This window comes from Microbacterium sp. Au-Mic1 (genome assembly GCF_021341785.1).
Classification (GTDB): Bacteria; Actinomycetota; Actinomycetes; order Actinomycetales; family Microbacteriaceae; genus Microbacterium.
The window spans coordinates 1-113652 of sequence record NZ_JAJTTF010000014.1; the positions used below are offsets into that span (position 1 = coordinate 1).

The 113652-nt window shown below is 71.0% G+C and carries 99 protein-coding genes (1 of these 99 only partly in view); 45 read left to right on the plus strand and 54 right to left on the minus strand.

Annotated elements, in window-relative coordinates:
* The first annotated feature begins 25 nt into the window (after positions 1–25).
* Complete coding sequence (locus LXM50_RS16300; RefSeq protein WP_233312529.1) at positions 26–2143, plus strand: RecQ family ATP-dependent DNA helicase; 2118 nt, start codon at positions 26–28, stop codon at positions 2141–2143.
* Between the two features lie 152 nt (positions 2144–2295).
* Here LXM50_RS16300 and LXM50_RS16305 read toward each other — a convergent pair whose 3' ends face one another.
* Genes LXM50_RS16305 through LXM50_RS16315 form a run of 3 tightly spaced genes read right to left on the minus strand, consistent with a single transcriptional unit; the run spans position 2296 to position 5950 of the window.
* A complete protein-coding gene (locus LXM50_RS16305) occupies positions 2296–3756 on the minus strand; it encodes a dihydrolipoamide acetyltransferase family protein (RefSeq protein ID WP_233312530.1) in 1461 nt (486 codons plus the stop codon).
* Positions 3753–4811, minus strand: coding sequence for an alpha-ketoacid dehydrogenase subunit beta (locus LXM50_RS16310; RefSeq protein ID WP_374107843.1), 1059 nt, complete (start codon positions 4809–4811; stop codon positions 3753–3755). The genes LXM50_RS16305 and LXM50_RS16310 overlap by 4 nt, the downstream gene beginning before the upstream one ends.
* A complete protein-coding gene (locus LXM50_RS16315; RefSeq protein WP_233312531.1) occupies positions 4808–5950 on the minus strand; it encodes a thiamine pyrophosphate-dependent enzyme in 1143 nt (380 codons plus the stop codon). The genes LXM50_RS16310 and LXM50_RS16315 overlap by 4 nt, the downstream gene beginning before the upstream one ends.
* Before the next feature lie 151 nt (positions 5951–6101).
* Between LXM50_RS16315 and LXM50_RS16320 the strand changes: the two genes are divergently transcribed.
* Both LXM50_RS16320 and LXM50_RS16325 read left to right on the plus strand, forming a co-directional pair.
* Positions 6102–6539, plus strand: coding sequence for an Lrp/AsnC family transcriptional regulator (locus LXM50_RS16320; RefSeq protein ID WP_233312532.1), 438 nt, complete (start codon positions 6102–6104; stop codon positions 6537–6539).
* Positions 6540–6586: 47 nt separating this feature from the next.
* Positions 6587–7096, plus strand: coding sequence for a phosphoribosyltransferase (locus LXM50_RS16325; protein WP_233312533.1), 510 nt, complete (start codon positions 6587–6589; stop codon positions 7094–7096).
* A 156-nt stretch (positions 7097–7252) separates the two neighbouring features.
* On the opposite strand, the gene LXM50_RS16330 is transcribed toward LXM50_RS16325, so the two are convergent.
* Entirely contained in the window at positions 7253–8020 is a 768-nt protein-coding gene (locus LXM50_RS16330; protein WP_233312534.1) for an IclR family transcriptional regulator, read from the minus strand.
* Positions 8021–8276: 256 nt separating this feature from the next.
* On the opposite strand from LXM50_RS16330, the gene dhaK reads away from it, so the two are divergent.
* From dhaK to ptsP, 3 genes are read left to right on the plus strand one after another with little or no spacing between them, the layout of a single operon-like run.
* Positions 8277–9272 (plus strand): dihydroxyacetone kinase subunit DhaK, encoded by a 996-nt coding sequence (dhaK, locus tag LXM50_RS16335; protein WP_233312535.1) that lies wholly within the window; start codon positions 8277–8279, stop codon positions 9270–9272.
* A 23-nt stretch (positions 9273–9295) separates the two neighbouring features.
* Positions 9296–9934, plus strand: a complete 639-nt coding sequence (dhaL, locus tag LXM50_RS16340) for a dihydroxyacetone kinase subunit DhaL (RefSeq protein WP_233312536.1) — start codon at positions 9296–9298, stop codon at positions 9932–9934.
* 50 nt (positions 9935–9984) lie between these two features.
* Positions 9985–12549 carry a phosphoenolpyruvate--protein phosphotransferase gene (ptsP, locus tag LXM50_RS18790; RefSeq protein WP_308192538.1) on the plus strand — a complete coding sequence of 855 codons (2565 nt, stop codon included), beginning with the start codon at positions 9985–9987 and terminating at the stop codon, positions 12547–12549.
* A gap of 141 nt (positions 12550–12690) precedes the next feature.
* Here ptsP and LXM50_RS16355 read toward each other — a convergent pair whose 3' ends face one another.
* A complete protein-coding gene (locus LXM50_RS16355) occupies positions 12691–14037 on the minus strand; it encodes an MFS transporter (RefSeq protein ID WP_233312537.1) in 1347 nt (448 codons plus the stop codon).
* A 21-nt stretch (positions 14038–14058) separates the two neighbouring features.
* Positions 14059–15138: a C45 family peptidase gene (locus LXM50_RS16360; RefSeq protein ID WP_233312538.1), complete on the minus strand. Its 1080-nt coding sequence runs from the start codon at positions 15136–15138 to the stop codon at positions 14059–14061.
* A gap of 214 nt (positions 15139–15352) precedes the next feature.
* Between LXM50_RS16360 and LXM50_RS16365 the strand changes: the two genes are divergently transcribed.
* A complete protein-coding gene (locus tag LXM50_RS16365; RefSeq protein WP_233312539.1) occupies positions 15353–16381 on the plus strand; it encodes a LacI family DNA-binding transcriptional regulator in 1029 nt (342 codons plus the stop codon).
* On the opposite strand, the gene LXM50_RS16370 is transcribed toward LXM50_RS16365, so the two are convergent.
* Complete coding sequence (locus tag LXM50_RS16370) at positions 16368–17018, minus strand: HAD-IA family hydrolase (protein WP_233312540.1); 651 nt, start codon at positions 17016–17018, stop codon at positions 16368–16370. The genes LXM50_RS16365 and LXM50_RS16370 overlap by 14 nt on opposite strands.
* Before the next feature lie 89 nt (positions 17019–17107).
* On the opposite strand from LXM50_RS16370, the gene LXM50_RS16375 reads away from it, so the two are divergent.
* The gene (locus LXM50_RS16375; RefSeq protein ID WP_233312541.1) at positions 17108–18253 is read left to right on the plus strand and encodes a DUF998 domain-containing protein; all 1146 of its coding nucleotides are present in this window, start codon (positions 17108–17110) and stop codon (positions 18251–18253) included.
* A 14-nt stretch (positions 18254–18267) separates the two neighbouring features.
* Here the strand turns inward: LXM50_RS16375 and LXM50_RS16380 are convergent, their stop codons facing one another.
* Positions 18268–18564: a hypothetical protein gene (locus LXM50_RS16380; RefSeq protein WP_233312542.1), complete on the minus strand. Its 297-nt coding sequence runs from the start codon at positions 18562–18564 to the stop codon at positions 18268–18270.
* Positions 18565–18791: 227 nt separating this feature from the next.
* Here LXM50_RS16380 and LXM50_RS16385 point away from each other — a divergent pair, with 227 nt between their 5' ends.
* Together LXM50_RS16385 and LXM50_RS16390 are read left to right on the plus strand one after the other, a co-directional pair.
* A complete protein-coding gene (locus LXM50_RS16385) occupies positions 18792–20225 on the plus strand; it encodes an aldehyde dehydrogenase family protein (RefSeq protein WP_233312543.1) in 1434 nt (477 codons plus the stop codon).
* 3 nt (positions 20226–20228) lie between these two features.
* A complete protein-coding gene (locus tag LXM50_RS16390; protein ID WP_233312544.1) occupies positions 20229–21713 on the plus strand; it encodes a GMC family oxidoreductase in 1485 nt (494 codons plus the stop codon).
* Between the two features lie 21 nt (positions 21714–21734).
* Here the strand turns inward: LXM50_RS16390 and LXM50_RS16395 are convergent, their stop codons facing one another.
* A complete protein-coding gene (locus LXM50_RS16395; RefSeq protein ID WP_233312545.1) occupies positions 21735–22334 on the minus strand; it encodes a TetR/AcrR family transcriptional regulator in 600 nt (199 codons plus the stop codon).
* A 220-nt stretch (positions 22335–22554) separates the two neighbouring features.
* Between LXM50_RS16395 and LXM50_RS16400 the strand changes: the two genes are divergently transcribed.
* Genes LXM50_RS16400 through LXM50_RS16420 form a run of 5 tightly spaced genes read left to right on the plus strand, consistent with a single transcriptional unit; the run spans position 22555 to position 28269 of the window.
* Complete coding sequence (locus tag LXM50_RS16400) at positions 22555–23559, plus strand: ABC transporter substrate-binding protein (RefSeq protein ID WP_233312546.1); 1005 nt, start codon at positions 22555–22557, stop codon at positions 23557–23559.
* Positions 23560–23564: 5 nt separating this feature from the next.
* Positions 23565–24347 (plus strand): ABC transporter permease, encoded by a 783-nt coding sequence (locus LXM50_RS16405; protein WP_233312637.1) that lies wholly within the window; start codon positions 23565–23567, stop codon positions 24345–24347.
* Positions 24344–25180, plus strand: a complete 837-nt coding sequence (locus LXM50_RS16410) for an ABC transporter permease (protein ID WP_233312547.1) — start codon at positions 24344–24346, stop codon at positions 25178–25180. The genes LXM50_RS16405 and LXM50_RS16410 overlap by 4 nt, the downstream gene beginning before the upstream one ends.
* Positions 25177–25959: an ABC transporter ATP-binding protein gene (locus LXM50_RS16415; protein WP_233312548.1), complete on the plus strand. Its 783-nt coding sequence runs from the start codon at positions 25177–25179 to the stop codon at positions 25957–25959. Before LXM50_RS16410 ends, LXM50_RS16415 begins: the two co-directional genes overlap by 4 nt.
* On the plus strand, positions 25960–28269 hold the full coding sequence (locus LXM50_RS16420; protein WP_233312549.1) for an arylsulfatase: 2310 nt from the start codon (positions 25960–25962) through the stop codon (positions 28267–28269).
* A 142-nt stretch (positions 28270–28411) separates the two neighbouring features.
* Here the strand turns inward: LXM50_RS16420 and LXM50_RS16425 are convergent, their stop codons facing one another.
* The 4 genes from LXM50_RS16425 to LXM50_RS16440 form a co-directional block, all read right to left on the minus strand.
* Complete coding sequence (locus tag LXM50_RS16425) at positions 28412–29584, minus strand: acyl-CoA dehydrogenase family protein (RefSeq protein ID WP_233312550.1); 1173 nt, start codon at positions 29582–29584, stop codon at positions 28412–28414.
* A gap of 235 nt (positions 29585–29819) precedes the next feature.
* The gene (locus LXM50_RS16430; protein ID WP_233312551.1) at positions 29820–31100 is read right to left on the minus strand and encodes a beta-ketoacyl synthase; all 1281 of its coding nucleotides are present in this window, start codon (positions 31098–31100) and stop codon (positions 29820–29822) included.
* Complete coding sequence (locus LXM50_RS16435; RefSeq protein WP_233312552.1) at positions 31097–32698, minus strand: class I adenylate-forming enzyme family protein; 1602 nt, start codon at positions 32696–32698, stop codon at positions 31097–31099. Before LXM50_RS16435 ends, LXM50_RS16430 begins: the two co-directional genes overlap by 4 nt.
* A gap of 87 nt (positions 32699–32785) precedes the next feature.
* A complete protein-coding gene (locus LXM50_RS16440) occupies positions 32786–33367 on the minus strand; it encodes a TetR/AcrR family transcriptional regulator (protein WP_233312553.1) in 582 nt (193 codons plus the stop codon).
* Between the two features lie 107 nt (positions 33368–33474).
* Between LXM50_RS16440 and LXM50_RS16445 the strand changes: the two genes are divergently transcribed.
* Entirely contained in the window at positions 33475–34722 is a 1248-nt protein-coding gene (locus LXM50_RS16445; protein WP_233312554.1) for an FAD-dependent monooxygenase, read from the plus strand.
* A gap of 58 nt (positions 34723–34780) precedes the next feature.
* On the opposite strand, the gene LXM50_RS16450 is transcribed toward LXM50_RS16445, so the two are convergent.
* The 4 genes from LXM50_RS16450 to LXM50_RS16465 form a co-directional block, all read right to left on the minus strand.
* Entirely contained in the window at positions 34781–36052 is a 1272-nt protein-coding gene (locus LXM50_RS16450) for an MFS transporter (RefSeq protein WP_233312555.1), read from the minus strand.
* A gap of 143 nt (positions 36053–36195) precedes the next feature.
* Positions 36196–37845: an amidohydrolase gene (locus LXM50_RS16455; RefSeq protein WP_233312556.1), complete on the minus strand. Its 1650-nt coding sequence runs from the start codon at positions 37843–37845 to the stop codon at positions 36196–36198.
* 1 nt (position 37846) lies between these two features.
* Complete coding sequence (locus tag LXM50_RS16460) at positions 37847–38710, minus strand: MoaF C-terminal domain-containing protein (RefSeq protein WP_233312557.1); 864 nt, start codon at positions 38708–38710, stop codon at positions 37847–37849.
* Positions 38711–38751: 41 nt separating this feature from the next.
* A complete protein-coding gene (locus LXM50_RS16465) occupies positions 38752–40197 on the minus strand; it encodes an APC family permease (RefSeq protein ID WP_233312558.1) in 1446 nt (481 codons plus the stop codon).
* Between the two features lie 265 nt (positions 40198–40462).
* Here LXM50_RS16465 and LXM50_RS16470 point away from each other — a divergent pair, with 265 nt between their 5' ends.
* On the plus strand, positions 40463–41209 hold the full coding sequence (locus LXM50_RS16470; RefSeq protein ID WP_233312559.1) for an SDR family NAD(P)-dependent oxidoreductase: 747 nt from the start codon (positions 40463–40465) through the stop codon (positions 41207–41209).
* 69 nt (positions 41210–41278) lie between these two features.
* The gene (locus tag LXM50_RS16475; protein ID WP_233312560.1) at positions 41279–42085 is read left to right on the plus strand and encodes an SDR family NAD(P)-dependent oxidoreductase; all 807 of its coding nucleotides are present in this window, start codon (positions 41279–41281) and stop codon (positions 42083–42085) included.
* A gap of 48 nt (positions 42086–42133) precedes the next feature.
* Here LXM50_RS16475 and LXM50_RS16480 read toward each other — a convergent pair whose 3' ends face one another.
* A complete protein-coding gene (locus tag LXM50_RS16480) occupies positions 42134–42916 on the minus strand; it encodes a potassium channel family protein (RefSeq protein ID WP_233312561.1) in 783 nt (260 codons plus the stop codon).
* A 134-nt stretch (positions 42917–43050) separates the two neighbouring features.
* Between LXM50_RS16480 and LXM50_RS16485 the strand changes: the two genes are divergently transcribed.
* Entirely contained in the window at positions 43051–43551 is a 501-nt protein-coding gene (locus LXM50_RS16485) for a DUF3465 domain-containing protein (RefSeq protein ID WP_233312562.1), read from the plus strand.
* Positions 43552–43694: 143 nt separating this feature from the next.
* Here LXM50_RS16485 and LXM50_RS16490 read toward each other — a convergent pair whose 3' ends face one another.
* Positions 43695–45134 (minus strand): HNH endonuclease signature motif containing protein, encoded by a 1440-nt coding sequence (locus LXM50_RS16490; protein WP_233312563.1) that lies wholly within the window; start codon positions 45132–45134, stop codon positions 43695–43697.
* Between the two features lie 134 nt (positions 45135–45268).
* Between LXM50_RS16490 and LXM50_RS16495 the strand changes: the two genes are divergently transcribed.
* A complete protein-coding gene (locus LXM50_RS16495; RefSeq protein WP_233312564.1) occupies positions 45269–45439 on the plus strand; it encodes a hypothetical protein in 171 nt (56 codons plus the stop codon).
* 105 nt (positions 45440–45544) lie between these two features.
* On the opposite strand, the gene LXM50_RS16500 is transcribed toward LXM50_RS16495, so the two are convergent.
* From LXM50_RS16500 to LXM50_RS16525, 6 genes are all read right to left on the minus strand, one after another.
* Positions 45545–46237 carry an ABC transporter ATP-binding protein gene (locus LXM50_RS16500; protein ID WP_233312565.1) on the minus strand — a complete coding sequence of 231 codons (693 nt, stop codon included), beginning with the start codon at positions 46235–46237 and terminating at the stop codon, positions 45545–45547.
* Entirely contained in the window at positions 46234–48045 is a 1812-nt protein-coding gene (locus tag LXM50_RS16505) for an ATP-binding cassette domain-containing protein (RefSeq protein WP_233312566.1), read from the minus strand. The genes LXM50_RS16500 and LXM50_RS16505 overlap by 4 nt, the downstream gene beginning before the upstream one ends.
* Positions 48032–48892, minus strand: coding sequence for a branched-chain amino acid ABC transporter permease (locus LXM50_RS16510; protein WP_233312567.1), 861 nt, complete (start codon positions 48890–48892; stop codon positions 48032–48034). Before LXM50_RS16510 ends, LXM50_RS16505 begins: the two co-directional genes overlap by 14 nt.
* A gap of 134 nt (positions 48893–49026) precedes the next feature.
* Positions 49027–50199 (minus strand): ABC transporter substrate-binding protein, encoded by a 1173-nt coding sequence (locus LXM50_RS16515; RefSeq protein WP_233312568.1) that lies wholly within the window; start codon positions 50197–50199, stop codon positions 49027–49029.
* A 119-nt stretch (positions 50200–50318) separates the two neighbouring features.
* Positions 50319–50708, minus strand: a complete 390-nt coding sequence (locus tag LXM50_RS16520) for a nuclear transport factor 2 family protein (RefSeq protein ID WP_233312569.1) — start codon at positions 50706–50708, stop codon at positions 50319–50321.
* Between the two features lie 82 nt (positions 50709–50790).
* On the minus strand, positions 50791–51603 hold the full coding sequence (locus tag LXM50_RS16525) for a MoaF C-terminal domain-containing protein (RefSeq protein WP_233312570.1): 813 nt from the start codon (positions 51601–51603) through the stop codon (positions 50791–50793).
* 187 nt (positions 51604–51790) lie between these two features.
* Between LXM50_RS16525 and LXM50_RS16530 the strand changes: the two genes are divergently transcribed.
* Complete coding sequence (locus LXM50_RS16530; protein ID WP_233312571.1) at positions 51791–52354, plus strand: dihydrofolate reductase family protein; 564 nt, start codon at positions 51791–51793, stop codon at positions 52352–52354.
* A 33-nt stretch (positions 52355–52387) separates the two neighbouring features.
* Here LXM50_RS16530 and LXM50_RS16535 read toward each other — a convergent pair whose 3' ends face one another.
* Together LXM50_RS16535 and LXM50_RS16540 are read right to left on the minus strand one after the other, a co-directional pair.
* Positions 52388–53344, minus strand: a complete 957-nt coding sequence (locus LXM50_RS16535) for a helix-turn-helix domain-containing protein (protein WP_233312572.1) — start codon at positions 53342–53344, stop codon at positions 52388–52390.
* Between the two features lie 148 nt (positions 53345–53492).
* Positions 53493–55259 carry an L-aspartate oxidase gene (locus tag LXM50_RS16540; RefSeq protein ID WP_233312573.1) on the minus strand — a complete coding sequence of 589 codons (1767 nt, stop codon included), beginning with the start codon at positions 55257–55259 and terminating at the stop codon, positions 53493–53495.
* Between the two features lie 77 nt (positions 55260–55336).
* Here LXM50_RS16540 and LXM50_RS16545 point away from each other — a divergent pair, with 77 nt between their 5' ends.
* Positions 55337–56266 (plus strand): LysR family transcriptional regulator, encoded by a 930-nt coding sequence (locus LXM50_RS16545; protein ID WP_233312574.1) that lies wholly within the window; start codon positions 55337–55339, stop codon positions 56264–56266.
* A 50-nt stretch (positions 56267–56316) separates the two neighbouring features.
* On the opposite strand, the gene LXM50_RS16550 is transcribed toward LXM50_RS16545, so the two are convergent.
* Positions 56317–57717, minus strand: coding sequence for a PLP-dependent aminotransferase family protein (locus LXM50_RS16550; RefSeq protein ID WP_233312575.1), 1401 nt, complete (start codon positions 57715–57717; stop codon positions 56317–56319).
* On the opposite strand from LXM50_RS16550, the gene LXM50_RS16555 reads away from it, so the two are divergent.
* Positions 57716–58729, plus strand: a complete 1014-nt coding sequence (locus LXM50_RS16555) for a DMT family transporter (RefSeq protein WP_233312576.1) — start codon at positions 57716–57718, stop codon at positions 58727–58729. The genes LXM50_RS16550 and LXM50_RS16555 overlap by 2 nt on opposite strands.
* Here the strand turns inward: LXM50_RS16555 and LXM50_RS16560 are convergent.
* The 3 genes from LXM50_RS16560 to LXM50_RS16570 all read right to left on the minus strand — a co-directional run bounded on the left by LXM50_RS16560 (position 58707) and on the right by LXM50_RS16570 (position 63053).
* On the minus strand, positions 58707–60098 hold the full coding sequence (locus LXM50_RS16560) for an MFS transporter (protein WP_233312577.1): 1392 nt from the start codon (positions 60096–60098) through the stop codon (positions 58707–58709). The genes LXM50_RS16555 and LXM50_RS16560 overlap by 23 nt on opposite strands.
* A 143-nt stretch (positions 60099–60241) precedes the next feature.
* Complete coding sequence (locus LXM50_RS16565; protein WP_233312578.1) at positions 60242–62242, minus strand: primary-amine oxidase; 2001 nt, start codon at positions 62240–62242, stop codon at positions 60242–60244.
* 226 nt (positions 62243–62468) lie between these two features.
* Positions 62469–63053, minus strand: coding sequence for a TetR/AcrR family transcriptional regulator (locus tag LXM50_RS16570; protein ID WP_233312579.1), 585 nt, complete (start codon positions 63051–63053; stop codon positions 62469–62471).
* 152 nt (positions 63054–63205) lie between these two features.
* Between LXM50_RS16570 and LXM50_RS16575 the strand changes: the two genes are divergently transcribed.
* From LXM50_RS16575 to murQ, 3 genes are all read left to right on the plus strand, one after another.
* The gene (locus LXM50_RS16575) at positions 63206–63892 is read left to right on the plus strand and encodes a hypothetical protein (RefSeq protein WP_233312580.1); all 687 of its coding nucleotides are present in this window, start codon (positions 63206–63208) and stop codon (positions 63890–63892) included.
* Between the two features lie 64 nt (positions 63893–63956).
* Positions 63957–64850 carry an N-acetylglucosamine kinase gene (locus LXM50_RS16580; RefSeq protein WP_233312581.1) on the plus strand — a complete coding sequence of 298 codons (894 nt, stop codon included), beginning with the start codon at positions 63957–63959 and terminating at the stop codon, positions 64848–64850.
* The gene (gene murQ, locus LXM50_RS16585; RefSeq protein WP_233312582.1) at positions 64840–65820 is read left to right on the plus strand and encodes an N-acetylmuramic acid 6-phosphate etherase; all 981 of its coding nucleotides are present in this window, start codon (positions 64840–64842) and stop codon (positions 65818–65820) included. Before LXM50_RS16580 ends, murQ begins: the two co-directional genes overlap by 11 nt.
* An 11-nt stretch (positions 65821–65831) precedes the next feature.
* Here murQ and LXM50_RS16590 read toward each other — a convergent pair whose 3' ends face one another.
* Genes LXM50_RS16590 through LXM50_RS16615 form a run of 6 tightly spaced genes read right to left on the minus strand, consistent with a single transcriptional unit; the run spans position 65832 to position 71975 of the window.
* Entirely contained in the window at positions 65832–67070 is a 1239-nt protein-coding gene (locus tag LXM50_RS16590) for a multidrug effflux MFS transporter (protein WP_233312583.1), read from the minus strand.
* Positions 67067–68074: an alpha/beta hydrolase gene (locus tag LXM50_RS16595; protein WP_233312584.1), complete on the minus strand. Its 1008-nt coding sequence runs from the start codon at positions 68072–68074 to the stop codon at positions 67067–67069. Before LXM50_RS16595 ends, LXM50_RS16590 begins: the two co-directional genes overlap by 4 nt.
* The gene (locus LXM50_RS16600) at positions 68071–69063 is read right to left on the minus strand and encodes an alpha/beta hydrolase (protein ID WP_233312585.1); all 993 of its coding nucleotides are present in this window, start codon (positions 69061–69063) and stop codon (positions 68071–68073) included. Before LXM50_RS16600 ends, LXM50_RS16595 begins: the two co-directional genes overlap by 4 nt.
* A 56-nt stretch (positions 69064–69119) precedes the next feature.
* Complete coding sequence (locus LXM50_RS16605) at positions 69120–70088, minus strand: aldo/keto reductase (RefSeq protein WP_233312586.1); 969 nt, start codon at positions 70086–70088, stop codon at positions 69120–69122.
* A 14-nt stretch (positions 70089–70102) separates the two neighbouring features.
* Positions 70103–71203, minus strand: coding sequence for a zinc-binding dehydrogenase (locus LXM50_RS16610; protein WP_233312587.1), 1101 nt, complete (start codon positions 71201–71203; stop codon positions 70103–70105).
* A 52-nt stretch (positions 71204–71255) separates the two neighbouring features.
* Positions 71256–71975, minus strand: coding sequence for an SDR family NAD(P)-dependent oxidoreductase (locus LXM50_RS16615; protein ID WP_233312588.1), 720 nt, complete (start codon positions 71973–71975; stop codon positions 71256–71258).
* 134 nt (positions 71976–72109) lie between these two features.
* Between LXM50_RS16615 and LXM50_RS16620 the strand changes: the two genes are divergently transcribed.
* The 9 genes from LXM50_RS16620 (at position 72110) to LXM50_RS16660 (ending at position 83452) form a co-directional block, all read left to right on the plus strand.
* Positions 72110–73066 carry an aldo/keto reductase gene (locus LXM50_RS16620; protein ID WP_233312589.1) on the plus strand — a complete coding sequence of 319 codons (957 nt, stop codon included), beginning with the start codon at positions 72110–72112 and terminating at the stop codon, positions 73064–73066.
* 71 nt (positions 73067–73137) lie between these two features.
* Positions 73138–75465, plus strand: coding sequence for an arylsulfatase (locus LXM50_RS16625; protein WP_233312590.1), 2328 nt, complete (start codon positions 73138–73140; stop codon positions 75463–75465).
* Positions 75466–75702: 237 nt separating this feature from the next.
* Entirely contained in the window at positions 75703–77241 is a 1539-nt protein-coding gene (locus LXM50_RS16630) for an ABC transporter substrate-binding protein (RefSeq protein WP_233312591.1), read from the plus strand.
* A 65-nt stretch (positions 77242–77306) separates the two neighbouring features.
* Positions 77307–78248: an ABC transporter permease gene (locus LXM50_RS16635; protein WP_233312592.1), complete on the plus strand. Its 942-nt coding sequence runs from the start codon at positions 77307–77309 to the stop codon at positions 78246–78248.
* Positions 78245–80083 (plus strand): dipeptide/oligopeptide/nickel ABC transporter permease/ATP-binding protein, encoded by a 1839-nt coding sequence (locus LXM50_RS16640; RefSeq protein ID WP_233312593.1) that lies wholly within the window; start codon positions 78245–78247, stop codon positions 80081–80083. The genes LXM50_RS16635 and LXM50_RS16640 overlap by 4 nt, the downstream gene beginning before the upstream one ends.
* Entirely contained in the window at positions 80080–80913 is an 834-nt protein-coding gene (locus tag LXM50_RS16645; protein WP_233312594.1) for an ATP-binding cassette domain-containing protein, read from the plus strand. Before LXM50_RS16640 ends, LXM50_RS16645 begins: the two co-directional genes overlap by 4 nt.
* A gap of 68 nt (positions 80914–80981) precedes the next feature.
* The gene (locus LXM50_RS16650) at positions 80982–81569 is read left to right on the plus strand and encodes a TetR/AcrR family transcriptional regulator (protein ID WP_233312595.1); all 588 of its coding nucleotides are present in this window, start codon (positions 80982–80984) and stop codon (positions 81567–81569) included.
* Positions 81570–81615: 46 nt separating this feature from the next.
* Positions 81616–82335: an alpha/beta fold hydrolase gene (locus tag LXM50_RS16655; protein WP_233312596.1), complete on the plus strand. Its 720-nt coding sequence runs from the start codon at positions 81616–81618 to the stop codon at positions 82333–82335.
* Positions 82336–82468: 133 nt separating this feature from the next.
* Positions 82469–83452, plus strand: coding sequence for a methyltransferase dimerization domain-containing protein (locus LXM50_RS16660; protein WP_233312597.1), 984 nt, complete (start codon positions 82469–82471; stop codon positions 83450–83452).
* A 297-nt stretch (positions 83453–83749) separates the two neighbouring features.
* Here LXM50_RS16660 and LXM50_RS16665 read toward each other — a convergent pair whose 3' ends face one another.
* Positions 83750–85075: an amidohydrolase gene (locus LXM50_RS16665; RefSeq protein WP_233312598.1), complete on the minus strand. Its 1326-nt coding sequence runs from the start codon at positions 85073–85075 to the stop codon at positions 83750–83752.
* Positions 85076–85335: 260 nt separating this feature from the next.
* Between LXM50_RS16665 and LXM50_RS16670 the strand changes: the two genes are divergently transcribed.
* From LXM50_RS16670 to LXM50_RS16680, 3 genes are all read left to right on the plus strand, one after another.
* Entirely contained in the window at positions 85336–86790 is a 1455-nt protein-coding gene (locus LXM50_RS16670; protein ID WP_233312599.1) for a glyceraldehyde-3-phosphate dehydrogenase, read from the plus strand.
* A gap of 176 nt (positions 86791–86966) precedes the next feature.
* Positions 86967–87635, plus strand: a complete 669-nt coding sequence (locus LXM50_RS16675; protein ID WP_233312600.1) for a response regulator transcription factor — start codon at positions 86967–86969, stop codon at positions 87633–87635.
* 31 nt (positions 87636–87666) lie between these two features.
* Positions 87667–88680: a HAMP domain-containing sensor histidine kinase gene (locus LXM50_RS16680; protein ID WP_233312601.1), complete on the plus strand. Its 1014-nt coding sequence runs from the start codon at positions 87667–87669 to the stop codon at positions 88678–88680.
* A 23-nt stretch (positions 88681–88703) separates the two neighbouring features.
* Here the strand turns inward: LXM50_RS16680 and LXM50_RS16685 are convergent, their stop codons facing one another.
* The 3 genes from LXM50_RS16685 to LXM50_RS16695 are packed head-to-tail and all read right to left on the minus strand — an operon-like array spanning position 88704 to position 91570.
* Complete coding sequence (locus LXM50_RS16685) at positions 88704–89579, minus strand: FAD:protein FMN transferase (RefSeq protein WP_233312602.1); 876 nt, start codon at positions 89577–89579, stop codon at positions 88704–88706.
* Positions 89576–90124: an FMN-binding protein gene (locus LXM50_RS16690; protein WP_233312603.1), complete on the minus strand. Its 549-nt coding sequence runs from the start codon at positions 90122–90124 to the stop codon at positions 89576–89578. The genes LXM50_RS16685 and LXM50_RS16690 overlap by 4 nt, the downstream gene beginning before the upstream one ends.
* 33 nt (positions 90125–90157) lie before the next feature.
* A complete protein-coding gene (locus LXM50_RS16695; protein WP_233312604.1) occupies positions 90158–91570 on the minus strand; it encodes a ferric reductase-like transmembrane domain-containing protein in 1413 nt (470 codons plus the stop codon).
* A 178-nt stretch (positions 91571–91748) separates the two neighbouring features.
* Here LXM50_RS16695 and LXM50_RS16700 point away from each other — a divergent pair, with 178 nt between their 5' ends.
* The gene (locus tag LXM50_RS16700; RefSeq protein WP_233312605.1) at positions 91749–92819 is read left to right on the plus strand and encodes a winged helix DNA-binding domain-containing protein; all 1071 of its coding nucleotides are present in this window, start codon (positions 91749–91751) and stop codon (positions 92817–92819) included.
* 315 nt (positions 92820–93134) lie between these two features.
* Here the strand turns inward: LXM50_RS16700 and LXM50_RS16705 are convergent, their stop codons facing one another.
* Both LXM50_RS16705 and LXM50_RS16710 read right to left on the minus strand, forming a co-directional pair.
* A complete protein-coding gene (locus tag LXM50_RS16705) occupies positions 93135–93800 on the minus strand; it encodes an SDR family oxidoreductase (protein WP_233312606.1) in 666 nt (221 codons plus the stop codon).
* A 222-nt stretch (positions 93801–94022) separates the two neighbouring features.
* Positions 94023–95462, minus strand: coding sequence for a helix-turn-helix domain-containing protein (locus tag LXM50_RS16710; RefSeq protein WP_233312607.1), 1440 nt, complete (start codon positions 95460–95462; stop codon positions 94023–94025).
* A 110-nt stretch (positions 95463–95572) separates the two neighbouring features.
* On the opposite strand from LXM50_RS16710, the gene LXM50_RS16715 reads away from it, so the two are divergent.
* Positions 95573–97441 (plus strand): phosphoenolpyruvate carboxykinase (GTP), encoded by a 1869-nt coding sequence (locus tag LXM50_RS16715; RefSeq protein WP_233312608.1) that lies wholly within the window; start codon positions 95573–95575, stop codon positions 97439–97441.
* A 159-nt stretch (positions 97442–97600) separates the two neighbouring features.
* On the opposite strand, the gene LXM50_RS16720 is transcribed toward LXM50_RS16715, so the two are convergent.
* The 9 genes from LXM50_RS16720 to LXM50_RS16760 all read right to left on the minus strand — a co-directional run bounded on the left by LXM50_RS16720 (position 97601) and on the right by LXM50_RS16760 (position 108098).
* Positions 97601–98713 (minus strand): ring-opening amidohydrolase, encoded by a 1113-nt coding sequence (locus tag LXM50_RS16720; RefSeq protein WP_233312609.1) that lies wholly within the window; start codon positions 98711–98713, stop codon positions 97601–97603.
* Positions 98710–100002, minus strand: a complete 1293-nt coding sequence (locus LXM50_RS16725) for a hypothetical protein (protein WP_233312610.1) — start codon at positions 100000–100002, stop codon at positions 98710–98712. Before LXM50_RS16725 ends, LXM50_RS16720 begins: the two co-directional genes overlap by 4 nt.
* Positions 100003–100121: 119 nt before the next feature.
* Entirely contained in the window at positions 100122–101255 is a 1134-nt protein-coding gene (locus LXM50_RS16730) for a sugar phosphate isomerase/epimerase family protein (RefSeq protein WP_233312611.1), read from the minus strand.
* Positions 101255–102079, minus strand: a complete 825-nt coding sequence (locus tag LXM50_RS16735; RefSeq protein ID WP_233312612.1) for an ATP-binding cassette domain-containing protein — start codon at positions 102077–102079, stop codon at positions 101255–101257. The genes LXM50_RS16730 and LXM50_RS16735 overlap by 1 nt, the downstream gene beginning before the upstream one ends.
* Positions 102076–103104: an ABC transporter ATP-binding protein gene (locus tag LXM50_RS16740; RefSeq protein ID WP_233312613.1), complete on the minus strand. Its 1029-nt coding sequence runs from the start codon at positions 103102–103104 to the stop codon at positions 102076–102078. The genes LXM50_RS16735 and LXM50_RS16740 overlap by 4 nt, the downstream gene beginning before the upstream one ends.
* A gap of 8 nt (positions 103105–103112) precedes the next feature.
* Complete coding sequence (locus LXM50_RS16745; protein WP_233312614.1) at positions 103113–103985, minus strand: ABC transporter permease; 873 nt, start codon at positions 103983–103985, stop codon at positions 103113–103115.
* 11 nt (positions 103986–103996) lie between these two features.
* The gene (locus LXM50_RS16750) at positions 103997–105037 is read right to left on the minus strand and encodes an ABC transporter permease (protein WP_233312615.1); all 1041 of its coding nucleotides are present in this window, start codon (positions 105035–105037) and stop codon (positions 103997–103999) included.
* A 5-nt stretch (positions 105038–105042) separates the two neighbouring features.
* Entirely contained in the window at positions 105043–106632 is a 1590-nt protein-coding gene (locus LXM50_RS16755; protein ID WP_233312616.1) for an ABC transporter substrate-binding protein, read from the minus strand.
* 221 nt (positions 106633–106853) lie between these two features.
* Entirely contained in the window at positions 106854–108098 is a 1245-nt protein-coding gene (locus LXM50_RS16760) for a Xaa-Pro peptidase family protein (protein ID WP_233312617.1), read from the minus strand.
* 574 nt (positions 108099–108672) lie between these two features.
* Here LXM50_RS16760 and LXM50_RS16765 point away from each other — a divergent pair.
* The 5 genes from LXM50_RS16765 to LXM50_RS16785 all read left to right on the plus strand — a co-directional run bounded on the left by LXM50_RS16765 (position 108673) and on the right by LXM50_RS16785 (position 113169).
* Entirely contained in the window at positions 108673–110055 is a 1383-nt protein-coding gene (locus LXM50_RS16765) for an MFS transporter (RefSeq protein WP_233312618.1), read from the plus strand.
* Complete coding sequence (gene uraD / locus LXM50_RS16770) at positions 110052–110567, plus strand: 2-oxo-4-hydroxy-4-carboxy-5-ureidoimidazoline decarboxylase (RefSeq protein ID WP_233312619.1); 516 nt, start codon at positions 110052–110054, stop codon at positions 110565–110567. The genes LXM50_RS16765 and uraD overlap by 4 nt, the downstream gene beginning before the upstream one ends.
* A gap of 41 nt (positions 110568–110608) precedes the next feature.
* On the plus strand, positions 110609–111058 hold the full coding sequence (locus LXM50_RS16775) for a nucleoside deaminase (protein WP_233312620.1): 450 nt from the start codon (positions 110609–110611) through the stop codon (positions 111056–111058).
* A 98-nt stretch (positions 111059–111156) separates the two neighbouring features.
* On the plus strand, positions 111157–112107 hold the full coding sequence (locus LXM50_RS16780) for a hypothetical protein (protein ID WP_233312621.1): 951 nt from the start codon (positions 111157–111159) through the stop codon (positions 112105–112107).
* Positions 112108–112134: 27 nt separating this feature from the next.
* Positions 112135–113169, plus strand: a complete 1035-nt coding sequence (locus LXM50_RS16785; protein WP_233312622.1) for a S66 peptidase family protein — start codon at positions 112135–112137, stop codon at positions 113167–113169.
* A gap of 18 nt (positions 113170–113187) precedes the next feature.
* On the opposite strand, the gene LXM50_RS16790 is transcribed toward LXM50_RS16785, so the two are convergent.
* A complete protein-coding gene (locus tag LXM50_RS16790) occupies positions 113188–113391 on the minus strand; it encodes an AsnC family protein (RefSeq protein WP_233312623.1) in 204 nt (67 codons plus the stop codon).
* A 43-nt stretch (positions 113392–113434) separates the two neighbouring features.
* A protein-coding gene (locus tag LXM50_RS16795) for a hypothetical protein (protein ID WP_233312624.1) crosses the window boundary here: on the minus strand, positions 113435–113652 show its final stretch. 244 nt of this gene lie beyond the right edge of the window; 218 of the gene's 462 nt are visible here — the last part of the coding sequence; the start codon falls outside the window, past its right edge; the stop codon is at positions 113435–113437.

Sequence of the window (113652 nt, forward strand, 5' to 3'; positions counted from 1 at the left end):
CGGAGGAGTGCGGCAGGCTGGGGGCATGACGCAGCACGGTGCATCACCCGAGACGCACGCGGCCGCCCTCACCGCCCTGCGGGCCCTGGTCGGTCGGCCCGACGCCGAGTTCCACGACGGGCAGTACGAGGCGATCGAGGCGCTGGTCGCCGAGGGACGGCGGGCGCTGGTCGTGCAGCGGACCGGGTGGGGCAAGTCGGCCGTCTACTTCGTCGCGACCCTGCTGCTCCGGCAGGAGGGCGCCGGTCCCACCGTGCTGGTCTCGCCGCTGCTGGCGCTCATGCGCGACCAGATCGCCGCGGCCGAACGCGCCGGCGTGCGTGCGGTCGCGATCAACTCGACGAACGCGCACGAGTGGGCCGACGTGCTCGCGCAGCTGGACCGCGACGAGGTCGACGTGCTCCTGGTGTCTCCGGAGCGGCTCAACAACCCCTCGTTCCGCGAGCAGCAGCTGCCCGCCCTCGTGCGCCGGATCGGCATGCTCGTCGTCGACGAGGCGCACTGCATCAGCGACTGGGGGCACGACTTCCGCCCGGACTATCGGCGGCTGCGCGAGCTCATCGCGCAGATGCCCGCCGACGTCCCCGTGCTCGCCACGACCGCGACCGCGAACAGCCGGGTGGTGGCTGATGTCGCCGAGCAGCTCGGCGCCGCGGAGGCCGGGGGCGGATCCGAGGTGCTCACGATCCGGGGTCCTCTCGCCCGCTCCTCGCTGCGGCTCGGAGTGCTGCGCCTGCCCGATGCGCCCAGCCGGCTGGCCTGGCTGCTCAGCCATCTGGACGAGCTGCCCGGATCCGGCATCATCTACACGCTGACGGTCGCGGCGGCTGTCGACACGGCGCGTCTGCTGCGTGATCGCGGGCATGAGGTCCGCGCCTACACGGGTCAGACCGACCCGGACGAGCGCGCCGAGTCAGAGGCGATGCTCAAGCGCAACGAGGTGAAGGCGCTGGTCGCGACGAGCGCGCTGGGGATGGGATTCGACAAGCCGGATCTCGGCTTCGTGCTGCATCTGGGCGCGCCGTCCTCGCCGGTCGCGTACTACCAGCAGGTGGGCCGCGCGGGGCGCGCGAGCGAGAGCGCCGATGTGCTGCTGCTGCCGGGTGTCGAGGACCGCGACATCTGGCACTACTTCGCGACGGCCTCGATGCCGGATCGGGAGCGGGCGGAGCGCGTCATCGCGGCCCTGGGGGACGCGCCGGTGTCGACCCCGGCGCTCGAGGCGATGGTCGACATCCGGCGCACACCGCTCGAGCTGCTGCTCAAGGTGCTCGACGTCGACGGCGCGGTGCGCCGCGTGCAGGGCGGATGGGTCGCCACGGGTGAGCCGTGGGTGTACGACGCCGAACGGTACGACCGGATCGCGGCGGAGCGCCGGGCGGAGCAGCAGCACATGGTGGAGTACGAGCAGGGATCCGGCTGCCGCATGGAGTTCCTGCAGCGCACCCTCGACGACGACACCGCCGTGCCGTGCGGCCGGTGCGACAACTGCGCGGGAGTCTGGTACCCGACCGAGATCGGCACGGAGGCGAGCGCCGCGGCTTCGGCGTCGCTCGACCGCGTCGGGGTGCCGATCGAGCCCCGGCGGGCGTGGCCGACGGGCGCCGACCGGCTCGGTGTCGCGGTGAAGGGACGCATCGCTGCGGAGGAGCAGGCGGGGGAGGGGCGTGCTCTCGCACGTCTCACCGACCTCGGCTGGGGCGGTGCGCTGCGCGAGCTCTTCGCGGCAGGCGCCCCCGACGGGCCGGTTCCCGATCGGCTGCGCGACGCGTGTGTGCGGGTGCTCGCCGGCTGGGGCTGGGCCGAGCGCCCGGTCGCGGTCGTCTCGGTGCCGTCGCGCACTCGACCGCTGCTGATCAGATCGCTCGCGCAGAGCCTCGCCGAGATCGGTCGGCTGCCGTACCTGGGCGAACTCGCCTTGGTCGGAGGCGGGCCCGCGAGCGGTCCAGGGGGGAACAGCGCCTTCCGCCTCGCGGGCGTCTGGGACCGCTTCTCGCCTTACGCTCTCGCCGTTCCTGCCGGCCCGGTGCTGCTCGTGGACGATCAGGCCGACAGCCGGTGGACGCTCACGGTCGCCGCACGGTCCCTCCGCCGTGCCGGAGCGACCGACGTGCTCCCGTTCGTGCTCGCGCTGCGGGGGTGAACGCCGTGCCGACCGTGTGTTCTCTGGCTTGTCCTCCGGGTTGGGGCGCACCCGTGCGTTTTGGGGCGCGTCACACCGGGATTCCATGAGGAGACGCGCCCCAAACGGAACAGGCGCGCCCCAAACCGGGCGCGAGCGGCAGCGTGCGCAGGTCAGCGCACCCGGCCGAAGGCGCGGGCCGGGTGCTCCAGCAGCTCCATCACCCGGCGCAGGAACGAGGCCGCGTACCCGCCGTCGCACACTCGGTGGTCGAACACGAGGGAGAGCTGCGCGATGCGCCGCGCCACGATCGCGCCGTCGACGACCCACGGCCGCTCGATCATCCGGCCGATGCCGAGGATCGCGACGTCGGGGTGGTTGATGATCGCGGCGGATCCGTCCACGCCCAGGCCGCCGTAGTTGTTCAGCGTGAACGTCGAGCCGCGCAGCCGCTCGGGCGGCATGGATCCGGCCCGGGCGGTCGCAGCGAGCTCGCGCAGCGCCGCATCCAGTTCGTCGACGTTGAGCTCGTGCGCGCGTGGGATCACCGGCACCATGAGTCCGCGGTCGGTGTCGGCGGCGACACCGAGGTTCACACCGTCGAAGGAGAGGATCTCGCTCGCGTCGTCGCTGAGCCGCGATGCCAGCAGCGGGTGCTCGGCGAGGGCGATCAGCACGAACCGTGCCACGAGGGCCGTGAGCGACGGAGCCCTGCCGCCTTCCGGCGCCATGGCGGCGCGGAGCGTCCAGAGCTCGGTGACGTCGACGTCGACCCACACCGTGGCCTCGGGGATCTCCGACCGGCTGCGGGTGAGCTTGGCGCTCACCGCCTTGCGCAGCGGCGACATGCGCTCGCGGGAGGCGACGGCGAGACCGTCGACGGTCTCGCCGGATCCGCTCGCGTCGACGTCGGCCGCCGCCGCGCGCTCCCGCCCGGCGGGTGCCGCGAGTTCATGCAGAGAGATGCCGTCGACGGCCTGGTCCACGGCCGCGCGCAGCACGTCGGCCCGGGTGACCGCGCCGTCGGATCCCGTGGGACTGAGACGCCGCACGTCGACACCGAGATCGCGCGCGAGGCGGCGGACGAGGGGGGAGCGCACCGCCACGGGGCGGATCCCCGCGGCGGGGGCGTCCTTGGTCTCGCTGCGCTCGCTCAGGAACCGGTCCGATGTGGAGCTCGGACGCCCCGCGGGAGAGCCGTCGCCGCGCACAGGGCCCGCGGTGCGGCGCGCTCTGCGGCGGCCGGATCCCGCGCGCTCGCTGGTGCCGTAGCCGATCAGCACGTTGCCGGATCCGGATCCTGCCCGCTCCTCGGCGCGGTAGGCCTCCTTCTCGACCTCCCCGCCGGCCCCCGGCGCCCCGGTGGCCGGCGCCGCGGGAGCATCCGGATCCACGACCTCGAGCACCGGTGCGCCCACGTCGATCGTCTCGCCGGGCTCGCCGTGCAGCGCGAGCACCACGCCGGCGTACGGCGACGGCAGTTCGACCACGCTCTTGGCGGTCTCGACCTCGGCGATGGGCTGGTCGGTGCGGATGGTGTCGCCGACCTGCACGAGCCACTGCACCAAGCCCGCCTCGGTCAGGCCCTCGCCCAGGTCGGGCAGGCGGAACACCTTCGTCGTCGCAGTGGTCATGCTTCTTCTCCGTGCTCATCGAGCCAGTGCAGAGTGTCGATCGCGTCGAGCACGCGGTCGGCGTCGGGAAGATACCAGTGCTCGAACTTCGGCGGAGCGAAGGGCGTGTCGAAGCCGGTCACCTTGCGCACGGGCGCCTCGAGGAACTCGAAGCAGCGCTCGAACACCCGCGACTGGATCTCGCTGGCGACGCTCGCGAAGCCCGGCGCCTCGGCGACGACAACGGCGCGTCCGGTCGCGCGCACCGCCGCGGTGAGGGAGGCGTCGTCGATCGGCGTCAGCGTGCGCACGTCGATGACCTGCACGCTGCGTCCTTCGGCGGCCGCGATCTCTGCGGCCTCGAGGCAGGTCGCCACCGAGGACCCGTAGGAGATGAGGGTGACGTCCGTGCCCTCGCGAGCGATCCGGGCGGATCCGATCTCGGCGACGATCGAGGTGTCGACCTCGCCCTTGCTCCAGTAGAGCTTCTTCGGCTCGAGGAAGACGACCGGGTCCGGCGACGCGATCGCCGCACGCAGCAGGGAGTACGCGTCCTGCGGGGTCGAGGGGCACACCACGGTCAGCCCGGGGGTGTGCGCGTAGTACGCCTCGGACGAGTCGCAGTGGTGCTCGACGCCGCCGATGCCGCCGCCCGTGGGGATGCGGATGACCATCGGCATGCGCATCGCGCCGCGGGTGCGGTTGCCGAGCTTGGCGACGTGGCTGACGACCTGTTCGAACGCGGGAAGCGCGAAGGCGTCGAACTGCATCTCCACCACGGGGCGCATGCCGTTCATGGCCATGCCTACGGCGGTGCCGATGATGCCGGACTCCGCGAGCGGGGTGTCGAAGCAGCGGTCCTCGCCGTAGCGCTCGGTGAGGCCGTCGGTGATCCGGAAGACACCGCCGAGCGCGCCGACGTCCTCGCCGAAGACGACGACGTCGGGGTCGGCCTCGATCGCGTCGGCGAGGGCGCGGTTGAGCGCCGCCGCCATCGTCATGGTCTGCACCGTCGGAACCGACTGGTCGTGGGGGTCTGCGGCGTCCATGCGGACGTCCTCGTGCGCGATGGTCATCGGGTGCCTCCTTCGGCGATGGATCCGGCCCGCTCCAGCTCGTCGCGCAGCTGGTGCCACTGCTCCTCCAGCTGCGGAGAACGGGTGCTGCGCACGAAGCGGAACAGATCCTCGGGGTCGAGCTCGGCGTCCGCGTTCAGGGCGTCGCGGAGGGCCGCCGCGATGGTCTCGGCGCCCTCGGCGAGCTCCTGCTCGCGGGCCTCGTCGAGCCGGCCGCGTGCGGTGAGGTGCGTGCGCAGGCGGGTCAGCGGGTCCCTCTCGACCCAGGCCTGCACCTCGGCGCGCTCGCGGTAGCGGGTGTCGTCGTCGGCGTTCGTGTGGGCCTGCATCCGGTAGGTGTGCGCCTCGACGAGGGTCGGGCCTCCTCCGGCGCGGGCTCGATCGACGGCCTCGCCGAGCACGGCGAGGAGGGCGGCGACGTCATTGCCGTCCACGCGCTGACCGGGCATGCCGTAGCCGACCGCCTTGTGCGCGAGGGAGGGGGCCGCGGTCTGCCGGCTCAGCGGCACCGAGATCGCGAACTCGTTGTTCTGCACGAAGAAGACGACGGGCACGTGGAACACGGCGGCGAAGTTCAGCGCCTCGTGGAAATCGCCCTCGCTCGTGGATCCGTCTCCGCACATCGCCAGCACCACGGTGTCCTCGCCGCGGTGCTTCGCGGCCTGGGCGAAGCCGACGGCGTGCAGCAACTGCGTCGCCAGCGGCGTGGTCTGCGGGGCCACCCCGTGCTCGTGGGGGTCGTATCCGGAGTGCCAGTCGCCCTTCAGCAGCACCATGGCGTCGGCGGGGGAGACGCCGCGGGCGATCACCGAGACGGAATCGCGGTAGGTCGGGAACAGCCAGTCGTGTGCGCCGAGCACGAGAGACGCCGCGATCTGGCAGGCCTCCTGGCCGTGCGAGGAGGGATACACCGCGAGGCGCCCCTGGCGGACCAGCGCGTTCGCCTGATCGTTGATGCGGCGCCCCTCGACGAGGCCGCGGTACGCCCTGTCGAGCACGTCGTCCGCGGGCATCGGATAGTCCTCGTCGACGTGCGCGGATCCGGTCTCGTCGATGAGCCGCACGGGCTCGTCGCGGGGGAGCAGATCGCGGGGATCCGTGTCGTGCGCGTGGCTCGTGGCAGGCATGGTCTGCTGCATCGGGTCCGCCTTCCTTGCCGAACGTGATGCCTCCAGTGTGCGACGGGAAATGCAGTCGTCCAACAGGATCCACACGAATCTGGACGATTGCATGCTGAGTGCGCCACAATGATGCAGAGTGTCAGTGGATCGCGGACGGAAGGGTGCACGGATGGCGGAGCTGGATGACATCGACCGGGCGATCCTCGATGAGCTGCGCCGCGACGCGCGCGTGTCCATGACGGCGATCGCGGAGGCGGTGCACATCTCGCGTGCGGGTGCGCATGCGCGCATCAAGAGGCTGACCGACGCCGGGGTGATCACCGGATACACAGTGCGCACGGATCCGGTGCTGCTCGGCCACCACGCCTCGGCCTACGTCATGCTGGCGCTCGAGCAGCCGGCGTGGCAGGAGGTGCAGGAGCAGTTGCAGCGGATCCCCGAGGTCGAGCACATGGCGCTCGTGGGCGGGGACTTCGACGTGATCCTGCTCGTGCGCGCGAGTGACGCCCGCGATCTGCGCCGGATCGTGCTCGAGGACATCCAGGCGATCTCCGCGGTCCGCTCCACGCGCACCACGCTGATCTTCGAGGACTTCGGCCGGAACTGACCGCTTTCGCGTTCCCGACCGGCGCTGCCGCACGGCAGAATGGATCCATGACGGATGCGGTGATCGAGCGCGAAGTGCTCACCTGGGACGGTTTCGGAGAGGCGACGCGGGATCTGGCCCGCAGGATCCTCGAGTCGGGGTTCGAGACCGAGGTGGTCGTCGCGATCGCACGCGGCGGGCTGCTGCCGGCCGGGGCCATCGCGTACGGTCTCGGTGCGAAGAACTGCGGCGCGATCAACGTCGAGTTCTACACCGGCATCGGCACCGTGCTGGACGCCCCCGAGGTGCTGCCGCCGGCGCTCGACATGGAGTATCTGAACGGGCGCCGCGTGCTGCTCGTCGACGACGTCGCCGATTCCGGGCGCACGCTCGCCCTGGCCGTCGAGCTGCTCAAGAGCAAGGGCGCGGCGGTGCGATCGGTCACGATCTACACCAAGCCCACCACGATCATCCAGCCCGACTACGCGTGGAAGGACACCGATCGCTGGATCGACTTCCCGTGGTCGGCCAACGGCACGGTCCGCGAGGAGGACCTGGGTCTGCCGCCCACCGCCTGACACGTCGCCGACGCGGTGTGCCGACGTCGCACCGTGGTCCGGTCGAGCGTCGAGCCACCCCCTTGCTCGCGAACCACCCCTTCTCGCACTGCGTCGAGAGGGGTGGTTCGTTGTGAAGGGGGTGGCTCGGCGGGTCAGAGCTCCCGCGCTGCGGGGTCAGTCGTCGGCGGGGGTGACGCGCGGAGGCCAGGTCGAGGAGCCGAGCTCGCGGGAGATGTTGCGGGCGGTGTCGCGCAGCGCGTGCAGAACGGCATCGGGCGCGGGACCGTCGGCCGTGGGGTAGACGACGGCGACCGCCGCGACGATGTCCCCACGGGAGTCGGCGACGGGGGAGGCCAGTGACGACTCGCCCAGGACGGCTTCGTCGACCTCCGTCGCGTAGCCGTGCTCGGCGATCGCCGGGAGTGCTGCCTCCAGGGTCGCCGGATCCGTGACGGTGTCACCGGTCAGCGGCGGCAGCGGGTCGGCGAACACCGCCCGCTGGAAGCCGAGGTCATAAGCGAGCAGCACCTTGCCCATGGCTGAGGCGTGGGCCGGCAGCGCCGCCCCCGTCTCCAGCATCTGAGGGCTGTCGTCGGGCCGCAGCGCATGGTGGATCACCAGTACCTCGGAGAAGTGCGGGGCGCCGAGGCGCACGGCCATGCCGGTGCGGCGCGCGAGCTCCTGGGTCCAGCGCATCGAGCGTGCCCGCACATCGAGCGAGTCGAGGTAGACGCTGCTGAGCTTCAGCAGCGTCGGGCCCAGCATGTAGCGCTGCCCGCCGCGCTCCTTGGCCACGAGGCCGTGCTCGCGCAGGGATGACACGATGCCGTGCACGGTCGACGGCGGCAGCTGCAGTGCGGTCGCGAGATCCGTGATGCCGAGGTGGCGCGAGCCCTGCAGCAGCTCCAGCACCTTCGCGGCGCGATCGATCGCCTGGATCATCGGTGCGGCTCCCTCCTCGACGGTGGCTCGGGATGACTGCGGATCCGGATCCCTTGACAATCCGAGATCCTCCACGCATATTCGACATTAACGAAAAGTATTCCGATTCTGGAGTGCTGTCGCCCGCGATGCAAGAGGTCGCGGCCTCTGCGTCGTGGTACGCCTCGGAAGGCGGATCCACCCGGGATCCGCGCCGTCGTGGAGTGCCGGTCGGACGACGTCGGTGCTGGTGGAACTGCAACGAGGAGGTCGCAGGATGAAGAAGCTCATCAACGCCCCGGAGGACGTGCTCGCGGAGTCGCTGCGCGGGCTCGCGCTCTCGCATCCGGAGCTCGACGTCGACCTGGCGAACCGCGTGATCCTGCGCCGGGATCGCAAGGCGGAGGGCAAGGTCGGGCTGCTGAGCGGCGGCGGATCCGGTCACGAGCCGCTGCACGGCGGATTCGTCGGCACGGGTATGCTCGACGCGGCCTGTGCCGGGGAGGTGTTCACCTCGCCCACGCCGGACCAGATGCAGGTCGCGACGAAGGCGATCGACCGTGGCGCGGGCGTGCTGCACATCGTGAAGAACTACACCGGCGACGTGATGAACTTCGAGATGGGGGCCGAGCTCGCCGCCATGGACGGCATCGAGGTTCGCTCCGTCGTGGTGGACGACGACGTGGCGGTGCAGGACTCGCTCTACACCGCGGGCCGACGCGGCGTCGGTCTCACGGTGCTGCTCGAGAAGATCGTGGGCGCGGCGGCCGAGGAGGGGGCGGACCTCGCCGCCGTGGCCGAACTCGCTGCGCGCGTGAACGGCCAGGGCCGATCCATGGGCATGGCGTTGACCAGCTGCACGGTGCCGGCTGCGGGCAAGCCCACCTTCGACCTGCCCGACGACCAGATGGAGATCGGCATCGGCATCCACGGCGAGCCCGGTCGGCACCGCGTTCCGCTCGCTCCCGCGAAGGACATCGCGGCGCAGCTCGTCGAGCCGATCCTCGCAGACATGGACTTCACCGGATCCCCGGCGATCGTGATGCTCAACGGCATGGGGGCGTCGCCGCTCATCGAGCTCTACCTCATGTACGGCGAGGTCGCGGCGCTGCTGGAGAAGGCCGGCGTGACGGTCGCCCGCAACCTCGTCGGCAACTACATCACCTCGTTGGACATGGCCGGCTGCTCGGTCACCCTGCTCAAGGCGGACGACGAGCTCATCCGTCTGTGGGACGCGCCCGTCGTCACCCCCGGACTGCGCTGGGGCGCCTGACCCGCTCGAAGGAGAACACCTGCATGTCGAACACCATCCCGCTCGCCGTCCTCGTCGACTGGCTGCACCGCTTCCGTGACGCCGTGGTGACGCAGCGCGATTGGCTGACCGAGCTCGACTCCGCGATCGGCGACGCCGACCACGGCGCCAACATGGCCCGCGGAATGACCGCGGTCGTCGAGAAGATCGACCAGGCTGCACCCGCGACGGCGGACGAGCTGTTCAAAGCCGTCGGCATGACGCTGGTGTCGACCGTGGGCGGTGCGAGCGGTCCGCTGTACGGCACGTTCTTCCTGCGCATCGGGGCGACGCTGGGAGCCGTGACGGAGGTGGAGCCGTCGGCGCTGGCCGCGGGCCTGCGCGCGGGGCTTGAAGGCATCGTCGCGAGGGGCAAGGCGGATGCCGGGGACAAGACCCTCTTCGATGCGGTGGCTCCGGCGATCGACGCGATGGACGCGGCCCTCTCCGACGGAGGATCCGCGGCGGAGGCGACCGCTGCCGCCGCCCTGGCCGCGGCAGCCGGCCGCGATGCCACGATCGACCTCGTCGCGCGCAAGGGCAGGGCCAGCTACCTCGGGGAGCGCAGCGCCGGACACATGGATCCCGGATCCGCGTCGGCGACGCTGCTGTTCGAGACGCTCGCCGCGGCCGTCACGGGCTGACGGATCCGTCGCATGAGTGCGGACGCCCGCGGGAAACAGGGGCCTGAACGATGAGCACCACCGGGATCGTCGCGGTCTCGCACAGCCTGCGCCTCGCCGAGGCCGCCCAGGAGCTCGCCGCGCAGATGGTGCCGGGCGGGGCGGCGCGGATCGCGCTCGCCGCGGGCGCCGGGGCCGACGTCGATGGCACCCCGATTCTCGGCACGGACGCGACGCGGGTGGCGGCGGCGATCGACGGACTCGCCGCGTCGTGCGACGGGGTGCTCGTGTTGATGGATCTCGGATCCGCGGTGATGAGCGCCGAGTTCGCTCTGGAGCTGCGCGCGAGCGATGTTCCGGTGCGGCTCGCGTCGGCGCCTTTCGTGGAGGGGCTCCTCGCGGCCACCGTGACCGCGGCGCAGGGGGCGTCGCTGGAGGAGGTCGCCGCGGAGGCGAACGGCGCGCTGATCGCGAAGTCGGCGCAGCTGTCGGACGAGCCGCAGGCTCCGGTCGGGTCGGGGGGCCCCGTGCTCGAGGAGAGCGTGCCGGTGTCTGCGGTCTCGCGGCCGGGGGAGGGGTTGCGCACGGTCGTCGTGCGCAACCCCGCCGGGGTGCATGCGCGGCCCGCCGCGATGATCGCGCAGGCCGCCGCCGGGGCGGAGCTACGGCTGCGGCGCCTGCCGGACGGGGATCCCGTTCCCGCCTCGAGCATGATGCGACTGCTCGCCTTCGGCGCCCGCCCCGGCGATGAGGTGCAGTTGTCGGGTGATCCTGCTGCCGTGGAGCGCGTGGCCGCGCTGTTCGAGGACGGCTTCGGCGAGATGGACGAAGCGCCGGTCGATGCCTCGTCAGCGGGGACGTCGAGCGAGGACGTGCACAGCGCGACCGAGACGCCCTTCGTCCCGTCGCTTCGCTCCCCGCTCAGGGACCGATCCGGCGCGGAGCCGACGCAGGGTGCTCGCCCGACTGCCCCGGTGGGGGCGGTCCCGGAGCCCGGCTCGACCCTGCGCGGCCTCGGGGTGAGCCCGGGGCGCGCGATCGCCCCGGTCGCCCGACTGGGCACGGTGATCGCCGAGCCTGCCGCCGCCGAGGCGGTGCCCGCCGCCGATCGCGACGCCGAGGCCGAGCGGGTCGCACCCGCTGCGGCGGAGGTCGTCACCGCACTCCGCGAGAGCGCGGCCCTTGCCGATGGCGAGGTCGCCCAGATCCTCGAAGCGATCGCCCTGCTGGCCGCCGACCCCGATTTCGCCGCGGGAGCGGCCGCCCGAGTGCGCGCGGACGGGGTGACGGCCGCCCGTGCGGTCTGGGACGAGGCGGCAGCCCAGGAACAGCTGCTGCAGGGCCTGGGCGGGCGGATGGCGGAGCGTGCGGTCGATGTGCGCAGCGTCCGCGACCGCATCGTGGCCCGGCTGACCGGACAGGAGCTTCCGGGGATCCCGGACCGGGCGGACCCGTTCGTGCTCGTCGCGCGGGACCTCGCGCCGGCCGAGACGGCGACGCTCGGCCGCAGCGCGTGCGTCGGGCTCGTCACCGAGGAGGGCGGGCCGACCTCGCACACGGCGATCCTCGCCCGTGCGCTCGGCATCCCCGCGGTCGTCGGGGTCGCGGATGCGACCGACATCGCGGCGGGGACCGTCGTGCTCGTGGACGGCGGAGCGGGGACCGTGCAGCTCGACCCGCCCGCGGATGAGCAGAGCACCGCAGCCGAGGAGATCCCGGCGTTCGACGGCGCCGGTGCGCTCGCCGACGGCACCGCGATTCCGCTGCTCGCCAACGTCGGTGGCGCGGCTGATGTGGGCGCCGCGGCCGACGCCCGCGCGCAGGGCATCGGCCTGTTCCGCACCGAGTTCTGCTTCCTCGACCGGACAGCGGAGCCCACGATCGCCGAGCAGGTCACCGCCTACCGCGGCGTGCTCGCACCGTTCGCGGGGCGCAGGGTCGTCGTGCGCACACTCGACGCCGGATCCGACAAACCGCTCCCGTTCGCGACGGCGACGGACGAGGAGAACCCGGCCCTGGGCGTGCGCGGCCTGCGCGTCGCCGTCGCGCATCCCGCCCTCCTCAGGCACCAGCTCGCGGCGATCGCCGCGGCAGGCGCGGCCGAGAGCGCGCAGCTGGAGGTGATGGCGCCGATGGTCGCGACGGTCGACGAGGCCCGCGACTTCGCCGCGGCTTGCCGGGCCGCGGGGATCGCGCGGGCGGGCATCATGATCGAGACCCCCGCCGCCGCGCTCCTGGCCGCGGAGATGCTCGCCGTGGTCGACTTCGTGAGCCTGGGCACCAACGACCTCACCCAGTACACGATGGCCGCCGACCGCCTGTCGGCACCGCTCGGCGCGCTCAACGACCCGTGGCAGCCCGCCGTGCTGCGCCTCATCGGAACGGTGGGCGCGGCGGGACGCGTCGCGGGCAAGCCCGTGGGCGTCTGCGGCGAGGCCGGCGGCGATCCGGCTCTGGCACCCGTGCTGATCGGGCTGGGCGTCACGAGCCTGTCGATGACGGCGCGATCCCTCGCCCGGGTGTCGGCGAAGCTGCGCACGGTGACGGCGGAGGACTGCGGGCGGGCCGCGGCGGCGGCGCTCGGATCGGCGACCGCCGCCGAGGCGCGTGCCGCCGTCACCGCCGCGCTCGCCTGACGCGGCACGAGCGTCGCGTGGCACGAGCGTCGAACGGAATGATCCGATCCGGCGACGAACCCGGCGGGGACCCGCACGGCGACGAACGCGGCCCCGGATCCCAGGGAGCAGGATCCGGGGCCGCGTGTGCGGGGCCAGCGTTCACGCCGTGGTGAGCACGACCTTCTCGGACGCCGCGGTGGTGCGGGCGACGGGCGCGCCCAGTTCGGCGGTGGGGGTGCGGTAGGTCTCGCGCAGACCCAGTGCGCAGAGCGCGACGATCACGCACGCGGCCGCCGAGTACAGGCCCACTCCGATCGGATTGCCGCCGAATGCGATGAACATGGCGGTGGCGACGGTCGCCGCGGTGCCGCCGCCGATCGCGGCGCCGGTCTGATAGGTCACGGAGATCGCCGAGTAGCGCGACTCCTTCGAGAACTGCTCGCCGAGGAAGGCGGGGATCGTGCTCTGCGGCATCGCCATGAAGACGTTCACGCCGATGTAGCCGAGCACTACGAGGAACATGACGTGCCCCTCCGCCATCGGGAAGAACGCGAAGAAGAACGCGCCGTAGACGAGCGCTCCCCAGCCGACGAGCTTCTTGCGGCCGATCCGGTCGGACAGCAGGCCCAGGAAGGGCACCGCGACCATGAACGCGGCGGATCCGACCAGCTGCAGCACGAGGGACTCGGTCGAGGTGTAGCCGATCTGCTCGGCGTAGGTGATGGTGAAGATGGATCCGATGTAGGCGATCGTGTTGTAGCCGAACGAGACGCCGATCGCGAGCAGGATCGCGCGCGGGTGCTGACGAATCGCGGCGAACAGCGGCACCTTCGGTGCCTTCCCGGCGGCGATCGTCTCCTGCGGCATGCGCAGGCGGGCGATGAGGCCGACGATCACGAGCGCGCCGCCGAGCCAGAACGGGATCCGCCAGCCCCAGGCCAGCAACTGCGCCTCGGGGAAGATCGAGATCGCGAGGAACACCAGCGTGCCCAGCAGCGAGCCGATGCCGATGCCGGTGCTGGTGAAGCTGCCCCACAGGCCGCGACGGTTCTCGGGCGCGTTCTCGATGCCGAAGAGCGACGCCCCGCCCCACTCGCCACCGGCGGCGAACCCCTGGATGAGGCGCAGTGCGACCAGCAGGATCGGGGCGAGTACACCCACGGCGCCGTAGGTCGGCAGGCAGCCGATGAGGAAGGTGCTCGAGCCCATCACGAGCAGCGTCAGCACCAGCATCGACTTGCGCCCGACGCGGTCGCCGAAGTGGCCGATCACGATGCCGCCGAGCGGCCGGGCGACGAAGCCCACGCCGAACGCCGCGAATGCGATCAGGGTGCCGGTGAGGTGGTCGACCGAGGGGAAGAAGAGCGCCGGGAAGACGAGCGCCGCCGCGAAGCCGTAGATGATGAAGTCGTAGAACTCCAGCGCCGTGCCGAAGCCGGAGATGAAGAAGGTGCGCACCGCCGTCGCGGCGTGCTGCGCGAGGGCTCGGGTGTCGAGAGAGGCCATGATCGTCCTTGAGGATGGGGTCTAGAAGCGGGTCATGCCGTGACGAGCGGCGTCGGCGGGGGTGCCGGGGTAGACGTCGAGATGGGTCGATGCGGCGTCGATGCCGATGGTGAGGAGCGTCTCCCACTGCTCATGGGAGGGCTTGTCGAGCTCGGGACGCATGCACACGGCGGCGCCCTCGCCGTCGTCGCCGCACATCGCGGCGGCGCGTCCGAGCGGGTCGAGGCCGGTCATGCCGGCCTTCATCGCGGCCAGGTGCGAGTAGCGCTCGGCCGTGGTCGAGTCGGCCGGCATCGTGTCGCCCGCCGAGAGTCCGTGATCGAGGAAGTGGTTGGTGTGCAGCAGCCAGCCGTCGTCCCCCGGGCGCACGACGGCGACGCCGGCGGGGGAGACCTCGACCGAAGCGGCCTGCGGCGCGCGGTCCGCCGTGCCGCGCTCGGTCACGGTGAAAACGGTGGAGGCGCTCACCGTCGCCGAGGCGGCCAGGGCGATCGCGTCGGCCACGGTGTCGGCCTCGTCGATGATGCGGCGTGCGATCGCGTGCACAGGCACGCCGCCGGTTGCGGCGTCCTCGCGATGGCTGAGGATGTTGAAGTGCAGGCCGAGGCCTGCGCTGTTCACGCCGATCTTGGCCGCGGTGCCGAACTCGGTGAACAGCTTGGCGCGCCGGCCTGCGGCGGGGGCGTAGTCGAGCAGCAGCCCGAAGGGCACAAGTGTCGCGTGCCAGTCCCAGGTCTGGATGGTCTCGGCGCTGCCCGTCGAGGGCACGTGCACCGCGGTGGAGCACTCGCCCTCGCGCTGCGGCTCGGCGGCCGCGAGGATCTCGGTGCGCGCGCCGACGGCGGCGACGAGGAGACGGTCCACGCCGGCCGCATCCGCCATCGCATCCGATTCCTCGGCGAGGGGGGCGTGCCACTGCCGCAGCAGATTGTGGCTGCGGCGAGCGATCTCGTCGGCGAGGTCGAGGTCGATCCCGAGGTCGGCGAAGTGCGCGCGGTACAGCGCGGCACTGCGGCGGACCGCCTCGGGATGGGTGCGCCCGATCGACCGGCCCCGCTCGCGCGGGTCGGTGCTGCTGCTGGTGAGCGTGAGAAGCCGCATCGGTCTCCAATGTCCATGCTGTGCGGTGCGACGGGCCGTCCTTGGCCTCGTGCGGGTGCTGTGGAAAGCACGTTAGGAACATAAAACGTTTTATGCAAGACGGTGATGCGGAATCCTCGCCGCCGCCACTCCGACGGATCAGGCGACGGATATCGTGCAGGCGCGATCCGATGCGGAATCGGCGGGACGGATCCGGTTCGCGTAGCATCCGAGCATGGTCCAGGGGCACGGCATCACGATCCGCGACGTGGCCCGTCGCGCCGGCGTCTCGATCACCGCCGTGTCGCACGCGCTGAACGGCAAGGGCACGCTGTCGGAGGCCACGCGCGAACGGGTCGTGCGCGTGGCCGAGGAGATGGGCTACCAGGCGGACGCCATGGCGCGCGGGCTGCGCAGCTCGTCGATCGGGGCGATCGGACTCGTGTTCCGCTCGCTCGATGCGCTCGCGGACTACCGCCCGAGCGGCGTCGACGTGTTCATGCGCTTCGCCGGGGAGCTGTCGGCGCAGGCGCTCGCACGGGGGCTCAGCGTCGTGCTCGTGCCCGACCTCACGCGTACTCCGATCCCGCCGCTGGCGTTCTCGCTCGACGGGTACATCGTCTCCAATCCGCATCGTGACGACGCCGTGGTGGCGCTGCTCGAGCGCCGCGGCATCCCCTGCGTCGCACAGGGCAGCGTGCCAGGCCGCCCCGACTTCGTCGACTGGATCTCGGAGGATGACGCTGCGGCGATGCGGCGGCTGCTCGACCACCTCGGGAAGGCGGGAGCGCGCTCGATCGTGCTCGCGCACGGGACGGATCCGAACTCGTGGAATCTGGACAGCATCGAGGCCTACACGACGTGGTGCGCGGAGCACGGCGTGACGCCCAGACTGCTCGCGCAGCCCGAGCGCACGGGGCTGGACGGCGGCGCCGAGATCGCGGCGCGCGTGCTGGCCGAAGGCCTGCCCGACGCGCTCGTCTGCATGACGGGCAGGCACGCGGCCGGCGCGGAGCAGGCGCTTCTCGACGCGGGCATCGCGGTGCCGGGGCAGGTCATGATCGCGACCGGATCCGACTCGGCGCACGCGCGCGCGGCGCGTCCGGCGATCACGGCGATCGAGATGACGCCGCGGGAGACCGGCATCGCCCTCCTGGACGCGCTGGAGGAGCTCATGGCGGGGCGCACGCCGGCCACGCCGCGGCGCACCGTGAGCGTGCTTCGCACGCGCGGTTCGACCGCGCGCGGCGTCAGTCGAGCGTGAGCACGAACCCGTCGCCGTCCACCGTCACCGTGACGTGCGTCAGGTCGGCGACGACCGCGTCCGGGGAGTGCGCCGCGGACCCGGTGCCGACGCCGATCACGCGCATCCCCGCCGCCCGGGCGGCCTGTATTCCGGCTCCGGAATCCTCGAAGACGATGCAGTCCGCCGGATCCACGCCGAGCCGGGTCGCGCCGAGCAGGAATCCCTCCGGATCCGGCTTGGAAGCGCTCACGTGCTCGGCGGTCACCGGGCCCGCCGGCACATCGAGCTCGGCGGCGCCCATGCGCACGCGCATGAGCCGGTCGTCGGCCGAGGTGACGATCGCATGCGGGAAGGGCGCGAGGGCCTCCAGGAACGCGGCGGCGCCCGGGATCTCGATGACGCCGTCCACGTCTCCGCTCTCGGCGGCGAGCATCATGCGGTTCTCGGCGAGGTTCTCCTCGTGCGGACGGTCCGGCAGCATGATCGCCATGCTCTGATGCCCCTGACGTCCGTGCACCACGCTGAGCACGAAGTCCGGGTCGAGGTCGTGCGGCTCAGCCCAGGCCAGCCACAGCCGCTCCACGACCGCGGTCGAGTCGACGAGCGTGCCGTCCATGTCGAGCAGGGCGGCGCGGGCGCGGAAAGTCTGGGTCATGCTTCCAGGGTAGTGGCGGCTCCGCCGCACGCTCCGCGAGCAGCGAGAGCGCCGGCCATAGGCTGGACCTGACGAGGGAGGGCAGCGGGATGCGAGCCGAGTGGGAGCGACTGATTCAGCGACTGCGGGTCGCGCGCGCCTCGGCGACGCTGCGCCAGATGCGCGAGACCGACGCGCTGCTCACCGGGGCGGTCGCGCTGGTGGTCGGCTTCCTCGTGGCCTTCGTGATCTTCTGGCATCGCACCCTCTCCATCACCGGCCCGTGGTCCGTCGGGGCGGTCGCCGCCATCGGCGGCGCCGCCGTGGCCGTGCTGGGCTTCTCCGCCGGTCGCATCGGGCTGCGCATGGAAGGGGCCGAGGCGCCCGAGAAGCAGGATCCGAACGCCGCGAACGACGGCTTCACGACCCCCGGGCAAAAGCTGCGCTGGTACGAACTGACCGCGATCGCGCTCGCCCACGGCGCGGTCGCGCTGCTCGCGCTGTTCGGACTCGCGGCTCTGCTCGAGGCGGGCTTCCGCGACGCTCCGGTCTTCCCGTTCCCGGGCGCCGTGCTCGTCGCCGTCGCGCTCGCCCTCACCGCCTACGTCTGCTACCTCAGTGCGATCGCGCTGAGCCCCACCTCGATCTCGCTGATCCTCGCGATCTTCCTCGTGATCGGCGCCCTCACCGCGATGCTCGAGGCGACGGATCCGCACTGGTGGCGCGACAACCTCTCCGCGCTGGGGATGTCGAGCAACGCCTCGTCACCCGCCTTCAACGGCACCCTCATCGTCGCGGGCGTGATGGTCACGACGATCGCCCGCTACGCCACGGCTGCGCTCCCCGTGCCGGAGCCGAGGGACGAGCGGGGGCGCACGATCGTGCGCGTGGCGCTCATCCTGATCGGGATCCTGCTCGCCTGCGTCGGGATCTTCCCGGTCGATCGCTTCTTCCTGCTGCACAACACCGTGGCGACCGGCATGGCGGTGTGCTTCGCCGCGGTCGTGATCGGGCTGCCGTGGTTCCTGCGCCGGATCTCGCGCGTGTTCGTCGCGCTCGGCTGGGTGTACGTGCTGGTGATCGCGCTGCTCGGCGTGTTCTTCGCGACCGGCTATTACAACCTCACCGCGGTCGAGCTCATCGCCGCGGTGCTGATCTTCAGCTGGATCATCGTGTTCCTGCGCACCGCCGGCGCCGACCACGGGCCGTGGGACGCCGAGCGCGTCGTGCGTGCGGAGGCGTCCGCGCGGAACTGAGCGGCGGGCGCCGGTCAGCCGCCGGAGCGCTGCTCGTCCAGCACGGCGGCGAGCCGCTCGATCTCGCTCCTGCCCGCCTCGTCGACCGTCAGCGACATGATCGACGACATGGCCAGCAGCACCTCGAACTCGCGCGGATCGCGCGGCTTGCCGAACAGCGAGGTGCGCTCCTTGATGCGGATCTCGCGGTAGGTGGACGCCGGGTTGCGGGCGGTCTCGAGCTTGCCCTGGTGCTTGAACTTCGTCACGGTCGCGCCGTCGTACACGATCGATTCGCCATCGGCGCCGGAGACCTCGATGCTGCTCGTCATGCGCAGATTCTAGGGGTCAGGATCCTCCGGCCGGAACGACGAGAGCCGGTCCATGTCGATGTCCGTCCCGCGGGCCGGGACCGCAACCGCGGAGGCTGTTCTCGCAAGGCGGATCCGGATCCCTTCGCGCAATGACATGTCCGGCGCGCTCGGCGACAACCCTCCTCGCCGGCACCCGACGACAATGGGAGCATCGACCGTCGTCCGCACACTCGAAGGAGAGACCGATGACCGACACGTCCGCTGTGTCCGCGCTGCTCGACCGCATCCAGGCGCCCGAGGGCTCCGGCCGCGACATCCCCGATGCCGCCACGCGCGAGATCATCGGCCGCGCACCCGTGCAGACCGTCGCCGATCTCGACGACGCGATCGCCCGCGCCAAGGCCGCGCAGCCCGCGTGGGAGGCGCTCGGTCACGCGAAGCGGAGCGAGCTGCTGCTCGCGGCGGCCGATGCGATCGACGCGAACGCGGAGGCGCTCGCCCAGCTGCTCTCCCGTGAGCAGGGCAAGCCGCTGAACGGCCCGAACGCGCGGTTCGAGCTGGGCGCGTGCTCGGCGTGGCTGCGCACGAACGCGACCACCGTGCTCGAGCCCGAGGTGCTCGTGGACGACGAGAGCCTGCATGCCGAGCTCGTCTACAAGCCCGCCGGCGTGGTCGGCGCCATCGGCCCGTGGAACTGGCCGCTCATGATCACCATCTGGCAGATCGGCCCGTCGTTGCGGATGGGGAACACCGTGGTCGCCAAGCCGAGCGAGTACACCCCCCTGAGCGTGCTGGCGATGCTGGCGGTCATGAACGAGGTGCTGCCCGCCGACGTGCTCATCGGGATCTCCGGCGACCGCGAGGTCGGCGCGCGGATCGCGTCGCATCCCGACATCGACAAGATCATGTTCACCGGATCCACGGCCACCGGCCGCAAGATCATCGAGAGCTCGGCAGGCAACCTCGCCCGGCTCACGCTCGAGCTCGGCGGCAACGACGCCGGCATCGTGCTGCCGGGGACGGATCCGTCTGCGATCGCCGAAGACCTGTTCTGGGGCGCGTTCATCAACACCGGGCAGACCTGTGCGGCCATGAAGCGGCTCTACGTGCACGACTCGCTGTACGACGAGGTGGTCGACGCGCTCGCCGGCATCGCCGCGAACGTGCCGATCGGCAACGGCCTGGACGAGAACAACGTGCTGGGCCCGCTGCAGAACAAGCAGCAGTTCGACATCGTGTCGCGCCTCGTCGAGGACGCGAAGGCGCGCGGCGCCCGCATCGTGACGGGCGGCGAGGCGGCTCCCGAGCTCGGCGAGCTGTTCTACCGGCCGACGATCGTGGCGGACATCGACAACGACGCCGCGCTCGTGCAGGAGGAGCAGTTCGGGCCGGCGCTGCCGATCATCCGCTACTCCGACGTCGACGAGGCGTTCGCGCTCGCCAACGCGGTCGATGTGGGCCTCGGCGCCTCGGTGTGGTCGAGCGACCCTGAGGCGGCCCGCGAAGCCGCGACCCGGATGCAGTCCGGCACGGTGTGGATCAACTCGCACGGCGGGCTGCACCCGATGGTGCCGTTCGGCGGGGTGAAGAGCTCGGGCTACGGCCTCGAGTTCGGCGTGGCGGGCCTCAAGTCCGTCGCCGTGCCGCAGGTCGTCTCCGGCCCCGGCCGGAAGGCCTAGACCATGGCCCGCTCCGCGATCGTCGTCGGAGCCGGCACCTCGGGCAGCATCGTCACCCGGCGTCTCGTGGACGCGGGGTACGACGTGACGCTCATCGAGGCCGGCGGGTACGACACCAACCCCGCGATCCACGACCCGTCCCGTGCGGGCGAGCTCTGGCACGCCGCAGAAGACTGGGACTACTTCACCGTGCCGCAGGACCATGCGGCCGGGCGCCGGCTGCACCTGCCGCGCGGGAAGGTGACCGGCGGATCCCATGCGCTGAACGCGATGATCTGGGTGCGCTGCGCGGCGAGCGACTTCGACGGCTGGGAGCGCTCCGGCGCCACCGGCTGGGGCTGGTCCGACGTGCTGCCCGTGTACGAGGCGATCGAGAACGACCTGCTGCCGGTGACGGACGACTACCCGCTCGTGCCGATCCAGCAGTCGATCATCGACGCCGCCGTCGAGGAGGGGCTGGAGCACAACCCCGACTACAACGGCGGCACGCTCGACGGCGTCTCGCAGGAGCAGGTCACGATGCGCGACGGCCAGCGCGTCAACACGTGGATGGCGTATGTTCGTCCCGTCGAGGACGCCCCGAACCTGCGCATCGTCACCGACGCCGAGGTCGCGACTGTGATCGTCGACGACGGCGTTGCCGTGGGCGTGCGGCTGAGCGACGGATCCGAGCTTCGTGCGGATGAGGTGATCCTCGCCGCCGGCGCACTGGGCAGCCCCGCGATCCTGCTGCGCAGTGGCATCGGACCGCGCGCGGACCTCGAAGCCCTCGGCATCGAGGTGCTCCGCGACGTGCCGGCGGTCGGCGCGAACCTGCACGACCACCTGCTGTCCCCGGTGATCTTCACGACCGCGCAGCCCGTGGGCGCGCCGCAGCCGGGTGTCTCGGTGACGCAGACGCACCTGTTCTGGCGGTCGCGCGACGACCTCGCCGAGCCCGACACGCAGCCGATCCACTTCTCGGTGCCGATGTGGGGCGAGCTCGAGCCGCGGCCCGGTGCGCACGGGCCGGGCGACGGCTTCACGCTCATGGCGGGGCTGGTGACGCCGCACAGCCGCGGCGCGCTGCGCCTGTCGGGCCCCGGCGTCGAGGACCCGCTCCTCATCGACCTCGCGGCCCTGGAAGACGACCGCGACGTGGCCGCGCTCGCCGCGTCCGTGCGCCAGGCGCGCCGGATCGGCGCCCGGCCGGCCCTCGCGGGGGAGTGGGGCGCGATCGAGGCCTACCCCGGAGCGGAGGTGCCGGACGCCGACGTCGAGGACTGGGTGCGCCGCACCGCGATCACCTACCACCACCAGGTCGGCACGTGCCGGATGGGATCGGATCCGGATGCTGTCGTGGATCCGCGCCTGCGCGTGAACGGCGTCGCGGGGCTCCGCGTGATCGATGCCTCGGTCATGCCGACGATCACCACGGGCAACACGAACGCCCCGGCCGCCGTGATCGGCGAGCGCGGCGTGCGGTTCCTGCTCGAAGACGCGGACTAGGAGCGTGTGCGGCCGGGCTCGTCAGCGGGCCTGGCCGCGCAGCTCCGCGAGCAGGGCCTGCAGCCCCGCCTCGATGCGCTCGTCTCCGGCGACCTCGGGCAGCAGCACCGACACCATCTGCCAGCCGGCGTTGCGCGAGGCGACCTCGCCGACCGCCGTGTCGATGTCGATGTGCGCGCCGAGCTCGCCGTCCTCGCGCGCCTCGACGAGGAAGCGGCGGAACTGGTCCCGCCAGCGCTGGTTGTTCTCGCGGTGGATCTGGGTGACCCTCGTGTCCTGCGAGGCGTGGTCCCAGAAGGCGATGACGACGCGGGCGTACTTGGGACCGAGGTCTCCGAACGGGAGGATCTCGCGGCACATCTGCTCGAGGGCGTCGAGGCCGCGCTTGCCCGCGACCTCGGTGAGGATCCGGCCGTTGGCCTGCACGTGGAGGCGGACGAAGGACGCCGTGAGCAGACTCTCCTTGGTGGGGAAATAGCGGGCGATCGCGCCGTGGGTGTAGCCGGCCTCGGCAGCGATCTGGCGCATCGTGAGCCGTTCGAAGCCCTCCCTGGCGATCACCTTGGTGGCCGCATCCGCGATGTGGTCCCGCCGTTCGTCGTGGTCAACGATCTTGGGCACGTCAGTCCTCCTCCGATGCTGATGATCCTAGGGGGAGCGGAGACGGAGAGCCGCCCCATCTTTCGCGGCCACTTGGACACGTAAGATTCCGAAACATCTTGACAACACTATCTCCTTGCTGGATATTTAAGTGACCAAGTGGTGATTAAAGACGATGAAGTCGCACCGCAGCGACGCCTCCGCTCCCAGATCCCATCCCTCGTTCTGACAGGAAGCACACATGCACATCACGCGCGCACTCCGTGTCGCCGCCGCGGTCGTCGCCGTCGGCGCGGCCGCCGCCCTCGCCGGCTGCTCGTCCTCTTCCGGAAGCACCGAACCGGGGAAGAAGGGCGATCTCACCACGGTCAAGGTCGCCACGATCGGCCTCACCTCCGATGGCAGCCTGCTGACCGGGATGGCGAAGGGGTTCTTCGCCGACGAGGGCCTCAAGGTCGAGACCTCGATCGTCGCGAACCCGCCCGCCGGTCTCGCCGCTGCGCAGAGCGGACAGGTCGACATCGCCTACTCGCCCAGCATCCCGCTGCTCAATGCACTCAGCCAGGGCGTGAAGATGAAGGTCGTCGCACCCGCCGACGGCTACCCGGACGCGGCGACCAGCGCCTCGGACCCCGCGGCGTTCGACGACACCGGCCTGTTCGCGAGCGCGACCAGCGGCATCACGTCCGTGAAGGAGCTGGCCGGCAAGACGATCGCGATCCCGGCCCGCAAGGCTCAGCTCGAGGTGGTCATCGCCGAGCAGCTCAAGAAGAACGGCATCGACCCCGCGACGGGTGTGAAATGGGTCGTGCTCGACTTCACCTCGGCCGTCGCCGCGCTGAAGAGCGGCAACGTCGACGCGGCGGGACTGGTCAGCCCCTTCACCGCGCAGGCGCTCTCCGCGGGGAACCCCCAGCTCGCCGCGCCGTCGATCGGTTTCTTCGAGACCGGTGCGACGGGCCTGTGGACGACGGGCGATGCGACCGCGACCTCGAAGAAGGACGTCGTCAGCGCGTTCCAGCGCGCGATCGCGAAGTCCAACGAGTACGCCACCGCGCATCCCGAGGAGGCGATCAAGGCCGGCCTCGCCTACACGAAGTCGACGCTCTCGGTCGATCAGGTCAAGGTCCCGGTCTGGCCGGCGACCGTCACGGACGAGGACCTGCAGCGTCCCGACGACAAGATGGTGGGTCTCGGGTTCCTGAAGAAGCCGGTCGACCTCACGGGCGTCATCCTCACGAAGTGACGGCCATGACCCGCTCCCGCATCCTCCCCGCGCTGCTCGGCGCCGCCGGTGCGCTGACCGCACTCGTGGTGTGGCAGCTCGCGGCGACGGTCGGCCCGCTCGCCGGCGCGCCGCTGCCCTCCGCCCTCGAGGCGCTGGGCGCGGCGGGCCGGCTCCTGGGCACGCCGCAGCTCTGGCAGGCGACGGCGGACACCCTGGCCATGGCCCTCAGCGGCCTCATCGCCGCCGCCCTCGTCGGCGTGCTGCTGGGCATCGCGATCGGATCCTCTCCGCTCGCCATGCACGCGACCAGGGTGCCGCTGGAGTTCCTCAAGCCGATCCCGCCCATCGTGATCCTCCCGGTCGTGGTGCTCGTGCTCGGCCCCACCTCGGGTATGGGGACCTTCCTCGTCTTCTTCGGCTCGTTCATCGCGATCGCGGTGCAGTCCTCCGCCGGGGTCTTCGACACCGATCCCGTGGCCCGCGCGACGGGCGCCTCCTACGGGATGAGTCGCGCGGAGATCCTCACCCGGATCGTGATCCCGAGCGCGCTGCCCTACATCGGCACCGCGCTGCGCGTCGCGGCCCCCACCTCGCTCGTCATCGCCGTCGTCGCCGGCCTCCTCGGGGGAGGCCCGGGACTCGGCCAGAGCCTGCTCATGTCGCAGATCTCCGGCAACCAGCCCGAACTGTTCGGCTACGTGCTGATCCTCGGCGTGCTCGGCCTGCTCATCCAGGGGCTCAGCCAGTGGGGCGAGCGGCGTCTGCTGCACTGGCACCCGCAGTACCGGAAGGCGGAACACGCATGACCCTCACCACCTCCGTGCAGACCGGTGCGCGGCTCCGCCGCGGCCGCCGGCTGAGTTCCTCTCCGCGCTGGCTGCTGATCCTCGTCGAGATCGCGGTCCCGGTCGTCCTCATCGCGCTGTGGTGGATCGCCTCGGCCGGATCCACGAACACGTTCTTCCCGCCGCTGTCCGCGATCCTCGCGCGCCTGGGCGAGCTGATCGGAACGCCCGCGTTCCTCGGCGACATCGGCATCTCCGTGCTGAATCTGGCCGTGTCCTTCCTCATCGCCACGGTCATCGGCGTGCTGCTGGGGTGCGCGCTCGGACTCATCGCCCCGCTCAGCTGGTTCGTCGAGCCGACGATCCACTTCTTCCGGGCGATCCCGCCGGTCGCGCTCGTGCCGATCTTCGTGTCGCTCATCGGCTTCGGCAACGGCACGCGCATCCTCTCGATCTCGCTCGCCGCGCTCTTCCCGATCCTCATCTCGACGATCGACGGCGTGCGCGCGGGGGAGCCCACCCTGCTGATGGTGGGACGGGTCTACCGGCTCACCCGCGCGGAGCGGCTGTTCCAGGTGACGCTGCCGGCCGCGAGCCCTCGGATCCTGTCCGGCATGCAGGTGAGCCTCATCACCGCGTTCGTCGTGATGATCGCGAGCGAGATGCTCGGATCCTCGGCGGGCCTCGGGGCCGCGACGTTGCTCGCGCAGCAGTCCTTCGCGATCGCCGACATGTGGGCCGGCATCATCGTCCTCGGCGTGCTCGGCTACCTGTCCACCGCCCTGTTCGTCCTGTTCCGCCGCGCGGTCCTGCGCTGGTACATCGCCTCACAACAACTGGAGAAGAGCGAATGAGCATCACCACCAGCCCCCGGCTCAGCGTCCAGGGCCTCGCCAAGACCTATCGCACCAAGGGCGGCGACGTCCCGGTCATCGCGGATCTCACGTTCGACGTGCAGGCGGGCGAGGTGGCCTGCATCGTCGGGCCGTCCGGCATCGGCAAGACCACGCTGCTGAAGTGCCTCACCGGCCTGCAGCCGATCACGTCCGGATCCGCCCGCATCGACGGCGTCGAGATCGACGGGCCTCCCGAGGAGATGGCGCTCGTCTTCCAGGAGTACACGCGCTCGCTCATGCCGTGGCTCACGGTCGAGAAGAACGTGCGGCTGCCGCTCCGGCACCTCCGGCTGAGCACCGCGGAGCGGGAGGAGCGCATCGCGTCGGCGCTCGCCGCGGTCGGGCTCGCCGGTGCGGGCGCGAAGTATCCGTGGCAGCTCTCCGGCGGCATGCAGCAGCGCGTCGCGATCGCCCGCGCGATCGCCTACCGTCCCGAGGTGCTCGTGATGGACGAGCCGTTCGCCTCCGTCGATGCGCAGACCCGGTTCGAGCTCGAGGATCTGTGCCTGCGGATCCGCGAGCAGTTCGGCATGACGATCCTGGTCGTGACGCACGACATCGACGAGGCCGTGTACCTCTCGGATCGCGTCATCGTGCTCGGCGAGCGGCCCGCGCGCGTGACCGAGACCATCGAGATCGACTTCGGCGGCCCCCGCGACCAGCTGGAGACGCGGGCCACGGCGGAGTTCGCCGAGCTCCGCACCCGCATCTTCGGTCTCATCCGGAAGGCGGGCTGAATGGACCCCGCGGCACGCGGCTACGAGGGCTTCGCCGGGCGCGTCGGAGAGTTCACGTCCGAGTCGGATCCCTCGTGGCGCCCCCGGCCGACCGCCGCGGAAGGGGCGCCCAACATCGTCGTCATGCTCGTCGACGACCTCGGGTTCAGCGACCTCGGCCCGTTCGGCGGCGAGATCCGGACGCCGTTCATCGACGGCCTCGCGGCCGACGGCTGGCTGTTCACGAACTACCGCACGGCGCCGATGTGCTCTCCGGCCCGTGCCGCGCTGCTCACCGGGCTGAACCCGCACCGGGCGGGGTTCGGGTTCGTGGCGCACATCGATCCGGGCTACCCCGGTTTCGCCTGCGAGCTGCCCGCCGCCGCCCCCACGCTCGCGGAATCGCTGCGGGCCGGCGGGTACGCGACGTTCATGGTCGGCAAGTGGCACCTCACCCTCGAGTCGCGGCTGCATGACGGGGCGGATCGGTCGTCGTGGCCGCTGCAGCGCGGTTTCGACCGCTACTTCGGTTCGATGGACGGGTTCACGTCCCTGCACCATCCGCATCGGCTCGTGCAGGACAACTCCGTCGTGGACGTCGCAGAGTTCCCTGACGGGTTCTTCCTCACCGACGAACTGACGGATCGTGCGATCGGCATGGTCGACGAGCTCCGCGCGAACGATCGTCGTAAGCCCTTCTTCCTCTACTACGCGCACACCTCGGTGCATGGGCCGATCCAGGCCAAGGAGGAGGACATCGAGCGCTATCGCGGCCGGTACGAGCGCGGCTGGAACGCCGTGCGCGAGGAGCGGTTCGCGCGCCAGCGCGCCCGCGGCATCGTGCCCACGCACGCCGAGCTGCCGGGGGATCCGCTCGCGGACGGAGACCGGATCCCGCACTGGGACGACCTCGGCCCCGAGGAGCGGGCGCTGTTCGCCCGCCACATGGAGGTCTACGCCGCCGCTGTCGACGAGATCGATCAGAGCGTCGGCCGCCTGCTCGCCCGGCTCGATGAACTCGGCGAGCGCGAGAACACGATCATCGTGATCGCGAGTGACAACGGCGGCACCGCCGAGGGAGGTCCGACCGGAACGCGCAGCTACTTCGCGCAGTTCGGCCTGCATGGTGCGGTGCCCGACGGGTGGGTGAACGACGTTCCCCGCGATCTCTCGGAGATCGGCGGACCGCGGTTGTACGGCCAGTACCCGACCGGCTGGGCGCGGGTGTCGAACACGCCGTTCCGGTCATTCAAGTCGAGCACCTACGAAGGCGGGGTGCATGCGCCGCTCGTGATCTCCTGGCCCGCCGGTGCGGCGTCGCCGGGACTCAGGGACCAGTTCGTCTTCGTGTCCGATCTCGCCCCGACCCTGCTCGAACTGGCCGGCGTCGCGCGTCCGGAGCAGTGGAACGGGACGTCCGCACTCGAGGTCGACGGCGACAGCATCGCCGGGATACTCGCGGATCCGGCGGCTCCGGGACGCGAGCAGCAGTACTTCGAGTGCGTCGGCCGGCGCGCGTTCGTCGACGGCGAGTGGAAGGCGGTCTCGCCGATCCCGCCGACGCCCGCGCAGGGCGCCACCGGGGGCACGTGGGAGCTCTACCACCTGCCGAGCGATCCGACCGAGACGCGGGATCGTGCCGAGCATGAGCCCGAGCGGGTGCAGGAGCTCGCGGAGCGCTGGCGCGAGGAGGCCTGGCGCAACACCGTGTTCCCGCTGGACGACGACGGCACGCTGCACTCGGTGCGACCCGGAACCGAGGCCCCGCTCTCGGAGCCTGTCGAGCTCGTGCCGTTCCGACCGCCGCTCGAGCGGTTCCGCTCGGCGCGCCTCACGGTGCTGCGCTCCTTCGAGGTGCACGCCGAGCTCGAACTGGAGCACGGCGCGGAGGGCGTGGTCCTCGCGCACGGCGATCAGGGCGGGGGGTACCTGCTGGCATTGGACGGCGCCGAGCTGCTGCTCTCCTACAACGCGTACGGCGCGATGCGCCGCGTGCGCGCGAGCGCCCCGGAACCCGGCCACCACCGCATCGACCTGCGGGTGCGGGCCGACCTCGGGTTGCGCTGGAGTCTCGCCGTCGATGTCGATGGCACCGAGCGGCTCCGCCTCGACGACATGCCGATGCTCGTCGGCATGGCGCCCTTCACCGGTATCAGCGTCGGTTACGACTACGGCGGCCCCGTGGACTGGGATCTCCACGAACGGCACCGCTCCTACCCGTTCCGCGGCGGCCGGATCCGGTCCCTGCGGTACGTGCCGGGCGAGGCCTCGCCCGAAGACGCGACCGTGCTGCGCGCGATCGAGCAGGAGATGCGCGACCTCGTCGACTGAAGGGCGCTCCTGAGATGCGCGGATCGGGGTCGTTGAGCGAGGACGCCGGAGGCGTCCGAGACGAAACGCGGCGCTCTTGCGGTTGCGGCGTTTCGTCTCGCTCCGGCTGCGCCGGTGCTCGCTCGACGACCCCGGGGGTGCTTCAGTCGTCGAGCAGAGCCGCGGCGAACATGGGGCGGGCGGCGTCCGCGCTGGGCGGGTGGAACAGTCCCGCCGCCGCGTCGCGGTACAGCCGGCTCAGTTCATGGCCGTTGTCGAAGCCGGATCCGCTCGTGCACATGAGCGCGGCCTCGGCGGCGCGGCGGGCGGCCGTCGACGCGTTCAGGCGGGCGCTCACCAGGAGCAGCGGCCAGCGCGCGCCATGGTCGAGCAGCTCGTCGAAGTCGCGGCAGTAGGCCTCGAGCTGCGCCGGCACCGCCAGATAGTCGAGGTGCGCATCGGCGAGCCGGGTGCGCGACTCGGGGACCTCCGCGTAGGTCGCTCCGGCCTTGGCGGACCGTCGCTTCTTCAGGCCCGCCGCTCCCAGGTCGAGTGCGCGGCGGGCCACGCCGGCGTAGACGGATCCGATGAGCAGCTGGAATTTGCTCGTGATCGCGAAGGTGAGCAGGTCCGGCACCCGTCCCACGGCGATGCGCCGGTTCACCCGCTCGGGTCGCATGCGCACATCGGTCAGGATCGTCGCGCGGCTCTGCGAGGCCCGCATGCCCATCACGTCCCACTGGTCGGACACCGTGATGCCTTCCGCGCCGCGCTCGAGGAAGCCGTAGACGAGCATCGGGTTCTCCGGATCCGTGTCGTCCCGGCCGTGCGTGATGAGCCGGGTCCAGACGGGGGAGAGCGACGTGAAGATCTTGACGCCGCTGAGGATGTAGCCGCCATCGGGCTGTGGAACGGCCGCCGTCTTCGAGTCCTGCATGACCCAGTCGTTGGACGGCTCGCTGATCCCGAACGCGAAGATCTCGCCGGCCATCGCCTCGGTGAACACGCCGTCGAGGGAGTGATCGCCGCGGTCGGCCAGGGCCTTCGCGACACCGGTGCACATGAGGTGCATGTTGACCGCGAGCGCCGTCGCCGGGGCGGCCGTCGCGAGGCGCTGCTGCAGGTGCGAGACCTCGTCCAGGCTCAGCCCAGGGCCTCCGTGCGCCTCGGGGACGAACAGCAGCAGGTATCCGCGCTCGGTCAGCTCGGCGAGATCCTCGTCGAAGAACCGGTTCTCGAGGTCGTACACGGCGGCGCGCTCGCGGAACCGCTCCAGGAGCTCATCCGGCAGGTACTGCTCGGCGAGCTCGGCGTGGCGGGTGAGACGGTCGGTCATCGTGCCTCCTGGGCTTCGTGTACAGGCGGGTGCAAGGGTACGGGTGGCGGCACGGGTGCGGTTCCTGTCCCGGACCCCTGCCGTTTCGGGGCGCGATCGTGCGTTTTGGGGCGCGTGGCACCCTGCCGCGACGGCGTAGCGCGCCCCAAAACGTGAGAATGCGCCCCAAAACGGGCGGGCGCGGCCAGCACACTGGGCGCGGCCAACACCACGGCGGGCACGGTGGGCACAACCATCACGGCCGCTCCAGCACGACGGCGCCGTTGTGGCCGCCGAAGCCGAAAGAGGGGGACAGGACGCGGCGGATCCGTCCGGCGTGGCGCGCCGCGCCGCGCACGATGTCCCAGTCCGCGAACTCGGGGTCGTCGAGGTTGATCGTGGGCGGGATCAGGCCGGTCTGCAGTGTGCGGATCGCGAGGACGGCTTCGACGGCGCCGGACGCGCCGAGCAGGTGCCCCGTGCTCGACTTGGTCGCGGTGATCGGGATCTGTCGGGCACGTGCGCCGAACACGGCCTCGAGCGCCGCGAGCTCTGCCGCGTCGCCGGCCGGAGTGCCCGTGCCGTGGGCGTTGACGTGGTCTATGCCGTGTGCGGCATGCGGATCCAGCACGGCGTCGGCGAGTGCCGCGGCGACGGCCTGCGCGGCGCCGAGACCCTGCGGATGCGGGGCCGTGGGATGGTGCGCGTCGCTCGACTCGCCGAATCCGGCGAGCACGGCGAGCGGCTCGGCCCGGCGGTCGCGGGCGACGTCCTCGGCCTCGAGCAGCAGGGCTGCGGCGCCCTGGGACATCACGAAGCCGCGGCGCCCGCGGTCGAAAGGGCGGCTGGCTGCGGTGGGGTCCGATTCGTACCCGCTGGCGAGCGCACGCAGATTGGCGTTGGCAGCGAGGTTGACCGGATTCAGGCAGTCCTCCATGCCGACCACGAGCACGGCGTCGGCGTACCCGTGCCGGATGCGGCGCAGCCCGTCGCCGAGCGCGATCGCGCTGGACGCGCATGTCGCGGTGATCCCGTGCGCCGCGCCGCGGGCGCCGTATCGCTCGCTGAGCAGCGCCGCTGCGGCATCAGGAGCCCCGTGCACGACCACGCTCAGCGGCACGCCGCGAGGACCGCGGGCGTCGAGGGCGCGGGTGGCGGCCTGCATCGCGTCCACCGGTCCGGATCCGGTCGCCGCGAGGACCGCCGTGCGGGCCGGGTCCCAGGGGAGCGCAGCACCGGCGCGCAACGCGGCGGGGCTGACGCCGGCGTGGTCCAGGGCCTGATCCGCCGCGGCGATCGCCCAGAGCTGGAGCGGGCTCAGGCGCCGGGCGAGCGGCGGGGCCACGATCCCGGTCGCGTCGAATCCGCGGATCCTGCCGCCGATCCGCACGGCCAGATCCCGGAACTCCGGTTCGTCGAGGGCGGTGACGGCGCTGCGCCCCGCGACGACGGCATCCCAGAGGGAGGGGACGTCGAGTCCGCTCGGAGTGATCGCGCCCAGCCCGGTGACGACGACGCGCCGTGCGTCCCCGCTCACAGCCGGATCCCTTCGCCCTGCTCGATGAGCGCGCTCGTCGCCGGGCGTCGGATCTTGCCTCCGGCCGTGCGCGGGATCCGATCGAGCAGGTACCAGCGCCGTGGCACGAACTGCGGGGCCAGCCGCTCGCGCGCCCAGGCCTGGAGGTCGGCCTTGGTCGGGGTGTCGCTCACCGCGTGAGGAGGAGAACTCGCGTTCGGGAGGGCACCGGGCGCGGATCCATCCTCCCGAGCGAGAGAACTCCTCCCGAGCGGGCGCGGAGCCTCGATCACGAGCGCGACGACACTGCCGAGCCGCGGATCGGGCAGCGCCACGGCGCACACGGTACCGAGCCCTGGCATCGCATCGAACGCGCGCTCCACCTCGGGCAGTGAGACCTTGTGCCCGCCGGTCGCGACGATGTCGCCGGCACGCCCCGCGAGCTGGAGCCGGCCGTGCACCCCGCGCCCCATGTCGTGCACGGTCGCCCAGCCGTCGGATCCGCGCAGCACGGCGTCGGTCGTCGCCGCGAGGTAGCCGTCGGAGCAGGCCGCGGCCCGGATCCAGAGGGTGCCGAGCTCGCCGTCGGGCACGACGTGGCCCTCGTCGTCTCGGATCTCGGCGCCGATGCCGTCGTAGACGTCCAGCAGCGTGCCGTCGCCGCCACGGCTGTCGCCGATGAACCCGATCTCCGCGGCGCCGTAGTAGCTGATCAGGCGCACGTGCGGCAGCGCCGCGGCGAGGCCGTCGCGGAGCGCTGCGGGCAGGTTCGCGCCGCCGGTGACCACGAGGTCCAGCCCGGCGAAGGCGTGCGGGTCGCGCCGTGCGCCATCGATGAGCACCTGCACCACGGCCGGCACGGCGACGATCCGGGTGATCCCCTCGGCCGCGACGCGTTGCGCCAGGCCTGCAGCATCGAACCGGTCGGCGAGGTGCGCGCCTCCGCCGGTGGCGAGGCACTCGATGACGGCGTACAGCGTGAGGCTGTACGACAGCGGCCCCGGGGCCAGGGTCTCGACGCCGGGCCGCGGTTCGAGGTGCGCGCTCGAGACGGCGACGTTCTCGCGGTACTGGCGTCGGGTCTTCAGGAAGGCCTTCGGATCGCTCGTGGTGCCGGAGGAGAACAGCAGCAGGAACGCCTCGTCGGCCTCGCGCACCGTGGGCGGATCCGCGGGCGCCGCTGTCGCCTCCCGATCGCGGAACTCCGACAGTGAGAGAACGGTGCCGGTCCATCCGGCGTCGCGGAGTGCGGGTGCGAGTGCGGGGTCGTCGCCGATGACGAGCCCGATCCCGGCCGCGACCACGACGTGCACGCGGTGGGAGAGCGGCCAGTTCGGGTCGATCGTGGCGGACACGGCGCGATAGCCGGCGAGTCCTGCGACGATCCGGGCGGCGTGGAAGGCGCTCGACGTGCTGACGGCGGTGATCGGGATCCCGCGGGTCTCCGGCGCCGGAGGCGGTGGGGCGTCCTGTGCACGATGTGCGGCATCGACGACGGCGAACACGCGACGCGAGTCCTCCACGAGCCCGGCGTAGTCCAGGGCGCCTTCAGGGCCGACGATCGCCGGCTGCGAGGGCTCGTGTGCGGCGGTGAAGAGCACGGTCCTGGTGATCGGCATTCCCCGCCCTTCCCGTGACGCATGCGCGCCGGGGTGCGGCCCGGCTCGGCCGATCCAGTCTATGACCGGCCGCGGTCGGCGGGTCGGTCAGGCCTCGGGCGCCCCGTCGTGCAGCAGGGCGACCGCAGACGCCAGGGTGTCGCCGTCGGGGATCCGGCCTTCGGGGCTCAGCAGCCAGAGGATCCCGAGGCCCTGAGACAGCACGAACTCCAGCTGTGCCAGCGCGAGCGCCTGCTCGGGGGTCAGATCGGGGTATGCGGCGGTGAGACCCTCTGCGACGCCGCGGTAGCCCTCATCGACGGCGGCCTGCATGCGGGTCAGCGCCGCCGGATCGCGCATCATGCGCACGGCGTTCTCCATGCTGGCCAGCAGGGTCTCCCGGTTCGCGGCGAACACCTCGGGCATGCCGTTCCACAGCGCGGCGAATCCGGCGAGGCGGGGGAGGTCCTTGGCCTCCAGGATCACGGCCTCCATGCCGTCGCCGATCCCGGTGCCCAGCGTCTCCAGGAGCGCCTCGGTGACGAGCTGGTCCTTCGAGCCGAAGTGGTAGCCGATCGCCGCGAGGCTGACGCCGGCCTCCGTGGCGATGTCGCGGGCGGTGGCGTTCGCGACGCCGCGCTCGACGATGACACGGCGGGCGCCGGCGAGCAGATCCTCACGATTTCCCATGACGACATCCTAGGCGTGTCTTAGACGCTTGTACTAGACATGCGTCTTAGAAGCATGTAGACATTCGTCTTAGACAAACGTCTAATATTTGAATCGAGGAGAACGCCATGTCCGCACCCCATGTCCTCATCTCCGGCGCCGGCATCGCCGGGATCGCCACGGCGCTGCAGCTCGTCCGCGGCGGGATCCGCACGACGGTCGTCGAGCGGGCGCCGGAAGCCCGCCCGGGTGGGCAGGCCGTCGACCTGCGCGGAGCGAGCCGTGAGGCCGCCGAGCGGATGGGCCTGATGCCCGCGATCCGCGCGCATCAGCTGCACGAGCAGGGGATGCTGTACGTCGACGGCCGAGGATGCCCCTACGGGCGCATGCCGGTCGAGCTGTTCGACGGGCGCGGTGCGGTGGCCGACGTGGAGATCGCACGCGGGGATCTGAACCGGGTCCTCCTGGATGCGCTCGCCGAGGCGGCGCTGCAGGCCCCGGGTCTGCTGTCCCTGCGGTACGGCGACCGCATCGATGCCCTTGCCCAGGATGCGGTGGGCGTCGAGGTCCGCTTCGCCTCGGGCGCCTCGGAGCGCTTCGACGTCGTGCTCGGCGCCGACGGTGTGCACTCGGCGACGCGGCGCCTGGCGTTCGGGCCGGAGGGGCGGTTCGCCACGCGCCTCGGCGGCTACGCGGCGTTCTTCACGATGCCGACTCCGGCAGGGATCGAGGACGGCTGGTTCTCGATGCGGATCGTGCCGGGCGCGATGCTGGGGATCCGTCCGGACCGGGATCCGGCGACGTCGAAGGCGATGCTCACGCTGCGCGTGGATCACGACCCCGCGCTGCGCGGCGACCGGGCGGCGCAGGAGGTGCTCATCCGTCGCGTGCTGACCGGTGCCGGCTGGCAGGCCCCGGCCGTGCTCGCCGCGATGGGCGGGGCGGAGGACTTCTACTTCGACGAGCTGGCGCGCGTGGACGTGCCGGAGGTCGCGAAGGGGCGTGTGGCGCTCGTGGGCGATGCCGGCTACTGCGGATCGCCGCTCAGCGGGATGGGCACGGCGATGGCGCTCGTCGGCGCGTACGTGCTCGCCGGCGAACTGGTTGGCGCCGGTGCGGAGGAGGCTCCGGCCGCGCTCGCGCGCTACGCGCGGCGGATCGAGCCGTTCATCGCCGACGGCAAGAAGATCCCGTTCGGCAGTCTCGAGCGCGCCGTGCCGACCTCGTGGACGGGCGCGGTGCTGGGCGCGCTCACGACCCGTGTGATGCTCTCCCGGCCGCTGCGCCCGCTGATGAGGCGCGCCTTCGCGGAGAACGCCACCGACGCGCTGCCGCTGCCGCTGCCCGCGTCGGACGCAGTGCTGGCCGTCGAGTGACAGTGGCGGTGATGGCGAGACCCCGCGCCGCTGACGACCGCCGCGGATCCTGACTCGCTCAGGCGCCGGCGGTGCCGTGGTAGCGCATCAGTGCGGGCACGCTGAGCGCCATCACGGCCAGGAACACCAGCAGCAGGCTCGCGCTGATCACCGTGGTGGCGGCGATGCCGATCCCCTGCGCGGCGGCGCCGATGGCCAGGGCCGCAACGGGCTGCGCGCCGATCGCCAGCTCCTGCAGCCCCATGGCACGGCCCTGCAGCGCCGGCGGCGTGGAGGCGAGCATGAGCGTGTTCTGCAGTACGCCGAAGACCGACGAGACGAGCCCGGCCAGCGTGAACACCGCGGCGGCCAGGGGCGTGGTGGGCGCGAGCGCGAACAGGATCCAGCACACCGACATCCCGGCGATCCCGCACACGAACACGGCGCCCTTCCACGGGAAGTCGCCGAGCGCGGCGATCACGAGCGAACCGACGATGCCGCCCAGTCCGAACGCCGTCAGGAGCAGGCCGAGTCCCGCCGCATCGAGCTGCATGCTGTGCGCGAACACCGGCATGAAGCCCTGGTGGACCGACCAGATGAGGAAGTTCGTGGCGACGGTGATGAGCAGCACGGCCAGCACCACGCGCAGGCGCGCGATCGCGAGGAACCCCTCGCCCAGCATCCGCCAGATCGAGGAGTGCGGCACCTCGGGCTGCCGGTAGCCGCTGCTGACATCGCGGAGCGCGATCAAGGAGAGCACGAACCACAGGGAGCCGATCCACAGCGCGGCCGCCGTGCCGAATGCACTCACCAGCAACCCGCCGATCGCGGGTCCGAGCATGAGGGTCGTATTCATCGCCAGCGCGTTCAGCGCGTTCGCGTTGCTGAGCTGTTCCGCCGGAACCTTGCCGGCGACCAACGCGGCTCGTGCCGGCTGAGAGGGGGAGTGCGCGAGTCCGAGCAGCAGGCCGCCTGCGGTGAGCACGCCGAACGACCCGAGCCCCGCCGTGGTGAGCGCCGCGAGGCCGACGGCCGCGACGATGGCGACGCCGCAGGCGAGCATGAGCAGCCGCCGGCGATCCATCCGGTCCGAGATCGCGCCGGAGAGGGGGCCGAGCAGCAGGGGAAGCAGGCGCACCGTGGTGAATGCGGCGACGAGGATCTCGGATCCGGTCTGCTCGAACACCATCCAGCCGAGGATGAAGGTGAGCGTCCACATCCCTCCGAAGAAGGTGACGTTCGAGAGCAGGAGCGCCGAGAACTCGCGGTTGCCGTGCAGAGAAGAGAACGGGCGGAGCAACGCGGCGGCGAGCCGGTTCGGGCGGGCGTCGGGGCGCTCCTCGATGGCCATCCGGTCTCCTGATCGTACGCGGGCGGGCGCGATCCGGACAGGGCGCGCAATTGGTATACCATTCTATGCCCTGCCGAGCGGGACCGGGAACGCGTCCGCCCCGCCGGGAACGGTCCCGGCGGGGCGGACGCGACGGCGTCGGCTCAGCCGGCCGCGTACACCTCGCGCCCCGCGAACCACGTCGCGAGCACGCGGGCGTCGATGATGGCGTCGGCGGGCCCGGCGATCGCGTCGCGGTCGAGCACCACGAAGTCGGCGGACTTGCCCACCTCCAGGGATCCGGTCTCTGCGCCGAGGCCCATCGCGACGGCGGCGTTGCGGGTGAAGACCTGCAGCGCCTCCTCCGCGGTGATCGCCTGCTCGGGCCAGAGGGTGCCGGGCGCGCGGCGCAGCGGATCCGCCCGGGTGACGAGACCCTGGATCCCCTCGAGCGGGTTCGGCGACTCGCTTACGGGCCAGTCGGATCCGCCGGCGACCAGCGCGCCGGCGTCGATGAGGGCACGGTTCGGCTGAGAGTGCTCCGCGCGCTCGCCGAGCACCTCGGTGAGCATCTGCGGGATGACGCCGGGGAACCAGATGAACGGCGAGATGTCCGCCACGACGTCGAGCGCCGCGAGGCGGGGGATGTCCGTGTCGGCGAGGAACTGCCCGTGCGCGATCTGGATCGGCGTGGTGAAGCCTTCGGCGCGCAGCCGTTCGGCGACGTCCAGTACGAGCCGGGCGGATCCGTCTCCGGTGCAGTGCACCTTGGCGCCGAGGCCGCGCTCGGCGACCTGCCGCAGCCAGCCGTGGAGCTCGTCGAACGTCATCGTGGTCTCGCCGTGGAAGTGCGCGCCGTGCACGGCGTCGGCGACATACGGCTCCAGGAACGAGGCGGTGCGTGCGGGCGGCACCCCGTCGAGGAAGATCTTCACGAAATCGGGGCGGTGGTGCGCGGTGCGGAACTCCTCGCCGCGTGCGATGAGGGCGGATCCGACGGGGTCGAAGCCGAAGATCTCGTCGTTGACGAGCAGGGACGACACCACCCAGGCGTTCAGTTCCCCGTCGCCGTCGAGGTCGGCGAGGGCGCCGAGGATGTCGGTGGAGACGCCGGCGTCCTGGAAGGCGGTGATGCCGTAGCTGTTCGCGAGATGCACACCGTGCGCGGACGCGGCGCGGTGCTGGGCGGCGCTCAGCCCGCCGGAGCGGTCGTACGCCTCCTGCACCGGGATGCCGGCCGCCTCGAGAAGCACGCCTGTGGGGGTGCCGTCCTCGGCGTCGAGGATCGTGACACCGCCGGCCGGGATCGATCCGGGCCCGATGCCGGCGAGTTCGAGGGCACGGGAGCTCGCCCAGCGGTTGTGCCGGGAGTCCTCCGCGATCACGACGGGGCGTCCGCCCGCCGCCTGGTCCAGACGCAGGCGCACGGCCGTGCTCTGCAGCGACGGCAGCAGGGTCGAGGCGACGACGCCGCCGATGATCCACGCGTCCTCCGGAAGCGTGGCGGCCTTCTCGCGCACCCGGTCGAGGATCTCGTCCAGCGTGAGGGACGGCGGCAGGGTGAGCTCGAACAGCTCGGTGCGCCCGGCGAGAGCGTGGTGGTTGTGCACGTCGGCGAAGCCGGGGTAGACCGCGGCCCCGCCGAGCTCGAGCACCCTGGTGCCGTCGCCGCGCAGGGCGTCGACCTCGGCACGCGTGCCGATCGCGGCGATGCGGCCGTCGCGCACGGCGAAGGCTTCGGCGGCCGGATGCGCAGCATCGAGGGTGCGGATGACGTCGGCGACGACGATGAGCTCGGCGGGGGCGGTCGTCATGTCAGGCCGTCGCCTTCTCGGCGGCGTCCTGTGCGCCGAAGTTCGCCGGCTCGAGCTCCGGCGCGTGGTGGGTCACCGAGATGAGGCGGCCCCAGGCGCCGAACGTGAAGTGCGTGGGCACCTCGCCGGTCTCGTCGAGACCGAACAGCACGCCGTGCGAGCGGATCTTGGTGACGTCGCGGTGGTCGGCGATCGTGACCGACGCGCACGGGATGACCTTCTCCCGCCAGGCGAACACGTAGATGCCGGGGCGGACCTCCCACACGCTGTTCTCGTCGGTGTCGGCGAGCCCGCGCTCGGGGCCGGCCAGGCACTGCCAGCTGTACCAGCGCTCGGACAGGTACACGTGCTCGTAGGCGTGCTCGGTGCTGTAGACCCATTCCACGCGGCGCCCGATCAGCGCGGTCGTCGGGTGCGGCTCCGCTCCGGTCGGCTCGGCGCCGTCGATCGTCGCGGTGCCGAAGTGGTGCACCACACGGGTGCGGCCGGGCTCGAGCGCCGGCAGGATCTCGCTGATGATCGACAGCACGCGCCCTGCGCGCAGGTCGATCACGAGGGAGACCGCCTCGTTCGGCAGGTAGCGGTGATGGAACTGCACGTAGAACAGATCCTCGTCGACCTCGATCGCCTCGTACGCGTCGGTGTCGGTGGCGGCCGCCGTCGGGTCGCCCTCGCCGGGCGTGTAGGTCCAGGTGACCTCGTCGTCGGCGAAGCGGTGCGCGATGCGCGTGCCGTTGGGGGCGGTGAGGTCGATCTGGCGGCCGGACAGGGCGGTGGTGTGCGGCGCCTTGTTGGCGTCGAATCCGGGGGCCAGGCCGTCCAGCGGCAGCCAGGTCGAGGTGTCGGCGGGGTTCATGGTGGTCATGATGCTCCTTGGTGGGTGGTGTGAGGCGGGTCCGGTGGCGATCAGCGCGTGCTGAACTGCTCGAGGTCGGCGGCAAGGCCGTCGTAGACGGCGGGCCTGCTGCGCTTCAGGTACTGCGCGTAGACGATGCCCCCGATCACGGCGAGCACCAGCAGCAGCGGCAGCAGGTTGATCCAGAGCTCCTCGGATCCGGCGACGATGTTGAAGTTGAAGATCGCGAGGACCGAGATCGCTGCGATGCCGAGGAAGCCGATCCCCGGGGCGATGAAGGTGCTCCACCAGCGGGTGTCATGCTGTCGACGGAAGTACACGACGATCGACAGGGCGGCGAGGCCCTGCAGGATCAGCACGCTGAGTGTGCCGAAGCCGAGCATGGCCGGCACGACCTGCACGATCGGATCCGCACCGGCGACGAAGAAGATCACGGCGACGATCGCCGAGAAGCCGGCCTGCACGATGCCGGCGATCGCCGGCGACCCTCCGGCGCGGGTGCGGGCGAGCGCACGGGGCAGGATGCGGGCGCGGCCGAGCGCGTACAGGTATCGGCTCGCGGAGTTGTGGAAGGCGAGCATCGCGGCGAACAGGCTGACCAGCAACAGGATCATCATGACCGTGGTGAGCGGGCCGCCGAGGTACTGCTGCGCCAGCATGAAGATCAGGTCACCCGTGGGCAGGTGCTTGACCGCGACGGCCTGCGCGTCCGGCACGCCGATCGCGCTGACGACCGCCCAGGTCGTGACGCCGAGGATGACGCCGATCGCGATGATCGCGGTGTAGGTGGCGCGCGGGATCGTGCGCAGCGGCTGCTTGGCCTCCTCGCTGAACAGCGCCGTCGCCTCGAAGCCGAGGAAGCCGGTCGCCGCGAGCAGCATGCCGATCGGGAGCGAGCCGGAGAACACCCATTCCGGGCTGAACGCGGCGAAGGAGAACCCCTTCTGCACGAACACCGACACGTCGAAGACGAGCAGCATCGTCGTCTCGAGCACGAGGCACACGCCGAGCACCTTGGAGGAGAAGTCGACGCCGATGCGCGCGAGCACGAAGCACACGGCGATCGAGAGCAGGCCCCAGAGGATCCAGCTCATGTCGAAGCCCGTGAGCTCCTTGATGATCGACTGCATGAAGAAGCCGCTGGTGCCGATCGTCCCGACCACGAAGAAGTTGTAGCCGAGGGTGGCGATGAGGCCGGCGATCAGCCCGCCGGTGCGTCCGAGGCCCTTCACGACGAAGGCGTAGAAGCCGCCGGCGTTCACGAGCTGCTTGGACATCTGCGCGTATCCGACGGCGAACAGCAGCAGGATCGCGGCGACGAGGAAGAAGGACATCGGCGCGCCGCCGCCGTTGCCCAGCGCGATCGCGAGGGAGGCGACGACGACGATGCCCGTGAGCGGGGCGACGGCGGCGAGGACCAGGAAGACGATCCCGGCGACGCCGAGAGCTCCCTGCCGCAGGGCGGTGTGGGTCTGTTGGGTTTGTTCAGCGGTCACGTCGGCTCCTTCGCTCGGTGACGGCGCGTTCTTCCGGCCTGGGCGGGCGGGCGCAGCGCGGACGTTGTGCTGCGGGAAGACGGGCATTATCGGACTCTGCCGAGTCTGCCCCTCCCCGGCGCGGCGGGCTTGCCCATGAGTGAAGGACGATGGTGTCAGCGTGCACAGCCGTCGCACGCCCCCTCGATCCGGCTTCGTCGACGGAGCAGGATGGCGGAACGGAGCCGGTCGGTCTGGCCGGCCCCGCACCACGGAGGGAGCGGCGATGGAGCTGCAGCTGCAGGGGAGGACCGCGCTGGTCACCGGTGCCGCCGGAGGGATCGGGCGAGCGGTCGCTCAGGCGCTCGCCGCCGAGGGCGTGCGGGTCGCGCTGCTGGACCGCTCCGCCGCCGGACTCGCGGAGACCGCGGCGTCCTGTTCCGGCTCCGTGCCCCTCATCGCCGACGTCACGGACGAGGTCGCAGTCGGCGCGGCCGTCGCCGAAGCCGTCTCGGTGTTCGGGGTGCTGCACACGGTGGTGTGCTGTGCCGGGATCTCGGGCCCCGTCGGGTCCGGCATCGACGAGACCTCCCTCGCCGAGTGGCAGGCCGTCTTCGCCGTCAACGTGACCGGTGCGTTCCTCGTGCTGCGGGCCGCGTTGCCCGCGCTGCGTGCGGCACCCGCCGCCTCGGTCGTGCTGGTGGCGAGCGACTCCGCCTTCGTGGCATCGCCCGGCATGGCGCCGTACTGCGCGTCGAAGGCCGCCCTCGTCCAGTTCGGGCGGGCGCTCAGCGTCGATCTCGCAGGCGATGACGTGCGGGTGACGACGGTGTCGCCGTCGATCGTGGACACCCCGATGAGCCGCGGCGACCTCGGCGACGAGGCGTTCGCCGCCCCTGCCTTCCCCGTGCAGACCGCCGAGGAGATCGCCGTGCACGTCGTGTACCTCGCCTCTCCGCGCGCCCGCGCGGTGAACGGGTCCGGCATCCTCAGCGACTTCGGCTACAGCGCCCGCTCCGGGTTCCCGGCCTGACCTCGCCTGCGATCCCGCTTCTCGACTTCCCCCTTTCGCGACCTACCGCTTTCCACGACAGGAGACCCCATGACCACCAACGGATCCACCGGACGCGTCGTCGTCATCACCGGTGGCGGCACCGGCATCGGCGCCGCGATCGCCGCCCGCTACGCCGCGGAGGGCGCGCACGTCGTCGTGGTCGGCCGCCGTGAGGCGCCGCTGCGCGAGGTCGAGCGCGCCGTGGGTGCGCATCCCGTGATCGCCGATGCCGCATCGACCGAGGACGCGAAGCGAGCCGTCGCGGAGGTGCTCGCGACGTTCGGACGCATCGACGTGCTCGTCGCCAACGCGGGCGGACACGGCTTCGCCCCGGTGGGGGAGACGGACGACGCCGGCTGGGAGGGCGCGATCCGCGCGAATCTCACCACGGCGTTCGTGATGGCCCGCGAGGCGCTGCCGGCGCTCATCGAGGCGAAGGGGCAGATCGTCGTGATCTCCTCGCTCGCCGGACTCTTCGCCGGCCCCTCGGTCGCGGGGTACACGGTCGGCAAGCACGCGCTGATCGGTCTCACCCGCACGCTCGCCCGCGACTACGGCAAGCACGGGGTGCGGGTGAACGCGGTCTGCCCGGGGTGGGTGCAGACGCCGATGGCGGACGAGGAGATGGACGAGTTCGCCGAGCACGCCGGGCTCGCATCGCGCGAGGAGGCGTACGCCACCGTCACGGCCGACGTACCGTTGCACCGCCCGGCGCAGCCCGCCGAGATCGCGGCCGTGGTGCGCTTCCTCGGATCCAGCGAGTCGTCGTACATGACCGGATCCGTGCTGGTCGTCGACGGCGGCGCGCACATCGTCGATCTGCCCACGACCGCGTTCGAGCACGCCGGGATGTAGGAGCGCGCCGGAGGCGAGGGCCCGGACGCGGATTCGGCGTCCGCTCGCTCAGCCCTTCGGCGCGAGGGGATCCGGACCGTCCTGATCTGCGGCGGTCGATGCTCTGGCGTCGGGCGACCGCAGGGTCGGATCCATCCGGGCGAGTACCGTGCGCAGCTCGGCGATCTCGGCGCGGAGCGCATCGACGTGTGCGACCGTGGCCGCCTGGCGGCTGGTGTTCTCGGCCGACACCTGCTCGACGATCCACGAGGCGAAGGTCGCCGAGACGACACCGAGCAGGGCGATGCCGCTGAGCATGAGCCCGACGGCGATCACCCGGCCCTCGAGGGTGATGGGCGCGAGGTCGCCGTAGCCGACGGTCGTGATGGTCGTGAACGCCCACCAGAGCGCGTCGGGGAACGTGGAGATGCTGCCACCGCCGGCGCGCTCCGCGTCGAGCACCGCGAGGGATGCGACGTAGACGACCAGCAGCGTCGCGCCCGTCACGTAGATGACGATCTGCCCGCGTACGGCACGGCCGGCGGTGCGCTGCAGCACAGCGAGCAGGGTGACCACGCGCAGCACCCGCAGCGGGCGGAGCATCGGCAGCACGACGGTCGCGAGGTTGAAGAGGTGCGTGAGGAACCAGTGCCAGCGCCGCGGCGCGATCACGAGGCTCACGATGTAGTCGATGAGGAAGGTTCCCCACGAGACCCAGAGCAGGTCTTCGAGCAGGGCGCCGACGTCTCCTCGGGGATCCACGATCACCTGGATCGAGTAGGTGACGAGGAAGAGCAGGGACGCGACGATGAGCGGCCACTCGGTGATCCGCCGCCAGCGCTCCAACGTCATGCGCGCATCGTACGCCCGGCGGGCGCGGCAGCGGGCGCGCGGTTGTCCCACGGTCGTTCCGCGTCGAGCTCGCGGTCGTTCCGCGGTCGTTCCGCGGTCGTTCCGCGTCGAGCTCGCGGTCTAGGCTGGGCGCCGTGACTCGGAGGGCGCGGTGGACGACGGTCGTCGTCGTGGTGGCACTGGTGGCGCTCGCGGTGATCGTGATCGGACGGGGAGGGATACCCGGCACCCTGCCCGCAGCCGTGGCGACGTCTCCGTCCGCGACCGCGGGACCGGCGGCCTCCGGATCCGAGGGCGGATCGGCTGACGATCCCGTCCGCGCTCTGTTCGACGAGCATCGCAGTGGGGTGGAGGTGCAGGGCACCGGCGTCGTCTCCCGCATCTTGGCGGATGACCTCGACGGGTCGCGGCATCAGAAGTTCATCCTCACCACGCCCGGAGGCGTCTCGATCCTCATCGCCCACAACATCGACATCGCCCCGCGTCTCGACGGGCTGTCGAAGGGCGACCGCGTCGACTTCCTCGGCGACTACGAGTGGAGCGACAAGGGCGGGACGGTGCACTGGACGCACCATGATCCGTCGGGGCAGCACCAGAGCGGATGGCTTCGCTGGAACGGGCACACCTTCTCCTGAGGGGCTGTGCACTCCTGAGATGCAGCGGGTGGCTCTCTGAGACCTTGCTGCTGCGTGGCCTGACCTTTGTGGATCTTGTGCGCGGGTCGCCGGGCACGAGTCGTCTCCGTGACGGTGCCGGCCAGAACAGGGGTCGTCGTCGTTCAGAATGGTGCATCTGCGGCGGGTGGTGAGTCGGGTTCGGGTGCGGGTTCGTCGATGGTGAAGGTGACGGGCGAGGGTGGCCGGTCGATGTAAGTCGCTCCGGCCGGGCTGGTCCATTCGAGGATCCCGGCGCCGAGTTGTTTCACTTTCCACGCGGTGTGGTGCTTGAGGACGTGGTGCCGTCGACACAGCCCGCCGAGGTTGCCCTCGTCGGTGGGCCCGCCATGGGCGGCGTCGACGGTGTGGTCGAGATCCTGCGTGATCGGCGGGAGCCCGCAGGTGAAGAATCTGCACCGGGAATCCCTCGCATGCATGAGGCGACGCAGATCCGCGTTGGGTCGATATCGGTCGACCGCGAGGATCGCGCCGGTGACAGGGTGGGTGAGGACTCGTTCCCAGGCGAAGGTTCCGCCGGCGAGGATCCGGGCCGTGTGGGTGTCGATGGGTTGTCCGCCGGCGAGTTCGCCGGGCTGCTCGGTGCGGATGCCGAATGCGGGGCTGCGGCCTGCCGGTGAACCGCTCGCGCCCGCCGCCGTTCCGGTCGCGTCGCCGTCAGTCTTCATCAGGGTGAGTACGGGAACCGTGATCTCGACCCGCGCTTGGATCGCACCCAGCAGTCCGTCCGCGGTGTCGTGTCCGGACGGTGCCCCGGTGAGCAGGGTGTCTGCGCATAGGTCCGCACGCAGCTGGTCGATCGCACGGTCATCCGTCGGATCGCCGAGCATGTCTGCCGCGCATTCGGCGGCGTTCTTCGCCGCTGAGGTGTTCGCGACCTGCACCATCCGGGCTTGCTGGCTGAGCCGGTCGTAGATCCCGTCGATCACCGCGGCGGCATGGATGAGGCCGAGCATCTTCTGCCCATCCGGGAGGTCCTCCCGCCACACCCGACGCTGTTCTTGCGCGTCCTGGTGCCGGTCCGTGAGTGACCGCGGGGAGAGCCGTTCAGCGAGGCGTTCCACGATCCGCTTCGCCCGGTGCGGGGTCTTCCCGATCGAGGCGGCGACCGCGACCTGCTCGAACTCTCCCCGCGCCGTGTCATCGAGACGTGCCCCGGCGTCCTGGATCTGCCGTACGTGCGCCGGGCCGATCCGCGCCTCCGTGAACGCCTGCATCGTGACCGGGTACCGGGTGACGAGTTCTGCGGCGCGGGCCATCCGGGCCTGCACGACCCGGTCGGACATGTGCAGCACTCCCGCCAACTCCGCCGCGACCGATCGTGATGCGAGCTCCACCGCCTCACCGCGCCCGGCCGGGCCGGCCTCGGCGGCGAGGTGCTCGGCGAGGCGCTGCGCGACCGCAAGCTGCGCCTCCTGCACCGCCTGCAGGCGGATGATCGTCGCTTCCGTGTCCTGCACCACGGACGTCAGCGCGGCGAGCACGACGACTGGATCCACCGGGTCCGCCCCGGGATCGATCGCTGTGTCGGTCGAGCTCGTCATACCCCCATTCAACCCGGGGCCACCGACATTCCAGACCCTGAAAGAACCAGATCAGACCAAGAAAAGATCACAAACAGATCACGAAATCCGAGGCGGAGAAAGGGAGTCGACGGCGGGTCATCTAGCATCGTCGGATGGCCCGGACAGCACTGGTGATCGAGGCCCCCGCATCGACCGTCCTGGGTCGGCTTCGGGCCGAGCTGCCGATCAAAGGAACCGCGACGCAGGTGGCGCTGCTCGCCGAGACGGCCAACGGGGGCTGGCATCGTGCGATGACCTTCTCGCTGGCCCCGGCCGCGCCCTGATCGGTATCCGGGCGGCTCCGTCTGGCCGCCCGGATACGCCTGGTGCAGCAGCTGCGGCTCCGTCTGGCAGCCCGGATACGCCCGGTGCAGCAGCTGCGGCTCCGTCTAGCCCCCCAGATACGCCCGGTGCAGCAGCTGCGGATCCGCCTGCAGATCCTCCGCGGTGCCCTGGAACGACACGTGCCCGCCGGCGACGACAACCGCCTCGCGGGCGATGCCGAGCGCGAGCTGGGTGAACTGCTCCACGAGCAGCACTCCCACGCCGGCCTCCGCGATCGACTGCACGATCGGCACCAGCCGCATGAACACGACGGGCGCGAGACCGAGCGACATCTCGTCGATGAGCAGGATCTTGGGCTTCGCTGCGAAGGCGCGGGCGAGCACCACCATCTGCTGCTCGCCGCCCGAGAGCAGGGCCGTCGCGGAGTCGATGCGCTTCTCGAGCTCCGGGAAGGGCGCGAGCGCCGCCTCGAGCTCGGCGGGCGTGCGTGCGGTGAGCGACAGGTTCTCGCGCACCGTCAGCGACGGGAACACCGCCCTGCCCTGCTCGATGTGCACGATGCCCTTGCGTGCCCGCGACACCCGGGAGAGCTTGTCGATGCGTTCCCCGTCGAGACTGAGCGAGCCGGCGGAATGGCCGACCACGCCGGAGATCGACTCGATGAGGCTCGTCTTGCCCGCGCCGTTGGGACCGACGAGGGCGAGCACCTCGCCGCCGCGCACGGTGAGCGACACGTCGGAGATCACCGGTCCCGCGCCGCGGCTGACCGTGACGCCGTCCAGCACCAGTTCGCTCATGACAGCAGCTCCGTCTCTCCCATGTAGGCCTTGACGACCTCGGGGTCGGCGAGCACCTCGTCCTGCGGGCCGGTGGCGAGCACCTTGCCGAAGTTCAGCACGGTGAGCATCGGGCACACCGAGCGGACCAGGTCGAGATCGTGCTCGATGATGATGAGCGCCACACCGAACCGCTGCGGCAGCTCCCTCAGGCGCGCGGCCAGCGCGAGGTGCTCATCGTGCGAGAGCCCGGCGGCCGGTTCGTCGAGGATCAGCAGCCGGGGACTCGAGAGCAGGGCTGCGGCCACCTCGACCAGCCGCCGGGTGCCGACATCGACGCTGGACAGCCGCGCGCGGGCCGGTGGGCAGCCGAAGAACGCCAGGGTCTCCTCGATGTCTGCCGCGGACAGTCGGCGCCGGGCGACGAAGCGCACGTACCCGCCCACCGTGAGCAGCGGGGGAACCCGATCCTGCTGGAACGTGCGGCGCAGGCCCAGGCGTGCGCGGCGCGTGGGGGAAAGGCCGGCGAGGTCGCGCCCGCCGAGCAGTACCCGTCCGCCGTGCTTGGGCAGGAACCCGCTGATCGCGTCGACGAAGGTCGACTTGCCCGCGCCGTTCGGACCGATGAGGCCCATGATCGAGGCCTCGGGCACGGAGAACGACACGTCGTCGAGCGCCTTCAGGGCGCCGAACTCCACGGTCAGGTGCTCCACGGTCAGGACGGGCTCGCCGCTCAGCAGCGCGGGGTCGAGGGTGGCCGTGGTCGTGGTGCGGATCTGCTCGGCATCGTCGGCCGCGTCCGGCGGCAGCGCGGTGAGCGCCGCGTTCGCCGTGCGGCGGTCCTGCCGCTTCCAGACGAGGTTGCGGATGCCCTGGCCCAGGCTGGTACCGCTCGTCAGTGCCTGCACGCCCAGGACGCCGAAGATCACGAAGCCCCAGTCCTGCGGGATGTGCCAGCGCTTGAGCAGCTCCGGCACCAGCACCCACAGGATGCCGCCGAACACGGCCATGTCGATGAGGTGCGCGCCGCTCATGATCGCGAGCACGTAGAGCGCGAGCGACTGCAGGGGCGTGAAGCTCGCCGCGAACGGCAGCTGCACCTGGCCCGCCAGCAGGCCTCCGGCCACACCGCCGAGAGCGGCCGACACCGCGAACGCGGTGAGCTTGGCGACTTGCACGCTCTGTCCCGCGGCGGCCGTGCCGCGCTCGGAGAACGCGACGGCCTTCCAGCTCGCGCCCCAGCGGCTGCGCTGCAGGAAGAACACGATCAGGGCGCATACGACGAGCACGATGATCGACAGGAAGAAGAACTTCTTGTCGTTCGAGAACATCGCCGGGCGGTCGATCGAGATGGCTTCGGCGGATCCCGGGAACTGGATCTGCACGAGGGTGACGTCCGCCGCGGCGGCGAACCCCAGAGTGACGACCGCGAGGTTGACGCCGCGCAGGCGCAGTGCGGGCAGGCCGACCAGGATGCCGGCGACGCCCGCGACGAGGGCTCCGAGCACGAGCCACACGACGAAGCCGCCCGGTGCGTGCCAGATGTTCATGAGCGCCACGATCCAGGCGCCGATCGCGGCGAACGTCAGCTGGCACAGCGCGATCATGCCGGCGGATCCGGTGACGACCCCGAGGCCCATGATCGCGATGGCGGCGATCACCGCGCTGATCGCGAGGTAGACGAAGTAGCCGGGCAGGGCGTTGGAGAGCAGGAGCCCGACGAGGATCGCCAGCGCACCGACGACGAAGGGCCAGACGATGCGGACGACCGGACGCTGCAGGAGCGGAACGGACGGACGGGCGGGCGAGAGCGGCTCAGCGTGCGGCATCCCACACCTCCTTGCGCTGGGTCCACAGCAGCAGGACCACGATGAACAGGAACGGGAGGAAGTTGCGCACGAGCGAGATCTCGTTGATCTGTGCGACGAGTCCGCCGAGCACGCCCAGCACGAGTCCGCCGACCACGGTGAGGTCGAGGCGCTTGAAGCCGCCGAGCAGGGCGGCGGCCGCCGCGGGGATGATCAGCAGTGACAGGCTGGTGGCGTCGTTGGACTGCGAGGGAGCCACGATCACGATCGCGATCGCGCTGATGACGCCGGTCACGAACCAGACCGCGATCGACAGGGGGCGGGAGCGGATCCCGAGCAGCTCGGCCGTGGTCGGGCGCTCGGACAGCGCGCGCAACTGGGTGCCGATCCGGGTGCGGGTGAGCAGGAAGTGCACACCGACCGCGACGACGACAGCCATGCCCACCGTCCACACGGTCACCTGGCTGATCACGACGCCGCCGACCGAGAACGCCGGGCCGGCGATGATCGGCGTGAACGGCTGCGGCTTGTTGCCGAAGAGGATGAACGAGAGCGAGATCAGCAGCAGCAGCGGCCCCACCGTCATCGCCGAGCGGGTGGTCGTGGAAGCCTCGGAGAGCCACGTGGCGGCGATCCAGCCGATCGCAGCGGCGAGCAGGCCGCCGATCAGCACGCCGAGAACGGATCCGATCCACACCGGCATGCCCGCCTTGGTGACGAGCCACACGGCGCAGAAGCCGCCGAACATGCCGGTCGCCGCCTGGGCGAAGTTGACGACTCGGACCAGCCGGGCCATGAGGGTGAGGCAGACTCCGAGCACGGCGTACAGGCCGCCGGCCGCGAGCCCCGCCAGGGCTCCTTCGAGCATGATGCCACTTCCTTTCGGGTGGTCGTTGAGCGAGGACGCCGCAGGCGACCGAGACGAAACGCGGCGACTCCGCGAGAGACCGCGTTTCGTCTCGCCCCGGCTCCGCCGGTGCTCGCTCAACGACCCCGGGATGACTACTTCTTCGGGATCCGGTACCAGTCGTCGGCGACCTTCTCCCACGCGTGGGTGCCGCTCTTGAGCTCGATCGGCCAGCCGGCGGTCGGGATCGTGCCGAACTTGTACGGGTCGCCGATCATCTTGTTGTCGACGGCGGGCATGTTCTTGATCGCCTCCGAGACCGACTCGCGGGTGATGTCTCCCTTGACCGACTTCAGCGCCTGGATGAAGTAGGTCGCGGCGAGATAGCCGCCCTGGCTGAACGAGGTCAACGGGATGTTGTTCTTCGTCATCAGGTCGCGCCAGTCCTTGTTCACGTCGTTCTCCTCGGTGAACGGGTAGAACTCCGCAGGGACGTAGATGCCGGCGCCGGCGTTGTCGATCGCCTTGGCGAAGTTCTCGCTGTAGACGCTGGTCAGGTAGAGCCAGGTGACGTCGTTCCAGCCCTGTGCGTTGGCGGCCTTGACCTGCCCGATCGCGTCCGGTTCGACCGGGTTGATCGCCAGCGCCTTGCAGCCGGCCTGCTTGGCCTTGACGATGTAGGGCGTGTAGTCGCTCGCGCCGTACGGCACGGTGTCGTCGACGTAGAGGGGCTTCTTGCCGGTGATCTTGGTCCAGCTGTCGATCGCGGCCTGGTAGGTCGGGCGGGTGGATCCGGCGATCTCGAGCAGCACGCAGATGTTGTCGAGCTTGAGCTGCTCCGATCCGTACAGCAGGGTCAGGGTCATGTCGTTGTACGGGCCGACGTTGGCCGGCGAGATGTTCTTGCTGTCGAAGCAGCCCGTGTCGACGCCGATGCCGGGGATCGAGAGGATCCCCTCCTGCTCGTAGTACTTCTTGTTCAGATCGCACTCGATGAGGCTCGCGGAACCGACCATCGCGACCGCGTTGTCGGAGCCGACGATCTCGCGGGCGTTCGCGGTGGCGGTCGCGGGGTCGCCCTTGTCGTCGAGGGCCTTGTAATCGATCTTGCGGCCGTTCAGGCCGCCGTCGGCGTTGAACTTGTCGAACACGGCCTTGGCCGCCTGGGACGCCTCGGGGAACGTGGCGGGCCCGGAGATCGTGTTCACGGATCCGACGACGATCGGGTCGGACGAGCCGGATCCGGATCCGCCGTCGCCGGAACAGCCGGCCAGGGCCAGCATGCCCGCGGCGAGCAGCGCTGCTGCGGCGGTGATGCGCTTGTTCATGTGATTCCTGTCTTCTCGGGTGCGGGACGGACCCCGCGGTGTGGTGCAGGTCGGTGCGGTGATGCCTGATGCTGTGCGTGGCGTGCGGCCGTGCGCGGACGCGATGGTGCGGTGAGCGTTCAGTCGCGGATCGCGCGGGAGACCATCTCGGTGTCGGTGAACTGCTCGAAGGCCACGACCTCGCCGTCCTCGAGCCGCCACACATGCGCGACGCGAGCCGCGAAGAAGCGTCCGGTGCGCTTGTAGGTGCCGGAGTAGGTGCCGATGCCGATCACGGTGTCGCCGCCATCGACGACCTCGTCCACGGCGAGCGTGTAGTCGTCCCAGTCGTCCTGAAGGCGGGAGAAGACGTTCTCGGCCACGGCATCCGGGCCCACATATGTGCCCGCGTACGGGAATCCCGCCGCCTCCGTCCAGCGCACGTCGTCACGCAGCGGCGCGAGCATGCCGTCGACGTCGCCGCGGTCGCTGGCGTCGTAGTGGGCTCGGATGATGTCGGCGTTGGTCATGTCGGATGCTCCTCGGTGCTCTCGGGGTCGACGGATGCCGTGGGGCCGCGGTGCGAGGGTCGGCTCACGGCGATCGCAGGGATCAGACGGGCTGGGCGTCGGGGTAGGAGACCGAGCCGAGCGGGTAGATGTGGCCGCCGCCGCGGGAGTGCTCCGAGGCGCCCTCGCCGTTGAGGCCCAGGAAGACACCGGTCGTCATCAGCTGGTAGCCGAGGTCGTGCAGCCACACGCTCGCGACAGCGATCCGGAATTCACGGAAGCAGAACAGGTAGAGGCCGTCGGCGAACTTCCACACCGTGGAGAGGTCCATGTCGCCGTGGCCGCGCTGCACCCCCTCGAGGCACTGCCAGGCGTAGCGCTGGCTGGAGACGTAGACGTGCTCGTACAGGTGGTGCGGGCTGTAGCGGTAGACGTTGCGCTTGCCGATGAGATCGCGGCTGGGACCGGGGGCCTCGCCCGTGGGCTCGCCGCCGTCGGTCGTCGCGGCCCAGAACTCCTGGCCGACCTGCGGGGTGCCCTCGACCGCCTCGGCGGCGATGCGCGAGCGGACCACGGTGGCGCGGTGCGTCGTCGTCGAGTAGACGACGGTGAGCGCCTCACGCTCGCGCGAGGCGAGCGGCAGGTTCACGAACACGACATCGTCGCGCACGGATACCGCATCGTACGGGTCGGTGCCGGAGGCGCCGAGACCGGTCCAGGTGACGGCGTCGGCGTCGAACTCGAGCGAGAGCGTCTCGCCACCGTCGAGCGCGAGGGTCAGCGACGTGCCGGCCAGGTCGGTGTTCGGCAGTCGGTACGTGTCGATCCCGGCCGCGAACTCGTCATAGGTGCGCCACTCGTCGAGCCCCTCCTCGGTCGCGGAGAGCGGATCGGCAATCGTCACATCATCGGACACTCTGGGACTCCTTCGACCCTGACCCCGCCGGACTGCGGGGGTGGAACCATGCTGTTCCCGTGTCCGATCGGCCTCAACGATCAGGATCCGATCCCGCGCCGAGAGTCAACCGGCGTGCCCCCAGGGGCAAGACGGTGACTTCGAAAATCTACTTGCAAAAAACAAGTATCAGGATCAGACTGCATCCATGACGGTGAGCGGGCGGAAGCTGATCCTGAGCTACTACGTGTCGATCGACGGCAAGAGCGTCGATGCGGTGAACGGGATGCGCGGCGTGATGGAGTCGATCGACGACGATGCGCAGGAGGACGAGTACGTCCGGCAGCTGTGGGAGGCCGGCGCCTTCCTCATGGGCCGGGCGTCGTATGACGCGATGAAGGGGTTCTGGCCGGTGACCGAGCATCCCTCCGCGGCTCCGATGAACGCGATCCCGAAGGTGGTCTTCTCGCACACGCTCACCTCGGTCGATGAGTGGGGCGAGGCGAGCATCGCCTCGGGCGACCTCGCGGAGGAGATCACGCGGCTCAAGGCCGAGCCCGGCAAGGACCTCTTCGCGATCGCGGGCGACTCGTTCCAGCGCGCGCTGATCGCCGCCGGGGTCGTGGACGAGTACCGGCTCTGGGTGCTTCCCGCGGCGGCCGGGACGGGAACGGCCCTGTTCCCGGACCAGGCTGCGCCTGTGCGGCTGCGGCTCGTGCAGAGCACGCCGTACCCGAGCGGCGTCCTCGAGCTGCGCTACGTGCCGGCCTGAGAGGGGATGCCGCGCACGGAAGGGGCAGCGGTCTCAGTGCGTGGCGCGGTACTCGCTCGGGGAGACGGCGTAGGCGGTCTTGAACGCGCGGCTGAAGTGTGCGGCGTCGACGAAACCCCAGCGGGCGGCGATCGCCGCGACGGGGCGGTCGGCGAGGATCGGATCCAGCAGATCGCGGCGGCACTGCTCGAGCCGACGGGTGCGGATCCAGGTCGACACGGTCGTGCCCTGCTCCTGGAACAGGCCGTGCAGGTGCCGGGTGGAGATGAAATGCGCGGCCGCGATGGAGGTGGGTCCCAGATCGGTCGACGCGAGGTTGCGGTCGATGTGACCGCGGATGCGCTGCATGAGCGCGCGGTGCGGGTCGGCCGCCGCCTCGTCGAGGCCGAGCTCGCGGGTGAACACCGTGGAGACGAGGTCGAGGGCACTGTGCGCGAGGCGCGCACCGGTCGCGCCGGCCAGCTGGTCGAGGTTGGTCGCGAGCTGACGCAGATAGGGCACGACCATGCCGCCCAAGCCCTCCTGGCCCGAGATGCGCACGGCGGTGAGCTGCCCGATCATCTCCGGCGGCAGGCTCAGCAGATGCTTCGGGAACATCACGACCATGGTGCGGAAGTCCTCGTCGAACACGAGCGAGTACGGCCGGTCGGTGTCGTAGACGGCGAGGTCGCCGGGGGTGAGCACGGCCTCCCGGTCGTCCTGGATGAGCAGGCCGGTCCCGGCCAGCATCAGGCTCACCTTGAAGTACGAACGGTCGCCGCGGGCGATGAGCTCGGGAGTGCGCTCCACGACGTGGCGCGAGGCGCGCAGGTCGGTGACGTGCACCTCGTCGACGGCAGCGCCGCGGATCAGGCCGCGGAACGGCGCGGATCCCTCGCCGCTCACCTGCAGGGGGACGAACGAGTCGGACACGGCGGAGCGGAACTCGCTGATGTTGCGCGCGACGAGCGTCGAGACGGACTCTGCGGGAGCGACGGGAATGGCGGCCACGACTGATCACCTCGGGAAGATGAAGGGTGGATCGACGACTTTGTATACGATCCGTTGAGGCACTCTACCACCACCGGGGACGAGGCGCCCCCGGGTGCACAGTCTGCAGCAGGCGGTGCACCCGGGGCCGCGGAGCCCGTCGTGGGGCCTACTCGACGAGCTTGCCCGCCGTGTCGACCTCGCGGATCAGAGCGTCGATCTCTGCAGGGATCGGCGGGATCTCCTCGCGCACCACGCCCGTGGACGGCGACCACACCAGGTTCACCTGCAGAGCCGGATCCATGTCGGGGTAGTCGCTGCGGTTGTGACAGCCGCGGGTCTCGCGGCGCTCGAGGGCCGCCTCGACGGTCGCCCGCGCCGCGAGCGCCGAGGAGCGCAGGTCGAAGGCATGCGCGAGGTCCTGGAACCCGGCGATGTCGGGGTGGATCCCGATCCGCGTCATCCGCTCCTCGATCGCATCGAGCTCGGCGAGGCCGGCGCGCAGGCCCTCCTCGTCCCGGACCACGCCGGCGTGCGCGGTCATGGTGTCGCGGATCGCACGCTGCAGGGCGCGCACGTTCTCCGGGCCGTCGGCGGCCAGCAGGTCGTCGATCTCGGCCCTGGCGCGACGCACGGCATCGGTCGAGCGGTGCTGGGCGTCGAGGCCGTAGGCGTGCGCGATCGCGGCGCGGCCCGTGATCCGGCCGAACACGAGCAGCTCGATGAGCGAGTTGCCTCCCAGCCGGTTCGCGCCGTGCAGGCCGGACGACGCCTCGCCGATCGCGTAGAGCCCGTCCACATCGGTGCGGTGATCCTCCGGGCGCACCCAGACGCCGCCCATCGAGTAGTGCGCGGTCGGCGCGATCTCGATCGGGTCCTTCGTGATGTCGAGCATCTGCAGCTCGAGCATCGTCTGATACACGCGCGGCAGGCGGGTCATGATCGTCTCGCGGGGCAGATGGGAGACGTCGAGCCACACGCCGCCGTTCGGGGTGCCGCGGCCCTCGGCGATCTCGGTGTAGGCCGCCAGCGCCACGCGGTCGCGGGTGGACAGCTCCATCCGCTCCGGATCGTACTTCTGCATGAACCGCTCTCCGAGCGCATTGCGCAGGATGCCGCCCTCGCCGCGCGCGGCCTCCGACACGAGCGTGCCCGCCTCGCTCTCCGGCTCGATGATCCCCGAGGGGTGGAACTGCACGAGCTCGGGGTCGCGGATCCGCCCGCCCGCCTCGACGGCGAGGCGGAAGGAGTCGCCGGTGTTCTCGTCGCGGCGAGACGACGTGCGCCGCCAGATGCGGTTGTGCCCGCCCGCGGCGAGGATCACGGCGTCGGCGTGGATGAGGTAGCGGGTCCCGTCGACGAGGTCGAAGCCGTAGGCGCCGAAGATCCGCGGGATGGTGCCGCCGTCGGGTCCGGCGACGTCCTCGACGAGCAGGCGCGTGATGTAGACGGTGTCGAGGATCGGGATCTCGAGCTGCTCGGCGCGGCCGGTGAGGGCGCGCTGGATCTCCAGGCCCGTGTAGTCGCCGGCGAAGGCGGTGCGCCGGAACGTGTGCGCGCCGAAGAACCGCTGCGAGATGCGGCCGTCGTCCTCGCGGGCGAAGCCCATGCCGTAGCGCTCGAGGTCGCGGATGCCCTCCTCGGCTCCTCGCGTGACGATCTCGACCGTGCGCGGGTCGGCGAGGAGGTAGCTCTCCTTGATGGTGTCCGCGGCGTGCTGCTGCCAGCTGTCCTGCGGGTCCATGGTGCCGAGGGCGGCATTGATGCCGCCGGCGGCGAGGGACGTGTGCGCGTCGTGGCGCGGGCGCTTGCCGACGGCCAGCACGTCGACGCCCTGCTCGGCGACCTCGATGGCCGCACGCAGGCCGGATCCGCCGGTGCCGATCACGAGCACGGTCGTTGAGACGAGGCGTTCGCGGGGGGAGTTCTCAGTCATGACGTCCACGCTAGGAATCTCCCGATCATTACTCCAATGCATAATTCTGCTGGTCTGAATGCCTCTAGGCTATGGTCATGAACCTCGAGCAGCTCCGCGGATTCGTCGAGATCGCCCGGCTCGGCAACTTCACCCGTGCCGCGGAGGAGCTGCATCTCGCGCAGCCCTCCCTGAGTCGGCAGATCTCGACCCTGGAACGGGAGCTCGGATCCGAGCTGTTCCATCGCGCGAGGGGGCACATCTCGCTCACCGCTGCGGGTGAGGTGCTGCTGCCGTATGCCCGCCGCATGCTCGCCGATGCCGCCTCGGTGCGTCGCGAGATGGCCGAGATCGCGGGGCTGCGTCGCGGGCGGGTGCGTCTGGGCGCGCCGCCGTCGTTGTGCGCGAGCATCGTGCCGGAGGTCGTCGGCGCCTTCCGTGCCGCGCACCCCGGGATCGAGCTGGAGATCACCGAGCGCGGCTCGCGGGGGCTCGTCGCGGCGCTCGCCGAAGGCATGCTCGATCTCGCGCTGCTGGCCTCGTCGGATGCGGCGGCGGCCTCGCCGGTGAGCCTCACGCGCACGGCCTTGCTGGAGGAGGACCTCGTGGTGATCTCGTCCGCCGCGCAGTCGCCGGTGAGTCACGGCCAGGCGATCGCGCTCGCCGCGGTCGCGGATCTGCCGCTCATCGCCTTCCCGCGCAGCTATGAACTGCGCGCCGCGACCGACGCGGCGTTCGCCGGATCGGGACTGACCGCGGAGGTGGTCGTGGAGGGGCCGGAGATGGACACCGTGCTGCGCTTCGTGGAGCGCGGGGTGGGCGTCGCCGTCGTCCCGGCCATGGTCGCGCTCGACCGGCCGGGGCTGCGCGCGGTGCCAATGGCCTCGCCCAAGCTCACGCGCACGGTGAGCCTGGCGCACCGGGCCGACATGGCGCCGACGCGCGCCGCCGCGGCTCTCCGCGACACGATCATCGCCACCGCCGACGCGCTCGTCGGATCCGGCGGCTTCGTCGCGAAGGCAGTCTGACGTCCTTCGTCTCGCCGCGCTCGCTCGGGAAGCGAGTGAGCGCGTCAGGATCAGGAGAGCACGTCTCCGAGCGCCCTCGCGGCCTCGGGGAAGCGGTCCGGGCTCTCGCCGGAGTAGTTGAGACGGACGAACGCTCCGGACGGCTCGGCCGGGAACCATTCGGATCCCGGCGCGAGGATCACCCCGCGGGCGGCGCAGTCGCGCACCACCTGCTCCGCGTCGTTCCCCTCGGGCAGGCGCACCCACAGATTGAGGCCGCCGCGCGGCACCGTCTCGACGGTCGCCGTCGGGGCGTGCTCGTGGAGCGCATCCAGGAGCAGATCCCGGCGTGCGCGCAGCTGCTCCCGCAGTCCGCGCAGGTGGGTGCGCCATGCGGGTTGCGTGACGACGTCGAGCGCCGCCGCCTGCAGCAACCCGCTGACGTACATCGATTCCGCCGCACGATCGGCCAGGATCCGGTCCCGCGCAGGTCCGCGGGCGATGACCGCTGCGACCCGCAGTGCGGGGGACACGCTCTTGGTCAGCGAGCGCAGGTAGATCACGTGCCCGTCGTCGTCCTGGGCGGCGATCGGGCGCGGGTCTGCGTCGATCCCGAGGTCGTGCGCCCAGTCGTCCTCGATGAGGAACGCGCCGTGCCGCCGCACGATCTCGAGCACGGCGATCCTCGTGGTCGCGGGCCACACCGCACCGGTCGGGTTCGCGAACGCCGGCTGGGCGTAGAACCCGCGGGCGCCGGTCTCGACGAACGCCCGCTCGACGGCATCCGGATCCGGGCCGTCGGGACCGGCGGGGACGGGGATCAGATCGACCCCCGCCTGCGCCGCTGCGAGGATCGCTCCCCAGTAGGTGGGCGACTCGATCAGGAGCGGCTGGCCGACGCCGACCACGGCGCGGAAGATCGAGCTGAGCCCGCTCTGGCTGCCGGAGATGATGAGGGCGTCGCGGGCGGACGCCGGGGTGACCCCGACCGGGGCCGCCGAGGCCAGCTCTCCCGCGAACCACGCCTGCAGATCGGCGGATCCGGCGGCCGGAGAGCGCAGCACCGCCGCATCCAGGCGCGCGGCGCGGGTGAGCGCCTGGCGCACCAGGCGTTCGGGGAGCAGCTCCGGCGCCGGATATCCGGAGTGCAGTGCGATCGCATCGGGGGCCGCCGTGCGCTGGGTCGAGGACAGCACGGGCATCCGCGACGGCGGAGTGCCGAGGGCTGCGGTCTGCCAGCCGTAGTCCGCGGCACGCGCCGTTCGCACGGCCAGGGTGAAGGTCCCGACTCCGGGACGGGACTCGATCAGGCCGAGCGCGGAGAGCCGGCGCATCGCCTTCTGCACGGTCACCGGGCTCGCCCCATGCTGTGCCATGAGCGCGCGATTCGAGGGCAGCCGCGCGCCGGGGGCGGCCCGAGCGATCCAGGCGCGCAGCGCAGCGACGATACGCTCGGTGCTATCCTGACTCATGAAGGACCAGAGTAGCGTTATCGAGGCGCCGCACCAAGCGCTATCTGCCCGTGCGGGACTCGGCTGGGGTCTTCTCGGCGTCGTGGCCTTCTCGTTCACCGTGCCGTTCACGCGGGTCGCCGTCGGCGGTCTGCCGCCGCTGTTCATCGGATCCGGCCGGGCCGTCGTGGCCGCCGTCCTCGCGGGGTTCGCCCTCGCCCTCACCCGGCAGAAGCCGCCGACGACAGCGCAGTGGCTCAGGCTCGCCATCGTCGCGGGTGGCGTCGTGGCGGGGTTCCCGCTGCTCACCTCCTTCGCGCTCACGACGGCGCCGGCAAGCCACGGTGCGGTCGTCATCGGGTTGCTCCCCGCCGCGACCGCCGTCGCCGCGGTGCTGCGCACGGGGGAGCGCCCTGCGTGTTCGTTCTGGCTCTTCGCCGCGCTGGGAGCGGTCGTCGCCGTCGCCTTCGCGGCGCTGCAGAACGGCGGGCTCGGCGAACTCCATCCGTCCGATCTGCTGCTGTTCGGCGCCGTGCTCGCCGCCGCGGTCGGCTACGCGGAGGGCGGGCTGCTCGCGCGGGAACTCGGCGCGTGGCAGACCGTGTCGTGGGCGCTCGTGCTGTCGGCGCCGGTCATGATCGCGCTCGCGTCGGTCGCGCTCGCGGGCGAACCGCTGCAGGCCACGCCGGTGCAGTGGCTCGCCTTCGCCTATCTCGCCGTGGTGAGCATGTTCCTCGGCTTCTTCGCCTGGTACCGGGGTCTCGCGATCGGGCCCATGGCGCAGGTGAGCCAGATCCAGCTGGTGCAGCCCGTGCTGAGCATCCTCTGGGCAGGGCTCCTGCTGCACGAGCAACTCGGCTGGGCGACCATCCTCGGCGGACTCGCCGTCATCCTGTGCGCCGGACTCGCCGTGCGCACCCGCCTCCCTCCGCGTGGTCACCGTCGGCCAGGGCCAGGGCCAGGGCCAGGGAGGCGGGCGACGCGGAGGGAGGAGGGCCCGGAGCGAGATGTCAGCGCCGGGGGCGCAGGGTGAGTGGCGCGGCGATCGCGCCAGCGGCCGCAACGGCGGCGGCACCGGCGAACGCCGCCGAGAACCCGGATGCCTCGCCGTTCGCGGCGCCGACGGAGCTCGACACCGCGGACAGCACCGCGAGGCCCAGTGCTGAGCCGACCTGATAGCTCGTGTTGACGAGCCCCGAGGCGACGCCCGACTCCGCGACGGGGGCACTCGCGATCGCCGTGCTGAGTGACGGCACGAAGGCGAAGGCCATGCCGGCCGCCGCGACGAGCGAAGCCGGCAGCACGTCGACGAGGTACGAACCGCCGGGGCGTGCGAAGGACAGCCACAGGGCTCCGACTGCGAGCAGCGCGAACCCGATCGTCACCATGGGCAGCGTTCCCCAGCGAGCGGCGAGGCGCGGGGCGACGACGGTCATCCCGACCACGATGAGAGCCGTCATCGGGATCAACGCGGCACCGGCGGCGAACGCGGAGGCACCCAGCACGTTCTGCAGGTGCAGGTTCAGGAAGAACCACATGGGGATCCAGGCGCCGCCGAGCAGCAGCTGGGCGAGGTTGGCGCCACCGAGCAGGGGCGTCCGCAGCAGGCCGGGGCGCAGCAGCGGCTCCGCCGCGCGGAGCTGGCGGATCGCGAAGGCGATGAGGAGGGCCACGCCTACGGCGAGTGGAGCGATCGTGACGGCTTCGGCCCAGCCGGCTTCCGGAGCGCGGACGACCGCGAAGACGGTGAGCGCGAGGCCGGTCGTGCCGGTCACGGCGCCGAGGATGTCGATGCGGCCGGTGCTGCGCGGCGAGGGCCCGAACGCGCGAGGAGTCAGTGCGAGGATGACGAGCGCGATCGGCACCGTGACGTAGAAGACCCACGGCCAGCCGAGGTACTCGGTCAGCACGCCGCCGAGGAAGACGCCGGCCGTACCGCCGATGGGTGCCGCCGCCCCATAGACCGCGAACGCCCGGGGCAGGTGCGGGGTGCCGCCGAAGGTCGCCATGAGCAGCGTCAGCGCCGCCGGCGCGATGAGTGCCGCACCGGCGCCCTGCACGGCTCGCGCGGTGATCTCGATCGCGGGATTCCCCGCCAGCCCTGCGGCCACGGATCCGGCGAGGAGGAGCACCCATCCGGTCGTGAACATCCTCCGCGCGCCGAAGAGATCCGCGAGACGCCCGCCGAGCAGGAGCAGCCCGCCGAAGGCGATCACGTAGGCGTTGAAGACCCAGGACAGCGCGTCGGGGGAGAAGCCGAGGTCGCGACGGATGTCCGGCAGCGCGACGCCGATGATCGACGTGTCCATGATCACGACGAACTGCGCCGCTGCGATGAGCGACAGGGCGAGGCCGCGTGGCGCAGTGCGTGCGCGGGCGACGGAGGGGGTGGTGGTGGACACGGGGCGACCTTTCGACGGGACACCCGGTCGGGCGTCGTGAAAGGAGCCAACGGGAATACCCCCCGGGGGTATTCCCGTTCCTGTGTCGTCCCCGTCAGCGGGGCCTGTGGCGTGCGCTGGCGGGGACGACTCGAAAGTGGGGGTCAGTGACCGCAGGTGCAGGCGTCACCGCCGCCGCAGCAGGCGGATCCGGATCCGGTCGCGGCGTGCGCCTGCGAAGACTCGGGCACGTCCATGCCGGGGTTCTGATCGAGGAAGCCGTACGGGCGGAACGCGAAGCCGGCGGTGTCGACGGGCATGATCGGCCAGTCCTCGGGGCGCGGGAAGTGCGTGAGTCCGAACGTGTGCCAGAGCACGAGGTCGGCGCCATCAGGGCCGTCCAGGGGCGCGTCGCCCGCGGAGTACTCGGGAAGGCCTGACCCGCCCTGGTGCGCGTTCGGATAGCGGCCGGCGGGCCACAGCTCGCCTTCGCGGTGCGCGGTGGCCCAGAGGTGCTTTGTCGCGAACGCCGCGCGCGCCGCGACCGAGGAGGCCGGGTCCGCCATGAGCAGCGCGGTCGGCTGCGGCACGAGCTGATACGCGGTCGCGCGGCCTACGGCGTTCGTGTGCGAGGCGCTCTGCACCTCCCAGACCCGGGCGACCGAGGTGTCGGCGTCGCGCTGCGCCGCGGACTCGGAGCCGAGCGCGGTCTCGGTCCAGCTGAACGCGTTGCCGAACGGGTTCTCCGGGCCCATCGGCACGCGCTGCGCGTCGACCTCGACGAGACGGTTGTCGGATCCGTCGACCGCGACGTCCAGCCGCGCGCAGAACAGGTGCTGGTGCACGGGGGCGAACACGCCGGGGGCGAGCTCGGTGGCGTGACGCTGCGGGACACCGGGTTCGCCGGCGCCCACGAACACGATGCCCGTGGCCTTCGCGATCACCTCGATCGTGCCGTCCAGGCCGAAGTTCCAGTAGAAGCCGTAGTCGTAGTTGCCGATCGTGGAGAAGTACGAGACGACGAAGCGGCGCGCCCGGCGCACATCGGAGCGGCCCTCGAGATTCGTATGCTTCCAGAGGATCCCGGTGTCCTCCTCGTGCATGCAGATGACGTTCGGGATCCGCACCGGGTGCCCCTGGTCGTCGGCGACATAGCCGTCCAGGTAGCGGATCACGCCGAGGCAGTCGCAGCCGAGCTCGAGGTGGTTCGCGTTCTTGCCGAGCAGGTATTCGCCGGCGTCGAAGTAGCTGATCCAGAAGCGACCCGGTGCGGTGTCGCCGTAGGGGACGACCATCTCCGGCACGCTCGCACGGTTCAGCACCGGCCGGCCGTCGAACGTCACGTCGTGCAGCACGAGGCCCTCGCGGGCGTTGAAGCTCACCCGCATCGACCAGTTCTCCCACTCGACGAGGGATCCGGTCACGGAGAAGCTCGGCCCCTCGGGCTGGACGATCTCGATCGGCTTGAGGGACGTGCGCGCCTCGCCCTGCACCTCGGGGTAGTAGTTGCCGTGTCCGGCGGGCACGGGGACGTCGCCGATGTCCTCGACGCGGATCACGCTGTTCGACGTGAGGTCGATGTGCACGATGAGCCCCTCGACCGGGTGCGCCCAGGGCGAGTCGTTCTCGTCGTAGCGCAGGAACGTGAGCGATCGGATCACCCGGCGCCCGACCTCGTCGGCGCGGCCCGTGTAGCCCGGGGCGAGCGGCCCGCAGAAGGCGAGGTCGATGTGCTCGGCGAGTCCACGGCGCTCCATCGCGGCGCGCCATTCCGGGGAGGCCTTGGCGATGGACTCGGCGCGCTCGTACTCCTCGAAGAGGTACTGCGGCTGACCGTAGGGCGGGGCGTCGTTCGGCACGCGTTCGGTGCGCAGCACCTCGCCGCGGGTGATCGAGACCACGACCTCGGTCGCGACGCCGGTCGTGGTCTCGAGCAGGGTGGCGTCGATGCGGCGGTCGATCGGGGCGCCGGGTGCCCAGGCGGCGAGCTCGGCCCGCGTCGGCTCGTCCGGCAGCAGCATCGGCACGCGCACGGTGTCGCCGAGCAGGCCCGCTGATGCGAGGATCGCGCGGGCGGCGGCGATCTCGGGCCCGGTGAGGGGATCCAGCGGATGCGGCGTCGGGATGGCGTCGAGCGTGATCGGCTGCGGGGCGTGGTGGGGCATCGTCGACCTCTGCGGTTTAGTTGAGCGATTGCTCAAGAAACGGGTTGGCTCGATGATAGGCCGCGCAGGGGCGCGGGCGCAACGGGCGGATCCGCGCGCCGTCACGGGGTGCAGCGTGTGACGATCGGCGCAGCGTGTGGCGATCAGCACACGGATCGGCGCCATTCCTGTGCTGATCGTCGCGGAGTGCGCCGATCGTGACACGGCGTGGGGTGGCTGTGGGCCCTCAGGTGCGCCAGGGGTGCAGGATCGCGGCGAGCACGCGCAGGTGCGTGGCGGCGTCCGCCGGCTCGGCGACCTCGACGATCTGCTGCCCGTACGTGATCGCGCGCAGGAGTGCCAGCACGTCGTCGAGTGGAGTGTCCGCCCGCAGTTCGCCGTCGGCGACGGCCTGTTCGAGTGCTTCGGAGGTCTCCGTGCGCCAGAGCGGGATCGTCGGAGCGGACGCCTCGGCGGTGGGCGCGATCGAGGCGAGGCGCCCCCAGAACCCCACCACGACATGCGCTTCGGTGCGCGTGGTGGCGTCGACCGGTAGCACCTCGCGCATGATCGCCTCCAGGCGTGCGAGCCCGCGCAGGCCTTCGGTCGCCGTGCGGATCCGCTCCTCGGTACGGCGGGTGACTTCGGCCGCTGCGGCGCGGATCACGTCGTCGAAGCCGTCGAAGTAGTGCCACAGGGACCCGACGGCGACGCCCAGCTCGCGCGCCACGGCCCGCGAGTTCACCCCGTCGTGGCCGTCGCGGGCGGCGACGGCCAGCAGCGCCGCGGCGATGTCGCGCCGGCGCGCATCGTGATCGACGACTCTGGGCATGCGTCCATCCTGGCGCAGATTCCGCGATGGCCGTCCGCGCATCCGGTGGCGCGCGGATGGGATCCGGCGCCCCCGGTCCCCGATCGGTCGCCGAGATCCGGATGCCTCCCGGGGGTATTGTTTTTGAGCGTTCGATCAATAACACTGTTCGGATGCTCCACACGGCAGCGACGGTGCTGATGATCGGATCCGCGATCGCGGCGGCGGCGTGCTGCCTCGGTGCCGGGCGCGTCGTGCCCAGCGCGGTGCCGTGGCAGGCGCGGCAGAGCGCCGTGGTGATGGCCCTCGGCATGGTCGCCTTGTGTGCGGGCGGCCACGACGCCCGCATCCCGCTGCTGGTCGCGGTCTCGGGGATCGTCTCCGCGATGCTGGGCGTGGCGGGAACACGCGGGCGGACGCACGCCGACGCCTGCTTCCACCGCGCGCTCGGCGGCGTGGTGATGGCGGTATGCGCTCTGGCGATGCTGCGCACCGAGGTCGTCACGGGCGCGAATCCGGGCTCGACCGGCGGCGTCGCCGCGGCGACGGCCGCGGGCCCGGGGCATGCCGGTCACGGCGGGATCGTGCCGCTGTCCGTGGTGGCGGCGGCCGCAGTCGCCGTGCTGCTCGGGCTCATGCTCGTCGCGCGGGTGCGGCACCGCGCGGTTCTCGGCCGTGCCGCAGCGGTCGGTGCTCGCGCGACAGCGCGCGTCGTGGCTGTCGCCGCCGGTGGCGCGTCTTCCGGTCGGGCGGTGACGCGGGGGAGCGGGGTGCTCAACGGGTGGATCCTGCTCGAGGCGGAGGGCGCGGCGATGGCGGTGTCCATGGTCGTGATGGGCGCGATGGTGCTCGTGATCTGAGGTGCAGGCGGCGCCTCGCGGCCCGGCTTCCCGCGTATCGTTCGGATCCCGTACATTCTGATGCATGACCTTCTCCGGCACGGCTGCGATCGACCTGGGTAAATCGCTGTGCCGCGCTCGGCTGACGAACGACGGGGACGGGATGCGCCGCGAGGGCGGGGGCGCGCCGGGACTGGCGGCCCGCGACGGTGTGGCGCTGGCTCTGGCCTCGATCCTGCCGCTGCTAGCCGACGTCCGCCCGTCGCGGATCGGCGTGGGCGCGGCCGGAGCGATGTACGCGGCGGCCGAGGCCGATGCGCTCGCGCGCGCGATCGCCGAGGACCGCGGCGCGCCCGTCGCCGTCGCATCCGACGTGGTCACCGCGCACGTCGGCGCTCTCGGCGGGGAGGCGGGTGTGCTGCTCATCGCAGGCACGGGCGCGGTCGGCCTCGGCGTCACGGCCGATGCGCATCGCAGCGTGGACGGCTGGGGTCCGGATCTCGGGGACCTCGGAAGCGGGTCCTGGCTCGGTCGCGAGGGTGTGCGGGCCGTGCTCCGTGCCAGGGACGGGCTGGCGCCGGAGACCGTGCTGACGGACGTGCTGACCCTGCTCATCGGCGACGGGACGTCGCCGATCGCCTGGGTGGGCGGCGCTGCGGCACCGGCCCGGTTGCTGGCGACCTTCGCGCCTGCCGTGCTCGATGCCGCCGACCAGGGCGATGCGGCCGCCTGCGGGATCCGCGATGAAGCAGCCCGGCTGCTCGCCGAGACCGCGCTCGCCGCGTCCGGTGGGTCCTCCCTGGTCGCACTGCACGGCGGGCTGACCAGGCATGACGGATTCCGCGCCGCCGTCGAGTCCGCGCTCGCAGCCCGCGGACTCGAAGCTGTCCCCGCCCGTGGCGATGCGCTCGACGGCGCCGCCATGATCGCCGAGGGGCGCGCCCCTCTCCACGAAAGGTTCGTGCACCGTGCCGAATGAGAGCTTGCCCGACGAGGCCGTTCCGGCCACTGCCGCCGCGACCGACGACGCCCGCCTCGCGGCGCTGATCGGAGAGCTGTCGCACCTGTCCACCGAACAGGCCGACACCTCCCGGGGCGATCTCGATCTGCTGCCGACGCTCGACCTCGTGCGGGCGATGAACGCCGAGGACCGGCGCGTGCCGGAGGCGATCGCGGCTCAGGCCGAGCGGATCGTCGAGGCCGTCGACGGCATCACCGAGCGCTTCCGGCGCGGCGGACGGCTGATCTACATCGGCGCGGGAACCGCGGGTCGCGTCGGAGTGCTCGATGCCTCCGAGTGCCCGCCCACGTTCGGCACGGATCCGGGAATGGTCGTCGGCATCATCGCCGGCGGTGAGACGGCGATCCGCGACGCCGTGGAGAACGCCGAGGACGACGACCGCGCCGCGGCAGAGTCCTTGCGCGCGCTCGGACTGGGCGAGAACGACACCGTCGTCGGGATCTCGGCCTCGGGGCGCACCCCCTACGTGCTCGGCGGACTCGCCTACGCGCGAGAGGCGGGTGCGTTCACCGTCGCCATCGCCGCCAACGCCGGATCCGCCATCGGCGCCGCCGCCGACGTGCCGATCGAGGTCGTCGTGGGTCCCGAGTTCGTGACGGGATCCACCCGGCTCAAGGCCGGTACGGCGCAGAAGCTCGTGGTGAACATGCTCTCCACGCTGTCGATGATCCGCCTCGGCAAGACCTACCGCGGCGTCATGGTCGACCTGCAGGCCACGAACGAGAAACTGCGGGCCCGGTCGGTGCGCACGCTCATTCAGCTCAGCGGTGCGGCGCAGGATGACGCGGTGCGTGCGCTGACCGAGGCCGGGGGATCCGTCAAGCTCGCCCTGCTCGTGCTCTTCACGGGCGCCTCTGCGGAGGTCGCCGCACCGGCGCTCGCGGCCTCGGACGGGATCCTCCGCGACGCGATCGCCGCGCTCGGCTGAATCCCCAGGGGTCAGCGCGCCGGAGGCGCCGGCGTGCTCTCCACCGTCTGGCGCGCGGCCGGGCGCACGGCGAACCACGCGATCAACGCCGCCACGAGTGCGGCGGCAGCCATCGTGACGCCCATCGTCACCGCGTTCGCACCGCCGATGCCGACGGCGAGCGGTGACAGCAGCGGCCCGACCAGGAACGTCGACATGCCGAGCAGGGCGGAGGCCGTGCCGGCGCGGGCTCCGTGATGCGCGAGCGCGAGGGCCGACGAGTTCGGACCTCCCAGACCCGCACAGAGCATGAATCCGACGAGCGCCGCGGCGAATCCCCAGACACCTGCACCGAGCAGGGCGAGCGTCGCGAGGACGACGGTGGCGATCGCCGTCGCGGTGACACCCAGCAGGTAGACGCGCAGCGGGCCGGTGCGGCGCACGATCAGCCGGCTCGCCTGGCTGCCCGCGATGTTCGCGAGCGCGCCGAGTGCGAAGGCGAGGCTGAACCCCTGCGGATCCAGCCCGAACTCATCCTGCAGCACGAACGAGGTCATCGACAGGTAGGTGAAGAACGCCACACCGCCGCCGGCCCCCGCGCACAGCACCGCGAGGAACAGGCGATCCCGCAGGACCGCGCCGGTGTGCGCGCCGAGCTCTCGAACGCCGCCCGCGTGACGATCGGAGGGTTCGAGCGTCTCGGGGAGCGCGAGGAGCACGACCAGCAGGAGGGCGACGCCGATCCCTGCGAGCACGCCGAAGATCCCGCGCCAGTCCATGATCCGTGCCAGCTGGCCGCCGACGACGGGCGCGACCACCGGGGCGGCCCCGGAGACGAGGAACAGCAGCGACAGCATGCGGCTGAGCTCTGCGCCCGCGAACTGGTCGCGGGCGATGGCGAGGCAGATCACGATGCCGGCGGATCCGGCGAGTCCCTGCAGGAAGCGAGCGATCAGGAGCACTTCGATCCCCGGAGCGATCGCGCACACGAGCGACAGCACCGCGAAGGCCGAGACGCCCACCAGGAGCGGACGGCGCCGGCCGAAGCGGTCGCTGAGCGGCCCTGCGGCGAGCTGGCCGAGTCCGAGGCCCACCATGCACGCCGACATCGTGGCCTGCGCCAGCGCGTCGCTCGTGCCGAGTGCTGTGGCGAGCTGCGGCAGCTGCGGCAGGTACAGGTCCATCGACAGCGGGCCGAACGCCTCCAGCAGGCCGAGCACGAGCATCGCGCGCAGCGTGCTCATGCGGGGGCGGGCGAGCACCCCGCTCATCCGTCGAGCCGCAGCACGCGGCGCAGCCAGCTCTCGCGTGCCGCGTTCGCGGCGACCGACACCACGGCGTCGGGGGAGAAGCCGTGGAACCCGTGGTAGCCGCCGGCCCAGACGTGCAGTTCGGCCTGCCCGCCGGTGGCCCAGATCCGGGAGGCGTAGTCGACGGCCTCATCGCGGAACGTCTCGGCCGCCCCGACCTCGATGTACGCCGGGGGGAGGCCGGCGAGATCGGTCGCGCGGGCCGGCGCCGTGTACGGCGACACCAGGTCGGTGAACCGGTCCCCGCCGGCGATCGCGGTCCAGGCGGTGTCGTTGTTGTTGCGGTCCCAGGCACCGATGCCGTCGTACTGCCGAGCGGACACGGTCTCGTTGCGGTCGTCGAGCATGGGGCAGCCCAGCAGCTGGCCGGCGAGCCGCGGGCCGTTGCGGTCGCGGGCGAGAAGGGCCACCGCGGCGGAGAGGCCGCCGCCGGCGCTCTGCCCGGAGGCGACGATGCGCGCCGGGTCGATCCCGAGCTCGCCGGCGTGCGCGGCCATCCACTCCAGCGCCGCGTAGCAGTCCTCCGCCTGTGCCGGACCGGGATGCTCCGGGGCGAGGCGGTACTCGACCGCGACGCCCACGACGCCGTGCCGCTCGGCGAGGTCGATGAGCTCGGGCGTGCCGAAGAAGCGGGTGCCGAGCACCATGCCGCCGCCGTGGATGGACAGCACGGCGGGGGCCGGATCCGGGGTGGGGGCCGCGGGGCGCACGATCGTGATCTCGACGTCGGGGGCGCCCGCAGGGCCGGGGATCGACCGGTCCTCGAAGGTCACGGCCCTGCCCTCGGCCTGCACCGCGATCGGCGGGATGATCGTCGCGAAGTGCGCGCGGTTGGCGAGGATCGTGTCGGCGCGCAGCGGGATGATCTCGACGAGGTCGAGGAACGCCGCGAGCCCGTCGACGAGCTCGGGGTCGTAGGGCACGGGGGCGACGGATCCGATCGCGGTCTCGCTCGCGGCCATCATGCGCCCCAGATCCGGCGCAGCCAGCTGGCCCGCGCGGCCAGCGCGGCGCGCGAGATCTCGGCATCGGGCATGTACATGTCGAAGCCGTGCGCGCCGCCGCCCCAGACATGAAGCTCGGCCTGTCCGCCCGTGGCCCAGATCCGCAGCGCGTACTGGGTGTCCTCATCGCGGAACATCTCCGCCTCGCCGACCTCGATGAACGCCGGGGCGAGGCGCGAGACGTCGGCGGCGTGGGTCGGCGCGGCGTAGCCGGAGGCCTCGGGGCTGAACGCCAGGTCCTCGCCGAGCAGGCACGACCAGGCGAGCAGGTTCGCCTCGCGCTGCCAGGTGCCGATGCCGTCGTACTGCAGGCTCGACACGGTCGTGTTCGTGTTGTCGAGCATCGGGCACAGCAGGAGCTGCCCGGCCAGCGCGGGCCCCTGCCGGTCGCGGGCGAGCAGGGCGACGCCGGCGGCGAGGCAGCCGCCCGCGCTGCCGCCGCCGACGATGATCCGGTCGGCGTCGACGCCGAGCTCCGCGGCGTGGGCGTGTAGCCAGAGCAGCGCGGCGTAGCAGTCCTCGAGCCCGGCCGGGGAGGGGTGCTCCGGTGCGAGCCTGTACTCGACGTTGACCGCGACCGCGCCGTGCTCCGCCACGATGTCGACCACGCGGCCGCTCTCCCAGCTGCGGTGCCCGACGATCTGGCCGCCGCCGTGGATGTTGACGAACCCGGGGCGGAGCGATCCGGCCGCGCCACGAGGCCGGAAGATCGTGATCTCGATGTCGGGCGCCCCGGCAGGACCCGGGATCACGCGGTCCTCCCAGTCGATCGGACGCCCGGCGATCACCGTGTCGTTGTCGGGGAACATCGTGTCCGTGCCTTCGCGGGGGAGCGTGTCCCGGGTCAGCGCGGGCTGCGGGTTCTGCGCGATCGCGTCGAGCACGATCTGCACCTCGGGGTCGAACGGGACGGGGGTCACGGTCGGATAGCCGGCGGCGGTGACGGTCATGCGGTGCTGCCTTTCAGGTTGTGCGGGAGGCTCTGGCCCGAGGGGGCGGCGGGGAGTCAGGGACCTTCGGGGTCGACGACGTCGCGATCGGCCCAGAACGGCTCGACGAGCCGGCGCAGCTCGGCGGCCCCGACGCGGTCGACGAGCGCGGCGGCGTCGAGGTTCGCACGCAGCTGCGCGATGCTCGACGCGCCGAAGAGGGTCGTGACGAGGGCGGGGTGCGTGAGGGTGAACGCGATCCCGAGCTGCGCCGGGGTGACGTTGAGCGACTCCGCGAGCGCCGTGAAGGCGGGCACGTCGTCGATGATTCGCTGCCGGACGTCGCCCGGATCCCGGCCGATCTGCCGGTCGCCGTTCACCTTGCCGGCGAGCACGCCGCCCTCCAGGCAGTCCGAGGCCTGCAGGGCCAGCCCCTGCTCCCAGAGACGCGCGAACGGCGCCCCGTCCGGGATGGAGCGGCGCGAGACGCTGTACTTCAGCTGCGCGATCTGCGGTCCGGGGACGCCCTCGGCGGACGCGATGTCGATGAGCCGCTGGATGGATCCGGCGGACCAGTTGTTCACGCCCCAGGCGCGGATCAGGCCGTCGTCGGCGAGGCGGGCGAGATCGAGCACGAGGTCGCGCAGCTCCAGGTCGTCCCTGCGCAGGTCGCCGAGGATCACCAGATCCGCGTGCTCGGCCCCGACGCGGAACAGGGCGTTCTCGAGCTGCGGTCGGAAGCCGTCCGCGCCGAACGCCTCGAGCCACAGCTTCGACGACAGCAGCCATTCGTCGCGGCGCAGACCCGCCGCCCGCACCATGGCGCTGAAGATGACGTCCGTGAACGCGGGCGGCATGCCGGGCCCGGTGTAGACGCCGACGTCGAAGAGGTTCACGCCGCGGTCGACGGCCTCGCGGAGCATCGCCGTGGCGTCGCCGAAGTCCATGCGGTCGTAGGTGTGCCAGGAACCGAGCGAGAACAGCGATGCGCGGATGCCGCTCGTGCCGATCTCGCGGCGGGGGAGGGTCGGGGTCTCTGCGTTCATGGTCGCGGTCTCCTTCACAGGCGCGGGTCGATGACGGCCTTGACCTCATCGAGGTGGTGCATGTTCGCGATCTTCTTGGAGGCCTGGGCGAGTCCGACGGGGGCGCTGAACAGCTCGTCCCACGGGTAGCGGTCGGAGAAGGCCTGGAAGAAGTCGATCGAGCGGGCGTAGTCGGCGATGTCGCCGTTGAGCGAGCCGACCATGGTCAGCTCCTTGCCCATGAGGGCGCTCACGGGGAAGGCGTCTCCGACGGGACCGGTGGATCCGACGATCACGACGGTGCCGCGCGGGGCGGTCATGCCGACGGCGTCCGGCCCGACGCTCGGCGCGCCCGCGAAGTCGAACACGTGGTCGGCGCCGCGGCCGTCCGTGAGCTCCATCACCTGTGCCACGACGGGGCCTTCTCGGTAGTCCACGACCGCGTCCGCGCCGAACCGGGCGGCGAGCTCGAGCCGCGCCGCCGGGGCTCCGACCGTGATCACGCGCCCGGCGCCGGCGATCTTCGCCACCGCGGTCGCGAAGATGCCGAGGGCTCCGGCGCCCTGCACCACGACGGTGGATCCCGGGCGGATCCGCCCGCCGCGCTCGAACGCGCGCAGCACGGTCTTCGCCGCGCAGCCGGCCATCGAGGCCCAGGTGTCCTTCACCGCATCGGGCAGCAGCAGCTTCGCCGCCCCCGGCGTGACGTAGGCGTACTCGCTGAGGCCCGCGGTCGCGAACGGCGGCACGTCGGAGCGCTGCAGGAAGCCGTAGCCGCGGCGGGAGCAGTGCACGGGCTCTCGCAGCACGACGCAGCCGTAGCATTCGCCGCAGGTCGACTCGGACCACCCGATCCGGTCGCCGACGTGCAGCGGCCGGCCGAGGGCGTCGACGGTGCCGTCGCCGAGGGCGACGATCTCGCCGACCATCTCGTGGCCGAGCACCATCGGCAGCATGCCGGGGAAGGTCATCTTGCCCTCCCAGATCTCGATGTCGGTGCCGCACAGGGTCGACACCGCGATCCGCACCAGGGCGGCGCCGGGCGCGACCTCGGCCGGGAGCGGCAGATCCTGCAGGGTGAGGGGCTGGCCGTGCTCCGTGAGCACGGCCGCGCGGGTGGTGGTGGGGATGGTCATGCGGATCCTTCCGGGATCTGAAGGGGTGATCGGACCCTGGGCCGGGGCGGGGTCAGACGAGCAGCTGGCCGCCGTCGACGGGGACGGAGACGCCGGTGATGTGGCTCGCGGCGGGGCCGGCGAGGAAGACGACGAGCGGCGCGACCTGCTCGACCTCGGCGATCGCGCCGAGCGGGATCCGTGCCTCCCAGGCGGCGCGCGCCTCGGGGTCGGTCGCGAAGCCGGCGGTGAGCGGGGTGAGGATCGGGCCGGGCGCGACCGCGTTCACGCGGATCCGGCGTCCCGCCAGCTCGATCGCGGCGGTGCGGGTCATCGCGTCGACGGCGGCCTTGGTCATCTCGTAGTGCCCCATGCCGGGCGTGGGCTGGCGCCCGCCGATCGACGAGGTGTTCACGATCGCGCCGCCGTCGGGCAGGCGCGGGGCGAACTCGCGGAGCATGAGGAACGTGCCGCGGATGTTCACGGCGACGGCGGCGTCGAAGACCTCGAGCGGGACCTGCTGCTGGGTGCCGCCGCCGAGCACGACGCCGGCGTTGTTGACGAGCACGTCGATGGTGCCGAGCGAGTCTCCCGCCGCGGCGACCGAGGCGGGATCGGAGATGTCGAGCGCGAGTGCGGTGGCGTCGAGCTCCGCGGCCACCGCGGCCGCGGCGTCGGCGTTCACGTCGCCGATGATCACCTCGTCTCCGGCCTCGCGGAAGGCGGCGGCGATGCCGCGGCCGAGCCCGGAGGCTCCTCCGGTGATGAGAATGCGGCGGGGGGAGATGGTCATCTCACGTCCTCTCTGACGGGGCATCTCCGTTATATTCTACAAGCATAGAAAAACGCAACCCGGGATCCCCCTGGTCGTTGAGCGAGGACGGCGAAGCCGCCCGAGACGAAACGCCCGCAGAGCAAGGAGTACTCATGTCAGCGTCGACACTTCCGCACCGCGCCCTCGGCGGGCTCGCCGTCCCACCGCTCGCGCTGGGATCCTGGAACACCTGGGATCGGATGGATCCCGACGACGCCGTGGCGATGATCCGCCGCGCCGTCGAACTCGACGCCGGGTTCTTCGACGTCGCGTACTACAACATGGGTCCGCACGCCGAGAACTCCCGCACCGACATCCTGTTCGGCGAGGCCCTGCGGGCGAGCGGGGTCGAGCGGAGCCGGATCGTGCTGTGCGGCAAGCTCTGGCTCTGGGACTGGCCGAACCAGTCCTTCCGCGCCCAGCTCGTCGAGAGCCTGGAGCGCGCGGGCCTCGACCGCTTCGACACCCTCGTCGTCGGCGACTACTTGGACGCGCCCGACGTCGCCCGCATCGTCGCCGACGTGAACGAGCTCATCGCGGATGGCCTCGTCGGAGGCTGGGGGATCAACAACTGGCGGATCGGGCACACGAGGGCGGCCCTGGTCACCGCGGCCGACACGGGACTCGTCGGGCCGTCGTTCGCCCAGCTCAAGTACGGCATCGCCCGGCGCGCGATGGCGGAGGGTGCGTCCTACGGCCCGCTCTTCGCGGACGGGACGCTCGCGCTGCAGGCCTCGGACGTATTCGAGGGCGGAATCCTCGCGACCGGCCTCGCGCCGCAGCGCAAGATCGGCGCCGACGTGGGCGGCATCCGCGAGCGCATCCTCGCGCTGTACCCTGAGGTCGCCCGCATCGCCGACGACTTCGGGGTGACGCCCGCGGCACTCGGCATCGCGTTCTGCCTCACCCATCCGGCGGCGGCGAACGTGCTGTTCGGCGCCTCCCGGCTCGGGCAGCTCGAGCAGAATCACGCGGCGCTCGCGCTCGTCGCCGAGCGCGGGGCCGAGGTGCGCGAGGCGCTTGCCGGGCTGCAGGCCGACGTCGACGTGCGCGACGACGGAGCATGGTGAACGCGGTGGCGGGCTCCGCACGCCACCGGGACGAGAACGAGAACGGGTCCGAGGGACGAGGAGCACGCAGCATGGATGTTCAGGACGAGACGGCGCCCTCCTCCGCCTTCCGCGGGTTCGGGGGACGCGTGGGGGAGTTCACGTCGGAGTCGGAGCCGTGGTGGCCGCCGCAGCCGAGCGCGGCACCGGGGGCGCCGAATGTGATCGTGGTCCTCATCGACGATCTCGGCTTCAGCGACCTCGGCCCGTTCGGCGGCGAGATCGACACCCCGCACATCGATCGGCTGGCCGAGGAGGGGTGGACCTTCACGAACTACCGCACCGCGCCGCTGTGCTCACCCGCACGCGCCGCCCTGCTGACCGGGCTGAACCCGCACCGGGCCGGCTTCGGCCTCGTCGCCCACACGGACCCGGGCTATCCGGGGTTCTCGTGCACGCTGCCCGAGGACGCCCCCACCCTCGCCGAGTCGCTGCGGGCCGGCGGGTACGCGACGTTCATGGTCGGCAAGTGGCATCTCACCGTCGACTCCCGGCTGCACGACGGTGCGGACCGGTCGTCGTGGCCGCTGCAGCGCGGCTTCGACCGCTACTTCGGATCGATGGACGGGTTCACCTCGCTGCACCACCCGCATCGACTCGTGCAGGACAACTCCGTCGTGGACGTGCCGGAGTTCCCCGACGGGTACTTCCTCACCGACGACCTCACCGACCGCGCCATCGGGATGATCGATGACCTGCGCGCGAACGACGCGGCCAAACCGTTCTTCCTCTACTTCGCGCATACGGCCGTGCACGGGCCGATCCAGGCCAAGGAGGCCGACATCGCGAAGTACCGCGGCCGCTACGAGGCCGGGTGGAACGCGCTGCGCGACGAGCGGTTCGCCCGGCAGCGCGAACGCGGCATCGTCGCGGGCGACGCGGCGCTGCCGCAGGGTGCACTCGCGGACGAGGCGCGCATCCCGCGCTGGGACGATCTCGACGACGCGGAGCGGGAGCTGTTCGCGCGATACATGGAGGTCTACGCCGCGGCCGTGGACGAGGTCGACCAGAGCCTGGGCCGGCTGCTCGCGCACCTCGAGGAGCGCGGTGAGCGCGAGAACACCATCGTCGTGGTCGCGAGCGACAACGGCGGCACCGCGGAGGGCGGTCCGCGCGGGACCCGCAGCTACTTCGCCCAGTTCGGGAGGATGGGGCCGGATCCGGAGGGGTGGGTGCCCGACGAGCCGCGCGAGGTCGACCTGATCGGCGGTCCGCGGCTGTTCGCGCACTATCCCGCCGGCTGGGCGCGTGTCTCGAACACGCCGTTCCGCTCCTTCAAGGGATCGCTCTACGAGGGCGGGGTGCACGCCCCGCTCATCCTGTCCTGGCCCGCCGCGCCGGCGCGGATGGCGGCCGGGCTGCGCGACCAGTTCGTCTTCGTGTCGGACCTCGCCCCGACGATCCTCGACCTGACCGGGACTCCGCGGCTGGACCGCCGGCACGGGAAGGAGTCCGTGCCGAGCGACGGCCGCAGCGTCGTCGACCTGCTGAGCGACCCGAGGGCGCCGGGGAGACCGGCCCAGTACTTCGAGTGCTTCGGCAGTCGCGCACTGATCGACGACGGCTGGAAGGCGATCTCCACGACGCCGCCGACCCGGGAGCAGGGCGCGGCCGGCGGGGCCTGGGAGCTCTACCGCCTCGCGGAGGACCCGACCGAGACGCGCGACCTCGCGGCGGAGCACGGGGAGCGCGCTGCACTGCTCGCCGAGCGCTGGCGCGAGGAGGCGTGGGCGAACGCGGTCTTCCCGCTCGACGACGACGGATCCCTGCACCGGATCCGGCCCGCGACCGAGCGCCCGCTGGGTGATCCCGTCACGCTCTCGCCCTACCGGCCTCCGCTCGAGCGCTACCGCTCGGCCGCCCTGACGGTGCTGAGGTCCTTCGAGGTGCGCATCGACGTGCGCACCACGGGCGACTCCGCCGGCGTGCTCCTCGCGCACGGCGACCAGGGCGGTGGATACCTCGTCGCGATCGACGACGGCGCGCCGCTCGTGTCCTACAACGCCTACGGGCGCATGCATCGCGCCCGCGGCGCGGCGCTCGCGCCGGGCGCGCATCGCCTCGTGCTGAGGATGGCGGAGCAGGACGATCTGCGCTGGAGCGTCGAGCTCGAGGTCGACGGCGCGGCCGGCCTGCGGATCCCGTCGGTGCCGATGCTGCTGGGAATGGCACCCTTCACGGGGATCAGCGTGGGATACGACTACGGCGGTCCCGTCGATTGGGAGCTGTACGAGAAGCATCGCAGCTACCGGTTCGACGGGCCCGAGCTCGCCGTCCACTACCTGCCCGGCGCGCGTTCGGCCCACGACGTCACGGAGCTGCGCGAGATCGACCGCGAGGTCGCGCGGGTCGCGGACTGAGCGCGATTCGCCTGCGTCCGAGCCGCACGAGCGACAGCTCTGCGCGCTCGGACAAGGGTGATTCGCGCAGGGTCATGGATTCGGTCCGTCCCGTGAGAAGAACCGCTTGCGTTCTTTTTCCACACATGTAGACTAAACGCAACGACACATCGGAGTGACGTCGGTATGGCTCCCCGGAGCGCGGCCGAAGGCCCTTCGAACCCTTCTTCACCTCAACCCGCACCGAGAGAAGGAACCATGAAACGAGTGCCCCTCGCGATCGCCGCGGCCGTGGCCGCGGTCCTCGCCCTCACCAGCTGCTCCGGCGGCGGAGGCGCCACGACGCAGACGAGCGACGCCGCCGCTGTCGCGAACGCCCCCGACGACCTCAACATCGGCAACTTCCTGGACGTCACGTCCTGGGATCCGGCCCTGGCCGACATCGGCTTCGACGGGCCGTACCTGTCCGCGGTCTACGACGCCCTGGTCGCCCTCGACAAGGACGGCAAGCCGGTCCCCGCCCTCGCGGAGAAGTGGGAGGTGGCCTCCGACGACCTCAGCATCACCCTGACCCTGCACAAGGGCGGGACCTTCAGCGACGGCACCCCGGTCGACGCCGACGCGGTCGTGAAGAGCCTCGACTACCTCAAGGCGGGCGCCCGTTCCGGCGAGGCCTACACGAACGTGTCGTCCTTCGAGGCGGTGGACGACCACACGGTCAAGATCAACCTCACGCAGCGCGACGACACGATCCTCTACTTCATGGGACTCGGCCGCAGCTACGTGATGTCGCCCAAGGCGATCGCCGCGGGCACGCTCGGCAAGCAGCCGGTCGGCTCCGGCCCCTACACGCTGGACGGCGCGAAGAGCGTCGCCGGATCCGAGTACCACTTCACGAAGGTCCCCGGCTACTGGGACGCGAAGGCGTACTCGTTCAAGAACCTCGCGATCTTCCCGATCATGGACGCCACGGCGCGCCAGAACGCCATGCTCAGCGGCCAGATCAACGTGCAGTACGGCGACATCACGAACAAGGACGCGGCCCAGCAGCAGGGCTGGAACACGGTCTCGCGGGTCTCCGGCTGGGCCGGTCTCGTCATCACCGATCACACCGGCGCGAAGAACAAGGCGCTCGGCGACCTCAAGGTCCGTCAGGCGCTGAACTACGCCTTCGACGGCGCCGCGATCCTCAAGGCCGTCGGCAGCGGCGCCGGCGCCGCGACGAACCAGGTGTTCCCGGACGGCGGCTCGATCAACGACCCTTCGCTCAACAAGCAGTACGCGTACAACGTGGACAAGGCGAAGCAGCTCCTCACCGAGGCCGGCTACCCGAACGGGTTCGACATCTCGATGCCGATGTCGCCGGTGTTCGAGCAGTGGAAGCCCGCCGCGGACCAGGCGCTGACCGCGATCGGCGTCAAGGTCACCTGGGACAACATGCAGATGCCCGACTACCAGCTGAACGCGCCGAACTACCCGATGTTCATCTCGTTCCTCGCGATGGACGGCAACGAGGTGGCGACGGTGGCCCGGCAGGTCACCTCCAAGCAGTGGTTCAACCCGGCACCCGACTACGCGAGCAACGCGGTCCTCGCGCCGCTCGTGAAGAAGGTCCAGGAGACCAAGGGCGCCGACCAGACGGCGGCGATCAAGGACCTGAACAAGGCCCTGGTCGACCAGGCCTGGTGGTCGGTCTGGTACCAGGCGGACAACACCTACTACTCGGTGTCCGGCATCAAGGTCCAGCCCGTCATCGGCATGATGTTCCCGACGCTGCGCTACATCACCAAGGGCTGACGCCCCGGGGGCCCGACCCGTCGTAGGTCGGGCCCCCGTTCCTCCTCACCCCCCGAGAGGTCCTCATGCTCCTGTTCACCGCGAAGCGGCTGCTGTCCGGCATCGTGCTGCTCGTGGTCGTCTCCGTCGCGACGTTCTTCCTCGCGCACCTGGCGATCAAGGATCCGACCGCTGCGCTTCTGGGCACCACCGCGAGCCCCGCGCAGCAGGCCGCGCTGGCGACGAAGATCGGCATCGACCGTCCGCTGCTGGTGCAGTTCTGGGACTGGTTCTCGCACCTCGTCACCGGCGACTTCGGATCCTCCTGGCGCAACTTCCAGCCCGTGGGCGCCCAGCTCGCCATCAAGGTCCCGGTGACCCTCTCCGTCGTCACCTTCGCGACGCTCATCACGGCGGTGCTCGGCATCGCCTTCGGCATGATCACGGGTCTGCGCCCCGGGACCTGGTTCGACCGGATCCTCAAGGGCGTGTCCGTCGTCCTGTTCGCCCTCCCCGGCTTCTGGGTGAGCCTCGTCCTCGTGATGTGGTTCGCGGTGCAGCTGAAGTGGTTCCCCGCGGTCGGCTACGTGCAGCCGTCGCAGTCCGTCGACGGATGGATCCGCTCGCTCACGCTCCCCGCGATCTCGCTCGCGCTCGGCGGCGTGGTCGCCGTTTCGGAGCAGCTGCGCAACGCCGTGATCGCGCAGAGCCGTCAGGACTGGGTGCGCACCCTGCGCAGTCGCGGTCTGTCGCCGGCCAGGGTGAACCTGCACATCCTCCGCAACGCCTCGCCGGCAGCGCTCACCGTCATCGCCCTCATGTTCGTCGGCCTGCTCAGCGGCGCCATCGTGGTGGAGCAGATCTTCAGCCTCCCCGGCATCGGCATGCTGACCAACCAGTCCTCTCAGAACGGCGACATCCCGATGCTCCTCGGCATCACGGTGGTGTCGATCGTCTTCGTCGTGATCATCAACCTCCTGCTCGACCTCGTGCTCGGCTGGATCAACCCGAAGGTGCGCGTCGCATGACCACCACCGACATCCGCGTCGCGTTCGACCGCGCCAGGCAGCGCCGCCGCTCCGGCCTGTTCCGCCGGTTCCTCCGTCACCCCGGCGGGTACATCCCGCTCGGGATCTTCGTCCTCATCGTGCTCGTGGGCGTCTTCGCCCCGCTGCTCGCCCCGATGGATCCGAACTTCGTCGACCTCGCCGCCGCCAAGGCGCCGCCGTCCGCCGCGCACCTGCTCGGCGCCGACTCGACCGGGCGCGACATCCTCAGCCGGCTCATCTACGGGACGCGCGTCACGATCTGGGGCGCGCTCATCACGATCGTGACCGCGGTCGTGATCGGCGTCCCCTCCGGCGTCGCCGCGGGGTACTTCCGTGGCGCGTTCGACCGGATCGCGATGTGGGTCAGCGACGCGCTGCAGTCGATTCCGGGCATGATCATCCTGCTCGTGGTCGCCGCGGGCAGCCGCAACAACTTCGAGCTGCTCATGGTCACGGTCGGCGTGTTCATGGTGCCGGGCTACTTCCGCATCGCCCGGTCGCAGACCATGACCGTGCGCGAGGAGCCGTACATCGATGCGGCGCGGGTGTCGGGCCTCTCCGATGCCCGGATCATCTCCCGGCACGTCGTCACCGCCGTCTACCCGCCCGTCATCATCCAGACGGCGCTCACCGCGGGCATGGCGATGGGCATGCAGGCCGGGTTGCAGTTCCTCGGCATCGGAGACTCGAACGTGCCCAGCTGGGGCGCGATGATGCTCGAGGGCTTCCGCCTCATGCTCACCTATCCGCTCATGCTGCTGTGGCCCTCGGTCGCGCTCGGCCTGACGATCGCGGTGCTCGCGATCATGGGTTCCACCCTCGCCGAACTGGCCCAGGTGCGCACCCCGCGGCTGCGCCGCCGCCGCGCTGCGGCCACGGACGCCGCGGCCGCCGCCACTCCCGCGACGGGTACCGTGCGGCACGCGGTGGAGGGATCCGCACTGCGCGTGGAGAACCTGCGGGTGAGCCACGCGACGCCGAACGGCGTCGTCGAGGTCGTGCACGGCGTGACGCTCGACGTCGCCCCCGGCGAGGTCGTCGGGATCGTCGGCGAGTCCGGCTCCGGCAAGTCGCAGACCGTCTTCTCCGTGCTCGACCTGCTGCCCGCGAGCGGCGCGAGCACCGCCGACGCCATCCGCATCGCCGGTGAGGACGTCACGACGGCGACGCCGAAGCAGCGCCAGGCCCTGCTCGGCCGCGAGCTCGGCTATGTGCCGCAGGAGCCGATGAGCAACCTCGACCCGTCGTACACGATCGGCCACCAGCTCACCGAGCCGCTGCGCCGCGTGCACGGCATGAGCGCCGCCGATGCGAAGGCCAGGGCGCGCGAGGTGCTGCTGCGGGTGGGGCTGGCGGATCCGGACCGGGTCCTGCGCAGCTATCCGCACCAGGTCTCGGGCGGCATGGCGCAGCGCGTGCTCATCGCCGGCGCGATCTCGGGCCGGCCGTCGATCCTCATCGCCGACGAGCCCACCACCGCGCTCGATGTCACCGTGCAGGCCGAGGTGCTCGAGCTGCTGCGCGAGCTGCAGCAGGAGTACGGCATGGCACTGCTCATCGTCACGCACAACTTCGGCGTCGTCGCCGACATCTGCGACCGCGTGATCGTGATGCGCGGCGGCGAGATCGTCGAGCAGGGCGACGTGGATCCGCTGTTCGCCCACCCGCAGCAGCCGTACACGCGGGAGCTCATCGCAGCGTCCCTCGACGATGCGGCCGGGCGGGCGGAGCTCGACGCCGGCGGGCGCGCAGGACTCGACGCGGCCGATCACGAGGCCGCCGGCACGAAGAACACGACGGAGGTGCGCGCATGACGGCGCTGCTGGAAGTGCAGGACCTGGTCGTCGAGTACGGCCGCGGCCGGTCGGCGTTCCGCGCGCTGCACGGCGTCTCGATCGACGTCGCGCCCGGGGAGTGCATGGGTCTCGTCGGCGAATCCGGATCCGGCAAGTCCACGCTCGGCAAGGCCATCCTCGGCCTCGCACCCGTGACCGGCGGGAGCATCCGCTTCGACGGCAGGGACATCACGTCCCTCGGCCGCGCGGAGCGACGCGCGCTCGCCGCCGACGTGCAGGTCGTGTTCCAGGATCCGTACGGATCCCTGAACCCGGCGATGACCATCGGCGACATCCTGTCCGAGCCGCTGCTGACCAGCGGACTGGGCGGATCCGAGGCGCAGGCGCGGGTACGGGAGATGCTCAACCGGGTGCGCCTGCCCGAGACCGCGATGGACCGCTATCCGAGCGAGTTCTCCGGCGGTCAGCGTCAGCGCATCGCCATCGCCCGGGCTCTCGTGCGCCGCCCCCGCCTGATCGTGTGCGACGAGCCCGTCAGCGCCCTGGACCTCACCACGCAGGCGACGATCCTGGACCTCTTCATCGAGCTGCAGCGCGACACGGGCGTCTCCTACCTGTTCGTCTCGCACGACCTCGGCGTCGTGCGCCGGGTGTGCCACCGCGTCGCGGTGATGTACCACGGCGAGATCGTCGAGACCGGGGCGGGGGAGCAGATCACCCGCTCGCCGCGGCACCCCTATGCCGAACGCCTGCGGTTGGCCTCCCCGGTCGCCGACCCCGTGAAGCAGAGGACGCGCCGTGCCGAATGGCTGGCGCTGCGCGAGGCCGCGGATGCCCCGGTACGGTAGCAGGCAGCGATTCCGCACGTCCGCGCCCAGGTGCGCGCCGTCGCCGGACGCCACGTCGGAAGGAACCCATGCCGAAGATCATCGATCACGATCAGCGTCGTCGGGAGATCGTCGAGGTCGCCAAGGGGATCATCCTCAAGGGCGGGTTCGAAGCGGCGACCATGCGCAGCATCGCCGCCGAGGCGGGCTTCGCGAACGGCGCCCTGAAGCACTACTTCCCGGGCAAGGAGAGCATCGTCGCGGCGACGTTCGAGACCGTGCTGCACGAGCACGATCTGTGGCTGCAGGCGTCGATCTCGGCCGAACTCGATGCGGAGGAGATGCTGCGGCAAGTGCTGGTCGGCACTCTTCCGAGTGGACGCGACGAGATCGCCAGCGGGCGTGTCCTGCTCGCCCTCTGGGAGTACGCCATGTCGAACGAGTCGCTCGCCGAGCTCTACCAGGTGCACCTGGCGCGCTGGAGATCCATGCTCGTGGAGCGGATGGAGGCCGCGCGGGATGCCGGCGCGATCCGCGACCAAGACTACATCGCGATGGCGAACGAGTTCATCTCCGTCGCGGTGGGGGCGACCGTGATCAACCTCATGTATCCCGAGGGCGATCGCATCCCCGACTATCAGGCCTACATCGACCAGTTCCTCGCGCGGCTGCGCTGACCGGCTTCCGGGCGGCCTCCACGCTTCATCGAGAGGAGGGCGCCCGATGACCGGCGCACCCGAGATCGCCCTGTCCGTCGTCCGTCGGAAGGGGACCGGTCGGCCGGTCCTGTTCCTGCACGGCTTCGCATCGCGCGCCCGGCTCGACTGGCTTGCCGCGGAGTGGGGGCCGGTCCTTGCGGATCGCCCGGCCGTGCTCGTGGATCTGCCCGCGCACGGGGACAGCCCCGCGGCCGGAGTGCTCAGCACCTCGCGCGTGGTCGATCTGCTCGCGGACGCCGTCGCCACGGCCGCACCGGGGGAGGAGATCGACGTCGTCGGCTACTCGCTGGGCGCGCGTCTGGCCTGGGCGCTCGCCGGGCACCCCGCCGTCGCGGTGCGCCGTCTCGTGCTCGGCGGGCTCAGCCCGATGGAGCCGTTCGCGATGGTCGACCTGCCCGCGGCGCGCACCGCGCTCGCCGGAGGACCGGCGCCGGCGGATCCGATCACCGGCATGATCCTGGGGATGACCACGCTGCCCGGGAACCGCCCCGAGGCGCTGCTCGATCTCATCGAGGGGCTCGCGTCCGAGCCGTTCGACCCGGCCGCCGAAGCGCCCGCGCAGCCCGTGCTGCTGCTCGGCGGGACCGAGGACCCGATGGCGCAGGGCATCGACGTGCTCGCGGCGGCCGTGCCGGACTCCCGTGTCGGGCGCGTCCCCGGGGATCACCTCGCGGCCCTGCACGCCCCGGAGTTCCGCGCCGCGGTGGCGGACTTCCTGGCCTGAGTCCGGGTGCCCTGCCGGGGCCGTTGAGCGAGGACGCCGGAGGCGCCCGAGACGAAACGCGGTTCCCTGACATTCCCCTGGACACCCCTACCTGTTAATTCCTACAATCGTAGAAACACGAAAGGCATGACACATGACGACCACCCCCGACGCCGCGCGGATCCTGGACATCGCGACCGGCTACATGGCTTCGAAGCAGCTCTTCGAGGCGAGCCGGATCGGCCTGTTCGCGGCGATCGCGGACGGCGCCGACACGGTCCCGGCCATCGCCGAGCGTACCGGCGTGAGCGACCGCGTCGCGCGCATCCTGGCCGACGCGATGGCGGGCAAGGGCCTGTTGACCCGCACCGCGGGCCGCTACGCGCTCGAGCCGGACGCCGCCGCCTACCTGGCCGGTGACGCCTCGGCCCTCGACCTCGCGCCGTTCCTCACCTTCCTCGGCGAGATCAGCTACCCGCACTGGCTGCAGTTCGCACACACCGTCGACACGACCGAGCCCGGCGACCTGCAGATGGACGACGCCCGCTGGGGAACGTTCATGGCCGGCGTCATGACGTACAACGCCCTGCACGCGCAGGAGTTCGGTCGCCTCGTCGACCTCTCGGCCGCGACGAACGCGCTGGACTTCGGCGGCCTGTCGGCGGGCTTCGCGCTCGAGGCGATGCGGCGCAACCCGGGCCTGCGCACCACGTTCCTCTACGCCCCCGGGTTCGAGGGCGGCGTGGCGGAGGCGGTCGAGGCGGCGGGTGTGGCGGACCGCACCGCGGTCGAGATCGGCGACACGGCGACCACGCAGCCGCAGGGCGCTTACGACGCGGTGCTCGCGAATCACGTAATCCACCGCTTCTCCGCCGAGGAGAACGCCCAGATCTTCCGCAACCTCCGGGCCGCGGCGGTTCCGGGCGCCACCCTGACCGTGCTCGACTTCTTCCTCGACGACGATGCGTCTCAGCGCGCGATCGATGCCCTGCACGCGGGGGAGTACCTCGTGATCGACGGCACCATCGTCTACCCCGAGGCGCAGGTGCGCGGCTGGCTCGAAGACGCGGGCTGGGACGTGCGCGAGAAGATCGCCCTCCCGGCGAGCCCGCGGGTGCTCATCGCCACGGCGGTGTGAGAGCGGCGCTGCCTCGCCCCGGCTCCTGTGCGCGGCGAGTTGGCGCAGCAGGATCCGGCTCTCGCGGACGGGACCGGATCCTCGGGCGGGCGACGAGCGGACACGTCGCCCGCCCCTTTCCCGCGCGGGGGATCAGCGCCGCGGGACGTCGTGAGGCGCGCCGAGCCGCGAGAGACTGGAGAGGGGCGCCGAGTGCACGGGAAGCCGCCGAGTGCACGGCTCGTGCGCATGACGAAGCCGTGCGTTCGGCAGGATACGGTGCACTCGACGCGTCACGGCCCGGCGCGGAGCCGGGGATCAGCCCCGCGCGAACACCGTCCGGCCGTCGACGATCGTGCGGGCGATGCCGATCCCGGCGAACGCGCGTCCGGGTTCGGCCGGATCCTCGTCCAGCACCGTGATGTCGGCGACCTTGCCGACATCGAGGGAGCCCTTCCAGGCGGATGCCCCGTCCTGCTGTGCCGGGTCGACGGTGATCCTGCGCAGCAGAGCCGCACGGGTCTCCGCGTCGTCGCGGCCGAGCAGGACGAGCGACGCATCGAGCCCGATGCGCCAGTCCGGGGTCGCGATCGGAGCGTCGCTGGTGATCGTGGTGAGGGCGCCCAAGGCGATCATCGCGTGCAGCGGCCAGGCGGCAGCGGCGCGCTCCGGTCCCAGCTGCATCCCCGCCCACGCGCGGGTGTGCTCGGCGATCAGCGGCTGCACGGCGAACCCGGCGCCGACGGCACGCATGCGCTCGATCTGCGCGCGCGTCGCGAGGTCGGCGTGTACGACGTAGTGCGGCGCGGTGGCGGCGCGAGGGTGCGCCTCGAGCACCCGCAGGAACTCCTCGATCGACCGGTCGCCCGTGGCGTGCACCACGACCTGCTCGCCCTGCTCGATGGCGAGGGTGATCATGCGTCGGTAGGCGTGCAGCGCCCCCGCGGCACCCTGGGGCAGCAGTTCGCCCGACGTGCCGTCGGGATACGGCTCGCTGACCCAGGCGGTGCTCATCGGAGGGATCCCGTCGGCGAAGATCTTCACGCCGGTGACGGCGAGCCAGCGCGGGTCGGTGTCCGGCTTGGGTGCGCGGATCCCGTGTTCGAAAGCGGCCAGGTCGGCCGTGCCGTCGAGCTCTCCGAACAGGCGCAACAGCGTGACGCGCGCGGTCTGGGCGCCCGCGCGGTGCAGGTCGAGATAGGCGTCCATCATCGCGGTGCCGAAGCATCCCGTCTCGCCCGCGTCCTCGCCCGGTCCGATCCCGGGCTCGGTGTAGCTCGTGATGCCGAGCTCGGCGAGCAGGCGCCACGCGTTGCGCAGGGCGTCCCGACGGTCGGCGTCGGTGCGCACCAGCCGGCCGGACGGCTGCTCGTGCGCCGGTCCGTCGGAGAAGAACAGGTGAGGCCAGCGCGCGCCGAGCCAGGCGGCATGCAGGTGCGCGTCGTTCACGCCGGGGATGGCGGTGCGACCGTCGAGGTCAAGGGTCTGGGCCGCGCTGAGTGCGCGGGCGTCCGCCCCGACGGCGATGACGCGTCCGTCGCGGATCGCGAGCGCATCGACGACGGATCCGTGCGCATCGAGGGTGCGGATCCGTCCGCCGTGCAGGAGAAGGTCGGCGTCGTCGCCGAGGGGAGTTGCAGTCATTATTCCACTAGTGTAGACGAAAGGACCCTCGGGTTTCGAGGAGCGATGTTCGTCGCGTTCTGGGCGTCAGGACGGCAAACATTGCTCCCCGAAACGCGTGAAGCGCATCGAGCGCTTGCGTCCAGAGCAAAGAACGGCTGTTCTTGCGCTCCGGATCGGCCGAGTCGCGGCTTCGCCGACGCCTACCCTGGAAGAGGGCGGATCCGCCCCTCCCGATTCCGCGCCACCGACCCCTGGCGCATCTGCTTGCAAGGACGCTGATGAACGACTTCGCCGCGCGCCGCGACGACTGGAAGGCCAGAGAAGAACTCGCAGAGCGGATGATCCCGCTGATCGGCGGGCTGAACCGCGATCGTGACGTGGTGACGTCGCTGCACGGGCACCGTCTGCTGGGCCTGTCCACCACGGAGATCCTCGAGGTGCACGAGCGCGTCGCCGCCCTCGGCCACGACGAGCTCGCCCTGGAGGACACCCTCGCCGTGCTCGAGGCGCTGCGCGAGCTGGCGCCTTCGGCCGCATCGCTCGACGTCGGCCGGCTGGTCGAGAAGGTGGAGGGCGATGACGCGGCCCTTCTCGAGCGGCTGCGCGCCGAGCTCGCCCCGGCGCTCGGGGAGTCCTCCGGCGCCGCCGAGCCCACCGACGTCGTGCTCTACGGCTTCGGCCGCATCGGGCGTCTGCTCGCCCGCATCCTCATCGCGCACACGGGCGGCGGCAGCGGGCTGCGCCTGCGTGCGATCGTCGTGCGCAAGGGCGCCGAGAACGACCTCGTCAAGCGTGCGTCGCTGCTGCTGCGCGACTCCGTGCACGGCCGCTTCGAGGGCTCCGTCGACGTCGACGAGGAGAACTCGCAGCTCATCGCGAACGGCACCCGGATCCAGGTCATCTACTCCAACGACCCGGCGACGATCGACTACACCGCCTACGGCATCCACGACGCGATCGTCGTCGACAACACCGGCCGCTGGCGAGACGAGGCCGGCCTCAGCCGCCATCTGGAGTCGACCGGCGTGGCACGCGTGCTGCTCACCGCGCCGGGCAAGGGCGAGCTGAAGAACATCGTGCACGGCATCAACCACGACACCATCGAGGACGCCGACCGGATCCTCTCCGCCGCATCCTGCACGACGAACGCGATCACGCCGGTGCTGAAGGCGGTCGATGAGGCGTACGGGATCGTGCGCGGTCACGTCGAGACGGTGCACTCGTTCACGAACGACCAGAACCTCATCGACAACTTCCACTCCGGCGACCGCCGTGGCCGCTCCGCCGTGCTTAACATGGTCATCACCGAGACCGGTGCCGCGAAGGCCGTCGCCCGTGCGCTTCCCGAGCTCGCCGGCAAGCTCACCGGGTCCGCGATCCGCGTGCCCACCCCGGACGTGTCGCTCGCCGTGCTGCACCTGACGCTGGAGCGCCCCGCCGAGAAGGCCGAGATCAACGACTACCTGCGCCGCGTGTCGCTGCACTCGAAGCTGCGCCAGCAGATCGACTACGTGGAATCTCCCGAGGTCGTCTCCACCGACTTCGTCGGCTCGCATCGCGCCGGCATCGTCGACGGTCTCGCGACCATCGCGAACGGCACCGACGTGATCCTCTACGTCTGGTACGACAACGAGTTCGGCTACTCCAGCCAGGTCATCCGCGTGCTCGAGGTCATGGCCGGATCCCACCCGGTCGTGCTCCCGGTGCGCCGCGAGGTCACGCTGCAGGGCTGAGCGCTCGCATCGGGCGGCTCCCCGCTGTGTGGGGTCCGTCTTCACATTCTGGGGCGCGTCCCGCCGGATCTTCCCGGTGGGACGCGCCCCGATTGCGTAGAGGGCGCCCCGAATCGGGCGTTCCTGGGCCTCGTCTTGGAACGCGTGTGGTGCAATCCTGAGGACAGGAGGCCTGCATGATCGACGCCCGGCCGAGACTCCTCTACGTGGAGGACGACGCGGACATCGCCGAGATGACCCTCGAGGTGCTCGGCGAGACGTACGCCGTCGATCACGTGTCCGATGGCGATGTCGCTCTGCGCCGCGCGCTCGACGAGCGCTACGACGTGATGCTGGTCGATCGCCGCCTGCCGGGAATGGACGGGGCGCGCCTCGTCGAGGCGGTCCGCACCGCGCGGATCACCACGCCCGTGCTCATGCTGACGGCGCTGGGCGCCGTTCCGGATCGCGTCGAGGGGCTGGACGCGGGCGCCAACGACTACCTCACCAAGCCCTTCGACTTCGACGAGCTGCTGGCACGACTCCGCGCGCTGCGCCGCGGCTTCCAGGCGGAGGGCCGTCGTCGGGCCATCGGCGAGTGGACGTTCATCCCCGATTCCTGGGTGCTGCATTCGCCCACCGGCGCTCGGGTGTCGCTGACGGCCACGGAGGCCGCATTCCTGGAGTTCCTGTCCGCGAGCCCCGAGCGCGTGTTCAGCCGCGAGGAGATCCTGCGCGGAGTCTTCTCCTCGGCGGACGGCGTCGGAACCGTCGACACCTATGTGCACTACATCCGGCGCAAGACCACGTCCGAGATGATCGACACCGTGCGCGGGCGCGGCTATCGGGCGGGGGATCCGGGATGATCCGCGGCACCCGCCGACGGGGGACGACATCGTGAGCGGATCCGCCGACCGGGACCGGGTGCGTCGCTCGGCCCGGCAGATCGGAGTGTGGACGGGGGTCGCCTCGGCCATCGTGATCGCGGCCGGGGTCGGGATACTCGTCGCGGTGATCCTCGCGACCTCACGTCCCCAGGGAGACGACCGCGTCACGGCAGGACCCCGGCCCGGCGGCCTGCCCGTCGACAATCCCGATCACGTGGTCGTGGACGTGGACCGGGTGCTGCCGTGGGTGATCGTGCTGGGGATCGTGGGGGTGGCGCTGCTCGGGCTGATCGCCTGGTTCGCTGCTCGGCGCGCGGTCGCCCCACTGGAGGTCGCGCTGCAGGCTCAGCGCGACTTCGTGGCCGACGCGAGCCACGAACTGCGCACCCCGCTCACGGCCCTGTCCAGCCGGGTGCAGATCCTGCAGCGGAGGGTCGCGCGCGGCGACGACATCGGCGATGCCCTCGCTCGTCTGCGCGGCGACACCGCCGCCATGGACGACATCCTCACCGAGCTCCTGCTCGCCGCGCAGGCGGACCAGGGGCCTGTGCCGACGGCGGTGTCGGACGCCTCGGCCGCGGTGAACGGCGCGGTCGACCTGATTCTGCCGATCGCCGAGAGCGCGGAGGTGGTGCTGCAGACGGAGGTCGCGTCCGGCCTGACCGTCGCCGTGCCCGACGTCACCCTGACCCGCCTGTGCACGGCCCTGCTCGACAACGCCGTGCAGCACGCGCCGCGGGCTTCGTCGGTGGTGGTCTCGGCGCGACCCGGCAGCGGCCCGGGGCGCGGCTTCGCGGAATTCCGGGTCGCCGACCGCGGCCCCGGCGTCGGGGTCGAGGATCGGGAGCGGATCTTCACGCGGTTCGCCCGCGGCCCCGAGACCGGAAGGCGCCGCGGATTCGGGCTCGGTCTCGCGCTGGTGCGCGACGTGGCGACGCGCTACGGCGGGTCGGTCGCGATCGAGGAGACGTCGGACGCCGGCACCACGTTCCTGCTGCGACTTCCCCTCGCCACCGGTCGCTGAGCGAGGAAACGGTCGCCCCGTGCTCAGCGGAGGAGGGCGGGCTCCGTGGCGACCGCGGCGACCTCCACCCCGTGCGCCCAGCGGCGGATGCGACCGTCCGCCGCGATCAGCATCCCGGAGCAGTCGGGGGCGGCGCGCAGCCAGGTGAGGTCGTCGAAGCCCGCGACCACGGCGACCGTCGCCCAGGCGTCGGCGTCGCTCAGGTGCTCGGCGATCACGGTCGCCGTGGGGGCATCGCGCACGGCGTGTCCCGTGCGGGGATCGACGATGTGCGCCCCGCGCTCGGCCGGCCCGGAGGTCGCGACGGCGCCCTCCCGCAACGGCACCTGTGCCCGCACGGCGCCGGGGCGGAGTGGATCCGCGATGCCGACGGTCCAGACCCAGTCCGCACCGGGCGCCGTGACCAGCTGCATGTCGCCGCCTGCGGAGAGCCCCGCCGCGAGGACACCGTCCTCGGCCAGCAGCGGAGCGAGGTGCCGGAAGGCCGCTCGCTCGACGGCCCAGCCCTTGACGTACCCGGTCGGGTCGAACCAGCCGTGCCGGTTCGCGTCGAACCGCCCTCCGCTGGCCGACGCGAGGCGGACGCAGGCCTCCGACACCTCGAGGATCCGCGGATCCGCATCCTCGGGACGCAACGAGCCCGCGCGCAGCAGCGAGATCTGCGAGTCGGCGCGGAACGGGGAGAACAGCGCGTCGATCTCGTGCAGCTCGTCCATCGCCGCCGACTGCGCGGCGGCGATCCGTGCGACGACGTCCGGGGCGGGGGAAGAGGAGGCGGTGAGCACATGCGCGCTCGCGACGGTACCCATGAGCTCCGCGGTGACGACGTGGCGCCGAGGTCCGGCCGTGCGCGCGTGCTCGGAAGACGGCGGCTGCACGGGCCGTGCCACGGTGCTCATGCCTTCGCCTGGTCGATCGCGCTCTGCAGCGACTGGGTGTAGCCGTCCGAGGTGAACGTGGCGCCCGAGACCATGTCGATCTGCGCCGACTGGGCGCTCTTGGTCTCCGAGACGAGGATCGGGATCGCCTGCGCGTTGATCTCCTCGTCACGGCGCTCGGTGTTCGGGTACTGCGGCACCGACACGTCGGTGATCTGCCCTCCGGACACCGTGATCGCGACCTGCACGGCGCCGTAACGGGTATCGGCGGCCTGGCCGGTGAACGTGCCGTCCTTGAGGCCGGTCGAGGTCGTGGCGGATCCGGATCCGGAGGTCGTGGAGGAGGACGATCCGGAGGAGCTGCCGGACGCCGACGCCGACGAGCCGGACGACGCCCCGGAGGACGTGCTGCCCGAAGTCGTCCCGGTGGCGGATCCGGTCGTGCTCTTCGCCGTGCCGGCGGTGCCGCTCGCGGCCGGGGCGACCGCCTCCAGGGAGGTGCGGTAGCTGAACAGCAGGACCAGCCCGGTCAGCGTGGCGAGGACGGCGTAGACGATCTTCTTCATGGTTCTCTCGCTCTCGGATCCGTCATCCGCCGCTCAGACGGCGAAGGCCTCACTGTGGATGCGTTCGGCGGGGACGCCGGCGGCGCGCAGGTCGCGGCGGATGCTCTGCATCCACGGGACGGGTCCGCACAGGTACACGTCGTACAGGGACAGGTCTCCGGCGATGCGCTGCAGCAGCTGCGCACCGTCCCACTCGGCGTGCGTGGCGGGCACCCAGCTCGTGCCCGTCTCGGCACGGCGCCCGTGCAGCGTGTAGTGCACGAGCCCTCGGGAGACCGCGAGCCGGTCGATCTCCGCGCGGCGCAGTCCGTGAGAGGCGGAGTGGTCGCGGGTGACGAGGATCGCCTCTCCTGGCGCGTACGGCTCCGACTCGAGCAGCGCGACGAGAGGTGCGACGCCCGCCCCGGCGCCGAGCATGAGCAGGCGCGAGCCGCTCCGGCGCTCGCCGGTCATGTGGCCGTAGGAGCCTTCCACCATGACCCGCGTGCCCGGACGCAGCTCGGTCAGCCGATCGGTCCCGTCGCCGACGCGACGGGCCGAGATGACCAGCTCGTCACCGGCGGGATCCGCCGCGAGGGAGAACGGGTGGCCGCGGGTCCAGCCGGGTCCGTCCACGAAACGCCAGATGAAGAACTGCCCGGCGCGGGCGCCGAGACGACGCACGTCGCGACCGGCCACGCGGACCGACACCCCGTCCTGACCGTCGGGGGACACGGAGACCACACGGAGGCCGTGCCGGGCGCTGCGGATCAGCGGCACCGCGACCCGGAACCACAGCACGCACGCCGCCGTGCACACCCACAGCGCCCACCAGTAGAACGTCGCGCCGGCGGAGGCGGTGAAGTCGGCGCCGGTCCAGAGCATGTGCGGGATCGCGAGGCCCACGCCGAGGTAGCCGTACAGGTGCAGCAGATGCCAGGACTCGTAGCGCAGCCGGCGGCGCGCCCGGCGGATCGATGTGACAACGACGAGGACCAGCAGTCCCGTGCCGGCCGTTGCGAGCAGCATGCCGGGGTAGTCCCAGACGAAGTCCCAGGCCTGCACGAGCACGTTGGTGTGCGACGTGATCGCGTACCCGGCGGTGATGAGCACCAGGTGCGCCAGCAGCAGCCAGAACGACCAGAACCCGACGAGGCGGTGCAGCCGGGTGATGCCGTCCCGGCCGAAGCCGCGCTCGAACACGGGTACGCGGGCCATCAGCAGCACCTGGTACAGCAGCAGGTTCGCCGACACGAGGCCGGTCAGGCGGCCTAGTGTCGTGAGCGTGTCGCCGTCGACAGCCAGCAGGGACTGGACCCCGGCGCCACTCACCCAGAGCGCGAGCACGAACAGGCTCGTCGCCCAGATCAGCGTCACCGCGGCCATCCGCCAGAGCGCCGGGCGCAGCCGGCGGGCCGGCGCGGCGACACGTCGCGGGACCGGGCTGAGGGTGGTGAGCGTTGCCATGGCACCATCGTCGGCGCGGGTTTGACAGAGAAGCCCAAGAATCGGTCGTCTTGAGCATCGTCATAGGGAACTCATCGGATCCGAACGGATCCGCGCCCGCGCCGCGGTGTCCGCACCCCGTGCGCGGCGCTGTCCGCGGCACCCGGCCGATGTCGGGACCGCACGGCATGATGGGTCCATGACGGCTCTTCTGAGCGAACGGCTCCGTTCGCACCGGCTCACCGCCCCTGCGCGCACCCCGGTCGCCGCCGCCCGGCACATGCTCGCCGTGCAGGGCCAGGAATTCATCGCCGGCCGCTGGGCGCTCGGCATCCGATCGTCCGGTGCGCCGACACTCGCCGCCGTCGACGCCGCGTTCGACCGTGGCGAGCTCGTGCGCACCCACACCATGCGGGGCACACTGCACGTGATCCCCGCCGAAGACCTGCGCTGGGTGCTGTCGGTGACCGGCGATCGCCAGCTCCGCCAGGACGCGACCCGCCAGCGCCAGCTCGGCATCGACGACGCCCTCATCGCCCGCGTCGAGGCGGCGTTCCGCGAGCGCTTGGCCGACGGCGGGCGCACCAGGGCGCAGCTGTTCGACGACCTCGCGGAGATCGGCATCGATCCGGCGGGTCAGCGCGGCGTGCACCTCATCTACGCGCTCAACGTGCGCGGCATCCTGGTGCAGGGGCCCGTGGTGCACCGCGACGACGCGGTCTCCCGTGAGCAGCTGTTCGTGCTGGCGGAGGAATGGATCCCAGAGACGACGCCGCCCGCCGATCCGCTCGCGGAGCTCTTCGTGCGCTACGTCGAAGGACACGGTCCTGCGACGGTCGATGACTTCGCATGGTGGTCGGGACTGCCGATCACCGTGGCGCGCGAGGCGGCGGAGCGGGGGCGCCCCCGCGTGACGGAGCAGGCGGAGGGCGTGTTCCTCGGTGCGGCCCGCCCGCGTCGCGCCGCGGGGGCGGACGATGCCGGGGCCCTCGCCCTGCCGATGTTCGACGAGTACTACATCTCGTACGCCGATCGCTCGCCCGTGGCATCGGCGCGGAGCATGGCGTCGATCGGCCCCGGCAAGAACGGCATGGTGCGCGCGTGCCTGCTCGCCGGCGGACGCATCGCCGGCGCCTGGTCGCATTCCGCCGCCGTCGGCCGGCACCGCGACGATCCGATCCCAGAGCTCTTCGAGGGGGAGCCGGCGCCGGAGCCGGCCGCCGTCTTCGCAGCCTTGCGCCGCTACGCCGACTTCGTCTCGGCGCACTGAGCCCACGGATCGGCGGACGAGTACCGACCGATCCGCGTCGTCGGGCGTCGGCCGGGGTCGGCCGGGTCGTGCGACGAATGCACGATCACGCGACGGATGCACGACGAGAACGGCGGATCCGTCGTGCATCCGTCGCAGGATCGGGCAGGTGTCGCGCGCCGGCCGCCCAGAACGCCGCCCGCCGCTCACACGCCAGGCGCCATCCCCTGCACCTGCCGCCGCCCCGGCCACCATCCTGCACCTGCCGCCGCCCCGGCCACCATCCTGCACCTGCCGCCGCCCGGCTCCTGCCCCGGCCCTGCGCCGGGCGCCGATTCAGAATTCGGCGGAGAAGGCGCCGTCGGACTTGAGCAGCTGGCCGGACACCCAGCGTCCCTCGGGCGAAACGAGGAAGTCGACGAGGGCCGCGACATCGGCCGGTCGGCCGAGGCGCCCTTGCGGGGTGAGGCCCGCCAGGTGCGCGCGGGTCGCGTCGTCCATCCATCCGGTGTCGATCGGACCCGGGTTCAGCACGTTCGCGGAGATCCCGCGAGGTCCGAGCTCGCGCGCCGCGGAGATGACGATGCGGTCGAGCGCGCCCTTGGACGCGCCATAGGGCAGGTTCCCGGTCACGTGGTCGCTCGTGAGCGCGACGATGGCCCCGCCCTCAGGCGCGGCCTGCCGTGCGAACGCCGCGATCAGCAGGAGCGTCGCACGCGCGTTGACCGCGACGTGCCGATCGAAGCTGTCCGCGGTCGTGTCGAGGATCCCCGACTCCACGTCGTGGGCATGGCTCAGCACCAGGGCCGAAATCGTCCCGTGCTCGCGCATCACCGCGGCGATGAGGGCGTCAGGGCCGTCCGCGGTCGACAGGTCGGCCGGGAAGCGGGCGTCGTCGAGGTCGCTGGTGACGACGGTCCACCCGCTGCGTTCCAGGCGCGGCACGATCCCCGCCGCGATGCTGTCGGCGCGCGCGGCGCCGGTGACGAGGGCAAGGGGCATGCTCCGAAGCTAGCCGAGGATCCCGCACCGGTGCTCCCGACACGGATGCACGACGCCGCGACGGATGCACGACGGGAACGGGGGATCCGTCGTGCATCCGTCGCAGGGTCCTGCAGGTGTCGCGCGCCGGCATGCCACACCCGCCGCCCGTCCGCCCGTTCGCACGCCGCACGTCCGCACGTGCCCCCGGCCGTCCGCACGAGCCCCCTGGCCGGACCGCCCTTACTGGGCCGCGTGCCGATCCAGGAAGGAGTACACCTCGTTGTCGTCGACGCCCGGGAACGCGCCGCGGGGGAGCGGCGAGAACATGTGCGTGTGCACACGGGCGCTCGGCCAGGCCTTGTCGTTCCAGCGCTCCGCGATCCCTGCCGGCGGGCGGCGGCAGCACGCCTCGTCGGGGCAGGTGGACTGTGCGCGATCCGTGGTCTCCCGCCCGCGCCACCACCGGGCGTCGTCGAACGGCACGCCGACCGTGATCGAGAAGCCGCCGCCGTCGGTGGATCCGGTCTGGGTGGAGCACCAGAACGTTCCCGACGGAGTGTCCGTGTACTGGTAGTGCTCGGTGGTGCGGTTGCGCTGGCTGAAGGCCGCCCGCGCCGAGAACTTGCGACACACGGTGAGACCCTCGACGGATCCGGTCACATCCATCGGCAGCGGCAGATCGTCGTTCTCGTACACGCGGGTGAGCGCGCCCGACTCGTCGACGCGCAGGAAGTGCAGCCGCATGTCCAGGTGCTTCGTCATGAGGTTGGTCATCCGCATGCCGGCGGCCTCGTGGGTCACGCCGAACGCGTCGCGGAAGTCCTCGACGGCCAGGTTGCGGTCCTTCTTCGCCTGCTGCAGGAAGGCGACCCCCGCCGTCTCCGGGATCAGGCAGCATGCGGCGAAGTAGTTGATCTCGAGTCGCTGCTGCAGGAAGTCGGCGTAGTCGGTGGGAGGAGTGTGTCCGAGCATCCGATGCGCCATCGCCTGCAGGGCCATCGAGCGCAGGCCGTGGCCGCCGGGGATCGACGCCGGCGGGAGGTAGATCCGCCCGTGCTCCAGATCCGTGACCGAGCGCGTCGAGTGCGGCAGGTCGTCGACGTACAGCAACTCGAAGCCGAGCTGCTCGGCCATGATGCTCACGGTGCGGTGGGTGAGGGCGCCCGAGGAGTGCCCCGCCGCTTTCAGCTGCTTCTCCGCGAGTGCCTCGATCTCGGGCAGATGGTTGTCGAGCGCGCGCATCTTCAGGCGCAGCTCGGTGTTGGCCCGCCGTGCCTCCTCCGGCGTGGCGATCGCCTCGCGCTCGCGGCGATGCAGTTCGCGGTGCAGGCCCAGGATCGACTCGATCGTCTCGTCCGGCATGCCCTTGCTCACCCGCACCGGGGCGATGCCGAGCTGGCGGAACACGGAGCTGGACTGCGCGCGATCGAGCTCGATCTCCAATGCGGCGCGCCGGTTCGGCGGCTCGCCCGAGATGAGGTCGCTCACCTCGGTGCCGGTCGCATCGGCGATCGCCTGCAGCAGGGAGAGCTTCGGCTCCCGTTTGCCGTTCTCGATGAGACTCAGCTGCGATCCGGCGACGCCGACGGCGGCGCCCAGCTCGTCCAGGGTCATGCCGCTGCGCGTGCGGTGGTGTCGGATGCGATGTCCGAGGGTGGTGAGCTCGAGTCCGGAGGCCATTCCTTGAGCATAGCGAAAGAATTTGTGTTCTTGCGATCGCAAATGACGCAAAACACCGTCGATTGGTCGTCAAACTGGATCCAACGCCCCACTCTTCTAAGGAGCAGACCATGGCTATCGCCGAGACGTCCACCCCGCGGATCTCCCCCCTCGCCCCCGTGCGCGAGTACGGTGCGGCTCCCGAGTACGACACACCGGCCTTCGCCGAGCTGTCGGCGTGGGTCGAGGAGATCCGTGCCCTGACCCAGCCCGACCGCGTGCACTGGATCGACGGATCCGCCGCGGAGAACGACGCCCTGCTGCACGAGCTCGTCGACGAGGGCAAGCTCATCAAGCTGAACCCGGAGTGGCGTCCCGGCTCCTACCTGGCCCGCTCGCACCCCAGCGACGTCGCCCGCACTGAGGGGCGCACCTTCATCGCCTCCGAGAAGGAGATCGACGCCGGCCCGACGAACAACTGGGCGGACCCGGCGGAGATGCACGCGAAGATGAACGAGATCTTCGAGGGCTCGATGCGCGGACGCACGATGTACGTCGTGCCGTTCTCGATGGGCCCGGTCGGCGGACCGATCTCGCAGATCGGCGTGCAGATCACCGACAGCGCCTACGCCGTCGCGTCGATCGGCATCATGACCCGCGTCGGCACCGCCGTCGTCCGCCAGATCGCGGAGGGCACCCAGTGGGTGCGCACCGTGCACTCGGTCGGCGCCCCGCTCGCCGAGGGCGAAGCCGACACCACGTGGCCGTGCAACGACGAGAAGTGGATCGTGCACTTCCCGGACACGCTCGAGGTGTACTCCTTCGGTTCCGGCTACGGCGGCAACGCGATCCTCGCGAAGAAGTGCTTCGCGCTGCGCATCGCCTCGGTGCTCGCCCGCGACGAGGGCTGGATGGCCGAGCACATGCTGCTCATCCGCGTGATCTCGCCCGAGGGCAAGGCCTACCACGTGGCCGCCGCGTTCCCGTCGGCGTGCGGCAAGACCAACCTCGCGATGCTGCGCCCGACGATCCCCGGCTGGAAGGTCGAGACGCTCGGCGACGACATCACCTGGATCCGCCCCGGCGCCGATGGCCGCATGCGTGCGATCAACCCCGAGGCGGGCTTCTTCGGCGTCGCACCGGGCACCGGCGAGTCGACCAACGTCACCGCGGTCGAGACGCTGTGGGGCAACACGATCTTCACGAACGTGGCGCTGCGCCCCGACGGCGATGTGTGGTGGGAGGGTCTGACCGACGAGGCCCCCGCGAACCTCATCGACTGGGAGGGCAACGCGTGGACTCCGGATTCCGGTCGTCCCGCCGCGCACCCGAACTCGCGCTTCACCGTGTCGGCGGCGCAGTGCCCGCAGATCGCGGAGGACTGGGAGGACCCCGAGGGCGTGCCTCTCGACGTGATCCTCTTCGGCGGCCGCCGCGCCACGAACGTTCCGCTGGTCGTCGAGGCGACGGACTGGAGCCACGGGGTGTTCCTGGGGGCGACCATCTCGTCCGAGCGCACGGCCGCAGCGGAGGGCACCCTCGGCGAGCTGCGCCGCGACCCGTTCGCGATGCTGCCTTTCTGCGGCTACAACATGGGCGACTACTTCGCGCACTGGCTGAAGATGGGCCGCGCTGTCCGTTTCGACAAGGCGCCGCGCATCTTCCAGGTGAACTGGTTCCGCCGTGGTTCGGACGGCCGCTTCCTGTGGCCCGGGTTCGGCGACAACGCCCGCGTGATCGACTGGATCATCCGTCGCATCGAGGGCGAGGTCGGCGCCGTGGACAGCCCGATCGGCCGCCTGCCGAAGATCGAGGATCTCAACCTCGAGGGTGCGGATGTCACCGATGAGGATCTCGACGAGCTGTTCAGCGTCGACACCGCGTCGTGGACCCGCGAGGCCGACTCGACCGAGGAGTTCTTCGCGACGTTCGGCGACCGCCTCCCGGCGGCGCTCACCACCGAGCTCGCCTCGCTGCGCTACCGCCTCGCGAGCGCCTGAGCGGCGCTTCGCACAGACGTGATCCGGTCCCTCGGCCACTGCGCCGGCGGGGGAGAGGGGCCGGATCCACCAAGACCCGCGGCGGCGGGATGTCGGAGACAGACCCATGGCTGAGTGGTCTCCGGCATCCTGCCGCCGCGTTCTCATCGGTGCCGACGGTCAGCTCACGTCGAGGACGATGGCGAGGGTCCCTCCGCCCGGAGGTCCCTGCTGGACGCCGCCCGCGGAGATCCAGATCATGTTGTCCTGCAGCATCGCGGAGAACGCGCTGGCGACCACGGTCTTCAGGTTCTTGACGTACACGGGGTCGTCGGTCACCAGCCGCCGCCCGCGGATGCGACCGTCGACCGGCTCCTGGTATTTCACGTAGGTCGCGATGATGCGCGAGCGCACCTCGGGCGGCAGCGGGCCGTCGCCGACGGCAAGGCCGGCGTCGCGCACGGCTCGGGTGACCGCGCCGATGTCGAGCAGGTCCGCGATGACGGCGCGCCCGACGCGCAGCCGGCCTCCGGCGCCCCGGCGGTTGCCGAGCGCGACGAGGTGCGTTCGCGGGCCGGCACCGCCCACGTCCTCCCAGACGTTCGACGACACCGCGACCTTGTCGCTGAACAGCGCCGGATCGGTGCCGATCGCCGCCTCGTCCGGCAACGGGGCGCCGTCGACGACGATGCGCACGGCCTGCGCGATGCTGCCGCTGGAGAACCCGAAGACGCCCTGCGGATCCGGCTCGGGCAGCGCTTCGTCCGCCGAGCGCGCGGCGGCGATGTCCTCGAGCGGGGGGTAGTAGGACTTGCCGATCACGAACTCGATGTCGGCAGGTGCCATCCCCGCATCGTCCGCGGCGGCGCGCACCGCATCGGCGTTGGCGTTCACGTGCGCGGCCCGGCCGATCCACTCCGGGAGGATCGTGGTCGAGGCGGCACTCCCGATCGCGAGCCGGGGCAGTCCGTCCGCGGCGGGCTCCGCCGCGGTGCGCGTGTAGACGACCAGATGCGGGGTCATGATCGTGCCGACCCCGGCGCTGAACGCCATCGGCAGCGCCTCGACCACGGGAGCGGGGCGGGTGCCGTGATCGAGCAGGAAGCGCCGCACGGCGTGATCCGCATCGACCCGGCTCGTGTCGTACGTGTCGCCCCAGCCGCCGGTCTTGCCGGTGACGGCGACGATGTGGTCGGGGTTCAGACGCCCTTCCGCCACGAGCTCGACGAGCCCCGACACGTCCCGCAGGCCGCCCATGGGCACACGGAACGCGTCGACGGCCTGCGCGGTCATGCGCGGCTCGGTGCGCCGGTGCGCACCGCCTCCCGCAGAACGGCCTCCGCCTGCTCGGGGGTGAGCCAGCGCGGGTACTCCACGATCTCGTCGATCGCGTCGTTGAGCGCCCGGTACGCGGTCTCCACAGCGTCATCGTCGACCTCCAGCCCGAGGTTCGCGGCCAGCTGGCGCACCATGGCCCGGGTGCTGAGCCGGTCCCACACCCAGCGGATGTCCGCGCCGACGACGTCGGCGTGCACGCAGCCGGAGATCGGCGGGAACGTCCGTACGCCGTCGCGCAGCGAGCTGAGGACGTCGGCGGTCGTGCTCTTCAGGAAGGCGTACCGGCCGGTGACCGGCTTGAGGGCCGGGTTGGGGATCCCGATCTCCTCGTAGACCAGGTCCGACAGCGCCTGCAGCCGATCGAGCCTGATGCCGGTGTCGACGCCGTAGAGCACCTCGAGGCTCGTGGCCACCTCCTCCAGCGGCGGGAAGCCGCACCGGTAGGAGACGCCGTTCACCGACACGTCGGGGCCGGCGCCCGCGGCCGCCGCGGCGATCGCGGCGGCGGTGCCGAGCCCGAAGTCGTCGTGGACATGCATCGTCAGCGGCACGGCGGTGGTCAGACGCGAGCGGAAGCGGCGGATGAACACGCGCATCGCCTCGGGGCCGAGGCTGCTGGTGGAGTCCATCAGGTCGATCCGCCGGGCGCCGAGAGCGACGGCCTCGTTCGCCGCGCGCATCATGGCGTCGAAGTCGCGGCGACCCGCCTGGGCGAGTGTGACGGTCCAGGCCAGTCCATTGGAGGCGGCGTACTCGGTGACCTCGGCCAGCTGCGCGAACTGCCGTGCCTCGGCCTCCGGGGAGGAGGCCTCGACGATCCCGGGGCCGATGACGGTCGCACCGAGTTCGAGGAGCAGGTCGACCGTCGAGCAGGGATCGATCTTCGGGGTGCCCTCGCCGTTGCCGAGCAGGGTGTCGGCGTACACGTTGCAGGTGAAGCCGAAGCCGCCGGCGAGGATCTCGCGGACAAGCTCGAGCTCGCGGGCGTTGGGCTCGTCGTCGCCCCACCAGTCGAGGTTGAGGCTCTCGTCGCGGATGCCGATGTCCTCGAGGGCCTGGGCGATCCGCAGGTAGCCGTCGATCGTGGTGCGCGTGCCGGCCGTGTAGTTGGTCTTGCGCAGGGTGCTGTCGATGAGGCCCAGGGGCCGGGGGAAGTCGAAGTCGCGGGTGACCTCGTCCTCGAAGTTGACAGGGCTGACCCAGTGGCTCCCCTCGACCCGGTACTCGTGGTGGGGATTGATCATGTCGCGTCCTTCGTCGTTCGTCGTTCGTCGTTCGTCGTTCGTCGTTCGTGCTCGTCGGTGACCGGTCCGGTGCGCATCGAGGTGATGCGGCACCGGACCGGTGCGGGGTCGCGCCGGTGTCAGCGCCCTGCGCCTGCGGTCTGCGCGACCGGGGAGTGCAGCGGGTAGCCGGCGTCGGCGATGATGGAGCGGGCCATACGCGCCCCGGTCCTGATCGTGTCGACCGCCTCGTCGTACTCGTAGGGCTGCGCCAGGTACCGGCGCCAGTCCGGCACCTCGCCGGACTGGATGCGCTGCTCGTACGCGTGCACCATGTCGAGGTAGGCGGCGAGCTCCTCGACCCCCAGGTCGGGGTGCCCGGCCAGGAACTCGGGGTCGAACGCCTCGATCACCCGGGGGCGCTGAGCCGGTGCCTTGTCCGCATAGGGCTGCGGCGGCTCGATCGTCACGTTCATCCGCGGGTTCGCCGCGACGATGATCGGCAGCAGTCCTGCGAAGTCCACGAGTCCGGTGCCGTACGGCCGCAGCTGGTGCGCGAGGCCGCCCTCCTCGTGAGCCACGTAGGCGTCCTTGAGGTGCGTCTGACGGACGTACGGCGCCACCCGTCGTGCCGAGAACACCGGATGCTCCATGCGCTGCAGCACGTTGGAGGTGTCGAAGACGATGCCCGTCGTGTCGGGGCCCACGGCCTCCACGAGGCGCACCAGCTCGAAGCTGGTGACCTCCTCGTGGGTCTCCAGATTCATGTGGATCCCGAGATCACGGGCGATGGGCGCGAGCCGCTTCAGGAACTTCTCCGTCGCGGCCAGCTGGTCCGCCCAGTCCGCGTCCGTGCGGAACCGGTCGTAGGCGAGCCGACCGAAATAGGTCCCCTTGAAGTTGGCCGTGGCCACCCACAGCTCGCGGCAGCCGATGGCGGCACTGGCCTCCATCATCCGCCGGAACCCGCGCAGGATGTCGCCGTCTCCGATGGCTCGAAGCTCCGGGGCCTCCGGGTTCGCGTACGGATTCACCTTGCCGAGGCCCGTCTCCAGGTAGAGGTCGAGCTCGTCGGCGCGCTGCCGGAGCTCGCGCAGCACGCCGGGATCCAGGGTCGGACTCATGTCCAGCACGCTGCGGAAGAACAGGCCGTCCATGCCCAGCTCGTGCGCGTGGCCGATCGTGGCGAGCGGCCCGCGCCTGGCGGCCTCCGGGATCTTCTTGCCGTCGACGCCCACCCGGATCCGGTGGGCCGATGTCGTCGTCTCGGACATCACGCCACCTTCTCCTCTAGGAGCCGTTCCAGCGCCCGTTGCCGGGCGATGGTCGGGTTGGGGTTCGGCACGGCGGCGAGCAGCGCCTTCGTGTAGGGATGCGACGGGTGCGCGAGCACAGTGCCGGCGGGACCGTCCTCGACGATCTGGCCGAGCTGGATCACCGCGACCTGCGAGCAGATCTGCCGGACCACCGCGAGGTCGTGCGCGATGAACAGCACCGTGAAGCCGAGATCCTCCTGCATGTCCTGCAGCAGGTTGAGGACCTGCGCCTGCACCGACACGTCCAGCGCCGAGACGGGCTCGTCGCAGATGAGCAGCTTCGGCCCCACGGCCAGCGCCCGCGCGATCGCGATGCGCTGCCGCTGTCCGCCCGAGAACGAGCGCGGGTAGCGGTCGAGGTCGCGATCGCTGAGGCCGACCTGCATGAGCAGCTCGGCGACGCGCGCGCGCCGCCGCTTGCGGTCCGGTTCGAGATCGTGCACGAGCAGTCCCTCGCCGACGAGCTTCTCCACGGTCATCCTCGGGTTCAGGCTCGACGTCGGGTCCTGGAACACGAACTGCACCTCACGGCGGATCCTCTTCAGGGTCGCGCCTTTCGCCTCGGGGATGTTGATCCCGTCGTAGGTGATCGTGCCGCTCGTGGGCTTCTCCAGGCCCATGATGCTCTTGATGATGGTGGTCTTGCCGGATCCCGATTCGCCCACCAGCCCGGTGATCGTGCCCTCCTCGACCGTCAGGTCGACGTCGCGCAGGGCGTGGACGGGTTCGCGTCCGAGCGCGTGGAACACCTTGTTCACGTCGCGCAGCTCCAGGAGGCTCATGCTGCCGTCTCCTCTCCTGCGGCCGGGTAGAGGTGGCAGGCGACGACGCCGCCGTCGGGGGCGGGCCGCAGTTCCGGCACCTCCCGCGTGCACAGGTCGAACGCCTTGGGGCAGCGCGGGTTGAAGGCGCAGCCCGTGGGGCGGCTCGCCGGGTGCGGCGGGGCGCCCGCGATGGTGAGCAGGCGGGGGACCGTCTGATCGATGCGCGGCACGGCCTGCAGCAGACCCTGCGTGTAGGGGTGCGCGGGGTGCGCGAACAGCGTGTCGACGGCGCCCTCGTCCACCTTGCGGCCGGAGTACATCACCGCGACGCGATCGGTGAATCCGGCAACGGTGCCGAGGTCGTGCGTGATCAGCAGCACGGCGAGACCGCGCTCCTTGGACACCTTGTCCATGAGCGTGAGCACCTGCTCCTGCACGCGCACGTCCAGGGCCGTGGTGGGTTCGTCCGCGATGATCAGGGACGGATCCGAGATGAGGGCCATCGCGAGGACGACGCGCTGCCGCATGCCGCCGGAGAACTCGTGCGGGTAGGCCCTCATCCGGGCCTCGGCGTTCACCACGCCGAGCTCCTCGAGCACCGCCTTCGCGCGCTTCTCCGCCTCGGCGCGGGAGACTCCCGCGATCCGCAGGGGCTCCATCACCTGCTCCCCGATCGTCATGAGGGGGTTGAGCGCGCCCATCGGATCCTGGAAGACCATGCCGATCCGGTGTCCGCGGACACCGACCATCTGCTTGTCGCTGAGCTTCAGCAGGTCCTGCCCCTGGAACTCCACCGAACCGGAGAGCCGGAAGTCGGCGTCGAGTCGCATGATCGAGCGAGCGGTGACCGACTTACCGGATCCGGACTCGCCAACGAGCGCCACCCGGTCGCCCGGGCGCATCTCGAGGCTGAAGTCCTCGACCAGCCGGATCGGCTCGTCCTTGGGGCCGGCGTCGATCGTGAGGTTCCGCACCGACAGGAGCGGAGTGGTCGCCGGCATCGCGCCGGTCCGCCCGTTGCGGGCGTTCGTGAGAGTGTTCATTGCCGTGCTCACCTTCTGCGAAGGGCGGGGTTGAAGCGGACCTGGAGGATGTCGCCGAGCAGACCGAAGGCCACGGCGGTGATGGCGATCGCGAGACCCGGAGCGAACGCGGCCCACGGCGCGGTGGCGATGATGCCCTTCGCGCTGGTGACCATCGCGCCCCACTCGGCGCTCGGCGGCTGTGCGCCGACGCCGACGAAGGACAGGCCTCCGAGGATCAGGATCGTGTTGCCGATGTCACCGGCCCACTTGACCACGAGCACGTCGAGCGAGTTCGGGATCACGTGGTGCAGCATGAGCCTCGTGCGGGAGACGCCCAGCACACGGGCGTTCTCCACGAACGGCTGAGCCATCGTCTCCTTCATGACGCCGCGCAGCACGCGCGCCGTCACGGGCCATCCGGTGAGGATCATCGCGATGACGGCCGAGTTGAGGCTCGGACCGAGCGCCGCGGCGACACCGAGGGCGAAGATGATCGGCGGGAACGCCAGGGCGGCGTCGACGACCCGCATCAGCACTTCGTCGGCCCACTTGCCGCCGAGGGTGGCGAGGGTGGCGACCAGGATGCCGATAACGGAGAAGCCGGTGACGATGATCACCGAGCTCAGCAGCGACGACTGCGCGCCGGCGATGATGCGCCAGAACACGTCGCGGCCCTGCTCGTCCGTGCCGAACCAGTGCGCGGCGCTGGGCGCCTGCAACGCGTTCAGGATGTCCGACCGGTAGACCGCGTCGTACGGCGCGATCAGCGGCCCGACGATCGCCAGCAGCAGCAGCAGCACCACCACGATGGGGATGATGATCTGCATCCCGGAGATGCCGGTGATGGAGCGGACGGTACGGCGCCGCATGGGCGCGATCATTGCGAGAGTGTTGCTCATGATTTCCGCTCCTAACCCAGCTGCCCGGCCCGCAGACGCGGGTCTCGGATGAGCTGGAGGACGTCGACGATGTAGTTGCAGACGACCACCAGGACGCCGATCACCAGCACCCCGCCGAGCACGGCGAAGGTGTCCTTCTGGGCGACCGCATTGGTCAGGTAGGAGCCGACTCCCACCAGGCCGAACACGGATTCCACGAGGACGGCGGCGCCGACCATGGCGCCGAACTGGATCCCGACAAGGGTCATCGAGGGACCGATGGCGTTCGGCAGGACGTGCCGCCAGACGAGCTGGCGCTGCGGGATCCCCTTGGCGCGCGCGACCGTGAGGTGCTCGCGGGCCAGGACCTGGATGAGCTCGGCGCGCATGATGCGGTACAGCTGCGCGGCGAACGGCAGAGCCAGGACGATGGCCGGGAGGATCAGGTGCTGCACGCCGTCCCAGGCGGCCAGGGGATTGCCGGCCAGCAGCGAGTCGATGATCACCGACCCCGTCCGCGTCGGGATGTCGAATCCGCGAGACAGGCGGCCGGAGATCGGGACCAGCTGCAGCTTGGTGCCCAGCAGGTACTGCAGCAGCAGTGCGAGCCAGAACGTCGGCAGGCCGGCGCAGATGATCACGAGCGTCTTGATCGTGAAGTCAGCCGCTCCGTCGCGTCGCAGCGCCGAGAGGGTGGCCAGCGGCGTCACGCAGGTGACGACGATGATCACCGCCAGCAGCACCAGCTCGATGGTCTGCGGGAGCACCTGTCCGATGCCCTGCGTGACCGACACGTGGGTCGTGATCGAGGTGCCGAGGTCGCCGCGCACGAGCCGCCCGAAGAACGTCATCAGCTGCACGAGGAACGGCTGATCCAGGCCCAGGGCCTTGCTGACCGCCGCGACCTGCTCGGGACTGGCGTTCTCGCCGGCCGCCACGCGGGCCTCATCGCCCGGGATGAGCTTGACCATCAGGAAGACGAACGCGCTCAGGCCGATGAGGGTGATGACGGAGGACAGGGCTTTGCGCAGCAGGAAGACCGTGGTCTGCCGCGCCGGATTGCTGTTGGCCATGGCTCTCACCCGACCCGAAGGGTGAAGAACGAGATCGGCGTCGCGGACCAGGAGAAGTCGATCCCCTTGAGGTCGCTGCGGTAGCCGACCGGGAACGCGACCTGGAAGAGGTTCGCCTGCACCGAGTCGTCGGCCACAGTGGTCTGCACCTGCTTGTAGAGGTCGCAGCGGGCGCCGGCATCGGCAGTCGTGCGGGCCTTGTTCAGCAGGTCATCGACCTTCGGGTTGCTGTACGCACCCTTGTTGGTGCCTCCGATGTTGGCCGAGTTGTACAGCTTGTCCAGGCCGGCGCCGGGGTCCGGCGTCAGGATGTAGTCGTTGATCAGCGTGAGGCCCGGGATCGTCGCCGGATCCGCGAGCGTCTTGAGGTAGTCGGGGAAGGCGATCGGCACCAGGTTCACCGTCACGCCCAGGTCCTTCAGGTTCGACTGGAACAGGGTCGCGATCTGGGTCTGCGTGGAGTCGACCGACTGGTAGCGCAGATCGAGCGCGGTCGAGCCGAGACCGGAGAGCAGTTCCTTGGCCTTCGCCTTGTCCTGTGCGGACGGCTTGGCGTCGGCACGGCAGGTGAAAGCCGGCGACAGGATGCCGCTGGAGATCGCACCCTCGCCGTTGAGGATCTTCTGGAAGCCGCCGGAGTAGTCGAACGCCAGCTTGAGGCCCTCGCGGATCTTCGGGTCGGCGGTGGGGCCGGTCGAGGTGTTGAACCACAGCTGGGTCTGGCCCGACGTCGGCACGAACTTCACGGAGACCCCGCTCTGACCCTTCAGCGCGGTCGCGTCGATCGCGGACAGGCCGAAGGAGACGTCGATGTTGCCGGCCTTGAGCTCGTCGCGGTTGGTCGCGCTCTCATCGATCCGGCGGAACACCATCTGGGTGGGCCGCTTGTCGTCGAATCCCCAGTACTTGTCGAACCTCTTCACGGTGGTGCCGTCGGCGGACGATGCGCCGGTGCCCTCGAACGGGCCCGTTCCGGCCTCGTGCGCCTGCAGCCAGCCCTGCGCGTCGTCCGCGCCTGCGTTCTTGGAGACCAGGTCGGCCTCCATGATGTAGATGTTCGCGAGTCCGTTGATGAAGAACGCGTTCGGCGACTTCAGGTTGATCACGACGTGCGACTTGTCGACCACGGTCGTCGAGTCGTAGCCCTGCAGCAGGGACGCGACGCCCTGTCCGAGCCGGATGTAGCGGTCGAAGCTGTACTGCACGTCCTTCGCGGTGAGAGGAGTGCCGTCATGGAACTTGACGCCGTCGCGCAGGGTGAAGGCGATCGATTTCGCGTCTCCCGCGACCTTGAAGTCGCTGGCGAGGGCGCCGACCATCTTGTTGTCCTGGGCGGCATCGAACTTGATCAGCGGCTCGTAGACGATGTTGTCCACCATGTTGGTCTGCGCGTAGTCGGCGCGCAGCGGATCCATGGTGTTGAACTCGTGCTTGAAGCCGACGACGACGGACGTCGATGCGGCGGTGCTGCTGCCGCCGCCGGCACCACCGGAGGATCCGCCCGCGGTGCAGGCGGCGAGGGAGGTGGCGACGAGCGGGAGAGCGAGAAGTGCGGCGCCGAGGATGATCCGGCGGCTGCGGTGCTGAGATGACATGGAGTGACTCCTGGATGAGAAAAGGGTGATTTCTCAGGGCGCGGGCTGGCGCCCTGCTCGGGGTTCGGGCATCACCGCACAGAAGACCCTTGAGGGTGAGGGGCAGCCGTGCGATGGCTCTTGTGGAGTGCTCCGGTGTCTGATGTTGAGTTATGCGAGCCGGATCTGGATCCGGGGTGGGGGGCTGTGCGCTTCGATGCGGTCAGCCGCGGGTGTGCGGATCAGAGTTCCCAGATTCCTCGGGGCGACTCAGTGATCCATTCGGCCCCGTCGTCGGTGACGAGGGCCATGTCGCCGGCGACGATGCAGCCGAGACCGGGAACGGTGAAGTTGGGATGCACTTCGATGACCATTCCCTTCTCGATCCGGACGCCGGAGTCATCGAGGGACCTGTCCCGCAAGGGGTTGAGATCCCGCGCCATCCCGGGCTCGACATAGGTGAGGCCGAGTCCGTGACAGCTCTGGAAGCGGAACGGATCCGTTTCCCTGGTGAAGGGGGCGTGCGCCGCGTACTGGTCCTCGATGGCGTCGACGACGCGGTGCAGCGGCTCGCCGGGGCGCATGGCCTGCAGAGCCGCGTCCTGGATCTGGATGAGGATGTCGGCGTAGGCGGCGAGCTCTGCGCTCGGCCGTCCGCGGACGCCCATGCGCAGGCACTGACCGAAGTAGCCCTCGTAGGAGGTGGTCGTGCCCAGCTGCACGCGATCACGGTCGGTGATCCGTGCGGGGAGTTCCATGAACTCGAAGTAGGTGGTCGGCGGTTCCTCGCCGATCGACAGCCAGCAGTTCGCCGAATCGGCGCCGAGCAGGCGGCCGACGTGCTCGGCCTCCGCCATGACCGAGGGGCCCGAAGCGCCGGGCCGGGTCGACTCGGCGAATGCCGCCGCGACCATGGCGTCCGAGATTCGTGCCGAGGTGCGGAGCATCTCGATCTCCTCGGGTGCGCGCGTGAGGCGCAGGCGATCGAGCACGCCCTCTGCTGCGATGATCCGGAAGTCGCGGAAACGCTCCGCCAGCTCCTGGTGCGCGGGGTGGCTCAGCTCGTCGATTCCGATCACGCCGATCCGCGCTCCGCCGCCGATCCCGGCTTCGGAGAGCACCCGGGCTGCGGCCTCGGGGTGCAGGCGCTGCTCGCCGGCCTGCACGATCTGACCCAGCCAGGCGGAGCGCCGGGAGAACTCGCGGTGCTCGTGCACGCCGAAGGCCAGCACCGCGGCCGCACCGGATGCGGTCACGAGCACGGTCGACGGCGTGGGCTTGGCCGCATATCCGGCGAGGAACTGGATGTATCCGGCGGTCTTCGTCCGCGAGCCGAGCATGCGCGGGCTGCCGAAGACGACGAGGGCGTCGAGATCCGCTGCGATCATCGCTGCGCGGACGCGTTCGATGCGCTGTTCCAGTACCGGGACCGGGACGGTGGCGGTGAAACGCTCCCGCGGGGCGACCGCGGCCTCCACCAGGCTCATGACAGCCGGTCCAGGGGTGAGCAGGACAGAGCTGCGCGGCGGTCGTTTCCAGCGAACCGTACGGGGACGCGGAGCCGCGACGGTGCGGTTCCTGTGCCCCGGAGTGCCGAACTCGCCTTCGGCACTCGGGCGTCTGAAGCAGCCATGGTTCAGAGCCAATCGTTCTTGGTTCAAGACCCCCTCGGGCGGGAGTGAACTCACTGTAGATCTGCGGTCGGGTATTCCGCAAGAGGAGATCAAACTTTCACGATGCGGTATCCGTGTGGCGGTTTCGATCCCCGGAAAAATGGAATACCGAAATGGTGTACCAAAACTCCGGCATTCGCAAGCCCTGATTCCGCAGGCTCAGGCCGATCTACCCGCCGACGCCCCCGTGGCGCCCCCAAATAGGTACACCAAACGTCAAAGTGGTGTACCAAATGCTTGACCTGATTGTCAGCGTGTGCATAGGATCGGTCCCGCACCCGATCTGTTGGAAATTGTTTCTCGGATCGTGAAAGTCATTGAGTGGCCTGCCGCTCGCTCCACAGCCTGGCCCGCGTTGTCGCGGCCGGAGAAATCAAGGGAGATTTCCATGTCCTCATCCCAGCCGGCGACGGTGACCGTCGTGTCGGCAGAGAGCGTCTACCGGAAGGTGTTCTTCCGGATCGTCCCGTTCCTGATGCTGCTCTGGATCGTCGCCTGGATCGACCGGGTCAACATCGGCTTCGTCAAGCTGCGCATGCTCGACGATCTGGGCTGGAGCGAGGCGATCTACGGCCTCGGCGCCGGGATCTTCTTCATCGGCTACTTCCTGTTCGAGGTGCCCAGCAACCTGCTGCTGCAGAAGATCGGCGCCAAGAAGACGATCATGCGCATCACCCTCGGCTGGGGCGCCGTGAGCATCCTGATGATGTTCGCGACCACGCCCGAGCTCTTCTACGTCCTGCGCTTCCTGCTCGGCGTCTTCGAGGCCGGCTTCTATCCGGGCATCATCCTGTACCTGACGTACTGGTTCCCGGCCAACCGCCGGGCCAAGGCTTTCGGCATGTTCATGTCGGCATCCGCGTTCGCCGGCGTCATCGGCGGTCCGATCGCCGGCTGGATCATGACCAGCATGGGAGGCGTGTGGGGCCTCGCCGAGTGGCAGTGGGTCTTCATCATCGAAGGCATCCCGTCGATCATCCTCGGCATCGTGACCCTGTTCTACCTGACGGATCGTCCGCACCACGCGAAGTGGCTGACGGCCGCAGAGCGCGCCTTCGTGCAGAGCGAGCTCGACAACGAGGAGCACGCCGAGAACAAGCAACACAGCATGCTCGGCGCCCTCAAGGGCAAGACGATCTGGCTGTTCATCCTGATCTTCTTCTGCATCATCGCCGCGAACTCCTCGCTCACGTTCTACGGTCCGACGCTCGTCGCGAACGTCGGCGTCACGGACCCGCTCGCGGTGGGCTGGATCATGGCCGGCATCAACCTCCTCGGCGCCGCCGGCATGATCTCCGCGGGCTTCATCTCCGACCGCACCGGGGAGTCCCGCATCCAGACATCGATCTCGGCCGCCCTCGGCGCACTGGGACTGGCGGGTGCGGCTCTGCTGATCCCGGTGAGCCCGATCGGCGCGATCGCATGCCTGGCGCTGGCGCTCATCGGGACGATGTCCGCCATCCCGGTGTTCTGGCAGATGCCGAACCGCTTCCTGATCGGCGCGGCAGCCGCGGGCGGCGTGGCGCTGATCAACTCGATCGCGAACCTCGCGGGCTTCTTCGCCCCGACGATGCTCGGCTCGCTGAAGGATCAGACCGGGAGCCTCGCTCCCGGACTCTTCATCGTCGCCGGGGTGGAGATCCTCGCCACGATCCTCATCCTGGCGCTGGTGCCCAAGTTCCGCGAGACTGGGAAGACGACCACTGTCCCGGTGTCGACCCGCGACGCCGCCGATGCGGCAGAGGTGAACGTCGTGGAGGTGCAGGCATGAGCGCCATGACCCTGGACGAGATCAACGCCCTCGATGAGGACGCCTTCGTCGCCGTGCTCGGTCCGGTCTTCGAGAACTCGCCCTGGGTCGCCCGGGGAGCGTGGGGTTCGCGTCCCTTCGCCGGCGTGCCCGAGCTGCATCGTGCGATGTTCGCCGTCGTCGAGGCCGCCGACAGGCAGACCGTGCTCGACTTCCTCAACGCTCACCCGGCCCTCGCGGGCAAGGAGGCGCAGGCCGGCGAGATGACCACGGAATCCGTGGGGGAGCAGGCCAGCGCAGGACTCGACGCCCTCAGCCCAGAGGAGTTCGCGCGCATCGGCGAGCTCAACCGCACCTATCAGGACCGGCACGGGTTCCCCTTCGTGATCGCCGTGCGCGGCCACTCCAAAGCCTCGATCCTCGCCGAGTTCGAACGGCGGATCGGCGCCGACACCGAGGCGGAGCTGCGGGCGGCACTCGATCAGATCGCGCTGATCTCTCGGGGCCGGCTCGACCGCGCCGTCGCCGGCTGAGGCGACCCGTGACCGAACCCGAACCCGAGAAGGAGAACGAGATGACCGATCACACCGCGCACATGCGCACCGCCCTCGATCAGGCTCGCGTCGCCGAGGCGGCCGGCGACCACCCGTACGGCTCCGTGATCGCGGGTCCGCGCGGTGCGATCGTGGCGCGGAACCAGGTGGAGAGCACGCAGGACGTCACCGCGCACGCCGAGCTCGCCGCGGTGCGGGCCGCCACGGCCGCGTGGGGTCTCGACCTGTCGGGGTCGACCCTGATCACGAGCTTCGAGCCTTGCGCGATGTGCGCGGGAGCGATCCTGAACGCCGGGATCCGGCACCTCGTGATCGCGGTGCAGTCGGTGCCCGGGATCGAACCGTCGGGACGCTACAGCGTCGAGAACCTGCTCGAGCTGCTCGGATGTGAGGGCGACGTCGTCGTCGAGCGCGGGCTGCTCGGAGACGAGGCGGCCGCGTACTACTCGGGGATCGCCGCAGCCTCCTGACAGCGGCGGCATCGGAGGGCCGGACCGGGCATCGCCCCGATCCGGCCCTCTTCTTCGCCCCGATGACGGACGTCGGCGCAGCGCGGTAACGTCGCGGCATGGACGTCATCGAGTATCTGATGGACTCCGATCCCGCGATCCGCTGGCAGGTCCGCCGCGACCTGACGGATGCGACCCCGGAGGAGGTCACGGCGGAGCGCGCCCGCGTGGCCGCCGAGGGGTGGGGTGCCCGGCTCCTCGCGCTACAGGCCGAGGACGGGCTGTGGGACGGCGGGGTGTACCGGCCCGGCTGGGTCGACGAGAGCCGTCCGATGTACGACGCGTGGACCGCGACGCACTTCAGCCTGCAGCAGCTCGTCGATTTCGGTGCCGATCCCGCGGACGAACGAGTGCGGCAGGCGGTGGCACGGGTGCGCGAGCGGGTGCGCTGGGATCAGGAAGGTGCCCCGCCGTACTTCCACGGCGAGACCGAGCCGTGTGTCAACGGGGTGGTGCTCTCGAACGCCGCGTACTTCGGAGAGCCGGCCGATCGAGTGGTGCAGACGCTCCTCGCCGGGCAGCTGGCGGACGGCGGGTGGAACTGCTGGGCGGAGTACGGCGCCACGACCTCGTCGCTGCACTCCACGATCTGCGTGCTCGAGGGGCTCCTCGCCTGGGAGCAGGCGACCGGCGGCACCGAGGTGTCACGGACCGCGCGGCTGGCCGCGGAGGAGTATCTGCTGGCACGCCGGCTGTTCCTGCGACGCAGCACCGGGGCGGTCATCGACCCGCGCTTCACGATGGCCTCGTACCCGGTGCGCTGGTACTACGACGTGCTGCGCGGCCTGGACTACCTGCGCCGCGCGCGCCCCGAGGGCGATCCGCGCTGCGCCGACGCGATCGAGCTGTTGCGTTCTCAGCGCGGCGCGACCGGCTTGTGGCGACTGGAGAACACGCACGAGGGGCCGACTCCGTTCGACCTGGACGGCGAACGGGAGGGGTTCCCGAGTCGCTGGGTCACCCTGCGCGCGCTGCGCGTGCTGCGCTGGGCGGGCGACGACGTCGTCTGATCGGGAGCCGCGCTCTAGGCTGAAGCGATGCTCCTTCCGCCCAAGGCCCGGCCCGGCGAGCGCGTCGCGGTCCTCTCTCCGGGGTTCGCCGCCCCGGCCGCGTCACTCGCGGTGCATGAGCAGGCGATGCGCCGGCTCACCGAGCTGACCGAGCTCGTCCCGGTCGAGTACCCGACCACCCGTCTCTTCGGTGCGTCCCCCCAGGCTCGTGCCGCGGACGTGAACGCGGCTTTCGCGGATCCCTCGATCCGTGCGATCCTGTCGACGATCGGCGGCGATGACCAGATCCTGGTCATCCCGCACCTGGACGCAAACCTCGCACAGGCGGATCCGAAGCCGTTCCTCGGCTACAGCGACAACACGAACATCCTGAACTGGCTGTGGCGCAACGGCATCGCGGGGTTCCATGGCGGGTCGACCCAGGTGCACCTCGGCCCCGGGCCCGCCGTCGACGAGATCCACGCACGGTCGCTCCGGGCCGCGCTGCTGGACGGTGGCGAGCTCGAGCTCACCGAGCCGGGGGAATCGGAGGATTTCGGTGTGCGATGGCAGGACCCGGCCGCCCTGGTGCATTACGGCGTGCGCGAGCCCACCCAGCCGTGGGTGTGGTCGGGGCCCGCGCGTCGAGTCAGCGGGCGCACCTGGGGCGGTTGCCTCGAGGTGCTGTCCCAGCTCGCCCTCGCCGACCGGTTCCCGTCCGCGGAGGAGCTGGAGGGCGTGATCCTGCTCCTGGAGGCGAGCGAGCGACTGACTCCGGCCGATGCGATCGCCGAGCAGCTGCGGGCGTACGGGCAACGCGGGCTGCTCGAGCGTGTCGCCGGTGTCGCGGTCGCCCGACCGCCAGTGAGCACGCACGAGAACGTGCCGCATCACGAGATCCGCCCCGTCCTGCGCGAGGCGCAGCGTCACGCGATTCTGGCGCAGATCGCCCGTTACAACCCTTCGGCGGTCGTCTGTTTCGGCGTGCCGTTCGGGCACACGCGGCCGCAGTGGCTCGTGCCGTACGGCGGCCGGATGGTGCTCGACGGCGCACGGCGGGTCATCACGGCCGACTACGCCTGAGGGTTCGCATCGGCACGCCTAACGCTTGCCGAATCGGCGGTGCGCCGCCTGCCGTGTGGTGCCCAGTGCGCTGGCGATCGCCTGCCAGGAGTAACCGGCGGCACGGGCGCGGCGCACCTGCACCTCCTCGGCGCGGGCGATGTCGCGCCGCGCGGCCACCAGCCGGTGCAGCTCGGCGAGCGGCTCGCCCTGCGGATCCAGATCCTTCGCGGTTCTCAGCATGAAGACCTCCTCGTGTCAATGCTGATTGACACGAGGAGGTCTGTCAATTCATGTTGACGGATCGCCTTCCGCTGCGAGCGGACATGCGGCGGCGGCGCAGCACGCCGATCGCCACCACGACGGCCATCAGCAGCACGAGCTCGATCCCGTTGAGCAGGAGTGCGAAGCCATGGAGGCCGTCGATCGGAACGACGCCGGCGGGCCGGCCGTGCGCGTGCCCGACCATCCCGCCCGCAGACCCGATGTGCAGCAGCATCATCG

Excerpts from the sequence above, each read along its gene's own strand:
- LXM50_RS16710 (WP_233312607.1), bottom strand. The coding sequence starts at position 95,462 with ATGGCCTCCGGACTCGAGCTCACCACCCTCGGACATCGCATCCGACAC.
- LXM50_RS16625 (WP_233312590.1), top strand. The coding sequence starts at position 73,138 with ATGGATGTTCAGGACGAGACGGCGCCCTCCTCCGCCTTCCGCGGGTTC.
- LXM50_RS16595 (WP_233312584.1), bottom strand. The coding sequence starts at position 68,074 with ATGATGGCCGCGAGCGAGACCGCGATCGGATCCGTCGCCCCCGTGCCC.
- LXM50_RS16310 (WP_374107843.1), bottom strand. The coding sequence starts at position 4,811 with ATGACCATCGCGCACGAGGACGTCCGCATGGACGCCGCAGACCCCCAC.
- LXM50_RS16750 (WP_233312615.1), bottom strand. The coding sequence starts at position 105,037 with ATGGCCAACAGCAATCCGGCGCGGCAGACCACGGTCTTCCTGCTGCGC.
- LXM50_RS16450 (WP_233312555.1), bottom strand. The coding sequence starts at position 36,052 with ATGGCCATCGAGGAGCGCCCCGACGCCCGCCCGAACCGGCTCGCCGCC.
- LXM50_RS16635 (WP_233312592.1), top strand. The coding sequence starts at position 77,307 with ATGCTCCTGTTCACCGCGAAGCGGCTGCTGTCCGGCATCGTGCTGCTC.
- LXM50_RS16790 (WP_233312623.1), bottom strand. The coding sequence starts at position 113,391 with ATGCTGAGAACCGCGAAGGATCTGGATCCGCAGGGCGAGCCGCTCGCC.
- LXM50_RS16705 (WP_233312606.1), bottom strand. The coding sequence starts at position 93,800 with ATGCCCCTTGCCCTCGTCACCGGCGCCGCGCGCGCCGACAGCATCGCG.
- LXM50_RS16660 (WP_233312597.1), top strand. The coding sequence starts at position 82,469 with ATGACGACCACCCCCGACGCCGCGCGGATCCTGGACATCGCGACCGGC.
- LXM50_RS16700 (WP_233312605.1), top strand. The coding sequence starts at position 91,749 with ATGACGGCTCTTCTGAGCGAACGGCTCCGTTCGCACCGGCTCACCGCC.
- LXM50_RS16565 (WP_233312578.1), bottom strand. The coding sequence starts at position 62,242 with ATGCCCCACCACGCCCCGCAGCCGATCACGCTCGACGCCATCCCGACG.
- LXM50_RS16735 (WP_233312612.1), bottom strand. The coding sequence starts at position 102,079 with ATGAGCCTCCTGGAGCTGCGCGACGTGAACAAGGTGTTCCACGCGCTC.
- LXM50_RS16405 (WP_233312637.1), top strand. The coding sequence starts at position 23,565 with ATGACCCGCTCCCGCATCCTCCCCGCGCTGCTCGGCGCCGCCGGTGCG.
- LXM50_RS16690 (WP_233312603.1), bottom strand. The coding sequence starts at position 90,124 with ATGAAGAAGATCGTCTACGCCGTCCTCGCCACGCTGACCGGGCTGGTC.
- LXM50_RS16385 (WP_233312543.1), top strand. The coding sequence starts at position 18,792 with ATGACCGACACGTCCGCTGTGTCCGCGCTGCTCGACCGCATCCAGGCG.
- LXM50_RS16695 (WP_233312604.1), bottom strand. The coding sequence starts at position 91,570 with ATGGCAACGCTCACCACCCTCAGCCCGGTCCCGCGACGTGTCGCCGCG.
- LXM50_RS16420 (WP_233312549.1), top strand. The coding sequence starts at position 25,960 with ATGGACCCCGCGGCACGCGGCTACGAGGGCTTCGCCGGGCGCGTCGGA.
- LXM50_RS16530 (WP_233312571.1), top strand. The coding sequence starts at position 51,791 with ATGACGGTGAGCGGGCGGAAGCTGATCCTGAGCTACTACGTGTCGATC.
- LXM50_RS16655 (WP_233312596.1), top strand. The coding sequence starts at position 81,616 with ATGACCGGCGCACCCGAGATCGCCCTGTCCGTCGTCCGTCGGAAGGGG.
- LXM50_RS16765 (WP_233312618.1), top strand. The coding sequence starts at position 108,673 with ATGTCCTCATCCCAGCCGGCGACGGTGACCGTCGTGTCGGCAGAGAGC.
- dhaK (WP_233312535.1), top strand. The coding sequence starts at position 8,277 with ATGAAGAAGCTCATCAACGCCCCGGAGGACGTGCTCGCGGAGTCGCTG.
- LXM50_RS16300 (WP_233312529.1), top strand. The coding sequence starts at position 26 with ATGACGCAGCACGGTGCATCACCCGAGACGCACGCGGCCGCCCTCACC.
- LXM50_RS16460 (WP_233312557.1), bottom strand. The coding sequence starts at position 38,710 with ATGACCACCATGAACCCCGCCGACACCTCGACCTGGCTGCCGCTGGAC.
- LXM50_RS16425 (WP_233312550.1), bottom strand. The coding sequence starts at position 29,584 with ATGACCGACCGTCTCACCCGCCACGCCGAGCTCGCCGAGCAGTACCTG.
- LXM50_RS16780 (WP_233312621.1), top strand. The coding sequence starts at position 111,157 with ATGGACGTCATCGAGTATCTGATGGACTCCGATCCCGCGATCCGCTGG.
- LXM50_RS16675 (WP_233312600.1), top strand. The coding sequence starts at position 86,967 with ATGATCGACGCCCGGCCGAGACTCCTCTACGTGGAGGACGACGCGGAC.
- LXM50_RS16715 (WP_233312608.1), top strand. The coding sequence starts at position 95,573 with ATGGCTATCGCCGAGACGTCCACCCCGCGGATCTCCCCCCTCGCCCCC.
- LXM50_RS16665 (WP_233312598.1), bottom strand. The coding sequence starts at position 85,075 with ATGACTGCAACTCCCCTCGGCGACGACGCCGACCTTCTCCTGCACGGC.
- LXM50_RS16315 (WP_233312531.1), bottom strand. The coding sequence starts at position 5,950 with ATGCAGCAGACCATGCCTGCCACGAGCCACGCGCACGACACGGATCCC.
- LXM50_RS16365 (WP_233312539.1), top strand. The coding sequence starts at position 15,353 with ATGGTCCAGGGGCACGGCATCACGATCCGCGACGTGGCCCGTCGCGCC.
- LXM50_RS16495 (WP_233312564.1), top strand. The coding sequence starts at position 45,269 with ATGGCCCGGACAGCACTGGTGATCGAGGCCCCCGCATCGACCGTCCTG.
- LXM50_RS16455 (WP_233312556.1), bottom strand. The coding sequence starts at position 37,845 with ATGACGACCGCCCCCGCCGAGCTCATCGTCGTCGCCGACGTCATCCGC.
- LXM50_RS16620 (WP_233312589.1), top strand. The coding sequence starts at position 72,110 with ATGTCAGCGTCGACACTTCCGCACCGCGCCCTCGGCGGGCTCGCCGTC.
- LXM50_RS16730 (WP_233312611.1), bottom strand. The coding sequence starts at position 101,255 with ATGTCCGAGACGACGACATCGGCCCACCGGATCCGGGTGGGCGTCGAC.
- LXM50_RS16615 (WP_233312588.1), bottom strand. The coding sequence starts at position 71,975 with ATGACCATCTCCCCCCGCCGCATTCTCATCACCGGAGGAGCCTCCGGG.
- LXM50_RS16610 (WP_233312587.1), bottom strand. The coding sequence starts at position 71,203 with ATGACCATCCCCACCACCACCCGCGCGGCCGTGCTCACGGAGCACGGC.
- LXM50_RS16330 (WP_233312534.1), bottom strand. The coding sequence starts at position 8,020 with ATGATCCAGGCGATCGATCGCGCCGCGAAGGTGCTGGAGCTGCTGCAG.
- LXM50_RS16445 (WP_233312554.1), top strand. The coding sequence starts at position 33,475 with ATGTCCGCACCCCATGTCCTCATCTCCGGCGCCGGCATCGCCGGGATC.
- LXM50_RS16480 (WP_233312561.1), bottom strand. The coding sequence starts at position 42,916 with ATGACGTTGGAGCGCTGGCGGCGGATCACCGAGTGGCCGCTCATCGTC.
- LXM50_RS16470 (WP_233312559.1), top strand. The coding sequence starts at position 40,463 with ATGGAGCTGCAGCTGCAGGGGAGGACCGCGCTGGTCACCGGTGCCGCC.
- LXM50_RS16645 (WP_233312594.1), top strand. The coding sequence starts at position 80,080 with ATGACGGCGCTGCTGGAAGTGCAGGACCTGGTCGTCGAGTACGGCCGC.
- LXM50_RS16760 (WP_233312617.1), bottom strand. The coding sequence starts at position 108,098 with ATGAGCCTGGTGGAGGCCGCGGTCGCCCCGCGGGAGCGTTTCACCGCC.
- LXM50_RS16500 (WP_233312565.1), bottom strand. The coding sequence starts at position 46,237 with ATGAGCGAACTGGTGCTGGACGGCGTCACGGTCAGCCGCGGCGCGGGA.
- LXM50_RS16515 (WP_233312568.1), bottom strand. The coding sequence starts at position 50,199 with ATGAACAAGCGCATCACCGCCGCAGCAGCGCTGCTCGCCGCGGGCATG.
- LXM50_RS16380 (WP_233312542.1), bottom strand. The coding sequence starts at position 18,564 with ATGACGAGCAGCATCGAGGTCTCCGGCGCCGATGGCGAATCGATCGTG.
- LXM50_RS16320 (WP_233312532.1), top strand. The coding sequence starts at position 6,102 with ATGGCGGAGCTGGATGACATCGACCGGGCGATCCTCGATGAGCTGCGC.
- LXM50_RS16745 (WP_233312614.1), bottom strand. The coding sequence starts at position 103,985 with ATGAGCAACACTCTCGCAATGATCGCGCCCATGCGGCGCCGTACCGTC.
- LXM50_RS16435 (WP_233312552.1), bottom strand. The coding sequence starts at position 32,698 with ATGCCGATCACCAGGACCGTGCTCTTCACCGCCGCACACGAGCCCTCG.
- LXM50_RS16600 (WP_233312585.1), bottom strand. The coding sequence starts at position 69,063 with ATGACCGTCACCGCCGCCGGCTATCCGACCGTGACCCCCGTCCCGTTC.
- LXM50_RS16355 (WP_233312537.1), bottom strand. The coding sequence starts at position 14,037 with ATGGCCTCTCTCGACACCCGAGCCCTCGCGCAGCACGCCGCGACGGCG.
- LXM50_RS16570 (WP_233312579.1), bottom strand. The coding sequence starts at position 63,053 with ATGCCCAGAGTCGTCGATCACGATGCGCGCCGGCGCGACATCGCCGCG.
- LXM50_RS16375 (WP_233312541.1), top strand. The coding sequence starts at position 17,108 with ATGCGAGCCGAGTGGGAGCGACTGATTCAGCGACTGCGGGTCGCGCGC.
- LXM50_RS16410 (WP_233312547.1), top strand. The coding sequence starts at position 24,344 with ATGACCCTCACCACCTCCGTGCAGACCGGTGCGCGGCTCCGCCGCGGC.
- LXM50_RS16755 (WP_233312616.1), bottom strand. The coding sequence starts at position 106,632 with ATGTCATCTCAGCACCGCAGCCGCCGGATCATCCTCGGCGCCGCACTT.
- LXM50_RS16785 (WP_233312622.1), top strand. The coding sequence starts at position 112,135 with ATGCTCCTTCCGCCCAAGGCCCGGCCCGGCGAGCGCGTCGCGGTCCTC.
- LXM50_RS16325 (WP_233312533.1), top strand. The coding sequence starts at position 6,587 with ATGACGGATGCGGTGATCGAGCGCGAAGTGCTCACCTGGGACGGTTTC.
- LXM50_RS16725 (WP_233312610.1), bottom strand. The coding sequence starts at position 100,002 with ATGATCAATCCCCACCACGAGTACCGGGTCGAGGGGAGCCACTGGGTC.
- LXM50_RS16575 (WP_233312580.1), top strand. The coding sequence starts at position 63,206 with ATGCTCCACACGGCAGCGACGGTGCTGATGATCGGATCCGCGATCGCG.
- LXM50_RS16360 (WP_233312538.1), bottom strand. The coding sequence starts at position 15,138 with ATGCGGCTTCTCACGCTCACCAGCAGCAGCACCGACCCGCGCGAGCGG.
- LXM50_RS16510 (WP_233312567.1), bottom strand. The coding sequence starts at position 48,892 with ATGCTCGAAGGAGCCCTGGCGGGGCTCGCGGCCGGCGGCCTGTACGCC.
- LXM50_RS16775 (WP_233312620.1), top strand. The coding sequence starts at position 110,609 with ATGACCGATCACACCGCGCACATGCGCACCGCCCTCGATCAGGCTCGC.
- LXM50_RS16390 (WP_233312544.1), top strand. The coding sequence starts at position 20,229 with ATGGCCCGCTCCGCGATCGTCGTCGGAGCCGGCACCTCGGGCAGCATC.
- LXM50_RS16550 (WP_233312575.1), bottom strand. The coding sequence starts at position 57,717 with ATGAGTCAGGATAGCACCGAGCGTATCGTCGCTGCGCTGCGCGCCTGG.
- LXM50_RS16545 (WP_233312574.1), top strand. The coding sequence starts at position 55,337 with ATGAACCTCGAGCAGCTCCGCGGATTCGTCGAGATCGCCCGGCTCGGC.
- LXM50_RS16640 (WP_233312593.1), top strand. The coding sequence starts at position 78,245 with ATGACCACCACCGACATCCGCGTCGCGTTCGACCGCGCCAGGCAGCGC.
- LXM50_RS16400 (WP_233312546.1), top strand. The coding sequence starts at position 22,555 with ATGCACATCACGCGCGCACTCCGTGTCGCCGCCGCGGTCGTCGCCGTC.
- LXM50_RS16475 (WP_233312560.1), top strand. The coding sequence starts at position 41,279 with ATGACCACCAACGGATCCACCGGACGCGTCGTCGTCATCACCGGTGGC.
- LXM50_RS16520 (WP_233312569.1), bottom strand. The coding sequence starts at position 50,708 with ATGACCAACGCCGACATCATCCGAGCCCACTACGACGCCAGCGACCGC.
- LXM50_RS16590 (WP_233312583.1), bottom strand. The coding sequence starts at position 67,070 with ATGAGCGGGGTGCTCGCCCGCCCCCGCATGAGCACGCTGCGCGCGATG.
- LXM50_RS16720 (WP_233312609.1), bottom strand. The coding sequence starts at position 98,713 with ATGACCGCGCAGGCCGTCGACGCGTTCCGTGTGCCCATGGGCGGCCTG.
- LXM50_RS16370 (WP_233312540.1), bottom strand. The coding sequence starts at position 17,018 with ATGACCCAGACTTTCCGCGCCCGCGCCGCCCTGCTCGACATGGACGGC.
- LXM50_RS16505 (WP_233312566.1), bottom strand. The coding sequence starts at position 48,045 with ATGCCGCACGCTGAGCCGCTCTCGCCCGCCCGTCCGTCCGTTCCGCTC.
- dhaL (WP_233312536.1), top strand. The coding sequence starts at position 9,296 with ATGTCGAACACCATCCCGCTCGCCGTCCTCGTCGACTGGCTGCACCGC.
- LXM50_RS16605 (WP_233312586.1), bottom strand. The coding sequence starts at position 70,088 with ATGAACGCAGAGACCCCGACCCTCCCCCGCCGCGAGATCGGCACGAGC.
- LXM50_RS16490 (WP_233312563.1), bottom strand. The coding sequence starts at position 45,134 with ATGACGAGCTCGACCGACACAGCGATCGATCCCGGGGCGGACCCGGTG.
- LXM50_RS16415 (WP_233312548.1), top strand. The coding sequence starts at position 25,177 with ATGAGCATCACCACCAGCCCCCGGCTCAGCGTCCAGGGCCTCGCCAAG.
- LXM50_RS16650 (WP_233312595.1), top strand. The coding sequence starts at position 80,982 with ATGCCGAAGATCATCGATCACGATCAGCGTCGTCGGGAGATCGTCGAG.
- LXM50_RS16580 (WP_233312581.1), top strand. The coding sequence starts at position 63,957 with ATGACCTTCTCCGGCACGGCTGCGATCGACCTGGGTAAATCGCTGTGC.
- uraD (WP_233312619.1), top strand. The coding sequence starts at position 110,052 with ATGAGCGCCATGACCCTGGACGAGATCAACGCCCTCGATGAGGACGCC.
- LXM50_RS16630 (WP_233312591.1), top strand. The coding sequence starts at position 75,703 with ATGAAACGAGTGCCCCTCGCGATCGCCGCGGCCGTGGCCGCGGTCCTC.
- LXM50_RS16670 (WP_233312599.1), top strand. The coding sequence starts at position 85,336 with ATGAACGACTTCGCCGCGCGCCGCGACGACTGGAAGGCCAGAGAAGAA.
- LXM50_RS16305 (WP_233312530.1), bottom strand. The coding sequence starts at position 3,756 with ATGACCACTGCGACGACGAAGGTGTTCCGCCTGCCCGACCTGGGCGAG.
- LXM50_RS16540 (WP_233312573.1), bottom strand. The coding sequence starts at position 55,259 with ATGACTGAGAACTCCCCCCGCGAACGCCTCGTCTCAACGACCGTGCTC.
- ptsP (WP_308192538.1), top strand. The coding sequence starts at position 9,985 with ATGAGCACCACCGGGATCGTCGCGGTCTCGCACAGCCTGCGCCTCGCC.
- LXM50_RS16440 (WP_233312553.1), bottom strand. The coding sequence starts at position 33,367 with ATGGGAAATCGTGAGGATCTGCTCGCCGGCGCCCGCCGTGTCATCGTC.
- LXM50_RS16740 (WP_233312613.1), bottom strand. The coding sequence starts at position 103,104 with ATGAACACTCTCACGAACGCCCGCAACGGGCGGACCGGCGCGATGCCG.
- LXM50_RS16685 (WP_233312602.1), bottom strand. The coding sequence starts at position 89,579 with ATGAGCACCGTGGCACGGCCCGTGCAGCCGCCGTCTTCCGAGCACGCG.
- LXM50_RS16555 (WP_233312576.1), top strand. The coding sequence starts at position 57,716 with ATGAAGGACCAGAGTAGCGTTATCGAGGCGCCGCACCAAGCGCTATCT.